The 112,286-nt window shown below is 68.1% G+C and carries 104 protein-coding genes and 3 tRNA genes (2 of these 107 running past the window's edge); 70 read left to right on the forward strand and 37 right to left on the reverse strand.

Annotation, left to right across the window (positions count from 1 at the left end; genetic code table 11):
• The 9 genes from ASC67_RS00495 to ASC67_RS00535 all read left to right on the forward strand — a co-directional run.
• Positions 1-741 carry the final stretch of an ABC transporter ATP-binding protein gene (locus tag ASC67_RS00495; protein WP_056314370.1) on the forward strand. 1,119 nt of this gene lie to the left of the window's left edge, so only the last 741 of its 1,860 coding nucleotides appear in the window; its start codon lies beyond the left edge, outside the window; it ends in the stop codon at positions 739-741.
• Positions 742-873: 132 nt separating this feature from the next.
• Complete coding sequence (locus ASC67_RS00500) at positions 874-1,641, forward strand: hypothetical protein (protein ID WP_056314371.1); 768 nt, start codon at positions 874-876, stop codon at positions 1,639-1,641.
• A gap of 155 nt (positions 1,642-1,796) precedes the next feature.
• The gene (locus tag ASC67_RS00505; protein WP_056314372.1) at positions 1,797-2,756 is read left to right on the forward strand and encodes a diacylglycerol kinase family protein; all 960 of its coding nucleotides are present in this window, start codon (positions 1,797-1,799) and stop codon (positions 2,754-2,756) included.
• Positions 2,753-3,577: a metallophosphoesterase gene (locus ASC67_RS00510; RefSeq protein WP_056314373.1), complete on the forward strand. Its 825-nt coding sequence runs from the start codon at positions 2,753-2,755 to the stop codon at positions 3,575-3,577. Before ASC67_RS00505 ends, ASC67_RS00510 begins: the two co-directional genes overlap by 4 nt.
• Positions 3,570-4,379: a phosphatase PAP2 family protein gene (locus ASC67_RS00515; RefSeq protein WP_056314374.1), complete on the forward strand. Its 810-nt coding sequence runs from the start codon at positions 3,570-3,572 to the stop codon at positions 4,377-4,379. The genes ASC67_RS00510 and ASC67_RS00515 overlap by 8 nt, the downstream gene beginning before the upstream one ends.
• Before the next feature lie 35 nt (positions 4,380-4,414).
• A complete protein-coding gene (locus tag ASC67_RS00520) occupies positions 4,415-4,639 on the forward strand; it encodes a hypothetical protein (protein ID WP_056314375.1) in 225 nt (74 codons plus the stop codon).
• A gap of 86 nt (positions 4,640-4,725) precedes the next feature.
• The gene (locus tag ASC67_RS00525) at positions 4,726-5,070 is read left to right on the forward strand and encodes a hypothetical protein (RefSeq protein WP_082535744.1); all 345 of its coding nucleotides are present in this window, start codon (positions 4,726-4,728) and stop codon (positions 5,068-5,070) included.
• A 228-nt stretch (positions 5,071-5,298) separates the two neighbouring features.
• Positions 5,299-6,048 carry a DUF4397 domain-containing protein gene (locus ASC67_RS00530; protein ID WP_235566179.1) on the forward strand — a complete coding sequence of 250 codons (750 nt, stop codon included), beginning with the start codon at positions 5,299-5,301 and terminating at the stop codon, positions 6,046-6,048.
• Between the two features lie 128 nt (positions 6,049-6,176).
• Positions 6,177-6,725, forward strand: coding sequence for a pyridoxamine 5'-phosphate oxidase family protein (locus tag ASC67_RS00535; protein ID WP_235566180.1), 549 nt, complete (start codon positions 6,177-6,179; stop codon positions 6,723-6,725).
• On the opposite strand, the gene dbpA is transcribed toward ASC67_RS00535, so the two are convergent.
• Together dbpA and ASC67_RS00545 are read right to left on the reverse strand one after the other, a co-directional pair.
• Entirely contained in the window at positions 6,716-8,140 is a 1,425-nt protein-coding gene (dbpA, locus tag ASC67_RS00540) for an ATP-dependent RNA helicase DbpA (protein WP_056314379.1), read from the reverse strand. The two genes, ASC67_RS00535 and dbpA, sit on opposite strands and share 10 nt — an antisense overlap.
• Before the next feature lie 65 nt (positions 8,141-8,205).
• Positions 8,206-8,586 (reverse strand): hypothetical protein, encoded by a 381-nt coding sequence (locus tag ASC67_RS00545; RefSeq protein ID WP_200946736.1) that lies wholly within the window; start codon positions 8,584-8,586, stop codon positions 8,206-8,208.
• A gap of 274 nt (positions 8,587-8,860) precedes the next feature.
• Between ASC67_RS00545 and ASC67_RS00550 the strand changes: the two genes are divergently transcribed.
• Together ASC67_RS00550 and ASC67_RS00555 are read left to right on the forward strand one after the other, a co-directional pair.
• On the forward strand, positions 8,861-9,361 hold the full coding sequence (locus ASC67_RS00550; protein WP_056314380.1) for a BON domain-containing protein: 501 nt from the start codon (positions 8,861-8,863) through the stop codon (positions 9,359-9,361).
• 220 nt (positions 9,362-9,581) lie between these two features.
• On the forward strand, positions 9,582-9,788 hold the full coding sequence (locus ASC67_RS00555; RefSeq protein WP_056314381.1) for a hypothetical protein: 207 nt from the start codon (positions 9,582-9,584) through the stop codon (positions 9,786-9,788).
• A 22-nt stretch (positions 9,789-9,810) separates the two neighbouring features.
• On the opposite strand, the gene ASC67_RS00560 is transcribed toward ASC67_RS00555, so the two are convergent.
• Both ASC67_RS00560 and ASC67_RS00565 read right to left on the reverse strand, forming a co-directional pair.
• Positions 9,811-10,836, reverse strand: coding sequence for a CoA ester lyase (locus tag ASC67_RS00560; protein ID WP_056314382.1), 1,026 nt, complete (start codon positions 10,834-10,836; stop codon positions 9,811-9,813).
• A gap of 92 nt (positions 10,837-10,928) precedes the next feature.
• Positions 10,929-11,915, reverse strand: a complete 987-nt coding sequence (locus tag ASC67_RS00565; protein WP_056314383.1) for a malate dehydrogenase — start codon at positions 11,913-11,915, stop codon at positions 10,929-10,931.
• A 202-nt stretch (positions 11,916-12,117) separates the two neighbouring features.
• Between ASC67_RS00565 and ASC67_RS00570 the strand changes: the two genes are divergently transcribed.
• From ASC67_RS00570 to ASC67_RS00700, 27 genes are all read left to right on the forward strand, one after another.
• Positions 12,118-12,894, forward strand: a complete 777-nt coding sequence (locus ASC67_RS00570) for a GntR family transcriptional regulator (RefSeq protein ID WP_056314384.1) — start codon at positions 12,118-12,120, stop codon at positions 12,892-12,894.
• A 114-nt stretch (positions 12,895-13,008) separates the two neighbouring features.
• A complete protein-coding gene (sdhC, locus tag ASC67_RS00575) occupies positions 13,009-13,449 on the forward strand; it encodes a succinate dehydrogenase, cytochrome b556 subunit (RefSeq protein ID WP_056314385.1) in 441 nt (146 codons plus the stop codon).
• A gap of 43 nt (positions 13,450-13,492) precedes the next feature.
• Entirely contained in the window at positions 13,493-13,855 is a 363-nt protein-coding gene (sdhD, locus tag ASC67_RS00580; protein WP_056314386.1) for a succinate dehydrogenase, hydrophobic membrane anchor protein, read from the forward strand.
• Positions 13,856-13,859: 4 nt separating this feature from the next.
• Positions 13,860-15,650, forward strand: a complete 1,791-nt coding sequence (sdhA, locus tag ASC67_RS00585) for a succinate dehydrogenase flavoprotein subunit (RefSeq protein ID WP_056314387.1) — start codon at positions 13,860-13,862, stop codon at positions 15,648-15,650.
• Positions 15,651-15,765: 115 nt separating this feature from the next.
• The gene (locus tag ASC67_RS00590) at positions 15,766-16,470 is read left to right on the forward strand and encodes a succinate dehydrogenase iron-sulfur subunit (protein WP_056314388.1); all 705 of its coding nucleotides are present in this window, start codon (positions 15,766-15,768) and stop codon (positions 16,468-16,470) included.
• A 22-nt stretch (positions 16,471-16,492) separates the two neighbouring features.
• Positions 16,493-16,780, forward strand: coding sequence for a succinate dehydrogenase assembly factor 2 (locus ASC67_RS00595; protein WP_056314389.1), 288 nt, complete (start codon positions 16,493-16,495; stop codon positions 16,778-16,780).
• Positions 16,781-16,877: 97 nt separating this feature from the next.
• Positions 16,878-18,191 (forward strand): citrate synthase, encoded by a 1,314-nt coding sequence (locus ASC67_RS00600; protein ID WP_056314390.1) that lies wholly within the window; start codon positions 16,878-16,880, stop codon positions 18,189-18,191.
• 75 nt (positions 18,192-18,266) lie between these two features.
• Positions 18,267-19,676 carry a 3-isopropylmalate dehydratase large subunit gene (leuC, locus tag ASC67_RS00605; RefSeq protein WP_056314391.1) on the forward strand — a complete coding sequence of 470 codons (1,410 nt, stop codon included), beginning with the start codon at positions 18,267-18,269 and terminating at the stop codon, positions 19,674-19,676.
• Between the two features lie 53 nt (positions 19,677-19,729).
• Positions 19,730-20,374: a 3-isopropylmalate dehydratase small subunit gene (gene leuD / locus ASC67_RS00610; protein ID WP_056314392.1), complete on the forward strand. Its 645-nt coding sequence runs from the start codon at positions 19,730-19,732 to the stop codon at positions 20,372-20,374.
• 7 nt (positions 20,375-20,381) lie between these two features.
• On the forward strand, positions 20,382-20,678 hold the full coding sequence (locus ASC67_RS00615; protein ID WP_056314393.1) for a hypothetical protein: 297 nt from the start codon (positions 20,382-20,384) through the stop codon (positions 20,676-20,678).
• Between the two features lie 9 nt (positions 20,679-20,687).
• Positions 20,688-21,779, forward strand: coding sequence for a 3-isopropylmalate dehydrogenase (leuB, locus tag ASC67_RS00620; RefSeq protein ID WP_056315068.1), 1,092 nt, complete (start codon positions 20,688-20,690; stop codon positions 21,777-21,779).
• Between the two features lie 91 nt (positions 21,780-21,870).
• Positions 21,871-22,998 carry an aspartate-semialdehyde dehydrogenase gene (gene asd / locus ASC67_RS00625; protein ID WP_056314394.1) on the forward strand — a complete coding sequence of 376 codons (1,128 nt, stop codon included), beginning with the start codon at positions 21,871-21,873 and terminating at the stop codon, positions 22,996-22,998.
• Between the two features lie 286 nt (positions 22,999-23,284).
• Complete coding sequence (locus ASC67_RS00630; RefSeq protein ID WP_310731953.1) at positions 23,285-25,807, forward strand: FimV/HubP family polar landmark protein; 2,523 nt, start codon at positions 23,285-23,287, stop codon at positions 25,805-25,807.
• Between the two features lie 46 nt (positions 25,808-25,853).
• A complete protein-coding gene (truA, locus tag ASC67_RS00635) occupies positions 25,854-26,636 on the forward strand; it encodes a tRNA pseudouridine(38-40) synthase TruA (RefSeq protein WP_056314396.1) in 783 nt (260 codons plus the stop codon).
• Between the two features lie 6 nt (positions 26,637-26,642).
• Positions 26,643-27,284 (forward strand): phosphoribosylanthranilate isomerase, encoded by a 642-nt coding sequence (locus ASC67_RS00640; protein WP_056314397.1) that lies wholly within the window; start codon positions 26,643-26,645, stop codon positions 27,282-27,284.
• 19 nt (positions 27,285-27,303) lie between these two features.
• Entirely contained in the window at positions 27,304-28,542 is a 1,239-nt protein-coding gene (trpB, locus tag ASC67_RS00645; protein ID WP_056314398.1) for a tryptophan synthase subunit beta, read from the forward strand.
• Positions 28,543-28,639: 97 nt separating this feature from the next.
• Positions 28,640-29,458 carry a tryptophan synthase subunit alpha gene (gene trpA, locus ASC67_RS00650; RefSeq protein ID WP_056314399.1) on the forward strand — a complete coding sequence of 273 codons (819 nt, stop codon included), beginning with the start codon at positions 28,640-28,642 and terminating at the stop codon, positions 29,456-29,458.
• A complete protein-coding gene (gene accD / locus ASC67_RS00655) occupies positions 29,455-30,327 on the forward strand; it encodes an acetyl-CoA carboxylase, carboxyltransferase subunit beta (RefSeq protein WP_056314400.1) in 873 nt (290 codons plus the stop codon). Before trpA ends, accD begins: the two co-directional genes overlap by 4 nt.
• A 132-nt stretch (positions 30,328-30,459) precedes the next feature.
• The gene (gene folC / locus ASC67_RS00660) at positions 30,460-31,782 is read left to right on the forward strand and encodes a bifunctional tetrahydrofolate synthase/dihydrofolate synthase (RefSeq protein WP_056314401.1); all 1,323 of its coding nucleotides are present in this window, start codon (positions 30,460-30,462) and stop codon (positions 31,780-31,782) included.
• 102 nt (positions 31,783-31,884) lie between these two features.
• On the forward strand, positions 31,885-32,652 hold the full coding sequence (locus tag ASC67_RS00665) for an SPOR domain-containing protein (protein ID WP_056314402.1): 768 nt from the start codon (positions 31,885-31,887) through the stop codon (positions 32,650-32,652).
• On the forward strand, positions 32,649-33,158 hold the full coding sequence (locus tag ASC67_RS00670) for a CvpA family protein (protein ID WP_235566181.1): 510 nt from the start codon (positions 32,649-32,651) through the stop codon (positions 33,156-33,158). Before ASC67_RS00665 ends, ASC67_RS00670 begins: the two co-directional genes overlap by 4 nt.
• Before the next feature lie 26 nt (positions 33,159-33,184).
• Positions 33,185-34,714 carry an amidophosphoribosyltransferase gene (gene purF / locus ASC67_RS00675; RefSeq protein WP_056314403.1) on the forward strand — a complete coding sequence of 510 codons (1,530 nt, stop codon included), beginning with the start codon at positions 33,185-33,187 and terminating at the stop codon, positions 34,712-34,714.
• Entirely contained in the window at positions 34,714-35,958 is a 1,245-nt protein-coding gene (locus ASC67_RS00680) for an O-succinylhomoserine sulfhydrylase (protein ID WP_056314404.1), read from the forward strand. The genes purF and ASC67_RS00680 overlap by 1 nt, the downstream gene beginning before the upstream one ends.
• The gene (gltX, locus tag ASC67_RS00685; RefSeq protein ID WP_056314405.1) at positions 35,955-37,361 is read left to right on the forward strand and encodes a glutamate--tRNA ligase; all 1,407 of its coding nucleotides are present in this window, start codon (positions 35,955-35,957) and stop codon (positions 37,359-37,361) included. The genes ASC67_RS00680 and gltX overlap by 4 nt, the downstream gene beginning before the upstream one ends.
• A gap of 38 nt (positions 37,362-37,399) precedes the next feature.
• Positions 37,400-37,475, forward strand: a tRNA-Ala gene (locus ASC67_RS00690).
• 58 nt (positions 37,476-37,533) lie between these two features.
• Positions 37,534-37,609: transfer RNA gene (locus ASC67_RS00695), tRNA-Glu, on the forward strand.
• Between the two features lie 46 nt (positions 37,610-37,655).
• Positions 37,656-37,732, forward strand: a tRNA-Asp gene (locus ASC67_RS00700).
• A gap of 73 nt (positions 37,733-37,805) precedes the next feature.
• On the opposite strand, the gene ssuE is transcribed toward ASC67_RS00700, so the two are convergent.
• Complete coding sequence (gene ssuE, locus ASC67_RS00705) at positions 37,806-38,435, reverse strand: NADPH-dependent FMN reductase (protein ID WP_056315072.1); 630 nt, start codon at positions 38,433-38,435, stop codon at positions 37,806-37,808.
• A 202-nt stretch (positions 38,436-38,637) separates the two neighbouring features.
• Between ssuE and ASC67_RS00710 the strand changes: the two genes are divergently transcribed.
• Positions 38,638-38,856: a DUF3606 domain-containing protein gene (locus ASC67_RS00710; protein WP_056314406.1), complete on the forward strand. Its 219-nt coding sequence runs from the start codon at positions 38,638-38,640 to the stop codon at positions 38,854-38,856.
• A gap of 193 nt (positions 38,857-39,049) precedes the next feature.
• On the opposite strand, the gene ASC67_RS00715 is transcribed toward ASC67_RS00710, so the two are convergent.
• Entirely contained in the window at positions 39,050-39,262 is a 213-nt protein-coding gene (locus ASC67_RS00715; protein WP_056314407.1) for a hypothetical protein, read from the reverse strand.
• Positions 39,263-39,546: 284 nt separating this feature from the next.
• Here ASC67_RS00715 and ASC67_RS00720 point away from each other — a divergent pair, with 284 nt between their 5' ends.
• Together ASC67_RS00720 and ASC67_RS00725 are read left to right on the forward strand one after the other, a co-directional pair.
• Positions 39,547-40,572, forward strand: a complete 1,026-nt coding sequence (locus tag ASC67_RS00720) for an NADP-dependent oxidoreductase (RefSeq protein WP_056314408.1) — start codon at positions 39,547-39,549, stop codon at positions 40,570-40,572.
• On the forward strand, positions 40,569-41,333 hold the full coding sequence (locus ASC67_RS00725; RefSeq protein ID WP_056314409.1) for a metallophosphoesterase: 765 nt from the start codon (positions 40,569-40,571) through the stop codon (positions 41,331-41,333). The genes ASC67_RS00720 and ASC67_RS00725 overlap by 4 nt, the downstream gene beginning before the upstream one ends.
• A 45-nt stretch (positions 41,334-41,378) precedes the next feature.
• Here the strand turns inward: ASC67_RS00725 and ASC67_RS00730 are convergent, their stop codons facing one another.
• Together ASC67_RS00730 and ASC67_RS00735 are read right to left on the reverse strand one after the other, a co-directional pair.
• Entirely contained in the window at positions 41,379-42,287 is a 909-nt protein-coding gene (locus ASC67_RS00730) for a DMT family transporter (protein WP_056314410.1), read from the reverse strand.
• Complete coding sequence (locus ASC67_RS00735) at positions 42,284-42,778, reverse strand: methylated-DNA--[protein]-cysteine S-methyltransferase (protein ID WP_056314411.1); 495 nt, start codon at positions 42,776-42,778, stop codon at positions 42,284-42,286. The genes ASC67_RS00730 and ASC67_RS00735 overlap by 4 nt, the downstream gene beginning before the upstream one ends.
• Before the next feature lie 188 nt (positions 42,779-42,966).
• On the opposite strand from ASC67_RS00735, the gene ASC67_RS00740 reads away from it, so the two are divergent.
• The 3 genes from ASC67_RS00740 to ASC67_RS00750 all read left to right on the forward strand — a co-directional run bounded on the left by ASC67_RS00740 (position 42,967) and on the right by ASC67_RS00750 (position 46,085).
• The gene (locus ASC67_RS00740; RefSeq protein WP_056314412.1) at positions 42,967-44,358 is read left to right on the forward strand and encodes a phosphomannomutase/phosphoglucomutase; all 1,392 of its coding nucleotides are present in this window, start codon (positions 42,967-42,969) and stop codon (positions 44,356-44,358) included.
• A 25-nt stretch (positions 44,359-44,383) separates the two neighbouring features.
• Positions 44,384-45,664, forward strand: a complete 1,281-nt coding sequence (locus tag ASC67_RS00745; RefSeq protein WP_056314413.1) for a 3-deoxy-D-manno-octulosonic acid transferase — start codon at positions 44,384-44,386, stop codon at positions 45,662-45,664.
• A 76-nt stretch (positions 45,665-45,740) separates the two neighbouring features.
• A complete protein-coding gene (locus tag ASC67_RS00750; protein WP_056314414.1) occupies positions 45,741-46,085 on the forward strand; it encodes a hypothetical protein in 345 nt (114 codons plus the stop codon).
• A gap of 16 nt (positions 46,086-46,101) precedes the next feature.
• On the opposite strand, the gene ASC67_RS00755 is transcribed toward ASC67_RS00750, so the two are convergent.
• The 4 genes from ASC67_RS00755 to ASC67_RS00770 are packed head-to-tail and all read right to left on the reverse strand — an operon-like array spanning position 46,102 to position 52,890.
• Complete coding sequence (locus ASC67_RS00755) at positions 46,102-47,136, reverse strand: quinone-dependent dihydroorotate dehydrogenase (protein ID WP_056314415.1); 1,035 nt, start codon at positions 47,134-47,136, stop codon at positions 46,102-46,104.
• 12 nt (positions 47,137-47,148) lie between these two features.
• Positions 47,149-50,235, reverse strand: a complete 3,087-nt coding sequence (locus tag ASC67_RS00760; protein ID WP_056314416.1) for an efflux RND transporter permease subunit — start codon at positions 50,233-50,235, stop codon at positions 47,149-47,151.
• A 22-nt stretch (positions 50,236-50,257) separates the two neighbouring features.
• Positions 50,258-51,430, reverse strand: a complete 1,173-nt coding sequence (locus tag ASC67_RS00765) for an efflux RND transporter periplasmic adaptor subunit (RefSeq protein WP_056314417.1) — start codon at positions 51,428-51,430, stop codon at positions 50,258-50,260.
• A gap of 5 nt (positions 51,431-51,435) precedes the next feature.
• Positions 51,436-52,890 (reverse strand): efflux transporter outer membrane subunit, encoded by a 1,455-nt coding sequence (locus ASC67_RS00770; protein ID WP_082535745.1) that lies wholly within the window; start codon positions 52,888-52,890, stop codon positions 51,436-51,438.
• A gap of 256 nt (positions 52,891-53,146) precedes the next feature.
• Here ASC67_RS00770 and rpiA point away from each other — a divergent pair, with 256 nt between their 5' ends.
• Positions 53,147-53,806 (forward strand): ribose-5-phosphate isomerase RpiA, encoded by a 660-nt coding sequence (gene rpiA, locus ASC67_RS00775; protein ID WP_056314418.1) that lies wholly within the window; start codon positions 53,147-53,149, stop codon positions 53,804-53,806.
• Positions 53,807-53,823: 17 nt separating this feature from the next.
• Here the strand turns inward: rpiA and ASC67_RS00780 are convergent, their stop codons facing one another.
• The 5 genes from ASC67_RS00780 to ASC67_RS00800 all read right to left on the reverse strand — a co-directional run bounded on the left by ASC67_RS00780 (position 53,824) and on the right by ASC67_RS00800 (position 60,790).
• Positions 53,824-54,441: a glutaredoxin family protein gene (locus ASC67_RS00780; protein WP_056314419.1), complete on the reverse strand. Its 618-nt coding sequence runs from the start codon at positions 54,439-54,441 to the stop codon at positions 53,824-53,826.
• Positions 54,442-54,474: 33 nt separating this feature from the next.
• Positions 54,475-56,508 (reverse strand): M3 family metallopeptidase, encoded by a 2,034-nt coding sequence (locus tag ASC67_RS00785; RefSeq protein ID WP_056314420.1) that lies wholly within the window; start codon positions 56,506-56,508, stop codon positions 54,475-54,477.
• Between the two features lie 115 nt (positions 56,509-56,623).
• Positions 56,624-57,475 (reverse strand): bifunctional methylenetetrahydrofolate dehydrogenase/methenyltetrahydrofolate cyclohydrolase FolD, encoded by an 852-nt coding sequence (folD, locus tag ASC67_RS00790; RefSeq protein ID WP_056314421.1) that lies wholly within the window; start codon positions 57,473-57,475, stop codon positions 56,624-56,626.
• Positions 57,476-57,571: 96 nt separating this feature from the next.
• Positions 57,572-58,195, reverse strand: coding sequence for a response regulator transcription factor (locus tag ASC67_RS00795; RefSeq protein WP_011829723.1), 624 nt, complete (start codon positions 58,193-58,195; stop codon positions 57,572-57,574).
• 9 nt (positions 58,196-58,204) lie between these two features.
• Positions 58,205-60,790 carry a PAS domain-containing sensor histidine kinase gene (locus ASC67_RS00800; RefSeq protein WP_056314422.1) on the reverse strand — a complete coding sequence of 862 codons (2,586 nt, stop codon included), beginning with the start codon at positions 60,788-60,790 and terminating at the stop codon, positions 58,205-58,207.
• Positions 60,791-60,986: 196 nt separating this feature from the next.
• On the opposite strand from ASC67_RS00800, the gene aceE reads away from it, so the two are divergent.
• The 3 genes from aceE to lpdA all read left to right on the forward strand — a co-directional run bounded on the left by aceE (position 60,987) and on the right by lpdA (position 67,275).
• The gene (gene aceE / locus ASC67_RS00805; protein ID WP_056314423.1) at positions 60,987-63,716 is read left to right on the forward strand and encodes a pyruvate dehydrogenase (acetyl-transferring), homodimeric type; all 2,730 of its coding nucleotides are present in this window, start codon (positions 60,987-60,989) and stop codon (positions 63,714-63,716) included.
• Between the two features lie 93 nt (positions 63,717-63,809).
• Positions 63,810-65,465: a dihydrolipoyllysine-residue acetyltransferase gene (gene aceF, locus ASC67_RS00810; protein WP_056314424.1), complete on the forward strand. Its 1,656-nt coding sequence runs from the start codon at positions 63,810-63,812 to the stop codon at positions 65,463-65,465.
• Positions 65,466-65,478: 13 nt separating this feature from the next.
• Positions 65,479-67,275 (forward strand): dihydrolipoyl dehydrogenase, encoded by a 1,797-nt coding sequence (lpdA, locus tag ASC67_RS00815; RefSeq protein ID WP_056314425.1) that lies wholly within the window; start codon positions 65,479-65,481, stop codon positions 67,273-67,275.
• A 13-nt stretch (positions 67,276-67,288) separates the two neighbouring features.
• Here the strand turns inward: lpdA and ASC67_RS00820 are convergent, their stop codons facing one another.
• From ASC67_RS00820 to ASC67_RS00830, 3 genes are all read right to left on the reverse strand, one after another.
• Positions 67,289-67,990 carry a 2-keto-4-pentenoate hydratase gene (locus tag ASC67_RS00820; RefSeq protein ID WP_056314426.1) on the reverse strand — a complete coding sequence of 234 codons (702 nt, stop codon included), beginning with the start codon at positions 67,988-67,990 and terminating at the stop codon, positions 67,289-67,291.
• A gap of 97 nt (positions 67,991-68,087) precedes the next feature.
• The gene (gene gorA / locus ASC67_RS00825) at positions 68,088-69,467 is read right to left on the reverse strand and encodes a glutathione-disulfide reductase (RefSeq protein ID WP_056314427.1); all 1,380 of its coding nucleotides are present in this window, start codon (positions 69,465-69,467) and stop codon (positions 68,088-68,090) included.
• On the reverse strand, positions 69,464-70,276 hold the full coding sequence (locus ASC67_RS00830; protein ID WP_056314428.1) for a glutathione S-transferase family protein: 813 nt from the start codon (positions 70,274-70,276) through the stop codon (positions 69,464-69,466). The genes gorA and ASC67_RS00830 overlap by 4 nt, the downstream gene beginning before the upstream one ends.
• Positions 70,277-70,419: 143 nt before the next feature.
• Between ASC67_RS00830 and ASC67_RS00835 the strand changes: the two genes are divergently transcribed.
• The gene (locus ASC67_RS00835; RefSeq protein ID WP_082535746.1) at positions 70,420-71,319 is read left to right on the forward strand and encodes a LysR family transcriptional regulator; all 900 of its coding nucleotides are present in this window, start codon (positions 70,420-70,422) and stop codon (positions 71,317-71,319) included.
• Positions 71,320-71,427: 108 nt separating this feature from the next.
• On the opposite strand, the gene ASC67_RS00840 is transcribed toward ASC67_RS00835, so the two are convergent.
• The gene (locus ASC67_RS00840) at positions 71,428-73,896 is read right to left on the reverse strand and encodes a sodium-translocating pyrophosphatase (RefSeq protein WP_056314429.1); all 2,469 of its coding nucleotides are present in this window, start codon (positions 73,894-73,896) and stop codon (positions 71,428-71,430) included.
• 241 nt (positions 73,897-74,137) lie between these two features.
• Here ASC67_RS00840 and ppa point away from each other — a divergent pair, with 241 nt between their 5' ends.
• Both ppa and ASC67_RS00850 read left to right on the forward strand, forming a co-directional pair.
• Positions 74,138-74,677: an inorganic diphosphatase gene (gene ppa, locus ASC67_RS00845; RefSeq protein ID WP_056314430.1), complete on the forward strand. Its 540-nt coding sequence runs from the start codon at positions 74,138-74,140 to the stop codon at positions 74,675-74,677.
• A gap of 124 nt (positions 74,678-74,801) precedes the next feature.
• Positions 74,802-77,567 (forward strand): pitrilysin family protein, encoded by a 2,766-nt coding sequence (locus ASC67_RS00850; RefSeq protein ID WP_056314431.1) that lies wholly within the window; start codon positions 74,802-74,804, stop codon positions 77,565-77,567.
• A gap of 74 nt (positions 77,568-77,641) precedes the next feature.
• Here ASC67_RS00850 and ASC67_RS00855 read toward each other — a convergent pair whose 3' ends face one another.
• Positions 77,642-78,112: an Lrp/AsnC family transcriptional regulator gene (locus ASC67_RS00855; protein ID WP_056314432.1), complete on the reverse strand. Its 471-nt coding sequence runs from the start codon at positions 78,110-78,112 to the stop codon at positions 77,642-77,644.
• A 127-nt stretch (positions 78,113-78,239) separates the two neighbouring features.
• Between ASC67_RS00855 and rocD the strand changes: the two genes are divergently transcribed.
• On the forward strand, positions 78,240-79,475 hold the full coding sequence (gene rocD / locus ASC67_RS00860) for an ornithine--oxo-acid transaminase (RefSeq protein WP_056314433.1): 1,236 nt from the start codon (positions 78,240-78,242) through the stop codon (positions 79,473-79,475).
• 3 nt (positions 79,476-79,478) lie between these two features.
• Here the strand turns inward: rocD and ASC67_RS00865 are convergent, their stop codons facing one another.
• Positions 79,479-80,675 (reverse strand): GNAT family N-acetyltransferase, encoded by a 1,197-nt coding sequence (locus ASC67_RS00865; protein ID WP_056314434.1) that lies wholly within the window; start codon positions 80,673-80,675, stop codon positions 79,479-79,481.
• Between ASC67_RS00865 and ASC67_RS00870 the strand changes: the two genes are divergently transcribed.
• Both ASC67_RS00870 and ASC67_RS00875 read left to right on the forward strand, forming a co-directional pair.
• Positions 80,674-82,353, forward strand: coding sequence for an NAD+ synthase (locus ASC67_RS00870; RefSeq protein WP_200946739.1), 1,680 nt, complete (start codon positions 80,674-80,676; stop codon positions 82,351-82,353). The two genes, ASC67_RS00865 and ASC67_RS00870, sit on opposite strands and share 2 nt — an antisense overlap.
• 33 nt (positions 82,354-82,386) lie before the next feature.
• On the forward strand, positions 82,387-82,725 hold the full coding sequence (locus ASC67_RS00875) for a P-II family nitrogen regulator (RefSeq protein WP_011829705.1): 339 nt from the start codon (positions 82,387-82,389) through the stop codon (positions 82,723-82,725).
• Positions 82,726-82,737: 12 nt separating this feature from the next.
• On the opposite strand, the gene ASC67_RS00880 is transcribed toward ASC67_RS00875, so the two are convergent.
• Genes ASC67_RS00880 through ASC67_RS00905 form a run of 6 tightly spaced genes read right to left on the reverse strand, consistent with a single transcriptional unit; the run spans position 82,738 to position 86,084 of the window.
• Complete coding sequence (locus ASC67_RS00880) at positions 82,738-83,325, reverse strand: TIGR00730 family Rossman fold protein (protein WP_056314435.1); 588 nt, start codon at positions 83,323-83,325, stop codon at positions 82,738-82,740.
• 13 nt (positions 83,326-83,338) lie between these two features.
• Positions 83,339-83,719 (reverse strand): diacylglycerol kinase, encoded by a 381-nt coding sequence (locus ASC67_RS00885; protein ID WP_056314436.1) that lies wholly within the window; start codon positions 83,717-83,719, stop codon positions 83,339-83,341.
• Between the two features lie 42 nt (positions 83,720-83,761).
• Complete coding sequence (locus tag ASC67_RS00890; RefSeq protein WP_082535747.1) at positions 83,762-84,310, reverse strand: RDD family protein; 549 nt, start codon at positions 84,308-84,310, stop codon at positions 83,762-83,764.
• A gap of 3 nt (positions 84,311-84,313) precedes the next feature.
• Positions 84,314-85,066, reverse strand: coding sequence for a DUF3106 domain-containing protein (locus ASC67_RS00895; RefSeq protein ID WP_056314437.1), 753 nt, complete (start codon positions 85,064-85,066; stop codon positions 84,314-84,316).
• Positions 85,067-85,068: 2 nt separating this feature from the next.
• Complete coding sequence (locus ASC67_RS00900) at positions 85,069-85,521, reverse strand: DUF3619 family protein (protein ID WP_056314438.1); 453 nt, start codon at positions 85,519-85,521, stop codon at positions 85,069-85,071.
• The gene (locus ASC67_RS00905) at positions 85,518-86,084 is read right to left on the reverse strand and encodes an RNA polymerase sigma factor (RefSeq protein WP_056314439.1); all 567 of its coding nucleotides are present in this window, start codon (positions 86,082-86,084) and stop codon (positions 85,518-85,520) included. Before ASC67_RS00905 ends, ASC67_RS00900 begins: the two co-directional genes overlap by 4 nt.
• Positions 86,085-86,331: 247 nt before the next feature.
• Here ASC67_RS00905 and ASC67_RS00910 point away from each other — a divergent pair, with 247 nt between their 5' ends.
• The 6 genes from ASC67_RS00910 (at position 86,332) to pbpG (ending at position 93,722) form a co-directional block, all read left to right on the forward strand.
• Positions 86,332-88,107 carry an acetolactate synthase 3 catalytic subunit gene (locus ASC67_RS00910; protein WP_056314440.1) on the forward strand — a complete coding sequence of 592 codons (1,776 nt, stop codon included), beginning with the start codon at positions 86,332-86,334 and terminating at the stop codon, positions 88,105-88,107.
• Between the two features lie 168 nt (positions 88,108-88,275).
• Positions 88,276-88,767: an acetolactate synthase small subunit gene (ilvN, locus tag ASC67_RS00915; protein WP_011829697.1), complete on the forward strand. Its 492-nt coding sequence runs from the start codon at positions 88,276-88,278 to the stop codon at positions 88,765-88,767.
• A gap of 40 nt (positions 88,768-88,807) precedes the next feature.
• The gene (ilvC, locus tag ASC67_RS00920; RefSeq protein WP_056314441.1) at positions 88,808-89,824 is read left to right on the forward strand and encodes a ketol-acid reductoisomerase; all 1,017 of its coding nucleotides are present in this window, start codon (positions 88,808-88,810) and stop codon (positions 89,822-89,824) included.
• Between the two features lie 159 nt (positions 89,825-89,983).
• Positions 89,984-90,829: a CDP-diacylglycerol--serine O-phosphatidyltransferase gene (gene pssA / locus ASC67_RS00925; RefSeq protein ID WP_056315080.1), complete on the forward strand. Its 846-nt coding sequence runs from the start codon at positions 89,984-89,986 to the stop codon at positions 90,827-90,829.
• A gap of 211 nt (positions 90,830-91,040) precedes the next feature.
• On the forward strand, positions 91,041-92,582 hold the full coding sequence (locus tag ASC67_RS00930; RefSeq protein WP_056314442.1) for a 2-isopropylmalate synthase: 1,542 nt from the start codon (positions 91,041-91,043) through the stop codon (positions 92,580-92,582).
• Positions 92,583-92,699: 117 nt separating this feature from the next.
• Positions 92,700-93,722, forward strand: coding sequence for a D-alanyl-D-alanine endopeptidase (gene pbpG, locus ASC67_RS00935; RefSeq protein WP_404932823.1), 1,023 nt, complete (start codon positions 92,700-92,702; stop codon positions 93,720-93,722).
• 64 nt (positions 93,723-93,786) lie between these two features.
• On the opposite strand, the gene ASC67_RS00940 is transcribed toward pbpG, so the two are convergent.
• Positions 93,787-94,560, reverse strand: coding sequence for an IclR family transcriptional regulator (locus ASC67_RS00940; protein ID WP_056314444.1), 774 nt, complete (start codon positions 94,558-94,560; stop codon positions 93,787-93,789).
• Between the two features lie 229 nt (positions 94,561-94,789).
• Between ASC67_RS00940 and ASC67_RS00945 the strand changes: the two genes are divergently transcribed.
• The 5 genes from ASC67_RS00945 to ahpF all read left to right on the forward strand — a co-directional run bounded on the left by ASC67_RS00945 (position 94,790) and on the right by ahpF (position 99,723).
• Positions 94,790-95,209, forward strand: a complete 420-nt coding sequence (locus tag ASC67_RS00945; RefSeq protein WP_036231269.1) for a rubrerythrin family protein — start codon at positions 94,790-94,792, stop codon at positions 95,207-95,209.
• A 148-nt stretch (positions 95,210-95,357) separates the two neighbouring features.
• The gene (locus ASC67_RS00950; RefSeq protein ID WP_056314445.1) at positions 95,358-96,707 is read left to right on the forward strand and encodes a (Fe-S)-binding protein; all 1,350 of its coding nucleotides are present in this window, start codon (positions 95,358-95,360) and stop codon (positions 96,705-96,707) included.
• A 25-nt stretch (positions 96,708-96,732) separates the two neighbouring features.
• On the forward strand, positions 96,733-97,314 hold the full coding sequence (locus ASC67_RS00955) for a DUF3501 family protein (protein WP_056314446.1): 582 nt from the start codon (positions 96,733-96,735) through the stop codon (positions 97,312-97,314).
• 122 nt (positions 97,315-97,436) lie between these two features.
• Positions 97,437-98,000, forward strand: coding sequence for an alkyl hydroperoxide reductase subunit C (gene ahpC / locus ASC67_RS00960; protein ID WP_056314447.1), 564 nt, complete (start codon positions 97,437-97,439; stop codon positions 97,998-98,000).
• A gap of 151 nt (positions 98,001-98,151) precedes the next feature.
• Positions 98,152-99,723 carry an alkyl hydroperoxide reductase subunit F gene (ahpF, locus tag ASC67_RS00965; protein ID WP_056314448.1) on the forward strand — a complete coding sequence of 524 codons (1,572 nt, stop codon included), beginning with the start codon at positions 98,152-98,154 and terminating at the stop codon, positions 99,721-99,723.
• A 10-nt stretch (positions 99,724-99,733) separates the two neighbouring features.
• Here ahpF and ASC67_RS00970 read toward each other — a convergent pair whose 3' ends face one another.
• Positions 99,734-100,150 (reverse strand): YchJ family protein, encoded by a 417-nt coding sequence (locus ASC67_RS00970; protein ID WP_056314449.1) that lies wholly within the window; start codon positions 100,148-100,150, stop codon positions 99,734-99,736.
• Positions 100,151-100,222: 72 nt separating this feature from the next.
• On the opposite strand from ASC67_RS00970, the gene yaaA reads away from it, so the two are divergent.
• The 3 genes from yaaA (at position 100,223) to ASC67_RS00985 (ending at position 102,215) form a co-directional block, all read left to right on the forward strand.
• Positions 100,223-100,996, forward strand: coding sequence for a peroxide stress protein YaaA (gene yaaA / locus ASC67_RS00975; protein WP_056314450.1), 774 nt, complete (start codon positions 100,223-100,225; stop codon positions 100,994-100,996).
• A 27-nt stretch (positions 100,997-101,023) separates the two neighbouring features.
• Positions 101,024-101,890, forward strand: a complete 867-nt coding sequence (locus ASC67_RS00980; RefSeq protein ID WP_056314451.1) for a 2OG-Fe(II) oxygenase — start codon at positions 101,024-101,026, stop codon at positions 101,888-101,890.
• Between the two features lie 121 nt (positions 101,891-102,011).
• Positions 102,012-102,215, forward strand: a complete 204-nt coding sequence (locus ASC67_RS00985) for a hypothetical protein (RefSeq protein ID WP_056314452.1) — start codon at positions 102,012-102,014, stop codon at positions 102,213-102,215.
• Positions 102,216-102,291: 76 nt separating this feature from the next.
• Here ASC67_RS00985 and ASC67_RS00990 read toward each other — a convergent pair whose 3' ends face one another.
• The 5 genes from ASC67_RS00990 to ASC67_RS01010 form a co-directional block, all read right to left on the reverse strand.
• Positions 102,292-102,828: a hypothetical protein gene (locus tag ASC67_RS00990; RefSeq protein ID WP_056314453.1), complete on the reverse strand. Its 537-nt coding sequence runs from the start codon at positions 102,826-102,828 to the stop codon at positions 102,292-102,294.
• A 192-nt stretch (positions 102,829-103,020) separates the two neighbouring features.
• Entirely contained in the window at positions 103,021-104,379 is a 1,359-nt protein-coding gene (locus ASC67_RS00995; RefSeq protein WP_056314454.1) for a DEAD/DEAH box helicase, read from the reverse strand.
• Between the two features lie 205 nt (positions 104,380-104,584).
• On the reverse strand, positions 104,585-105,130 hold the full coding sequence (locus tag ASC67_RS01000; protein WP_056314455.1) for a c-type cytochrome: 546 nt from the start codon (positions 105,128-105,130) through the stop codon (positions 104,585-104,587).
• Complete coding sequence (gene soxC, locus ASC67_RS01005; protein ID WP_056314456.1) at positions 105,123-106,415, reverse strand: sulfite dehydrogenase; 1,293 nt, start codon at positions 106,413-106,415, stop codon at positions 105,123-105,125. The genes ASC67_RS01000 and soxC overlap by 8 nt, the downstream gene beginning before the upstream one ends.
• A 4-nt stretch (positions 106,416-106,419) precedes the next feature.
• Complete coding sequence (locus ASC67_RS01010) at positions 106,420-107,238, reverse strand: quinoprotein dehydrogenase-associated SoxYZ-like carrier (protein WP_056314457.1); 819 nt, start codon at positions 107,236-107,238, stop codon at positions 106,420-106,422.
• Positions 107,239-107,417: 179 nt separating this feature from the next.
• Between ASC67_RS01010 and ettA the strand changes: the two genes are divergently transcribed.
• Both ettA and ASC67_RS01020 read left to right on the forward strand, forming a co-directional pair.
• Positions 107,418-109,085, forward strand: a complete 1,668-nt coding sequence (ettA, locus tag ASC67_RS01015; protein ID WP_056314458.1) for an energy-dependent translational throttle protein EttA — start codon at positions 107,418-107,420, stop codon at positions 109,083-109,085.
• A gap of 55 nt (positions 109,086-109,140) precedes the next feature.
• Positions 109,141-111,783, forward strand: coding sequence for a zinc-dependent metalloprotease (locus ASC67_RS01020; RefSeq protein WP_056314459.1), 2,643 nt, complete (start codon positions 109,141-109,143; stop codon positions 111,781-111,783).
• Positions 111,784-111,805: 22 nt separating this feature from the next.
• Here ASC67_RS01020 and ASC67_RS01025 read toward each other — a convergent pair whose 3' ends face one another.
• Positions 111,806-112,286: the 3' portion of an ROK family protein gene (locus tag ASC67_RS01025; protein WP_056314460.1), read on the reverse strand. The gene runs 461 nt beyond the window's last position; 481 of the gene's 942 nt are visible here — the last part of the coding sequence; its start codon lies beyond the right edge, outside the window; it ends in the stop codon at positions 111,806-111,808.

Consider the following 112,286-nt stretch of genomic DNA (forward strand, 5'->3'; position numbering starts at 1 on the left):
ATGGTGGTCGAACACCTGTCGCTGGACATCCGGGCCGGCGAGAAGATCGGCCTGGTCGGCCGCTCCGGCGCCGGCAAGTCCACCATCGTCAACCTGCTGCTGCGCTTCTACGACATCGAGCGCGGCCGCGTGCTGATCGATGGCCAGGACATCGCCGACGTCACACAGAACAGCCTGCGCGCGCAGGTCGGCATGGTCACGCAGGACACCTCGCTGCTGCACCGCTCGGTGCGGGACAACATCCTCTACGGCCGGCCCGACGCGACCGACGCCGACATGGTGCTCGCCGCCCGACGGGCCGAGGCACACGAGTTCATCCAGGGCCTGACCGACCCGAAGCAGCGCATCGGCTACGACGCGCACGTGGGCGAGCGCGGCGTCAAGCTCTCCGGCGGCCAGCGGCAGCGCATCGCGATTGCACGGGTGATGCTGAAGGACGCTCCGATCCTGCTGCTCGACGAAGCCACCAGCGCCCTCGACTCCGAGGTCGAGGCGGCCATCCAGGCCAGCCTGTACCGCCTGATGGAAGGCAAGACGGTGGTTGCCATCGCCCATCGACTCAGCACGATCGCGGCGATGGACCGTCTGGTCGTGCTGGACAGGGGCCGCATCATCGAGCAGGGCGACCACCGCAGCCTGCTCGCGCGAGGCGGGCTGTACGCGCGGCTGTGGGCGCACCAGAGTGGGGGGTTCCTGGGCGAGGAAACGGAGGACGATGCCGCTGCCGACGCTCTGGCATGAGGCAACCCACCTGCTGCGCCGTCGCGGGCGTCAATTCCCCTCGATCGCGGGGGCCGGCGCAACGAGGACTTGTCGCGATCGTCCGTCATGATGTATCCATAGGCCAACGGCCAGCTGTTCAGGGAGAGGGTGATGCGTGAGGTGATGCGAGACTTTGCGGCGTCCACGTTGTGGCGCATCAGTGCGTTCGAGCGCGTGCGGGCCGAAACCGGCACCAGCGGCTTCATGCGTCTGGCGGGCGGGCCGACCTTGCTGCCCAGCACCTTGATGGCCGACCTCCGGCAGATCGAGGCGGATCTGCAGGAAGGCGATGTTCTGGAAGTCATCGCGGCCTGCATCCGGCACCGCGAACCAGCGCTGCTCTGCCTGCAGCACGAACAGCTGGTCTGGCCCATCACGGTGTTTCCCGACGAGCGGCTCTACCACTCCCCGCGCGACATGGCGGGCGCGTCCGCAGACGGGCTCGCCGCGCTGCGGGTGCTGACCGTCGAGCCGCCGGGCGTGAAGCCGCCCGGTCACTGGATGCATGAACGTGTGGGCCAGGCGGAGTGCTACCGCCAATTGGCCCCATTGCTGTGGACCATGGCCCTGAACGGTCCGCGGCGCACGCTGCTCAGCGAGATCGGCGGTACGGCGGCCTACCGCGTGGTCGATCGCACTGCGATCGAGAACCTGAATGCGCCGGGGGCCCTCGGCTCGGCCATCGAACGCCTCCGACGAGAATCGGTGTCGATGCGCGACGTGGCTCGCATGCCCGGCATGAACATCGAGCGGGCCGCGCGTCTGCTCAATGCGCTCTACCTGACCTCCAGCCTGATGGTCACGCGCACCAACCCGGCCGCGCGTTCCGAGCCCGGCCTGTTGCGTGGCCTGTTCGGGTCCGGCAAGGCTCGACGCTAGGGCTCGCGCGTCGGCGGCGGCGCTCCCGCCGCATCGAGTGGATTTCCGGGGGCTCGGGCGTAGGCAAGTTCCTACCGTACCGTCGGTGCGCGGACTATGGCTAGCGATGGGATCGCATGGTCAGATGGGGTCTACCTTCCGCTCTCGCGTCGACCATGTCATCTGCCCCTCCCGAACTCGACACCCACGCGCCGATCTTCGTGGTGCTCAACGTCGGTTCGGGCAGCGAGGACGCGACGGGCACGCGCGCGGTCATCGAGAGTGTGCTGACGCAGGCCGGGCGGGAGCACGAGATCAAGGTGGTCGATGAGCCAGCGCGGCTGAGTGGCATCGCGCGCGCCGTGGTCGACCAGGCCTCTGCGCGAGGTGGCATCGTGGTCGCCGCCGGGGGCGACGGCACGATCAACGCGGTGGCGCAGGCGGTGCTCGGCAGCGGGTGCCCGTTCGGCGTGTTGCCGCAGGGCACCTTCAACTATTTCAGCCGAACGCACGGCATTCCGGCCGAGACCGAAGAGGCCACCCGGTTGCTGCTGACGGCGTGCGTGCAGCCGGTGCAGGTGGGCCTGGTCAACGACCGGGTGTTCCTCGTGAACGCCAGCCTCGGGCTCTACCCCACGCTGCTCGAGGATCGCGAAGCCTACAAGCAGCAATACGGACGCAGCCGTCTGGTGGCGCTGTGGGCGGGGGTCGTGACGCTGCTGCGAGGACACCGGCGGCTGCGGCTGCATCTGGAGCAGGACGGCGAGGGCGTGCCGGACCGCGTGCTGCGCACGTCGACGCTGTTCATCGGCAACAACCGTCTGCAGCTCGAGCAGATCGGCATCAACGAGGCACCCTTGCTCGAGCAGGGCCGGCTCGCTGCGATCGCCCTGCGGCCGGTGGGGCGTGTCGAGATGCTTTGGCTGCTGCTGCGGGGCGCCTTCGGCCAACTCGGCGACGCCGACAAGGTGCTGACGTTCCCGTTCGAGCGCATCACGGTGCAGCCGGCCTTGCGGGGGCGCGCCGGTCGCCGCATCAAGGTGGCGACCGACGGCGAGATCGCGTGGCTGGCCACGCCGCTCGAGTTCCGCGTCGCCCCGCAGTCGCTGTGGCTGCTCAAGCCGGAGCCGCGATGACCCTGGCCATCCAGATCTCCGATCCGCACTTCGGCACCGAACGGCCCGCGGCGGTCGAGGCGCTGCTGCAACTGGTGCACGAGCAGGCGCCCGACGTGGCCGTGCTGTCGGGCGACATCACCCAGCGCGCCAGCCGGGCGCAGTTCCGCACGGCGCGTGCGTTCGTCGATCGTCTGGGCGTGCCGGTCACGCTGGCCATTCCCGGCAACCACGACATCCCCTTGTTCAACCTCCTGGCCCGGCTGTTCGCGCCGTATGCGAACCATCGCCGTGCCTTCGGCGCCGAACTCGAGCCGATCGCCGAATGGCCGGACCTGCTGCTGCTCACCGTCAACACCACCCGGCCGTGGCGTCACAAGAACGGTGAGGTGTCGGCCGCGCAGGTCGAGCGCGTCGCAGGCCGTTTGCGCAGCGCGCAGCCCGAGCAATTGCGGGTGGTGGTCGTGCACCAGCCACTGGCGGTGACGCGCAAGGAAGATGAGCCGAACTGCCTGCGCCGGTGCGCAGAGGCGGCGCGCGCGTGGTCCCGGGCCGGCGCCGACCTGGTGCTCGGCGGGCATATCCATCTGCCCTTCGTGTTGCCGCTGCACGAGCGCATCGACGCGCTGCCGCGCCCGCTGTGGGCGGTGCAGGCCGGTACCGCGGTGTCGTCACGGGTTCGCGACGAGGCGGGCAACTCGGTCAACCTCATCCGTTCGCGGGGGCGGATGGGGGATCGGCGCGAGGCACTGGTCGAGCGCTGGGACTACCGACCGGCATCGCACCGCTTCGAGCCGGTGTCCGTGCACCGGCTCGGCTTCGAGGTCGGCAGCGATGGATGACGCCCGCGCTCTTGCCCTCATCACCGCGGCGGGTGAGCGGGCGGTGCCCGGCTTCGTCATCGCGTTGCTGTGCCTGCTGTCGTTCGTCACTTCGGTCTGGTGGCTCACGCGCCGCCACGTGCTGCCGCGGCTGGAGAGCCCGTTGCCGCCGAGCGGGTTCCTGGCGCTGAACCTCGGCCTGGGTTTCGTGATCGTCGTGGTGTCCGCCGCCATCTTCGCCGGCACCGCCGACGAGATCGGCATCGACGAGGAACTGGGGGCCCTCGACACTGCGTTCTCCGCCGCAGTGCGTGAGAGCGTCTCGCTCGCAACGCTGCGGGTCTTCTCGCTGCTGACGCGATTCGGAGACACCGCGACGCTCACCGTGCTGTGCATCGCGGTGGCCGTGCTGCTGTGGATCGGTCGCAAACGCTGGCTGGCGCTGGCGTGGGTGATAGCGGTCGCGGGCAATGGCGTCCTGAACACCACGTTGAAAGGCGTCTTCGAGCGCGTGCGGCCACTGCATGAGCACGGGCTGGTGCACGAACTGGGGTGGAGCTTCCCCAGCGGCCACAGCTCCGGCTCGGTGGTCGCCTACGGCATGCTCGCGTACATCGCGATGCGGCGCCTGCCTCCCATCTGGCACCTGCCGGTGCTGTTGCTGGCCACGGCGATCGCTTTCACGACCGGGTGCAGCCGGATCTTCCTGCAGGTGCATTTCGCCAGCGACGTGCTGGCCGGCTTCGCCTCGGGCCTGGCCTGGTTGACCGTGTGCGTCGTCAGCATCGAGCTGACGCGCCGCTACCGCCGCGCGCCGGCCTGAGCGCAAGGCGCCACACTCGAGCCAAGGAGAGTCCCATGAGCACACGCACCGCATCGTCTCCCCGGTCCCGGCCGCCCGCGCCGAAGCCGAGCGCGAGCCCGCGGCCGGCACTGCCGCACGAACGCGACGAATCCAGCGACATGACCGGCGGCGAGCCCAGCGAGAGCATGCAGCAGGCCCATCGCGACCTGGCTCGCGGTTTGCAGGACACCGATCGCGGACCGGAAATGGAGCGCACCTACCGCAAGCTGAAGCGCTGAGCCGCTACGGCCTTTCGCGCACACGCCGCGTGTCATCATCTGCATCGGTCGGCATCGAGGCCGGCCGTCGAAGCAGGAGCAGCAGCGTGCGTCAGCATCTCACCGCAGGATGGTCCGTGGCGCTGGCACTGTGGGGTGCCGTGCTGCCGGGCACGGCGGGCGCGGACGAAGACGCCACGCCCTATGTGGCCTTCGTCGAGGATTTCACCGCGCAGTGCGTCGCGCGCAACGGCGTGCAGATCCTCGTCAGGAATACCCATCCGACGCGCCGACTGCGGGTGTGGCTGGACCGCTACCACATGGGCACCGGGACCGGCGATCGCTCGCGCAGCGATCTCGCACCCGCAGGCGAGCCTGAGGCGCTGGGGTGTTCTCGCAGCAGCACCGGGCCGCAGGAGTGGCGCGTCGTGCGCAGCGTGTTCATCGACTGAAGATGCGGTGAGCGCCGCGGACGGCGGCGGGGCATGTCAAAAGACAAAGCGCGTTGTCTGACAGTCGCTTGCGGCGCGCCCTACAGGCGTCCGCCGCATCGGCCGACAGAAGCCACCCTGGTTCGCTTCTACCTTTCAGGGGTTCGCAAGACGGACTCGCCTCACGGGCTCCACGGCCCAGGCGATCAATCAGCAACCCTTCGAGAGGCAAGACCGATGAAGCATTCCATGAAGTTCCTGTTGGCGCTCGCGCCCATCGCCCTGGTCGCCGCCTGCGGTGGCGGTGACGACGACCTGGACGATCGGCTCGACATCGCCGACCCGAAGGTCCGATTCGTCCATGCCATTCCGGCCGGCCCCAACGTGAGCCTATTCCGAGGTTCGACGGCGCAGTCAGATGCCACCGATGTGCCCTACCTGTTTGCCTCGAAGTACTTCGATGTCGATTCCGGCGACGCGACCTGGTCGGTGAAGACGGCGACCGGTTCGATCGATGTCGGTGCGGTCACCTTCGATTCCAAGCGCGGCAACAAGTACAGCCTGCTCGCGGTACCGAGTTCTTCGGTGACCGAGGTGGTGCTGATCGACGACCCGTACAACAAGGGGTTGACCGCCGACAACGCTCGCGTACGCGTGTTCAACGGCTCGTTCAACGCGGGTGGCATCGACGTGTACCTGAACGCACCTGGAACCGACCTGGCCGGCGTGTCTCCGACCTTCCCGGCCGTGGCCTACAAGGCGGCCAGCCCGGCCTCGGGTTCCGACTCGGTCGACCTGCCCGGCGGCACCTACCAGATGCGCATCACGAACGCCGGTACGAAGAACGTGATCTTCAATGCACCGGTGACGTTGAACGTCAATGCCGACTGGCTGGTTCTGAGCCTGCCGGCCAGCGCGACGCCCAACGACGTCAAGGCCCTGGTGGTGCAGTCGGACGATGACACGCCTGCGGCCACCGAGTTGACGACGACGCCCTAAGCTGCAACGGCGCTTCTGCCGTCGGCCGCCGCTGTAGGACGCAGCCGACGCGCAGGAGCGGCTCTTGCCGATAGTTACATCAAGAGCTCACGGCGACCATGGATGCACCTCAACGCAAGGAGTGGTCCATGAACATCGAAACACAAGAAACGGCCGACCTGAACCAGCTCGCCAGCCTGATCAACGGCATGTCGATCGCGATGCTCAGTGGCGTCGAGCGGGACGGTTCACTGGTGAGCCGCCCGATGACGCCGCTGGAAATGGACAGCGATGGCGTGTTGTGGTTCTTCACCGACGCGCGGTCGGAGAAGACCGAGCGACTGATCCCGCTGAATCTCAGCTTCTCCGATGAATCGCATTCGATCTACGTGTCGATCTCCGGCCATGGCGAGGTGGTCCGTGATCGGGAGCACGTCAAGCGGCTGTGGACACCGTATGCCAAGCCGTGGTTCCTGGAGGGCCCGGAATCGCCCCACCTGGTACTGCTGAAGTTCGTTCCGCACTCGGCCGACTACTGGGACGCCCCGCACAGCAAGATGATGCGTCTGGTCGCCATGAACTCGTCGACAGCTGAGCGCTCGGATGCGAGGTTGAACGCGGCGCGGCCGCAACCTGCGCCGGCCCGTCGGTTCGAAGACGCCGTGCGGACCTCGTCCGCCCGTCGGGCTCATGCTTGAAGGCTGCGCGCCTTGATCTTCTTGCCCTTGACCTTGCCGCCGTCGAGCTTGCGCAGAGCCTCTTTGGCGATGCTCCGCTCGACGGCGACGTAGGTCGAGAACTCGGTGACGTTGATCTTGCCGATCTGAGAGCTGGCGAAGCCGGCGTCGCCGGTCAGCGCGCCCAGCACGTCGCCGGGACGGATCTTCTCCTTGCGGCCGCCCAGGATCTGCAGCGTGACCATCGGAGGCACCAGGGGTGCGGCGCCTGACGGTGTGAGCTCGCTCAGCGGATGCCATTCCGACTCACGGCCTTGCAGTTGATCGATCTTCGCGACGTGAGGCATCTCGTCCAGCGTCGCGAGGCTCAGCGCCCATCCGGCCTGATCGGCGCGGCCGGTTCGTCCGATGCGGTGGATGTGCACCTCGGGATCGGGTGAGATGTCGACATTGATCACCGCCTCGAGCGACTCCACGTCGAGGCCGCGCGCCGCGACGTCGGTGGCCACCAGCACCGAGCAACTGCGGTTGGCGAACTGCAGCAGCACCTGATCGCGGTCGCGCTGCTCCAGATCGCCGTGCAGCGCCAGCGCCTGCAGTCCCTGCGCGCCGAGCACCGCCACCAGGTCGCGGCACTGCTGCTTGGTGTTGCAGAACGCCAGCGTGCTGGCGGGGCGGTAGTGGTCGAGCAGCAGCCCGACCGCGTGCAGTCGCTCCTCTTCCTTCACCTCGTAGAAGCGCTGGCGGATCTTGCCCGCCTCGTGCTGGGATTCGAGCCGGATGTGCTCGGGCTGGCGCAGGAACTGCGCACTCAGCTTGGCGATGCCGTCCGGGTAGGTGGCCGAGAACAGCAGCGTCTGGCGCTGCGGCGGGCAATGGCGAGCGACGGTGGCGATGTCGTCGAAGAAGCCCATGTCGAGCATGCGGTCGGCTTCGTCGAGAACGAGCGTGCTCAGCGACGCGAGCGCGAGGCTGCCGCGCTCCAGGTGATCGATGATGCGGCCCGGCGTGCCGACGACGATGTGCGCGCCGTGCTGCAAGCTGGCCAACTGGGGGCGCATCGTCGCGCCGCCGCACAGCGTGAGGATCTTCGTGTTCTCCTGGCTGCGCGCCAGGCGGCGCAACTCCTGCGTCACCTGGTCGGCGAGTTCGCGTGTCGGGCACAGCACCAGGGCCTGGACGTCGAGGCGGCGCGGATCGAGCTTGGCCAGCAGGGCGAGGGCGAAGGCGGCGGTCTTGCCGCTGCCCGTCTTGGCCTGGGCGATCAGGTCGCGGCCTGCCAGCGCGATCGGCAGCGTAGCGGCCTGGACCGAGGTCATGCTCCGATAGCCGAGCTGCTCCAGATTGGCCAGCACGGTTGGCGCCAGCGGCAACTGGCTGAAGGGAAGGGAGGGTGCGCCGGATGGGGCGTCTTTCGAAGGGGACGGGGAGGACATGCCCGATTGTCGGGCCTGCGCCCGCGGCCCTGGTCGGAACCGCGGGGCGCCGCGCCACGAGTTGCCTAGAAGCAGTCGGGGTCGGGCTTCTTCAACCGACAACTCCAACGAAAGCCTTCGACGCCCTGCTTGGCCGACCGTCGCAGCACGGCGGTCGGCTCGTTCGCGATCGCATCGGGCAGCGGCACGGCCAGCGGCGCGCCGGTGGAGTTGGTGTAGAAGTTGAGGAAGCAGGTTTCGGCGCCGGCACACAGGCTGTCGATCTGCGGCTGGTAGGCCTCGCGCTGGCCGGCCTGGTCGGCCGGCACGATGACCGAGCGGATGATCCCCTGCCGGCCGGCCACCGGCCAGGCGTCGGCGGCTGCGGCGGGACTGCACGCCAAGCCCGCAGTGCACGCCATGAGCAGCATCAGGATCGATCGGCACCGGTCTCTGATCTTGTCCATCGCGTACTCCTCGACCGGAATGGGGGACGGCGCCGCGCATCCGGCAAGGCAGCTCGGCTCGCTCGATGCTAGCGCGGCATCCGCACGACGGCATGAGATGCCTCAGCTGGAGCGTGGGAATCGTCCGACAGCGCTGCGCGGCGCACGCCGATGGTGAGGTCCCCCGGCGTTTTCTAAGCTGTCTTCATCGCAACGACGCGAGCCGGTGTCTTCGGCCCCTCGCGATTCCGGGCAGTGCTCCGTGCAATGTCCTCCCCCTTCCAAGGAGATAGCCATGAAGATGACCCCACGCACCCTGACCACGATGTCCGCCTCCACCGTCCTGCTCGCCGCGCTGGCGTTGGCCGGCTGCAACCGCAACACCGAGCAGGCCCAGGCACCCGCCAACGGCGGCGGCACGGTCGCCCAGACCGAACAGCGCATGGAGCAGAAGGTCGACCAGGCGCAGGCCAGCGCCGAGCGCGGCATGAACAATGCCTCCGACGCCGTCAAGGGTGCCGCCCAGGACGCCACGCAGGCGACCAAGAATGCGGCGGCCGAGGTCGGCGACAAGGTCGGCGACGCAATGATCACCACGACGGTCAATGCGGAGCTGGCGAAGGATCCGAAGCTGAGCGCGCTGAAGATCAACGTCGACACGGCAGACGGCAAGGTCGCGTTGCGCGGCACGGCACCCGATTCCGCCTCGCGCGAACGGGCGACGCAGCTCGCGATGGCGGTCAAGGGCGTGGTGAGCGTCGACAATCAGCTGACGATCGATCCGTCCAAGGGCTGACGGTCGCTGAACCTGGTAGCCGTCAAGCTGCCGGGTACTGCGAGACTGCGGGCGTCCACTCGACAGGGTGGCCGCCCGCGGTCGCATGCGGGTCGTCAACGCAGCCGACCAGGGGCGCGTTGAGGAGTCACGAGGTGCCCGCGTTCGCGTGGCCGGTCGGCTCCGCGATGAAGGTGTGGTTCGGGAGACGCGGGACTTCGCTGCCGCAGGAGGCCGTTGTATGAGCGCCCTTTCCGAAACCCGCTACGAAGTCCGCTTCCAGTCGCTGTTCAGCGAGGGGCGTGCGCTGAGCTTCCCGTGCGATGCGCAGGGCCATGTGCAGATCGACGCGCTGAGCGAACAGGCTCGTCACAATTACCTTTACGCCCGCGTCCTCGTCGGCCGCGAGTACGCGACGCCCACCGTGCTCGCACTCTGCGCGCACTGAGTGCCGCGAGCGCGGCGGGCCGTCAGCGATCGGCGGCTACCGCCGTGCCAGCGAAGAAGGCCGTGCGAGCCGCTTCCGGCAGCGAGCGCCCGGTGCGTGCGGCCCGCTCCAGCACGTGCCAGTGGTAGCGATAGCTCGCTCTATCCTGCAGCAGTCCCCGGTGCGCGATCGGTGCCCAGTCGGCGGCCTGGGCTGCCAGCAGGATGTCGAGGGCCGCCTCGATCTCGGCCGGCACCGGCGCGAAGGCCTCGATGATGGGGCGGATCTGGTTGGGGTGGATGCTCCACATGCGCGCGTAGCCCAGCTCGCGCGACGCGCGCGTGGCGGCCTGGGCGATGGCCTGGGTGTCGCTGTATTCGGTGACCACGCAGTGCGAGGGCAGCTTGCCGGCTGCGTGGCAGGCCGCCGAGATCTCCAGCTTGGCGCGCAGCACCAGCGGATGGCTGAACTGGCCCGATAGGCTCATGCCGAAGGCCGGGATCGCGCCGTGATGGGCCGAGACGAAGTCCATCAGCCCGAAGGACAGCGACTCGATCGCCGGCAGCGCCGCGATCGCCTGCACGTCGCGCAGCGCGCCGTGTGTTTCCACCAGCGCATGCACGGGGATGGCGTGGCTCACGCCCTGCTCGCGGCGGGCCGCTTCGATCGCCGCGATCGCCTCGCGCAGTTCGGCGACGCCCTGGGCCTTTGGAATCATCAGGTAGGCCAGCCGATCGCCGGCGCCGGCGAGCAGCGTGCGCACGTCCTCGACGAAGCTCGGATGGGGGTAGGGATGAACGCGCACGCCGACGCGGCCGTGGCGATTGGCGGCGCTCGATACCAGTTCCGCGGCGAGCAGCGCGTGCTCCTGCTCGCCGCCGACCGGCGCGCCATCCTCGAGGTCGAGCGTCACGTCGAACAGTGCGGTGTCGCCCATGTCCGACTGCAGCGCCAGGGCCTTGCGCATTCGCGGCTCGACGCCGGCGTAATGGTCGCAGACCGGCAGGCTCGGCCGGTGCTCGTGGGCGCCGAACAGCGCCTGTAGAGGATGGACAGGAGGGCGGGTCATCGCGAGGGCTCCCTGCGGAAACGGCGAGGCGGAATGAAGAAGGCCGATCCGTGCAACGGGATCGGCCTCGGCGGGCTTCGCTGGGAGGCGACTCAGAGCAGGTGCTTGACGCCGTCCTGTTCGCCCTGCAGCTCGGCCAGTGTCTTGTTGATGCATTCCTGCGAGAACGCGTCGATCGCGAGGCCTTCGACGATCTTGTACTCGCCGTGGGTGCAGGTGACCGGGAAGCCGAACATCACGTCCTTCGGAATGCCGTATTCGCCGTTCGACGGCACGCCCATCGTGACCCAGGCGCCATCGGTGCCCAGCGCCCAGTCGCGCATGTGGTCGATCGCCGCATTGGCCGCCGAAGCGGCCGACGACAGGCCGCGCGCCTCGATGATCGCGGCGCCGCGCTTGCCGACCGTCGGCAGGAACACATCCTTGTTCCAGACCTGGTCGTTGATCATGTCCTTCACCGATGCGCCGTCGATGGTCGCGAAGCGGTAGTCGGCGTACATCGTCGGCGAGTGGTTGCCCCACACGGCCAGCTGCTTGATCGACGACACCGGCTTGCCGGTCTTGGCGGCGATCTGCGAGGCGGCGCGGTTGTGGTCCAGACGCAGCATCGCGGTGAAGTTCTTGCGCGGCAGGTCCGGCGCGGCCTTCATCGCGATGTAGGCGTTGGTGTTGGCCGGGTTGCCGACCACCAGCACCTTGACATTGCGCGAGGCGACGGCGTTCAGGGCCTTGCCCTGCGCGGTGAAGATGGCGCCATTGATCGACAGCAGTTCGGCACGCTCCATGCCCGGGCCGCGCGGGCGCGATCCGACCAGCAGCGCGTAGTCGGCGTCCTTGAAGGCGGTCATCGGGTCGCCATGGGCTTCCATGCCGGCGAGCAGCGGGAAGGCGCAGTCTTCCAGTTCCATCATCACGCCCTTCAGCGCCTTCTGGGCCTTCTCGTCCGGGATCTCGAGCAATTGCAGGATCACGGGCTGGTCCTTGCCCAGCATCTCGCCGGAGGCGATGCGGAACAGCAGGGCGTAGCCGATCTGGCCAGCAGCACCGGTGACGGCCACGCGGACGGGTTTCTTGCTCATGTCGAAGCTCCGGAAGAAAGGTCAGGGCAGGGAGGGCCGGCGCAAGCTCGCCTCGAGGCAATGCCGATGCCGGTGACAGCTTGCAAGTGTAAAAGCAATCTAGGGGGCAACCCGGGGCTGGTCAAGATTCTTATGTCTTATATAAGACATCTTTCATGGGTCTTGTGGACGACCGAGGGCGCGCTGTGATGCAATCCGCCGCATGGTCAACGCCCTGCCTCCCTCCTTGACTGCAGAGGACGCGTCGCTCGAAGCGTCGGGGCCGGCCTTCAGCCCGCTTTATCAGCAGATCAAGGCGCTGATCACGCGCAGCCTGCAGGGTGGCGAATGGCGCCCCGGCGAGGCGATCCCGAGCGAGATCGAACTGGCGGCGCGCTACAAGGTGAGCCAGGGGACGGTGCGCAAGGCGATCGATGAACTCGCCACCGAGAACCTGGTCGTGCGCCGCCAGGGCAAGGGCACCTTCGTCGCGACGCACGCGGAGCAGCAGGTGCAGTACCGCTTCCTGCGTCTGGTGCCCGATGCCGAGGGCAAGGTCGGCACGGTGGAGCGCCGCTTCCTCGACTGCCGGCGCGTGCGGGCGCCGGCCGAAGTGGCACGCGCGCTGGAACTGAAGGCCGGCGAGGCGGTGATCCAGGTCCGGCGCCTGTTGTCCTTCGGCGGCCGCCCGGTGGTGCTGGACGACATCTGGCTCAACGGCGCGCTGTTCAAGGGGCTCACGGCCGAACGGCTGGCCGAATCGCGCGGCGCGCTGTACGCCACCTTCGAGGCCGAGTTCGGCGTGCGGATGATCCGCGCCGAGGAAAAACTGAGGGCGGTGGCCGCGACGGCCGTGGAGGCCGAGCTGCTGCAGGTGGCGCTCGGCGCGCCCTTGCTGAGCGTCGAGCGACGCACGCTGACCTACGGCGACCGGCCGGTGGAACTGCGCCGCGGCCTCTACGACACGGCGCTGCATCACTACAGGAACGAGCTGAGCTGAGCCAGAACGGAACAGAATCCGGCGTCGGGTGCGCCTCGGCGGTCGTCCGTCTGCTGCGATGCAACAATGCAATAAACTCGTCGAGTTTCACAGACCAGAACAAGGTGAATGGGTATGGCAGAGACCAGCGTGAAAACAGGCCGGCCGCGTCCGGTCCACCGCAACATCCACGTTAGCCAGATCATCGGCTATCGGCTGCCCCCCGCGGGCATCGTGTCGATCCTGCATCGCATCAGTGGCGCGATCATGTTCCTGCTGCTGCCGTTCATCGTCTGGCTGTTCGACACCAGCCTGAGCTCCGAGATCTCCTACGAGACCTTCACCAGCGCCTTCGTCGCCGGCATCGGCTACGTGCCGGGCTGGTTCGTCAAGCTGGTGGCGCTGGCGCTGATCTGGGCCTACCTGCTGCACTTCATCGCCGGCGTGCGCCATCTGTGGATGGACATGACGCATGCCGTCAGCAAGGAGGCGGGGCACAACTCGGCGCTGGTCACCCTGGGCCTGAGCACGGTGCTGACGCTCGCGCTGATGGGCAAGCTGTTCGGCTGGTACTGAGAAGCGAAGAACGAGAAATCAGAGACAACGCGGATCGATCAACATGACACAGAACTACGGATCCAAGCGCATCGTCGTCGGTGCGCACTACGGTCTGCGCGACTGGCTCAGCCAGCGCGTCACGGCCGCACTGATGGCGGTCTTCACCATCGTGCTGATCGCCCAGGTGCTGTTCGGCGCGCCGATGGGCTACGAGCGCTGGGCCGGGATCTTCTCGTCGCAGTGGATGAAGGTGCTGACCTTCATCGTCATCGTGTCGCTGGCCTGGCATGCCTGGGTCGGCGTGCGCGACATCTGGATGGACTACGTCAAGCCCGTCGGCGTGCGCCTGCTGCTGCAGGTGCTGACGATCTCGTGGCTGGTCGGTTGCGCCGGCTGGGCGATCCAAGTGCTGTGGAGGCTGTGAAACCATGACGACCAAGCTTCCGACCCGCAAGTTCGACGTCGTGATCGTCGGAGCCGGCGGCTCCGGCATGCGCGCCTCGCTGCAACTCGCCCGTGCCGGCCTGAACGTGGCCGTGCTGTCCAAGGTGTTCCCGACCCGCTCGCACACCGTCGCCGCGCAGGGAGGCATCGGTGCCTCGCTCGGCAACATGTCCGAGGACAACTGGCATTACCACTTCTTCGACACCGTCAAGGGCTCCGACTGGCTCGGCGACCAGGACGCGATCGAGTTCATGTGCCGCGAGGCGCCGAAGGTCGTCTACGAGCTCGAGCACCTCGGGATGCCGTTCGACCGCAACCCGGACGGCACGATCTACCAGCGCCCGTTCGGCGGCCACACGGCCAACTACGGCGAAAAGCCGGTGCAGCGCGCCTGCGCCGCCGCCGACCGCACCGGCCACGCGATGCTGCACACGCTGTACCAGCAGAACGTCAAGGCGCGCACGCAGTTCTTCGTCGAGTGGATGGCGCTCGACCTGATCCGCGACGGTGACGGCGATGTCGTCGGCGTCACGGCGCTCGAGATGGAGACCGGCGACCTCCACGTGCTGCAGGGCAAGACCGTGCTGCTCGCCACCGGCGGGGCGGGGCGCATCTTCGCGGCGAGCACCAACGCCTTCATCAACACCGGCGACGGCCTGGGCATGGCGGCTCGCGCCGACATCCCGCTCGAGGACATGGAGTTCTGGCAGTTCCACCCGACCGGCGTGCACAACGCCGGCGTGCTGCTGACCGAAGGCTGCCGCGGCGAGGGCGCGATCCTGCGCAACAGCAACGGCGAGCGCTTCATGGAGCGTTACGCACCGACGCTGAAAGACCTGGCGCCGCGCGACTTCGTCTCGCGCTGCATGGATCAGGAGATCAAGGAAGGGCGCGGCTGCGGTCCGAACAAGGACTACATCCAGCTCGACATGACCCACCTGGGTGGCGAGACCATCCTGAAGCGCCTGCCCAGCGTGTTCGAGATCGGCCACAACTTCGCCAACGTCGACATCACCAAGGAGCCGATCCCGGTGGTGCCGACCATCCACTACCAGATGGGTGGCATCCCGACCAACGTCCACGGCCAGGTGGTGGTGCCCAAGAACGGCAAGCCCAACGACATCGTCAACGGCCTCTACGCCGTCGGCGAGTGCGCGTGCGTCAGCGTGCACGGCGCCAATCGCCTGGGTACGAACTCCCTGCTCGACCTGCTGGTGTTCGGCCGCGCGGCGGGCAACCACATCGTCGAGTTCAACGAGAAGAACAAGCTCCACAAGCCATTGCCCGCCGATGCCGCCGACCGCACGCTGGCGCGCCTGGCCCGGCTGGACGGCAGCAACAGCGGCGAGTACGCCCAGGACGTGGCGAACGACATCCGCGCGGCGATGCAGCAGCACGCGGGCGTGTTCCGTACCCAGGCGATGCTGGACGAAGGCGTCAGCAAGATCGCCGCGGTGGCCCAGCGCGTGCAGAACATCGCGCTGAAGGACAAGTCCAAGGTCTTCAATACTGCGCGCATCGAGGCGCTGGAAGTCGAGAACCTGATCGAGGCGGCGCAGGCCACCATCGTGTCGGCGGCGGCGCGCAAGGAGAGCCGTGGGGCGCACACCGTCAACGACTACGGCGACACGGCCGAGCATCCGAATGGCCGCAACGACGCCGTGTGGATGAAGCACACCCTCTGGTACAGCGAAGGCAATCGGCTCGACTACAAGCCGGTCAACCTGACGCCGATGTCGGTCGAGTCGATCCCCCCCAAGGTCCGCACGTTCTGAACGCCATGAAAGTTTCAACTTCCTTGAATTTGCGGGCCGTGCGCCGGGCCGCTCCCAAGCCGGCCCGCATCCCCTCGGGGGATCGGCCGATGTATCCATCGGACGAGGGGCACCTATGACCAAGCGCACTTTCCAGATCTACCGCTACGACCCGGACACCGACGCCAAGCCCTACATGCAGACCCTTGAGGTCGAGCTCGACGGTTCCGAGCGCATGCTGCTGGACGCGTTGAACAAGCTCAAGGCGGTCGACCCGAGCCTGAGCTTCCGTCGTTCCTGCCGCGAGGGCGTTTGCGGCTCGGACGCGATGAACATCAACGGCAAGAACGGCCTGGCCTGCCTGACCAACATGCGCACGCTGCCGGGGACCGTGGTGCTCAAGCCGCTGCCGGGGCTGCCGGTGATCCGCGACCTGATCGTGGACATGACGCAGTTCTTCAAGCAATACAACTCGATCAAGCCCTATCTCGTCAACGACGAAGTGCCGCCCGAGAAGGAGCGCCTGCAGTCGCCGGAGGAGCGTGACGAGCTCAATGGCCTGTACGAGTGCATCCTGTGCGCGAGCTGCTCCACCAGCTGCCCGAGCTTCTGGTGGAACCCCGACAAGTTCGTCGGTCCGGCCGGGCTGCTGCAGGCCTACCGTTTCATCGCCGACAGCCGCGACCAGGACACCGCGGGGCGCCTCGACAACCTCGAGGATCCCTACCGCCTGTTCCGTTGCCACACGATCATGAACTGCGTCGATGTCTGCCCGAAGGGCCTGAACCCGACCAAGGCGATCGGCAAGATCAAGGAACTGATGGTGCGCCGCGCCGTCTGAACCGACCCGGCAGACGAACCGCATGGCCCCCGCGCTCGACGATCCGTTGCTGAGTTCCGCTGCGCTGAGCAAGCTGCGCTGGCGCTGCCGGCGGGGCCTGCTCGAGAACGACCTGTTCATCGAACGTTTCTTTTTGCGGCACGAGGCCACGCTGACCGAACGCCAGGCCGTGGGCCTGGAAGCGCTGATGGACCTGCCAGACAACGATCTGCTGGACCTGTTGCTGGTGCGCAGGCAGCCCGAGGCCGAACTCGACCGCCCCGAGGTTCGCCTGGTGCTCGATCAGCTGCGCACGCCGCGCCCCGCCTGACGCCACGCCGCACTCCTTTTCGCTTTCGTCCCTCGCTCTTTGTCCCTCGTCCCGCTCCGTTTCGTCTCCCTTCGAAGTCTCTAGCCAAGGAACTGCCATGACACCGTCCGACGTGAAAGCCACCCTGTCGTTCTCCGACGGCAGCCCCAGCATGGATTTGCCGATCTACAAGGGCAGCGTGGGCCCGGACGTGATCGACATCCGCAAGCTCTACGCCCAGACCGGCAAGTTCACCTACGACCCGGGCTTCCTGAGCACGGCGTCATGCCAGTCGGCCATCACCTACATCGACGGCGACAAGGGCGAGCTGCTGTACCGCGGCTACCCGATCGAACAACTGGCCGAGAACTGCGATTTCCTCGAGACCTGTTACCTGCTGCTGAATGGTGAACTGCCGAACGTCACCGAGAAGGCCAAGTTCGTCAAGACGGTCAACGGCCACACGATGGTCAACGAGCAGATGCAGTTCTTCCTGCGCGGCTTCCGTCGCGACGCCCACCCGATGGCCGTGCTGACCGGTCTGGTGGGGGGGCTGTCGGCCTTCTATCACGACAGCACCGACGTGCAGAACCCGGAGCATCGCGCGGTCGCGGCGATCCGCCTCATCGCGAAGATGCCCACGCTGGTCGCGATGGCCTACAAGTATTCGATCGGCCAGCCCTACATCTATCCGCGCAACGATCTGAGCTACACCTCGAACTTCATGCGGATGATGTTCGGTACACCCTGCGAGGAGTACGTGCCCAACGAGGTGCTGGTGCGCGCGATGGACCGCATCTTCATCCTGCACGCCGACCACGAGCAGAACGCGTCGACCTCGACGGTGCGCCTGTGCGGCAGCTCCGGCACCAACCCGTTCGCTGCCATCGCGGCCGGCGTGGCCTGCCTGTGGGGCCCGGCGCACGGTGGCGCCAACGAAGCCTGCCTGAACATGCTGGAGGACATCCAGAAGATGGGCGGCGTGGCCAAGGTCGGCAAGTTCATCGAGCAGGTGAAGGACAAGAACTCGGGCGTGCGTCTGATGGGCTTCGGACACCGCGTCTACAAGAACTACGACCCGCGCGCCAAGCTGATGCGCGAGACCTGCCACGAGGTGCTCGCCGAGATGGGCCTGCAGAACGACCCGCTGTTCAAGTTGGCGATGGAGCTGGAGAAGATCGCGCTGGAAGACGATTACTTCGTGTCGCGCAAGCTCTACCCGAACGTCGACTTCTATTCCGGCATCGTCCAGCGCGCCATCGGCATCCCGGTGAGCCTGTTCACCGCCATCTTCGCGTTGGCCCGCACCGTCGGCTGGATCGCGCAGCTCAACGAGATGATCGGTGACCCCGAGTACAAGATCGGTCGCCCACGCCAGCTGTTTGTCGGCGCAACGGCCCGCAACGTCACCCCGATTGCCGAGCGCGCCTGACGCCGGACCCCTCCAATCGGCGCAACCCCGGCCTCGCGCCGGGGTTTCTTGTTGTTGACGCCTAAAATCGAGGTCATGGGACGCACTCTGTACGACAAGCTGTGGGACGAGCACGTCGTCCACTCCGAGGACGACGGCACCGCCGTGCTCTACATCGACCGCCACCTGGTGCACGAGGTGACGAGTCCGCAGGCCTTCGAGGGTCTGGACCTGGCCAGCCGCAAGATCTGGCGGCTGTCGGCCAACCTCGCGGTGAGTGACCACAACGTGCCGACCACCGACCGGTCGGCGGGCATCGCCGATCCGGTGTCGCGCCTGCAGGTCGACACGCTGGACGCCAACTGCGACCGCTTCGGCATCACGCAGTTCAAGATGAACGATCGCCGCCAGGGCATCGTGCACGTCATCGGCCCGGAGCAGGGCGCCACGTTGCCGGGCATGACGGTCGTGTGCGGCGACTCTCACACCAGCACCCACGGCGCGTTCGGCGCGCTGGCGCACGGCATCGGCACCAGCGAAGTCGAACACGTGCTCGCCACGCAGACGCTGCTCGCCAAGAAGGCGAAGAACCTGCTGGTCCGGGTAGACGGCGTGCTGCCGGCCGGCTGCAGTGCCAAGGACATCGTGCTGGCGATCATCGGCAGGATCGGTACCGCCGGCGGCACCGGCTACACCATCGAGTTCGGCGGCGCCGCGATCCGCGCGCTGAGCATGGAAGGCCGCATGACGGTGTGCAACATGGCTATCGAGGCCGGCGCGCGCGCCGGCCTGGTGGCGGTGGACGACACGACCATCCAGTATGTGAAGGGGCGGCCGTTCTCGCCGTCCGGCGTGGAATGGGAGCATGCGGTCGCCTACTGGCGTACGCTGCATTCCGACGCGGACGCCGTCTTCGACCGCGTGGTCGAACTGGACGCGGCGCAGATCCCGCCGCAGGTCACCTGGGGCACCTCGCCCGAGATGGTGCTGGCGATCACCGATCGCGTGCCCGACCCCGACCGCGAGAAGGACGCCAACAAGCGCGGCGCCATCGAGCGGGCGCTCGCCTACATGGCGTTGGAGCCGAACAAGTTGATCGGCGACATCCGCATCGACAAGGTCTTCATCGGTTCCTGCACCAACTCACGCATCGAGGACCTCCGTGAGGCGGCGGCGGTCGTCAAGCGAGTCGGCGGCCGTATCGCGGCGAACGTGAAGCTGGCGCTGGTCGTGCCCGGCTCGGGCCTCGTGAAGGCGCAGGCCGAGCGCGAAGGGCTCGACGCGGTGTTCAAGGCCGCCGGCTTCGAATGGCGCGAGCCGGGCTGCTCGATGTGCCTGGCCATGAACGCCGACCGGCTCGAGCCCGGCGAACGCTGCGCCTCCACCAGCAACCGCAACTTCGAAGGCCGGCAGGGCGCGGGCGGGCGCACCCACCTCGTGAGCCCGGCCATGGCCGCCGCCGCGGCGATGGAAGGTCACTTCGTCGATGTCCGTCGCATCGCCTGACGTCACCGCTCGCTCCCTGCTTCATCGAACCTGTCTGCCGAACCACTGAAGCCATGCAACCGTTCCGTTTGCACAAAGGGCTGGTCGCTCCGATCGACCGCGAGAACGTCGATACCGACGCGATCATCCCCAAGCAGTTCCTGAAGTCGATCAAGCGCACCGGCTTCGGCGTGAACCTGTTCGACGAGTGGCGCTACCTCGACCACGGCGAGCCGGGCCAGGATCCGACGTCTCGCCGGTCCAACCCCGACTTCGTGCTGAACCAGCCGCGTTACCGGGGCGCTTCGGTGCTGCTGGCACGCAGGAACTTCGGCTGCGGATCGAGCCGAGAGCATGCGCCGTGGGCGATCGACCAGTACGGCTTCCGGGCGCTGATTGCGCCGAGCTTCGCCGACATCTTCTTCAACAACTGCTTCAAGAATGGCCTGCTGCCGATCGCGCTGCCGGAGGTGGAGGTGGCCCGCCTGTTCGACGAGGTGGCGGCCTTCGTCGGCTACGAACTCACGATCGACCTGACGCGCCAGGTGGTCATCAAGCCCGACGGCGTCGAGTTGTCCTTCGACGTTGAGCCGTTCCGCAAGCAGTGCCTGCTGGGCGGGCTGGACGACATCGGTCTCACCTTGCGTCACGCCGACAAGATCCGCGCCTACGAGGCCGAACGTCTGCTGCGCCAACCCTGGCTCGCGCACTCGCTGTAGGGCGCCGATGGCCACCGCAGATTCCCGCCTGTTCAGGGTGCTGCTTCGCCACTGGTGGCTGGCCCTGCTGGTCATGGGCGTGAGCTTCGTTCTGTTCGGCGTTGCCTCGCTGAACCTGCTGGCCGTGCTGCAGGCCAACCTGCGCTTCCTGCTGGAGCACGGCGCGGATGCGGTGCGCGAGGGGGCGCTGCAACAGTTGCTGGAACTGGTCGCCTACGGCTATGCGGCGGCCGCCTTCTACGTGGTTTTCAAGGTATGCGAGAAGGCGCTGGTCACGCGCATCACGCACCGCAACGAGGATTGAGTGAACATCATGAAGATCGCCGTGTTGCCGGGTGACGGTATCGGTCCGGAAATCGTCGACGAAGCCGTCAAGGTGCTGAACGCACTCGATCTGTCCTTCGAACTGGAGTCCGCGCCGGTCGGCGGTGCGGCCTACGAGGCCGCAGGTCACCCGCTGCCGGAGAGCACGCTGAAGCTCGCGCAGGCCGCGGACGCCGTGCTGTTCGGCGCCGTCGGCGACTGGAAGTACGACAAGCTGGACCGCCCGCTGCGCCCCGAGCAGGCCATCCTCGGTCTGCGCAAGCACATGGGCCTGTTCGCGAACTTCCGTCCGGCCATCTGCTACCCGCAGCTCACGCATGCGTCGAGCCTGAAGCCCGAGCTGGTGGCGGGCCTCGACATCCTGATCATCCGCGAGCTGACCGGCGACATCTACTTCGGCCAGCCGCGTGGTCGCCGCAAGGCGCCCGATGGTCATTTTCCCGGTGCCGACGAGGCGTTCGACACGATGCGCTACAGCCGCCCGGAGATCGAGCGCATCGCGCATGTGGCCTTCCAGGCGGCCCGCAAGCGGGGCGGCAAGCTGACCAGCGTGGACAAGTCGAACGTGCTGGAGACCTTCCAGTTCTGGAAGGACGTGGTGACAGAAGTGCACGCGCAGTATCCGGACGTGAAGCTCGACCACCTGTACGTCGACAACGCGGCCATGCAGCTCGTGAAGGCGCCGAAGGCGTTCGACGTGATCGTCACCGGCAACATGTTCGGCGACATCCTCAGCGACGAGGCGGCGATGCTGACCGGCTCGATCGGCATGCTGCCCAGTGCGTCGCTGAACGCGAAGAACCAGGGTCTGTACGAGCCCAGCCATGGCAGTGCACCCGACATCGCCGGCAAGGGCGTCGCGAACCCGCTCGCTACAATCCTGTCCGCTGCCATGATGCTTCGCTTTTCCCTCAACCAACCCGAGGCTGCCGCTCGCATCGAGCGCGCGGTCGATGCCGTGCTCGCGGCCGGGTTGCGCACGGCTGATATCTGGTCAGAGGGCACGAAGAAGGTGGGCACGCGCGAGATGGGTGCTGCGGTCGTGGCCGCGGTCACCGGCAAAACCATTACCAAGAGCTGAGTAGCTCCGGTTCGTCTCGCCCCTCCTGGACCCTGGCGATGCGAGCCGGGGCAAGAAGGGGTCCGGGTTCTCGAACTGGAAAGGCAATGACATGGCACTCGTAGGATTGGTCGGCTGGCGCGGCATGGTCGGCTCCGTGCTGATGGATCGCATGGTCGCCGAGCGCGATTTCGATCTGATCGAACCGCTGTTCTTCAGCACCAGCAACGCCGGCGGCACCGCGCCCGCGATGGCGAAGAACGAGACGCGCTTGCAGGATGCGCACGACATCGCGGCGCTCAAGCGCTGCGACATCGTCATCACGGCGCAGGGCGGCGACTACACCACCGAGGTCTTCCCCAAGCTGCGCGCCACGGGCTGGAAGGGCCACTGGGTCGACGCCGCCTCGACGCTGCGCATGAAGGACGACGCCGTCATCATCCTCGACCCGGTGAACCTGCCGGTTATCCAGGACGCGCTCGCCAAGGGTGGGCGCAACTGGGTCGGCGGCAACTGCACCGTCAGTTGCATGCTGATGGGTGTGGGCGCGCTCTACAAGGCGGGCCTCGTCGAGTGGATGAGCTCGATGACCTACCAGGCGGCCTCTGGCGGTGGCGCGCAGCACATGCGCGAACTGCTGACGCAGTTCGGCACGCTGAACGCATCGGTCCGCGCGCTGCTCGACGACCCGAAGAGCGCGATCCTAGAGATCGACCGCCAGGTCATCGACACGCAACGCAGCCTGCCGGCCGAAGCGACCCAGCATTTCGGTGTGCCGCTGGGCGGCTCGCTGATTCCGTGGATCGACAAGGACCTCGGTGCCGGTGTCAGCCGCGAGGAATGGAAGGCGGGTGCCGAGACCAACAAGATCCTCGGCATCGGCGAGAGCTTCGGCACGCCGGCGATCCCGGTCGACGGCTTCTGCGTGCGCGTCGGCGCCATGCGCTGCCACAGCCAGGCGCTGACCTTCAAGCTGAAGAAGGATGTGCCACTGGCGGACGTGGAAGCCTTGATCGCGCAGGACAACGACTGGGTCAAGCTGGTGCCGAACACGCGCGAGGCGACGATCCGCGATCTGACGCCGGTGGCCGTGACCGGCACGCTCGACATTCCGGTCGGCCGTGTGCGCAAGCTGGCGATGGGTCCGGAGTACCTGGGCGCGTACACGATCGGCGACCAGTTGCTGTGGGGGGCGGCCGAGCCGCTGCGGCGTATGCTGCGCATCCTGCTGCAGGCCTGAACGACCGGCGGTGCATCGATCGGAACCGAGACGTTGCAGAGTGACAACGAAGCCGTCTCGGGCGCGCAGGCCGCCACGGTCACAAGGACGTCACGCGGAGCATGAGCTTGTCACCGTATCTGCTTGATGTTATTGTGATTTCAGTCATTTCACCCCGGGTTGCCCAGCGTTCCGTCACGGCACCGGGAGACAACGAGTCGCATCGCGCGACGCTTGGATTTCGTATTTGGGAGGCGCCTTGAAAGAACGAAAGAACCGCGTCGGGCAGGCTCGTGCACCCAGAACCTTGAACGCCGTCGCTGCCGCAGCGCTGGCCGTTTGCGCCTGGATGCCGATCGACGCGGCTGCACTCGGCTTGGGGCGTTTGTCGGTGCAATCCGCACTCGGAGAATCACTCCGGGCCGAGATCGACGTCACGGCGCTGACGCCGGAAGAAGCATCGAGCCTGAAGGTGCGAGTGGCCTCGCCCGATGCCTATCGTGCCGCAGGGGTGGACTACAACGCCGCGCTCGCGGCAGCGAACGTGACGCTGCAGCGCCGCGCGGATGGGCGACCCTATCTGCGCCTGACTGGGGATCGTCCGGTCGGCGAACCCTTCGTCGACGTGATCCTGGAATTGAACTGGTCGTCGGGCCGCCTGGTGCGCGAATTCACCATGCTGTTCGACCCGCCGGCCACGCGCGCGGCGGCACCGGCTTCCGCGCCGGCGGTCATCTCGCCGGCACCGTCGGCGCCTCCCGCGGCGGCTGCGCCGCTGCCGCCGCGCGCCGCGGCCCCCGTCAGCCCGGCCGTCACGCCTGCCCCGCGTCCGGCGCCAGCGCCGCGTGCTGTGGCGGCCGAGTCGGCGGGGTCGGGCGCCGCGTCCGAATACCGCGTCAAGGCCGGCGACACGCTATACCGCATCGCCAGCCGCACGCAGCAGCCCGGCGTGTCGCTGGACCAGATGCTGGTGGCGCTCTACCGCAGCAATCCGGACGCCTTCCTGGGCAACAACATGAACCGGCTCAAGGCCGGCGCGATGCTCAACGTTCCGTCCGGTGACGAGACCAAGGCCATCACGCCGTCCGATGCCAAGCAGGTGATCCAGGCGCAAAGCGCCGATTTCGGCGCCTACCGTGCCAAGCTCGCTGGTGGTGTGCCCACTACGGCGGTGCCGGACAGCAGCCGCTCTGCCGCCGGCAAGGTGCAGGCGGACGTGCAGGACCGCAAGACCGCGGCCGGCGGCACGCCCGACAAGTTGACCCTGAGCAAGGGCGCGGTCGGTGCCAGCAAGCCGGGCCCGGAAGACCAGGTAGCCAAGGGTCGGGAGCAGAAGGACAGTTCCACCCGCGTGGCCGAACTGGCCAAGAACGTCGAAGATCTGAAGAAGCTGCAAGGCGCTGCCGTGGCCGGTTCGGCGGCTTCGGCCGCGGCGCCCAAGCCGGGCGTCGCCGTGCCGGCGCCGGCCATCGTCCCGCCGGTACCGCCCAAGGCGGCCCCGGCCCCGGCCCCGGCTCCCGCGCCCGTCCCGGTGCCTCCGCCGCCTCCGCCCGCCCCGGTCCCGCCGCCGGCGCCCGTTCCGGCACCTGCACCCGTTCCCGCGCCGGTCCCTGCGCCAGCAGCCCCGGCACCGAGCGCTGAAGCGCCTGCGGTCGTGGCTTCCGCGCCTGCCGAAGCGCCGCCGGTTGCCGCTGCTCCCGCACCGGAGTCGACGGCAGCCAGCGAGCCGGCGGCTGCCCCGGCGCCGTCGCCCAGTTCGGGACCGAGCTTCTTCGATGGGCTGCTCGAGAACCCGTTGCTGCTGCCGGGGGTCGGCGTGCTGGTCGCGCTCCTCGCCGGCTTCGGCTTCTACCGCATGCGTCAAGGCAAGCGCGACAGCGGCGAGACCTCGTTCCTCGAGAGCCGCCTGCAGCCGGATTCATTCTTCGGCGCGAGCGGCGGCCAGCGTGTCGATACCCGCGACGCGACCGGCGTGCCGTCGTCGATGAGCTATTCGCTGAGCCAGCTCGACGCGATCGGCGACGTCGACCCGGTGGCCGAGGCCGATGTCTACCTGGCCTATGGCCGCGACCTGCAGGCCGAAGAAATCCTCAAGGAAGCGATGCGTTCGAGTCCGGAGCGCATGGCGATCCGGCTCAAGCTGCTCGAGGTCTATGCGAAGCGCCGGGACACCAAGGGTTTTGAACTGCTGGCCACGCAGCTCTATGCCCTGACGGGCGGCGAGGGCGAGGACTGGCTGCGTGCGCAGCAGCTCGGTGCCGGCATCGATCCCGAGAACCCCATGTTCCAGCCCGGCGGTCGTCCGCCCGGGGCGCCGGTCGATGGTGGCGCGGTGGTCGAGGCGCTCGGCGCGAGCACCATGCCGCAGTCGGTGCTGCCGTCGCCCTCGCGCTTCGATGCGCAGCGCTCGGAGATTCTCGAGGACCCCGGCGTCGACCTGGACCTGGACGTGTCCGTGCCCGGTGCGCTCGACGAGACGCCGCGGCCCTCGACACCGGAGCGCACCCAGCCGTTGCCGGTCGCTGCGGCGTCGCCCGCTTCGCCGGACCTCGGGTTCGACTTCGACCTGCCATCCCTCTCGCTCGACGAGCCCGGCCAATCGGCCGCCGCGACGACCGTGGCCGACCAGGCGCTACCTGACCTCGGCAACTTCGATCTGCCGGGTGATGAAGCAACCGACGAAGCGCTGGCGCGCAAGCTTGAACTCGCGGAGGAGTTCCGCCAGATCGGCGATCTGGAAGGTGCGCGCGACCTGCTGCAGGAGGTTGTCGCGCAGTCCGGCGGCACGCTCAAGGCCCGGGCCCAGAGCATGCTGAAGGACATCGGCTGATCCGGGCCGCTTCGGACGCGGATCTCCACTAGACGGGCTCCGGGCCATGCGATTGGCCCTGGGCCTGAGTTATCGAGGCAGCGCCTACCGAGGCTGGCAGAGCCAGCCCGATGGGCTCACGGTGCAGGACCGGTTCGAGGAAGCGCTGGCGCGCTTCGCCGACCGGCCAGTGCGCACTGTGTGCGCCGGGCGCACCGACACCGGCGTGCATGCGCTCAACCAGGTGGTCCACCTCGACACCGAGATCGAGCGCGACCCGTTTTCCTGGGTGCGTGGCACCAACCGCTACCTGCCGCCCGACATCGCTGTGCAGTGGTGCCGGCCGATCGAGGCCGGTTTCCATGCGCGCAACAGCGCGCGCGGCCGGCGCTATGCCTACCTGCTGCTGGAGTCGCCGGTGCGGCCGGCCATCGAGGCCGGTGTGGTCGGCTGGGTGTTCCGGCCGCTCGAGCCCACTTCGATGCGCGAGGCGGCGGCCCACCTGATCGGCGAGCATGATTTCAGCGCCTTCCGTTCGGCCGAATGCCAGGCGGCCAGCCCGGTGAAGACGCTGAGGCGCATCGAGATCGTTCGTCGCGGGGCCTACTGGCGCTTCGAGTTCGAGGCCAGCGCCTTCCTGCACCACATGGTGCGCAACCTGATGGGCTGCCTGCTGGCAGTGGGGCAGGGCACGCGCACGCCGCAGTGGCTGGCCGAGGTGCTGGCCGCGGGCGATCGCAGCCGGGCTGCGCCCACCTTTGCCCCGGATGGCCTGTACTTCCTGGGGCCGCACTACGATGCGAACCTTGAACTGCCCGAACGCACTGCCGCCTTCGACTGGCTGCCCTGAGAGCTCATGCGCACCCGCATCAAGATCTGTGGCCTGACCCGAGAGGCCGATGTCGACGCGGCCGTCGAGGCCGGTGCCGACGCCATCGGCTTCGTCCTGTACGCGAAGAGCCCGCGCGCGGTCTCCGCGGCGCGCGCCGCCGTGCTGGCGCGGCGTCTGCCGCCGTTCGTGACGCCGGTCGGCCTGTTCGTCAACGCCGCGCCGGACGAGATCGCAGACGCCTGCGCCGCCATCCCGACGCTGATGCTGCAGTTCCACGGCGACGAGACGCCCGCGCAGTGCGATGCCGCCGGGCGGCCCTACCTCCGCGCAGCCCGCATGGCGCCGGGTTTCGATTTGTTAAACTTTGCCCAGCAGTTCCAGAGCGCCCAGGCCCTGCTCCTCGACGCACATGTCGAGGGCTACGGCGGCGGCGGAAAGGTCTTCGATTGGTCACTCGTTCCATCCGGCGTCACCCCTCCGCTCGTTTTGTCTGGTGGGTTGAGTGCTGCCAACGTGACCGATGGGGTGCTGAAGGTGCGGCCTTGGGCCGTTGACGTGAGTTCCGGCGTGGAGAGCGCGAAGGGCATCAAGGATGCCGACGCCGTCCGCCGGTTTTGCGAGGCAGTGCGCGAGGCCGATGCCCGTGTCGCCGCCAGCGCGATCTGACACCTTCTTTGCACCCACCATGTTGAACTACCAGCAACCCGATGCGAGCGGCCATTTCGGCCGCTATGGCGGCAGCTTCGTCGCCGAAACCCTGATCCACGCGCTCGACGAACTGAAGGCCGCCTACGCGCGCTATCGCGAAGATCCCGAGTTCGTGGCCGAGTTCAAGAGCGAGCTCGCGCATTTCGTCGGCCGGCCGAGCCCGATCTACCACGCTGCGCGCATGAGCCGCGAGCTCGGCGGGGCGCAGATCTACCTGAAGCGCGAGGACCTCAACCACACTGGCGCCCACAAGATCAACAACACCATCGGCCAGGCGCTGCTGGCCCGGCGCATGGGCAAGCCACGCGTGATCGCCGAGACCGGCGCCGGCCAGCACGGCGTGGCCACCGCCACCATCTGTGCCCGCTACGGCATGGAATGCGTGGTCTACATGGGCAGCGAGGACGTGAAGCGCCAGTCGCCCAACGTCTACCGCATGCACCTGTTGGGCGCCCGGGTGGTGCCGGTGGACAGCGGCAGCAAGACGCTGAAGGACGCGCTCAACGAGGCGCTGCGCGACTGGGTCACCAACGTCGAGAACACCTTCTACATCATCGGCACCGTGGCCGGCCCGGCGCCGTATCCGGAGATGGTGCGTGACTTCCAGAGCGTCATCGGCGAGGAATGCCTGCTGCAGATGCCGGAGATGGCGGGCCGCCAGCCCGACGCGGTGATCGCCTGCGTCGGTGGCGGCAGCAACGCGATGGGCATCTTCTACCCGTACATCCGCCACGAAGGGGTGCGCCTGATCGGCGTGGAGGCCGCGGGCCATGGGCTCGACACCGGCAAACATGCAGCCAGCCTCAGCGCCGGCTCGCCCGGCGTGCTGCACGGCAACCGCACCTACCTGTTGCAGGACGCGAACGGCCAGATCATCGAGACGCACTCGATCTCCGCCGGCCTCGACTACCCCGGTGTCGGCCCCGAGCACGCCTACCTGAAGGACATCGGCCGGGCCGAATACGTCGGCATCACCGACGACGAGGCGCTGCAGGCCTTCCACCGGCTGTGCCGTACCGAAGGCATCATCCCGGCGCTCGAATCCAGCCATGCCGTGGCCTATGCGATGAAGCTCGCGCCGACGATGCGGAGCGACCAGAGCCTGCTGGTCAACCTGTCCGGCCGGGGCGACAAGGACATCGGCACCGTCGCCGACCTGTCCGGTGCAGAGTTCTACGACCGGCCGTCGTCGCGCGGCGAGAAGGTGAAGCAATGAGCCCGCACAGCCGCCAAGGGCCACGAAAGGGCCCCTCCCGGTTCCCGGGCGAATACTCCCGCTCGGCGGGACAGCGCGTAGCGCGAAGGGTGCACCAATGAGCCGCATCGCTGCCACCTTCGAACGGCTGCGTATGCAGCGGCGCACGGCGCTGATCCCCTACATCACGGCCGGCGACCCCTATGCCGACGCCACCGTCGACATCATGCTGGCGATGGCCGGAGCCGGGGCCGACGTCATCGAACTCGGCGTGCCGTTCTCCGACCCGATGGCCGACGGCCCGGTGATCCAGAAGGCCTCGGAGCGGGCGCTGGCCAAGGGCATCGGCATGGGCCAGGTGCTGGCGATGGTGCGGGGCTTCCGCGAGTGCAACGACACCACGCCGGTGGTGCTGATGGGCTATGCGAACCCGGTCGAGCGCTATGGCATCGAACGCTTCGTCGCCGACGCCAAGACGGCCGGCGTCGACGGCGTTCTGGTGGTCGACTACCCGCCCGAGGAGTGCGAGGCCTTTGCCTCGCAACTGCAGGGCGTGGGCCTCGATCCGATCTTCCTGCTCGCTCCGACCTCCACCGAACAGCGCATGAAGGACGTGGGCCGCATCGCGCGCGGCTACGTCTACTACGTGTCGCTCAAGGGCGTGACCGGAGCAGGGCACCTGGACACCGACGCCGTCGCGACGATGCTGCCGCGTATTCGCGAACACGTGAAGGTGCCGGTCGGCGTGGGCTTCGGCATCCGCGATGCGGCCACCGCCAAGGCGCTGTCGGCGGTGGCGGACGCCGTCGTCATCGGCTCGCGCATCGTCCAGTTGCTGGAAGTCGAGCCGCGCGAGAACGTGGCGGCCGTCGGCGGTGCTTTCATTGCCTCGATCCGCGAGGCGCTAGATTCTTCAACCGAAGGAGTGCGTGCATGAGTTGGCTCGAGAAACTGCTGCCGCCCAAGATCCAGCCCACCGACCCGACCGAGCGTCGCTCGGTGCCGGAAGGGCTGTGGATCAAGTGCCCTGCCTGCGAGACGGTGCTCTACAAGACCGACCTGGAGCAGAACGCCTACGTCTGCCCCAAGTGCGCCCACCACCATCGCGTCGGTGCGCGCGAGCGCCTCGACAAGTTCCTCGATCCCGAGGGCCGCTACGAGCTGGCACAGGAAGTCGTGCCGGTCGATCCGCTGAAGTTCAAGGACAGCAAGAAGTACCCCGAGCGCCTGAAGCAGGCGATGGAGTCCACCGGCGAGACCGATGCGCTGGTGGTGATGGGCGGCGCGGTCCACACGCTGCCGATCGCCGCCGCCGCCTTCGAGTTCGAGTTCATGGGCGGTTCGATGGGCTCGGTGGTCGGTGAGCGCTTCGTGCGTGGCGTCGAGGCGGCGATCGACCAGAAGACGCCGTTCATCTGCTTCACGGCGACCGGTGGCGCACGCATGCAGGAAGGCCTGCTGTCATTGATGCAGATGGCCAAGACCAACGCGGCCCTGACGCGGTTGGCCAAGGCGAAGCTGCCCTACATCAGCGTGCTGACCGACCCGACGATGGGTGGCGTGTCGGCCGGCTTCGCCTTCATGGGCGACGTGGTGATCGCCGAACCGAAGGCGCTGATCGGTTTCGCCGGCCCGCGCGTGATCGAGAACACCGTGCGGGAGAAGCTGCCCGAGGGTTTCCAGCGCAGCGAGTTCCTGCTGAACAAGGGGGCGCTCGACATGATCGTCGACCGCCGCGAGTTGCGCGGCACGGTGGCTCACCTGCTCGCGATGCTGCAGCGGCAGAGCGCCGACGCGGTGGCCTGAGCTTCCTGTCGCCCGCTCAGTGCGGCTGACGGCTGCGGGCCGCCAGGGAGGCGAAGGGCGGCCTTGGCCGCCCTTGTTCTCGACGCTCGGCTCCCTGTCCCGTCCGTTTCTCTTTTCCACGATTCGCGCTCCATGACGACCCCGTCCACGCTCGCCGACTGGCTGGCCCATTGCGAGCGCCTGCACCCCCGGACCATCGACCTCACGCTGGAGCGAGTGCAGCGCGTGCGCGAACGGCTCGGGCTGGGCTTCGGCTGCCCGGTGTTCACGGTGGCCGGCACCAACGGCAAGGGTTCGACCTGCGCGATGCTCGAGGCGATCCTGCTGCATTCGGGTTATCGGGTCGGCGTCTACACCTCGCCGCACCTGGTGCATTTCGAGGAACGCTGCCGCATCGGCGGCGAGATCGTCGAAGCGGCAGCGCTGCTGCCGCACTTCGCTGCCGTCGAAATGGCTCGCCAGGGCGAGACGCTGACCTACTTCGAGTTCACCACGCTGGTCATCCTGCGGCTGCTCGGCGAGGCGTCGCTCGACGCGGTGGTGCTGGAGGTCGGCCTCGGGGGGCGGCTGGACGCCGTCAATTCGATCGACACCGACTGCGCCATCCTCACGAGCATCGACCTCGACCACATGGACTATCTCGGTCCGGACCGCGAGGCGATCGGGCGCGAGAAGGCGGGCATCCTGCGCACCGGCCGGCCGGCGATCGTCGGCGATCCGGTGCCGCCGCAGAGCGTGCTCGACCACGCCCGCGAGATCGGCGCCGACCTGTGGCGCTTCGGGCAGGACTTCAACTACCGCGGCGACAAGCAGCAGTGGGGCTGGGCCGGCCGCGCGCGCCGCCACAACGGGCTGGCCTATCCGGCCCTGCGCGGGGCGAATCAACTGCTCAACGCCTCGGGCGTGCTGGCGGCGCTGGAGGCGCTGCGCGACCGGCTGCCGATCACTGCGCAGGCGGTTCGCAACGGCCTGGCGATGGTCGAGCTTCCCGGCCGTTTCCAGATCGTGCCGGGCGAGCCGACGCTGGTGCTCGACGTCGCGCACAACCCGCACGCGGTCGCCACGCTGGCCGAGAACCTCGACCAGATGGGCTACTACCCCTGCACCCACGTCGTGTTCGGTGCGATGAAGGACAAGGACATCGAGACCATGTTCGCGCGCCTGCTGCCGCTGGTCGATCGCTGGTACTTCAGCAACCTGCCGACGCCCCGCGCCGCGACGGCGCAGGAGCTCCGGGCCCTGCATGCACGGGTCTTGGCCGCGCGTGCGCCAGGGTCGACGCCGCTGCCGCCGCAGGTGCAGGTCAGCGAGCATCCGGCACCCCGTGCCGCGCTCGTCGCGGCCCTCGATGCGGCAGACCCCGCTGATAGAATCGTGGTGTTCGGATCGTTCTTCACCGTCGGTGGCGTGCTCGAGAACGGGCTGCCACGCCGCACTGCCAAGCACCTGGGTTGACATTGCGGTTGCCGACCCGATGTGCAGGTCCGACGGCCTGCATCGCGGAACCATCGCAGGGCGTTGCGCTTGCCGTCGCTCACCTCCCGGAAGCCTCCACGCATGGGTCTGCTGTCCTTCTTTCATCGCAAGTCCGACACCGGAACCGGCGCGTCTCCGACCGACGCTGACTCCGTCGAACTCGCGCGCAGCCGTGCACGTCGCCGCCTTGTCGGCGCGACGGTGCTGGTGGTGCTGGGTGTGCTGGGCTTCCCGCTGCTGTTCGACACGGTGCCGCGGCCGCTGTCGGGCGATATCCCGATCGATATCCCTCGCAAGGATGCTGCCGCGCCGCTGATCGCCAAGCCTGCGGGCCCGCCGCCGGCTGCCGTGACGGTACCGAAGGACGATCCGGTCGTGACGGAGAGCGCTTCGGAGGCCGGGCGTGAGGTCGCCGCGTCGGCAGCAGTGCCGCGTGTCGCGGCCGCCCCCGCGGAAAAGCCGGCCGCGAAGCCGGCCGAGAAACTTGCCGACAAGAAGCCTGAGCCGGCCGCCTCGAAGCCGGCGGTCGCCCCGGACGCCGCGCGGGCTCGGGCCGCGCTGGAAGGCAAACCGGTCGTCGCGGCCAAGCCCGAGGCCGCCGACAAGACCGCCGACGGCAGCACACGCTTCGTCGTGCAGGTCGGCGCCTACAGCGAGGCCGACTCGGCCCGCGAGGCCCGCTCGCGCGTCGAGAAGCTGGGCTACAAGACCTACACGCAGGTCGTCGAGACGCCGTCGGGCAAGCGCATCCGTGTGCGCATCGGCCCGTACGCCGATCGCGGCGAGGCCGACAAGGTGGCGTCCAAGATCAAGCAGTCCGGCCTCAATTCGGCCGTGCTCACACTGTGAGCGCCGCCGTGGCGCAGGTCAGCTGGGTCGACTGGGTGTTCCTCGCCGTGGTCGGCCTGTCGGTCATCGTCGGCCTGGTGCGCGGCCTGCTGTACGAGGTGATGTCGCTGCTGGGCTGGGTGGTCGCCTACGTGGCGGCGCAGGCCTTCGGCGTGGTCGTGGCACCGAGCATTCCGGTCGGGGCGCCGGGCTCGGGGCTCAACCTCGCCGCGTCGTTCGTGATCGTCTTCGTGGCCGTGCTGATCGGCTGGAGTTTCCTGTCGTGGCTGATCAAGAAGCTGGTGCAGGCGTCGCCGCTGAGCCCGCTCGATCGGGTGCTGGGCGCGGTGTTCGGCCTGTTGCGCGGCGTGCTGGTGGCGCTGGTCGCTGCGACGGCGGTCACCATGACGCCGCTGGCGACATCGCCGGCATGGCAAGCTGCCCACAGCGTGGCGGGACTGCAGGCGGTGCTGGCCGGCCTGAGGCCGTTGCTGCCGGATGAGGTGGCGCGGCATCTGCGGGCCTGAGAGAGATTCATTTCAAGGGGTAGTCCATGTGTGGCATCGTCGGTGTGATCTCCACGGCACCGGTCAATCAGCTGATCTATGACGCCTTGCTGCTGCTGCAGCACCGCGGGCAAGACGCAGCCGGCATCGTGACGGCGGGGCCGGACGCCAAGGGCCGCAAGTTCTTCATGCACAAGGCGCGCGGCATGGTGCGCGACGTGTTCCGCACCCGCAACATGCGGGGACTGCCCGGCACCGTGGGCCTGGGTCAGGTGCGCTACCCGACCGCGGGCAATGCCTACAGCGAAGAGGAGGCTCAGCCGTTCTACGTGAACGCGCCCTTCGGCCTGGTGCTGGTGCACAACGGCAACCTCACCAATGCCCATGCGCTGAAGCAGGAGCTGTATGCGGTCGATCGCCGCCATCTCAACACCGACAGCGACACCGAGGTGCTGCTGAACGTGGTGGCGCACGAGCTCGAGCTCGCGGCACGCGATCTGCCGCTGACGCCGAACGAGATCTTCAAGGCCGTCGGGGCGGTGCACCGGCGCATCAAGGGCTCGTACGCGGTGGTCTGCCTGATCGCCGGTCACGGCGTGCTGGCGTTCCGCGACCCGTTCGGCATCCGCCCGCTGTGCCTGGGCGATGCGGAAGGCCCCGAGGGCCGCAGCGTGATGGTGGCCAGCGAATCGGTCGCGCTCGAAGGCACCGGCCACCGCCTCGTGCGCGACGTGGCGCCGGGCGAGGCGGTGTTCATCGATCTCGAAGGCCGTGTCCACGCTCGGCAGTGCGCCGCGAAGGCCTCGTTGCATCCCTGCGTGTTCGAGTTCGTCTACCTGGCCCGGCCCGATTCCGTGATCGACGGCATCTCGGTCTACCAGGCACGGCTCAACATGGGCGAGACCCTGGCGCAACGCCTGGTGTCGACGATGCCGCCGAACGAGATCGACGTGGTGATCCCGATCCCCGAGTCGAGCCGGCCGTCGGCCATGCAGCTGGCGCAGAAGCTCGGCAAGCCTTACCGCGAGGGCTTCGTGAAGAACCGCTACGTCGGCCGTACCTTCATCATGCCGGGGCAGGGCATGCGCAAGAAGTCGGTGCGCCAGAAGCTCAACGCGATCGTGTCGGAGTTCAAGGGCCGCAACGTGCTGCTGGTCGACGACTCCATCGTGCGCGGCACCACCAGCAAGGAGATCGTGCAGATGGCGCGCGAGGCCGGCGCCCGCAAGGTCTTCATGGCCTCGGCCGCGCCGCCGGTGCGCTTCCCGAATGTCTATGGCATCGACATGCCGACCAAGGGCGAGCTGATCGCGCACGACCGCAGCATCGAGGAGATCCGCGAGTTCATCGGTGCCGACGCTCTGATCTACCAAGACGTCGCGGCGATGAAGAAGGCCGTCGGCTCGCTGAACCCGAACCTGGCCGGCTTCGAGGCCTCGTGCTTCGATGGCGTCTACATCACCGGCGACGTGAGCGCCGCGGACTTCGAGGCGCTGGCCGCGCAGCGGCCGTTGCAGCTGGAAGAAGATGCCGAGTCGGCGTCGCGGCTGGCACTGCAGAGCGCCACGGAGGTCTGATGGCGGGCACCGACGACACCAAGCGGCTGCCGCGCGTCGACCTGCCGTCCGACGTGCGGCTGGACACGCTCGCCGTGCGCGAGGGCCTGCCACCCAGCCAGTATGGCGAGAACTCCGAGGCGCTGTACCTGACCAGCAGCTTCGTGCATCCCGACGCCGCCACCGCGGCCGCGCGCTTCGCCAACGAGGAAGAGGCCTTCGTCTACTCGCGCTTCAGCAACCCGACGGTCACGATGATGGAGCGCCGCCTGGCGGCGATGGAGGGCACCGAGGCCTGCATCGCGTCGTCGAGCGGCATGAGCGCGATCCTGCTGCTGTGCCTGGGCCTGTTGAAGGCCGGCGACCACGTGATCTGCTCGCAGAGCGTGTTCGGCTCGACCATCAAGCTGCTGGGCGGTGAATTGGCCAGGTTCGGCGTCGAGACCAGCTTCGTGTCGCAAACCGACGTGGCCGCGTGGCAGGCGGCGGTGCGTCCGACGACTCGCCTGCTGTTCGCCGAGACGCCGAGCAATCCGCTCACCGAGGTGTGCGACATCGCGGCGCTGGCCGACGTGGCGCACCGGGCCGGCGCCTTGCTGGCGGTCGACAACTGCTTCTGCTCGCCGGCGCTGCAGCAACCGGTGAAGCTGGGTGCGGACCTGATCGTCCATTCCGGCACCAAGTACCTCGACGGCCAGGGCCGCGTGCTGGCCGGTGCGGTGTGCGGCCCGGCGCACATCGTCAACGACAAGCTGGTACCGCTGATGCGCAGCGCCGGCATGAGCCTTTCGCCGTTCAACGCCTGGGTGGTGCTGAAGGGCCTGGAAACGCTGGCGATCCGCATGGCCGCGCAGAGCGAGCGAGCGCTCGGCCTTGCGCGATGGCTCGAGGCGCATCCGGCGGTGCAGCGCGTCTACCACCCCGGCCTGCCGTCGCACCCACAGCACGCACTGGCGATGTCGCAGCAGAACGGCTGTGGCGGGGCCGTGGTGTCCTTCATCGTGAAGGGCGAGGGCGCCGATCTTGCGCGCCGCAATGCCTTCCACGTGATCGACAGCACGCGCATCTGCTCGATCACCGCCAACCTCGGCGACACCAAGACCACCATCACCCACCCGGCCAGCACCTCGCACGGCCGGCTGACCGAGGCGCAGCGCCTCGCGGCCGGCATCACGCAGGGCATGGTCCGCGTGGCGGCCGGCCTGGATGACCTGGACGACTTGAAGGCCGATCTCGCGCGTGGCCTCGACACCCTGACGGCATGAGCAGCACCTCCCACGCAACCGTTCGCACGCGCTTCGCGCCGTCGCCCACGGGCTTCATCCACCTCGGCAACATCCGCTCCGCGCTCTATCCCTGGGCCTATGCCCGGGCGACGGGCGGCGTGTTCGTGCTGCGCATCGAGGACACCGACGTGGAGCGATCCTCGCAGGAGGCCGTCGACGTCATCCTCGAGAGCATGCGCTGGCTGGGCCTGGATGCCGACGAGGGCCCGTTCTTCCAGATGCAGCGCATGGACCGCTACAAGGAGGTGCTGGCCGGGATGCTCGAGCAGGGGCTCGCCTACCGCTGCTACATGAGCCAGGCCGAGCTCGATGTATTGCGCGAGCGCCAGATGGCTGCCAAGCAGAAGCCGCGCTACGACGGCACCTGGCGTCCCGAACCCGGCAAGACGCTGCCGTCGGTGCCTGCGGGTGTGCAGCCGGTGATCCGCTTCAGGTCGCCGATCGGCGGCAGCGTGGCGTGGGACGACAAGGTCAAGGGCCGCATCGAGTTCAGCAACGACGAACTCGACGACCTGGTGATCGCAAGGCCCGACGGCACGCCGACCTACAACTTCTGCGTCGTCGTCGACGATGCCGACATGAAGATCACCCACGTGATCCGCGGCGACGACCATGTGAACAACACGCCGCGGCAGATCCACATCCTGCGAGCACTCGGCCACGAGCCGCCGGTCTACGCGCACCTGCCGACCGTGCTGAACGAGCAGGGCGAGAAGATGAGCAAGCGCCATGGCGCCAAGCCCGTCACGCAATATCGTGATGAGGGCTACCTCGCCGATGCCGTGGTCAACTACCTGGCCCGCCTGGGCTGGAGCCACGGCGACGACGAAATCTTCTCGCGCGAGCAACTGGTCGAGTGGTTCAACCTCGATCACCTCGGCAAGAGCGCGGCGCAGTTCGACGAAGCCAAGCTGCGCTGGGTCGGCGCCCAGCATCTCAAGCGCACCGACGACGCGGTGCTGGCGCCGCTGGTGGCGCTGCAACTACATCGGCTCGGCCTCGCCGCGCCCACCGACGAGCGGCTCGTGCGGCTGTGCGGGCTGTTCAAGGACCGCTGTGCCACGACCGTCGAACTGGCGCAGTGGCTGGCCATGTACTTCGGTGAGGTGGCGCCGAGTACCGAGGATCTCGCGGCCCACGTGACCGACGCGGTGAAGCCGGCACTGACGTCGCTCGTAGGACGCTTCTCCGAGATCGCCTGGGATGCCGCATCGATCCAGCGGGCCTTCAAGGCGACGCTCGCCGAACACGGCCTGAAGATGCCGCAGCTGGCGCATGCGGTGCGCGTGCTGGTTTGCGGCCGTGCCCAGACGCCATCGGTCGATGCGGTGCTGGCCCTGTTCGCCCGTGACACCGTGCTGGCGCGCTTGCGAGCCGCCTGAAAATCGTCATATAATTTCGGTCTCGCTTGAACAGCGCCGGGGGTATAGCTCAGCTGGGAGAGCGCTTGCATGGCATGCAAGAGGTCAGCGGTTCGATCCCGCTTACCTCCACCAAAGGCTTGAAGCTGCGGTGGCGCTGTTCAAAAGAGAAGCGATTTGCCAGAAGGTTTCAGTCCCCTTCGTCTAGAGGCCTAGGACACCACCCTTTCACGGTGATTACAGGGGTTCGAATCCCCTAGGGGACGCCAAGTCAGCGCAGGACTTGCACAGCAATGTGAAACCTGCCAACCACATGGAGTGGTAGTTCAGTTGGTTAGAATACCGGCCTGTCACGCCGGGGGTCGCGGGTTCGAGCCCCGTCCACTCCGCCAAAAAATCAACGGGTTGCAACAGCGATGTTGCAACCCGTTGTGTTTTGCGCGTGCGCCTTCGTGCTCCCGATGATCACACTGCCCAGCGTACGCTGTGGCCCAACCAGGGCGGCTGGGGCGTACCGCGTGCGCGCGCCAGCACGGCATCGCGCTCGCGTGCAGCTTCGGTTTCCGCGCGGTACTGCGAGGCGCGCTCGATGACGCTGCGCAAGGACTGGTCCACGCGCGTGCCGATCTCCGCGTCGACTTCGTAGCGACCCTCCACGGTGGGGATCTGCGCATCGCTGGCGTAGACCGCGTCGAGGATGTCGCGCGCGCCCAGCGCCGACAGCACCGGCTTGAGCGCGTAGTCGAGCGCCAGCAGGTGCGCCGCGCTGCCGCCCGTGGCCAGCGGCAGCACGGTCTTATCGCGCAGTCCGTCCTGCGGCAGCAGGTCGAGAAAGCTCTTCAACAGGCCGCTGTAGGCGGCCTTGTAGATCGGCGTGGCGACCAGGATGACCTGAGCCTCCAGCACCTTGCGGATCGCAGCCTGGATCTCGGTGTTGGCGAATTCGGCCTGCAGCAGCGCCTGGCCCGGCAGGTCGCGCACCGTGATCGCCTCGGCGGTGGTCGCGTGAGGCTGCAGCCTGGATTGCGCCAACTGCAGCAGGGCGCCGGATCGCGAACGCAGCGAGGGGCTGCCGAGAATGCTGGTGACTTTCATGATGCTCTTGTCTGACATGCGAGAGGGGGAGTGCGATCGCCGAAAAACCTTCGACCATACGCAGGCGCTCGCCGGCGGCCAACGACCCTTTCCGGCTTTGCATATACCGTTCTCCCCGCCGTGCCACGGCGGGACGAGGGGCAACGCCATCCGGCCGCAGGCCGTCCCATAATGGGTCGTCCTCGCTCCGAAGGAGATTGGCATGGCAGTCGAAGCAAACTCGTCTTCCATCGCGCCGTCCGCGCGCATCGACCTCTTGAGCGACGTCGATGTCGCCTACTGGTGTCGATTGCTGGATGTCGACCATGCGCAACTGCGGCGGGCGGTCCAGCAGGTCGGGCCCCGCGCCGAATCGGTGGTCCGCTACCTGCAGCGCAAGGCGCCGGCCTCCGGCCCTGAATACGATCCACCGGGCGGTTGAGCGATCGACAGGCCCTGATCGATCGCTAGCGCGCGGCCGGTTCGGCCGCACCGATCTGCGTGATCGCCAGCCGTGAGAGCTTGCTGACTTCGGGGTCGGCGAGGTGCGTGGCCTGCTGCCGAAACTCGCCTAGCATGCGTGTACAGGGTAGCTTGGCACCGCGTATCAGCGGCGGCGCTCCGGGATCAGCGGGTCACGACGTGGCCGTCGCTCGCTGGCAGGAGTCGGTGTTGCGCAACCGGTCGAACTCTCGCCGGGCCACCAGGGCCGGGTCGCTGGCGCCTTCACGGGCCTGCAGTTCGTAGGCCAGATCGAGGTAGCCATGGAAGTTGCCGCGCCCTTCGGAGAGGGCCTGGCATTGTTGCGCGAAGGTTTCAGCCCAGATGATCTTCTGTACCGTCGTCATTCCTGTACTCCAGGGCGGCAGCGGTGCGCCGCGCTCAGTGGTTGCTCCTGCACCGCAAGCGTAGGCGGGACCGGCCGTTCATGGGCGCAAGCGGGCCCCCCTGAAGCGAGGGCGTCGCGAGCCACGCGTGTGAAATTCTTGCAATTTCGGTGCAGTGGTCGTCGCAGCGGGTATCGATCGGCGAGGCCCGCCCGAGGCTTTCCACCGCTTCCGTTTCGCAGGAACTTGTGATCTCCTCGCCACAACCGCGCCATTGGGGCGGTCCACAACCAGGAGACCCATCCGTGACCACCGCCGGCAACCGCCAACTGCTGCTCGCCCGCCATCCCGAAGGCCGCATCCGTGACGAAGACTTCCGCCTCGTCGACGCGCCGCTCGCGCCGCTCGCGGACGGCCAGGTGCAGGTGCGCACGATCTACCTGTCGATCGACCCGACGATGCGCGTCTGGCTGCACCCGACCGACAACTACCTGCCGATGATCCAGCCCGGCGAGGTGTTCCGCGGCATCGGTATCGGCGTGGTCGAGGCCACGCGCCATCCCGGCTTCGCGGTGGGCGCACTGGTGCAGGGCCTGTTCGGCTGTCAACAGCGCGTGCTCAGCGACGGCTCGGATCTGCTGGCACTGCCGGACATCGCACCGCTGCCGGTCACGGCCCATTTCAGCCTGCTCGGCCATATCGGCATGACAGCCTACTGCGGCCTCGTCAAGGTAGGTGCGGCGAAGGCCGGCGAGACCTTGCTGGTGTCCGGCGCCGCCGGTGCCGTGGGCGCGCTGGTCGGCCAGATCGGCCGCATCCTCGGCTGCCGCGTCGTCGGCGTGGCGGGCGGCACGGAGAAGTGTCGCTACCTGACCGAGGTGTTGGGCTTCGATGCCGCGGTGGACTACCGCGCTGCCGACTTCGACGCGGCGCTGGCCGCGGCCTGCCCGAAGGGCATCGACGTGTACTTCGACAACGTCGGCGGGCGCACCCTGGAGCTTGCGCTGGGGCTGATGAACGACTTCGGCCGCATCGTCTGCTGCGGCATGATCTCGACCTACGATGATTACGATGTGCCGGGTCCGCGCAACCTCGTGCAGGTGGTGCTGAAGCGGCTGCGCATGCAGGGCTTCGTGATCCTCGACCCCGAGCATGATCCGAAGGAAGCCTACGCGCACCTGCTGCAGTGGGCCGGCGAGGGCCGCCTGCAGCACCGCGCGCACGTGGTCGACGGCCTGGAGCGGGTGCCCGACGCCATCAACATGCTGCTCGACGGCCGCAACCAGGGCAAGCTGATGGTGCGGCTGTCGGAAGAACCGACCGTGGCATGAGGATCGCGCTGTACTCGGACCTGCACCTGTCGGTGCAGCCGCTGGCCGTGCCGTCGACGCCGGCCGACGTGGTGGTGGTGGCGGGCGACGTGTCGCGTCCCGCCGGCGCCATCGCATGGGCCCGACAGTTTCCGCAGCCGACGCTGTTCGTTGCGGGCAACCACGAGTTCTACGGTGGCGATCTCGTGACCACGCTGCGGCAGTTGCGTGAGCAGGCGCAGGGCAGCGCGGTGCGGGTGCTGGAGCGCGACGAGTGGCACCACGGCGGCGTGCGCTTCCTCGGCTGCACACTGTGGTCCGACTACCGCCTGTTCGCTGACGTGTCGGAGCGTGACGCCGGGGTGCGACAGGCGACCGAACTGGTGCGCGACTTCTCGCGCATTCGCGCGGCACCGGAATTCGACCAGCTGTTCACGCCCGCGCTGTCGCAACTGCTGTTCGACACGGCCGTCGACTGGCTGGAGGCGCGCTTCACCGAGCCGCACGACGGCCCGACGGTGGTGGTAACCCACCATGCGCCGTCACGCGGCAGCATCGCGGAGAAGTTCGCCGGCTCGCCGCTGAACGCTTGCTTCGTGTCGGATCTGGAGCAGCGCATCCTGCGCTGGCAGCCGCAGCTCTGGCTGCACGGGCACGTGCACGACAGCTTCGATTACCGCATCGGCCGCACCCGCGTGGTCACCAATCCGCGTGGCTATGCACCGCGTGGCCAGACGGAGAACCCGGCGTTCGATCCGGCGTTGCTGATCGAGGTGGACTGAGGCCGCTGCGTTGCGCCGGTGGTCCGGTGTGCCGCCGCCGCGTCCTCACGCGTCCGCTGCGGCCTTGCGTTGCCCGCGCGGCAGCGCGACCAGCCCTGTCGCGAGTGCCGTGCCGACCAGGATGACCGCACAGCCGATCACCATCGCCGCGGTGATGCCTTCGGCGAGGAAGATCCAGCCCCACAGCACCGCGAACGCCGGGATCAGGAAGGTCACGGCGATCGTGTTGGCCGGGCCGATGCGAGCGATCAGGCGGAAGAACAGCACGTAGGCCACGCCGGTGCAGGCCAGCGCCAGCAGGCCGACGGCCAGCCAGGCCGTGGCCGAGGGCGCCCGCGCGGGCCAGAACCACAGCATCGGCAGCGTGAGAACGAGCGCTGCCGACAGCTGGCTGCCGGTGGCCACCGCGAGCGGCGCCACGCCGGTGAGCCGCTTCTTCGTGAAGCTGGCCGACCATCCGTAGAGCAGAGTCGCCCCCAGGCAGGCCACGATGGCCCAGCCGGTGCTCGTGCCGTCGGCGCCCGGCTTGAAGCTCGCCTTGTCCCAGGCCAGCCAGAGCACACCGCCGAAGCCGATCAGCAGGCCCAGCACTCGCGACGGCGTCAGGCGGTCCTTGAGCCACAGCCAGGCGATCAGCGCGCCCCACAGCGGCGTGGTGGCATTGAAGATCGACGACAGGCCGGCGGTGATGGCGAGCGCCGCATAGCTGTAGGCCAGAAAGGGCAGTGCCGAGTTCGCGAGCCCGACCAGGAAGATCGCGCGCCAATGCGCACGCAGCACGCCCAGCTGACCGCGGGCGGCCAGCAGCGGCAGCAGGAACAGCGTGGCACCCAGCACGCGCAGCCCGGCCAGCGCCACCGGGCCGAACTCGCCGGCCCCCAGGCGCATGAAAAGGAAGGAGGCGCCCCAGAGCGCCGCCAGCAGGCACAGCTCGATCACGTCGGCCGGCTTCACAGCAGGCTGCCCTCGAGCCGCAGCAACGCCGCCTTGCGCTCCAGGCCACCGGCATAGCCGGTCAGGGAACCGCCTGCGCCGAGCACGCGATGGCAGGGCACGATCACAGCGACGGGGTTGCGGCCGATCGCCGCACCCACCGCCCGCACCGCCGACGCGCGGCCGAGCTGCTGCGCGAGGCCACCGTAGCTGAGCGTGCGGCCCGCGGCGATGCCGCGAAGCGCCTGCCACACCGATTGCTGGAACGGCGAGCCCTGTGGATCCAGGGCGACCGTGAAGGGTGCCGAGGCGTCGCGCCAGTAGCCAGCCAGCTCGTGGAGGGTCTGGGCGATCCAGCGCTGGCCGGCGTCGACCGGCGCCTCGATCGCGCCGGGGTGGTGTTTCTGGCCGTCGAACCAGAGGCCCGAGAGGCCCCGCTCGGTGGCCGCGAGCGTGATCGGGCCGAGCGGCGTGTCGGCCCGGGCCTGGGCGGCGAACGAACGAGGTGGCATGGGGCGCTTGGACGGAAAGGTCGCCGGAGATGCCGTGGAGCAGCCAGCCGGCGACGGACCCGCGATCTTAGGCTGGGCGGGCGTGACGCACTCGGCGCGAGGAAACCCAGTGACCGGCGGGCCGGAGCAGGGGGCGTCCCTACAATCCGCCGGTCTCCTCAGTCTTCTCAATCAGGACGGACCCCCGCATGCAAGTTGCAGCTTCGATCTTCAAGGCTTATGACATCCGCGGCATCGTCGGCAAGACGATCGACGAGCAGTTCGCCGAACACCTCGGCCGCGCGTTCGGCAGCGAGGCGCGCAAGCTGGGCGAGAAGGCGGTCGCGGTCGGCCGCGACGGGCGCCTGTCCGGGCCGGGGCTGTCCGCCGCGCTGATCCGCGGCCTGGCCTCGACCGGTCTCGACGTGGTAGACCTGGGGCCGGTCACCACGCCGATGCTGTACTACGTGGCAGCCACGCGCGCAAAGCACGGTTGCCGCAGCGGCATCCAGGTCACAGGCAGCCACAACCCGAAGGACTACAACGGCTTCAAGATGGTGCTGGGCGGCCGCGCGATCTACGGCGAGGACATCCAGGGCCTGCGCCGGCGCATCGAGGCCGAGGACTACGTGAAGGGCAAGGGCCGTTCGGCCGCGATGGACATCGGCGCCGAGTACCAGCACCGCATCACCGGCGACTGCAGGCTGGCCCGACCGATGAAGATCGTGGTCGATTCCGGAAATGGCATCCCCGGCGCGTCGGCGCCCGGCATCCTGCGCGCGCTGGGCTGCGAGGTGATCGAGCTCTACTCCGAAGTCGACGGCGATTTCCCGAACCACCATCCCGATCCCTCCAAGCCGGAGAACCTGGTCGATCTGATCCGCACCGTGAAGGAGACCGGTGCCGAGCTCGGTCTGGCCTTCGATGGTGACGGCGACCGCCTGGGCGTCGTGACCGCCGATGGCCAGAACATCTTCCCCGACCGGCAACTGATGCTGTACGCGCAGGACATCCTGCAGCGCCATCCCGGCGCGCCGATCATCTTCGACGTGAAGTGCTCGCAGCGCCTCGTTGCGGCGATCCGCAAGGCCGGCGGCGAGCCGGTGATGTGGAAGACCGGCCACTCGCTGATCAAGGCCAAGCTCAAGGAGACCGGCGCGCCGCTGGCCGGCGAGATGAGCGGCCACATCTTCTTCGGCGAGCGCTGGTACGGTTTCGACGACGCCACCTACACCGCAGCGCGATTGCTGGAGATCGTGTCGCGCCACAAGGACCCGAGCAAGCTGCTCAACGCACTGCCCACCAGCTACAGCACGCCCGAGCTGAACGTGCCCTGCGCCGAAGGCGAGCACCATGACGTGGTGGCCAGGTTGCGCGAGGTGGCGAAGTTCCCCGGCGCCAGCGAGGTGATCACCATCGACGGCCTGCGCGCGGAGTTCAAGGACGGCTTCGGCCTGGTGCGCGCGTCCAACACCACGCCGGTGCTGGTGCTGCGCTTCGAGGGCCACACGGCGGCGGCGCTGGCGCGCATCCAGGCGCAGTTCATGGCCGCACTGCGCGCCGTGAAGCCGGACGCTCAGGTCGCCGCGGCGGCGCACTGAGCGGCGCCATCACCGCGCGGCCGCCATGGGCTTGAAGGCCGGCCTCGCTCGATTCGTCTACGGCAGCCTGCTGCGCGCGCTGAGCCCTGTCTATGTGCTGCGGCTGTGGTGGCGCGGACGCGTCGAGCCGCCGTACCGGCACGCGATCGGCGAGCGCTTCGGTCGCTATGGCAGTCCGTCCGTGCCGGGCGCGGTGTGGATTCATGCCGTATCGCTCGGCGAGACGCGCGCCGCGCAGGCGCTGGTCGACGCGCTGCGCGCCGAACGGCCGTCGCTGCGCCTGCTGCTGACCCACGGCACGGCGACCGGCCGCGAAGCCGGCGCCGAGTTGATGCGCGCCGGCGACACCCAGACATGGCTGCCCTACGACACCCCGGGCGCGACGCGGCGCTTCTTCGCCCACTGGCAGCCGGCGGTCGGCGTGCTGATGGAAACCGAGGTGTGGCCGAACCTGATGCGCAGCGCCGCCGCGGCCGGTGTGCCCGTGCTGCTGGCCAATGCGCGCCTCAGCGAGAAGAGCCTGCGGCGCGGCGCGCGCCTCGCGGTGCTGCTGCGACCGGCCTTCGCGGCACTCGCGCGCGTGCTGGCGCAGACCGAGGCCGACGCAGCACGCCTGCGCGACGCCGGCGCACACCGTGTCGACGTGATGGGCAACCTGAAGTTCGACGTGAACCCCGACGGCGCGCTGTGCGTACTTGGCGAACGCTGGGCGCAGGCGAGCGGGGGGCGGCCGCTGGTGCTGGCGGCGAGCACGCGCGAGGGCGAGGAAGCCGCGCTGCTGAGTGCCTGGCAGGCGCAGCCCGGGCCGCGCCCGCGGCTGCTGCTGGTGCCGCGCCATCCTCAGCGCTTCGACGAGGTCGCGGCGCTGGTCGAGCGCGGCGGCTGGTTGTTGTCGCGCCGCAGCGCCTGGCTCGACGCTCGGCCCGGTGATGCGGCGCAGGCCGCCGACGTGTGGCTCGGTGACTCGCTGCGCGAGATGCCGGCCTACTACACGGCCGCGCGCGTGGCGCTGTTGGGCGGCAGCTTCGAGCCACTGGGCGGGCAGAACCTGATCGAGGCGGCGGCCTGCGGCTGCCCGGTGCTGATGGGGCCGCACACCTTCAACTTCGCCGACGCCGCGCAGCGCGCGCTCGCGGCCGGCGCCGCCGAGCGGGTGGCCGACATCGAGGCCGGCGCGGTCCGTGCGATCGCGCTGACCGCCGACGAGCCGCTGCGCTCGCAGAGGGCGGAGGCGGCTCTGGCGTTCTCGGCGGCGCACCGCGGCGCCGCTCGGCGCATGGCGGCGGCGATCATCGCCTTGCTGTGAGCGCGCCGCATCGGACGGGGCGCGGGCGCCGGCCTAAAATCATGGCCTTGCCGGTGCAAGGTAGAGGAGTCTCGACGTGGATCTGAAGTTGCCAGTGGTTCTTTTCGACGAGTTGTCCGAGACGGTCATCCGTTCCTCCGGGCTGCTCGACATGGCCAGCGGCGAGATCACGCGCGTCGACTACGAGGACTACGACATCGGCACGCAGGGCTTGCCGGCCGAACAGGAGGACTACGAGTTCACCTCGGGCATGCTGTCGAACGGCGACCGCGACGTGGAGTTTCGCGTCGAGGTCAACGTTGTCGCCGGTACCTACTCTGTCACGCCCAGCGAACTGCTCGAACTGAAGGGTCGCGCAGCACGGCTGTTCGCGTCGGTGCCGCCGAAGGGCGTGAGCGCCGTGGGCCGCAAGACCCACTGAGCCGCCGCACCGCGGCTCAGTCTCGCAGGGCTCGCGCCGCCTCGTTCACCAGCGCGGGGCCGCGGTAGATGAGGCCGGTGTAGATCTGCACCACGTCGGCGCCGGCATCGCGCTTGGCACGGGCATCGGCGCCGCTCATCACGCCGCCCACGCCGATGATCGGGTAACCGGCACCGAGCGCGGCCCGCAACTGACCGACCACACGGTTGCTGGCCTCGAACACCGGCCGGCCGCTCAGGCCACCCACCTCGGTGGCGTGCGATTGGCCCTGCACGGCGTCGCGCGACAGCGTGGTGTTGGTGGCGATCACACCGTCGACGGCGTTCTTCTTCAAGGTGGCGGCGATCACGCCGACCTGGGCCTCGTCGAGGTCGGGCGCGATCTTCACGAACATCGGCACGCTGCGGCCCTGCCTCGCGATGAGCTGCTGGCGGCGCTCCTGCAGGCGACCGAGCAGCGCATCGAGCGCCGCATCGCTCTGCAGGCTGCGCAGGTTCTGCGTGTTCGGGCTGGAGATGTTGACCGTCACGTAGTCGGCGTGAGGGTAGACGCCCTCCAGGCCTAGCAGGTAGTCGTCGACCGCGTCCTCGATCGGCGTGGTGGCGTTTTTGCCGATGTTCAGGCCGAGCAGGCCGCCGCGCTGGCGGAAGCCGGCGCGCCGCACGTTGGCGATGAAGGCGTCGAGGCCGTCGTTGTTGAAGCCCAGGCGGTTGATCAGTGCGTCGGCCTGCGGCAGGCGGAAGATGCGCGGCTTGGGGTTGCCGGGCTGGCCCTTGGGCGTGACGGTGCCCACCTCGATGAAACCGAAGCCCATCGCGCCGAAGCCGTCGATGCAGCGGCCGTTCTTGTCGAGCCCGGCCGCGAGGCCGATGCGGTTCGGAAAGCGCAGGCCCGCCAGCGTGACCGGATCGTCGATGCGCGGCTGCTGCCACAGGCATTGCAGCGGCGTGTTCTGCAGCCGGGCGATCGACGCCAGCGTCAGTTCGTGGGCGTGCTCGGCGTCGAGGCCGAACAGGAAGGGGCGCGTCAACGCGTAGGGGATCAGCGGCATCGGTGCATTTTGCTAGAGGCCGGCGTTCACCTTGCGTGCGCCCTTGAAGGTGTGGCGCTTGAGCCAGGCCACGATGTCGTCGACGTAGGTGAACACCACCGGGATCACCAGCAGGCTCAAGAAGGTCGACGTGATCAGACCGCCGATCACCACGATGGCCATCGGCGCGCGGAAGCTCGGGTCCACGCCCAGGCCGATCGCGATCGGCATCATGCCGGCGCCCATCGCCACCGTCGTCATGACGATCGGGCGGGCGCGCTTGCTGCAGGCATCGATCAGCGCGTCCCAGCGCGACAGGCCGCGGTCGCGCCGCGCGACGATCGCGTACTCCACCAGCAGGATCGAATTCTTGGTCGCGATGCCCATCAGCATGATCAGGCCGATCATCGACGGCATCGACAGCGCGGTGTGCGTGATGAACAACGCCAGGAAGGCGCCCGGCACCGACAGCACCAGCGCCGCGAGGATGGTGACCGGCTGCACGAAGTCCTTGAACAGCAGCACCAGCACGATGTAGATGCACATCACGCCGGTCAGCATCGCGAGGCCGAAGCTCTCGAACAGCTCGGCCATCGCCTCGGCGTCGCCGACCGTCGTCTGGCTCACGCCGGGCGGCAGGGTCTTGAGGCTCGGCAGGGCCAGCGCCGCTTTCTCGACCGCGCCGAGCGGCTGCTGGTTCAGCTCGATCTCGAAGTTGATGTTGCGCAGCCGGTCGTAGCGGTCGATCTGCGCCGGACCGCTCTCGAGCGTGAGCGTGGCCACGTTGCCCAGCATCACGGGGCCGTGCGCGCCGGGCACCGGCAGTCGCGCCAGCAGCGCGAGGTCCTGGCGCGCGTCGGCCTTCAGCCGCACCAGCATCGGCACCTGCCGCTGCGACAGGTTGAGCTTGGCCAGCGCCTGGTCGTAGTCGCCCGCGGTCGCGATGCGCAGCGTGTCGGCGATCGCGGCCGAGGTCACGCCCAGGTCGGCGGCGCGAGCGAAGTCGGGTCGCACGATGAGCTCCGGCCGCACGAGGCTGGAGGTGGAGGTGACGTTGCCGATGCCGGGCAGGGTGCGCAGCTCGCGCTCGACGCGGCGTGCGTGCGCGGCCAGCGTCGGGCCGTCCTCGCCGGCCAGCACCAGCACGTACTTCTCGCTCGAGCCGCCCAGCCCGATCTTCAGGCGCGTGCCCGGCAGCGCCTCGAGCGCGGTGCGCAACTCGCGCTCGATGGCCTGCTTGCTGAGGCCGTCGCGCTCTCCTCTCGGGGTGAGGTTGATCGTCAGCGTGGCCTTGCGCGCCTCGGGTACGCCGGCACCGGCGAAGGGATCGCCGCCGGCGCTGCCGCCGCCGATCGCGGTGTAGACCAGCTTCACGTGCGGATGAGCCTGCACGATCTCGCGCGCCTGCTCGGCAAGCGCGCGGGTTTCCTGGAAGGTCGCGCCGGGCGGCAGCTCCAGGTAGACCTGGGTCTGCGACAGGTCGTCGGGTGGAATGAAGCCGGTCGGCAACAGCGGCGCTAGCGCCAGCGAGCCGAAGAAGAACACCGCGGCCGCCAGCGAGGTGAGGATGCGGTGCCGCAGGCACCAGCGCGCGGCGCTCAGGTAGCCCCGCATCACGCGGCCGTCCTCGTGCTCCTTGCCGTCGGGCCGCAGCAGGTAGGCGGCCATCATCGGCGTGAGCATGCGGGCCACCACCAGCGAGGCGAACACCGCGATGGCTGCGGTCCAGCCGAACTGCACGAAGAACTTGCCGGCCACGCCACTCATGAAGGCGGTCGGAAGGAACACCGCGACCAGCGTGAAGGTGGTGGCAATCACCGCCAGGCCGATCTCGTCGGCCGCCTCCATGGCCGCCTGGTAGGGCGTCTTGCCCATGCGCAGGTGGCGCATGATGTTCTCGATCTCGACGATCGCGTCGTCGACCAGGATGCCCACCACCAGCGACAGTGAGAGCAGCGTCACGCCGTTGATCGTGAAGCCCAGCAGGTGCATGCCGGCGAAGGCGGGCAGGATGGACAGCGGCAGCGCGGTGGCCGACACCAGCGTGCTGCGCCAGTCGCGCAGGAACAGCCAGACCACGATGACGGCCAGCAGCGCGCCCTCGAACAGCAGCTTCATCGAGCCTTCGTAGTTGTCGACCACCGGGTCGACGAAATTGAAGGCCTCGGTGATGGTGATCTCGGGGTGGGCGGCCTGCAGGCGTTCGAGCGCACGCTTGGCGCCGGCATCGACGTCTACCTCGCCGGCACCGCGGCTGCGCGTGATCTCGAAGCCGACCACCGGCTTGCCGTTGAGCAGAGCGGCCGAGCGCTGCTCGGCGACCGTGTCGCGCACGGTCGCCACCTCGTCGAGACGGATGCGCCGGCCGTCGCTCAGCACGATCTCCACGCGGCCCAGCTCCTCGGCAGACTGCACCGTGCCCAGCGTGCGCACCGACTGCTCGGCGCCGCCGACATCGGTGCGGCCGCCCGCGGCCTCCTGCTGCACTTGGCGCAGCTGGCGCGAAATGTCGGCCGCGCTGGCGTTCAGTGCCAGCAGGCGGTCGGGATCGAGCTCGACCGCGATCTCGCGCGTGACGCCGCCGACCCGTGCGACCGCTCCCACGCCTTGCACATTGAGCAGGGTCTTGGCCACCGTGTTGTCGACGAACCAGGACAGCGCCTCATCGTCCATGCGGCTCGAAGCGACCGTGTAGGTCAGGATCGGCATGCCCGCCAGGTCGACCTTGGCGATCACCGGGTCGCGCAGATCGCCGGGCAGGTCGGAGCGCACCCGCGAGACGGCGTCGCGGACGTCGTCCACGGCCTCCTGGATCGGCTTCTCGAGGCGGAACTCCACGGTGATCGTGGCCACGCCGTCCTGCACCTTCGTGTACAGGTGCTTGACGCCCTGAACCGACGCGACCGAGTTCTCGATCTTGCGCGCGACCTCGGTCTCCAGTTGCGACGGCGACGCGCCGGGCAGGGCGGCCGTGACGGTGACCATCGGCAGATCGATGTCGGGGAAGTTCTGGATCTTCATCGCCCGGAACGACATCAGCCCCAGCACCGTCAGCAGGGCGAACAGCAGGATGGACGGGATCGGGTTGCGGATCGACCAGGCGGAGACGTTGATGTCCATCGGAGGCTCGTGCGGGTCGATCTCAGGGGGCGGCGGCATCGACGCGCTGACCAGCGGTCACCACGCGGACCAGATCGCCGTCGCCCAGGAAGCCGGCACCCGAGTCGACGACCGGCTCGCCGGCCTTCAGCCCGTCGAGCACCTCGATGCGATCGCCGAGGCGTCGCCCGGTGGCGAGCTTGACTTGCGTGAGCCGCGAGTCCGGCCCCACGCGCAGCGCGTAGCTGAAGCCGTCGCGCAGCACCACGGCCGATTGCGGCAGCGTCAGCGCCGGCGTGCGGCCCAGTTCGAACTCGCCGCGCGCGAACATGCCGGCGCGCACCTGCGTGCGGCCGTCGCCGTTGGCCGGCAGGTCCACGTAGACCAGGCCGTTGCGTGTCTGCGGGTCGATGGTCGGCGCGACCATGCGCACGCTGCCCGGCGTGCTGCTGCCGTCACCGTGCAGCAGCCGCACCGGCATGCCCGTGCGGATGCGCGGCAGCTCGGTCGCGGTGACCTCGGCGCGCCATTCGAGCCGGCCGCCGCGGATCAGGCGGAACATCTCGGCGCCCGGCTGCGCCACGGCGCCGACGGCGGCGGTGCGGGCCGAGATCACACCGTCGTCGGGCGCGAGCACGCGGGTCTGGCGCAGCCGCAGGTCTTCGGCCTGCAGCCGGGCGCGCTGGGCTTCGAGCCGCGCGCGTGCCGTCTGTTCCGCGGTCAGATACTGGTTGATCTGCTGGCTGCTGATGGCGCCGGTGGTCTGCAGCTGGCGGGCGCGCTCGGCGTTGGCTTGTGCGTCGGCCAGCGTGGCCTCAGCCTCGGCGAGGCTGGCACGTGTCTGCGCCAGATCGGCCTGCACCGTTTCGGGCGACATGCGGGCCAGCACCTGGCCGCGCTTGACGCGATCGCCCACGTTGACCCGGACCTCGGTGAGGCGGAAGCCGCCGATCTCGGCGCCGATCGACGCTTCCTGCCAGGCCGCCACGCTGCCATTGGCCTCCAGCGTGCGCGGCCAGTCGAGCGATTCGGCTCGGGTGGTGGTCACGGTCAGCGCCGGCTTGGCGGCCGAGGCGGCCGCCTGCGCGGGTGCACCCGCCGGTGCCGCGCCATCCGGTGCGCTGCGCCCTGCGGCCAGCCACACCGCGAGTGCGATCACGCCGGTCACGGCGAGCGCCAGGGCGATCCGCTTGCGCAAGGTCCTGTTCTCCTGCATGCCCCTCACCTCGTTGTCGTCGTGTCGTCGTCGGCCTGCCACGCGCCACCGACCGTCTTGTAGAGCTGCACCCAGGCGCTCACGCGCTCGCGTTGCACCTGGATCAGCCCGGCGTTGGCCGCCAGCGCGGCACGCCGCGCCTGTTCCAGGTCGAGCAGGCTGCCGACGCCGACCTGCCACTGGGTCTGTGCGGCGGCCAGGAACTCGCCATAGCCCTGCGCGGCGCGTTCGGCGTCGGTCTCGCGCCGGCCGGCCGCGTCCAGCCGCAACAGCGCCTCCTCCACCTCGCGCACCGCGGCCAGCGCGCGCTCGCGGTAGGCGGCGACCGCACCCTCGTAGCGCGCCTGGGCGGCATCGACGTTGGCGCGCCGCCGGCCGCCATCGAACAGCGGCATCAGCAGGCCGGGGCCGAACGACCAGGTCGTGCCGTCGAAGGTCTGGCCACCGCTGCGGATGGATGCGCGGCCGATCGAGCCCGACAAGCTCAGGCGCGGATAGCGGTCGGCCTGGGCCACGCCGACCTCGGCCGCTGCTGCGGCGATGCCGCGCTCCGCTGCGGCGAGATCGGGGCGCTGCGAGAGCACGGCCGCGGGCACCGCGGCGACCTCGAAGCTGGGCGGTTGCGGCAGCCGGGCGCGCTGCGGCGCCAGCTGCTCGCGCAGCGCCGGTTCGGGTGCTGCGGTGAGTTGCACCAGTTGCTTGAGCGTGACCTCGCACTCGGTCCGCTGGGCCGCCACGCGGTTGGCTGCCTCCGCCGCGCTGGCCCGGGCGAGCGCGCCGTTGGCCGGGGCGTCGAAGCCGGCACGGATCTTCTGACCCACCAGGTCAGCCGTCTGCTGCAGCGATGCCGCGTCCTGCTCGTAGACCGCCAGCACGGCCTCGCAGCTGCGCAGGCCGACGTAGGTGGCCGCCACCTCGGCCGCGAGGCTGACGCGTGCGTCATGCCATTGCGCCCGGCTCGCGTCGGCACGTGCCTCGGCTGCCGCGACGCTCTGGCGCACCGCACCGAACAGGTCGATCTCCCACAGCGCATCGAGCGTGGCGCTGCTCGCCGTCTGGGTGATGCCGGCGGGCGGCAGCGCGCTGCGGCTGCGCACGGCGCTCGCATTCGCATCGAGCGTGGGCCAGCGGGCCGAGCCGGCCGCCTGTGCCAGCGCGCGTGACTCGGTGACGCGCGCCGCGGCCTGCGCCAGCGTCGGATTGGCGCGCTGGGCGGCGTCGACCAGGGCCGCCACCAGCGGGTCGTCGAAGCCGGACCACCAGGCCAGCAGGGCCGAGCGCTGCCCGCCGTGCGGCAGCGGCGCCGACCACTCGGCGGTCACGGCGCCGGCCGGCGGCTCCGAGGACGGCGGCGTGACGCAGGCGCTCAGCAGGGCGCACAGGCCGGTGGCAATCAGCCGACGCGGTACGCACACGGCGGCGGGCGGACAGGCGGTGCGAAAGGGAACGGTCTCGGTCATGCGTCTGGGCCGGCGGGCCGGGAGCCTCGCCGCGGGGACCGGCCGCTCGGCGAGGACTCGCGAGTCGGGCTGCAGCCGGAAGCTGGGCAGGGCGGTTCGGCCCTGGTGCGGGGCGAGCATACCGCGCTCCCTGCCGCCGCCGGGGGCAGGGGCATGCCACGCATTTTGCTTCGAGACCCGGATAATCGCCGCCGCGATCGCAGCGTTCGCGTTTCCTTTCCACGACCTTCTGTCGGGCCCCTCCCGGCACCACACCATGAACCAGGATGAACTGAAGACCCTCGTCGGCCGCGCCGCGCTCGAGTACGTGATCGAGGGCAGCATCGTCGGGGTCGGCACCGGCTCGACCGTCAACTGCTTCATCGACGCGCTGGCGGGCATCAAGGAGCGCATCGCCGGGGCGGTGTCGAGTTCGGTCAAGAGCACCGAGCGGCTGCGCGGGCACGGCATCCGCGTGTTCGAGGCCGGTGCGGTGGAGTCGCTGCCGGTCTACATCGACGGTGCCGACGAGATCGACCACCAGGGCTTCATGATCAAGGGCGGCGGCGCGGCGCTGACGCGCGAGAAGATCGTGGCCGACCTGGCCGAGCGCTTCGTCTGCATTGCCGACGCCTCGAAGCTGGTGGACGTGCTGGGGCGCTTCCCGCTGCCGGTCGAGGTGCTGCCGATGGCGGTGGGCCAGATCCAGCGACGCTTCGCGAAGCTGGGCGCGACCGCGACCGTGCGTGAGGGCGTGATCACCGACAACGGCCAGCTGATCCTCGACGTGCAGGGGCTGCGCATCACCGATCCGCTGGCCTTCGAGACCGATGTCAATCAGTGGCCCGGCGTGGTGACCGTGGGCGTGTTCGCGCGCCACAAGGCCGGCGTCTGTCTGCTGGGCACGCCCGAAGGCGTGAAGACGCTGCGGTTCTGAAGCGCCGCGCGACCGCGTCAGAACCGGATGCCGTTGGGCGCGGCTTCCAGCGCCGGCGGCAGCGCGGCCGGGGCTTCCGGAGCGGGGCGCGGCGCCGGCGCGGCTCTCGGTGCCGTGGTCTGGCCGACCAGCGGGGCGGGTTCCCAGCCGCGGTAGGTGGGCGGCAGGCGCGACTGCTTGGGGTAGCCGGCGGCGTCGAGATAACCACGCCATTCCGCCTCGGAATAGCCACGCAGCTGCTGGCCGCCGATGCGCAGCACCGGCAGTTCGGCGCTCGCCTCGATCTGCCGGAAGGCGGCGATGTCGGCGTCGCCGGTGATGGTCTTCTCGGTGTAGGGGATGCCGCGCTGGCGCAGCAGTTCGCGCCCGGACACGCAGCCCGAGCAGTCGTTGCCGCTGTACAGCGTGACCGGGTAGCGTTCGGCGATCTGCGCCAGCTCGTAGGGCAGGCCGCTGGTGCTGCCGGCGACGGCGGCCCCGCCACGGATCGGCTGCACCTTGGCCGCGGCCGACGGCGCGGGCCGGTCGGTGTAGGTGATGCGCCCGTCGGGCTCGACGATCTTGTACTGCGCCAGGACCGGGCCGCAGCCCAATGCGGTGAGGCTGAACAGCAGGACGGCAGCGGAACGGCTCATGACAAGGTCCTCGGGGTCGGCAGGGCTTCGATCTTAGTCCGCCATGCCTTGGTGGCGCAGCAGTGCGTCGATGCGCGGCTCGCGCCCGCGGAAGGCCTTGAAGCTTTCCATCGCGGGGCGGCTGCCGCCGGCCTCGAGGATGGCCTCGCGGTAGCGGCGGCCGACGGCGGGATTGAACACCCCTTCTTCCTCGAACGCGGCGTAGGCGTCCGCGCTCAGCACCTCGGCCCACTTGTAGCTGTAGTAGCCGGCCGCGTAGCCGCCGGCGAAGATGTGCGAGAAGCTGTGCTGGAAGCGATTGAACGCCGGCGGCACGATGACCGCGATCTCGCGGCGCACGCCGTCGAGCACCTGCTGGACGGCGTCGGCGCCATGGGGCGTGGCCGACGCGCCGTCGTGGATCAGCATGTCGAACAGCGAGAACTCCACCTGGCGCAGCGTCTGCAGGCCGCTCTGGAAGTTCTTCGCGGCGAGCATCTTGTCGAACAGCGCCCGTGGCAGCGGCTCGCCGCTGTCGACGTGGGCCGTCATGTGCTTCACGACCTCCCACTCCCAGCAGAAGTTCTCCATGAACTGGCTGGGCAGTTCGACCGCGTCCCATTCGACACCGGAGATGCCGGCCACGCCGATCTCGTCGACCTGCGTGAGCATGTGGTGTAGGCCGTGGCCGAACTCGTGGAACAGCGTGGTCACGTCGTCGTGCGACAGCAGCGCGGGCCGGCCGCCGACGGGGGCGGCGAAGTTGCACACCAGGTGCGCCACCGGCGTCTGCACCGTGCCTTCCGGGCGGGCCCAGCGACCGCGCACGTCGTCCATCCAGGCGCCCGGACGCTTGCCGGGGCGCGCGTAGGGATCGAGGTAGAACTGGCCGACGAGCTGCGTGCCGCGCTCGATGCGGAAGAAGCGCACGTGTTCGTTCCAGACCGGCGCCGTGTCCGGGCGGATCGTCACCTCGAACAGCGTCTCGATGATGCGGAACAGGCCGGCCAGCACCTTGGGTTCGGTGAAGTACTGCTTCACCTCGGTGTCGCTGAAGGCGTAGCGCGCTTCCTTCAGGCGCTCGGCCGCGTAGGCCATGTCCCAGGCCTGCAGATCGGCCAGGCCGAGCTCGGTGCGGGCGAACTCGCGCAGCTCGGCCAGGTCACGCTCGGCGTGCGGACGCGCGCGCCGCGCCAGGTCGCGCAGGAAACCCTGCACCTGCGCCGGCGAGTCGGCCATCTTGGCGACCAGAGAGACCTCGGCGAAGTTGCGATAGCCCAGCAGTGCGGCCTCTTCCTGCCGCAACTCGAGGATCTCGCCCATCACGACGCTGTTGTCGCGCTCGGCCGGGCCGGCCTCCGAGGCGCGCGTCACGTGGGCGCGGTAGACGCGTTCGCGCAGCGAGCGGTCCTGCGCGTACTGCAGCACCGGCAGGTAGACCGGCATGTGCAGGCCGAGCTTGTGGCCGTCCTGGCCGTCGGCCTGGGCGGCGGCGCGGGTCGCGGCCTTGACGTCCTCGGGCACGCCGGCGAGCTCGGCCTCGCTCGCGATGCAGCTCCAGCCGTCGGTCGCGTCGAGCACGTGTTCGGAGAACGCCTGGCCGAGTTCGGCCTGACGGGCCTGGATGGCTGCGAAGCGCTCCTTGGCGGCACCTTGCAGTTCCGCGCCGGACAGCACGAAATCGCGCATCGCGTTCGACAGCGCCTTGCGCCGCGATGCGTTGAGCGCCGCTGCCGCGGGGCTGCCGGCCACGGCCTTGTACTTCGCGTAGAGCCGCTCGTCGGCGCCCAGGTTCGTGTAGAACTCGGTCACACGGGGCAGGGCCTCGGTGTAGGCGGCGCGCAGCTCCAGTGTGTCGGCCACCGCATTGAGGTGGCTGACCGCGCCCCAAGCACGACCGAGCCGCTCGGTCGCGACGTCGAGCACCGCGGAGAGGGCGTCGTAGTCTGCCGGCACGCCCCCGCCGGTGGCGCGCTCGAGCGCCGCGGTGGCTTCGGCCAGCAGTGCGTCGACGGCCGGCGCCACGTGCTCGGGACGGATCTCGCCGAAGCGCGGCAGGGCGGAGGTGTCGAGGAGGGGGTTGCTCATGAGGGCGGCTCGTCGGTTCAGTGCTCGGTGTCAGTGTCAGGTGGCGCCGGTCGCCGCGGTTTCAATCATCTTGATCGGCGACATAGCGAGCCTGCTGCGAAGCGGGTCGGCTCGCTCAGCCCACCAGCCGCTCGGCCGATTCGAGCGTGTTCATCAGCAGCATCGTGATGGTCATCGGCCCCACGCCACCGGGCACCGGCGTGATCCATCCGGCGACCTTGGCGACGCCGGCGTAGTCGACGTCGCCGCACAGCTTGCCGTGGTCGTCGCGGTTCATGCCCACGTCGATCACCACGGCGCCGGGCTTCACCATGTCGGCCGTCAGCACATTGCGCTTGCCGACGGCGGCGACCACGATGTCGGCCTGGCGGGTGTGCAGCGCCAGGTCCGGCGTTGCGCTGTGGCAGACCGTGACGGTGGCGTTGGCCTGCAGCAGCAGCATCGCCATCGGCTTGCCGACGATGTTGCTGCGGCCGATCACGACCGCGTGCTTGCCCTTGGGGTCGTAGCCGATCGACTCGAGCATCTTCATGCAGCCATAGGGCGTGCACGGCTTGAAGCCGGGCTGGCCGACCATCAGCGCGCCGGCGCTCGCGACGTGGAAGCCGTCGACGTCCTTGTGCGGCGCGATCGTCTCGATCACGCGGTGCGCGTCGATGTGCGGCGGCAGCGGCAGCTGCACCAGGATGCCGTGGATCGCCGGATCGGCGTTGAGCGCCTGCACGCGGGCCAGCAATTCGGCCTCGGTCATCGCAGCCGGATAGTGCTCCAGCACCGAATGCAGGCCGCTGTCGTGGCAGGCCTTGACCTTGTTGCGTACGTAGACCTGCGAGGCCGGGTTCTCGCCCACCAGGATGACGGCGAGGCCGGGCGTGATGCCGTGCTCGCGCAGCGTGGCGGCGCGCTGCGAGACTTCGTGGCGGAGGTGGCGGGACAGGGCATTGCCGTCGATGGCTCGGGCGCTCATGCGAGGGGCTCCTTCAGCGGGGGCACCGTCAGCGCGGCGCCGGAGGTAGAAACGACAAGGGCCGCGCGAAGGCGGCCCTGGCGACGGTGGGGCGTTTCAGGCCTTGGCCTGGGCGCCGAGCGCGATCTTCAGCAGATCGGCGACGGTGTTGGCATTGAGCTTCTCCATGATGTTGGCACGGTGTGCCTCGACCGTCTTGATGCTGATGCCCAGGTCGTCGGCAATCTGCTTGTTCAGCCGGCCGGCGACGATGCGCTCGAGAACCTGGGCCTCGCGAGTGGTCAGGCGCGACAGCAGCGCGTCACGGCTGGCGGCTTCCTGATGCTGGCTGAAGGCGGCGCGGGCGCTGTCGAGCATGCGCTCGACGAGGCTCAGCAGCTCTTCTTCCTTGAACGGCTTCTCGATGAAGTCCATCGCGCCCTTCTTCATCGTGGTGACGGCCATCGGCACGTCGCCATGGCCGGTGATGAAGACCACCGGCAGCGGGCTCTTGCGCTCGACCAGACGGTCCTGCAGCTCCAGGCCGCTCATGCCATCCATGCGGATGTCGGCGATCAGGCAGGCGACCTCTCGGGAGTCGAAGCGCGACAGGAAGGATTCGGCCGAGTCGAAGCACTTGACCCGGTAGTCCTTGCCTTCGAGCAGCCACTGAAGAGAGTCGCGCACGGCTTCGTCGTCGTCGACGACATAGACCGTGCCTTTCTTGGGGATGAGGCTCATGCGCGCTCTTTACGAGGTTTCGGTCAAGGTGACGCCGGGAGGCTCGGTCGCCGGGACCGGAAGCTCCACTGGCAGGGTGAAGGCGAAGCTGCAACCGCTGATCACACTTCCATTGTAGAGGTTCTCCGCGCGGATACGGCCACGATGGGACTCGACGATGGATCGGCACAACGACAGGCCGATGCCCAAGCCGTCAGGCTTGGTCGAGAAGAAGGCCTCGTAGAGCCGGGCCATCATCTCTTCCTTCACGCCGGGTCCGTTGTCGCGCACGCTGAACTCGATGACCCCGCCTTCCTCGGGCGTGTGCTTGGGCACGACGCGCAGCTCGATGTGGCGGCGCGAGGACGGCAGCTTCGCGTTGTCGATCGCCTCGGCCGAGTTCTTCAGCAGATTCAGCAGCACCTGCTCGATCAGGATCGGATCCACCTGCAGATCGGGCAGGCGCTGCGCCACATAGGTGCGGATGTGCACGTTGCGTCGCTTGAGCTCGATGCCGGCGAGTTCGACCGCATCCTCGACGATGTCGCGCGCCTTGGCGGTCTGGCGCTGCGGCTCGCTGCGCTTCACGAAGGCGCGGATGCGGTGGATGATCTGCCCGGCGCGGTGGGCCTGACGTGCGGTCTTCTCCAGCGCAGCGATCAGGTCGTCCTTCTCGATGGCGTCGGACTTGACCCGCGAGACCATGCCGTTGCAGTAGTTGGTGATGGCCGTGAGCGGCTGGTTCAGCTCGTGGGCGACGCTGGAGGCCATCTCGCCCATCGTCACGAGGCGGCTGGTGACCTGGGCCTTCTCGGCCTGGTGCGAGGCCTGCTCCTCGGCGCGGCGCCGGGACGTGATGTCGGTCGCGATCAGCATCTGCGCCAGCCGGCCGTCGGTCCACTGCACGTAGCGCGCCCGGACGTCGAACCACTTCTGCAGCGACTCGACGAACACCTCGTGCACGTCCCCGCTGGCTTCGGTGAGCTCCTGTGCGGGCAGGCCGCCGAAGCTGTCGACCGACTCGTCGGCGTCGCGCCGGCCTGCCAGCAATTCGTCGGCGCCGGCCAGGCGCGCATGGCCCTGGGAATCGGCCCCGAACCACAGCCGGTAGGAACGGTTGGCGAACAGCAGTTCGCCCTGCGCCACCGACAGCACCGACACCGCGGCCTCCAGGCCCTCCAGCACCGTGGTGAAGCGCTCGTGCGAGGCCGACAGCTGGTCCCGGATGCGCTTGGCCTCGGTGATGTTGGTCATCGAGGTCATCCAGCCCGTCTGATGTCCCTTGGCGTCGATCAGCGGCGAGACGTACATGCGCGAGTCGAACAGCGTGCCGTCCTTGCGCATGATCTTCACCTCGATGCCGCCGGCCGGGCTGCGGCCCTGCAGTTCCTGCTGCAGCAAGCGCGTGTTCTCCTCCATGCGGTCGGGCGGCCAGTGCGGGAAGGGCGGCAGCCGGCCTATCAATTCGTCCTCGGCGAACCCGGTCATCGCGCAAAAGGCCGGGTTGACGTAGCTGATGCGCCCCTCGAGGTCCATCGCGCGCATGCCGGTCAGCATCGAATTCTCCATCGCGCGTCGGAAGTTCGTCTCGGTGATCAGCGTGCTCTGCATCTGCGAGCGCCGGCGCATGTGGCGCCAGGTGCCCAGCAGCATCCACACCGTCAGCGCGGACAGCGCGACCACCATCCAGAACAGCGTGTTGCCGATGAGGCCGATCGAGGTGCGCCAGCCTTGCCCGCGCACCACCAGGCCGTTGCCCGACGGCGCCAGCGCCACGTCCTGCACGATGCCGCTGCTGCTGCGCACGCTGTTGGCCGGTTCGCGCGAGACGCTGCTGGCCAGCACGCGGTCGTTGCTGTCGAGCAGGCTGATGGCGTGGCGCCGCGTGACCTCGGCGGGCACGAAGTAGCGCAGCAGCGACTCGACCGAGTACTCCGCCACCAGCGTGCCGGAGAAGGCGCTGCGGTCGAGCAGCGGCACATGCACCTGGAACACCGACAGCGAGCCCGTGCCCTCGTAGGGACGGGAATAGACCGGCTGGCGCAGATCGCGCGCCGCGGCGAAGGCCCAGGCCGGCTCGCCGCGCAGGGCCGCCGTGGCCGTACCCGCCGGCGGCTGCGGTTCGGCCGCCGACGCGGCCGACGCGGAGGGTTCCGTCCAGCGCATCAGGTCGGACGGGTGGTTGGGCGAGAGATGGCGCGCCTTGACGCTCTGGTCGGCTTCGATCCAGCTCAGGCTCACGACCTCGGGGCGCTCGCGCGTGAAGCTCACCGCCTGGCCGAGGAACTCGTCGAGGTCGATGGCGCGGGTGGCGACTTCGCGCGCCATGCGTACCAGCTGCTCCTGGTTCTCGATCAGCCGAAGGCGGATCTGCTGCTGCGCGATTTCGGTGTCGCGCTTGACCGACTCCTGCTCCCGCTCGAATTCCTCGTTGCGCAGGTACCAGAAGGCCGTGATGATCGCCGCGAGGAACAGCAGGACCGACAGCAGGGGCGCGAACGTGGCGAAGCGATCCTGGTGCGCCGGCGACTGCCTTTTCCACCAGGCCCAGAACAGCCGTCGCGGATGCGCCTTGGGCGGCGGATCGAGGGACGAGTCGGGAGGATGGGGCGTCATCGACCAATTATCGGTGCCAGAGTGAATCGGCGTCGCGGGAAGCTCCCTCCAGGCGAATGTTGGTGGGTGGATGGCTACGTAAATTCCACAATAAGAAATCAACTGGCACCATTTGAAAAAATAAAGCGGCTATGCAATACTGAAATCAAGCATCAGTCCAGGGCGCGCCACAGCACCCGATCCAAGGAGACAAGACATGTCTGCATTGCCGGAATCCTTTGGCCGCACGGCCGCCAACGACAGCGACGCGCAGGAAACGCGCGAGTGGCTGGAGGCGCTGGCCGCCGTGATCGACAGCGAGGGGCCGCAGCGCGCGCACTTCCTCCTCGAGCGCCTGATCGACGAGGCGCGCCAAGCTGGCATCGACATGCCGTTCTCGGCCACCACGCCCTACGTCAACACCATCCCGGCAGGCCAGGAACTGCACAGTCCGGGGCAGATCGACATCGAGGAGCGCCTGCGCGCCTACATGCGCTGGAACGCGATGGCGATGGTGGTCAAGGCCAACCGGCTCGACCCGGCCGATGGCGGTGACCTCGGCGGCCATATCTCGAGCTTCGCGTCGCTGGCCACCATGTTCGGCGCCGGCTTCAACCACTTCTGGCACGCCGACGACACCGACCAGGGCGGCAACCACGGCGGCGACCTGCTCTACATCCAGGGCCATTCGTCACCCGGCATCTACGCGCGCGCCTTCATGGAAGGTCGCATCACCGAGGAGCAACTGCTCAACTTCCGCCAGGAAGTCGACGGCAAGGGCCTCTCGAGCTACCCGCACCCGAAGCTCATGCCCGGGTTCTGGCAGTTCCCGACGGTGTCGATGGGCCTGGGCCCGCTGATGGCGATCTACCAGGCGCGCTTCCTGAAGTACCTGCATGCGCGCGGCATCGCCGACACCTCCAAGCGCAAGGTCTGGGTGTTCTGCGGCGACGGCGAGATGGACGAGCCCGAATCGCTGGGCGCCATCGGCCTGGCGGCTCGCGAGAAGCTCGACAACCTGATCTTCGTCATCAACTGCAACCTGCAGCGCCTGGACGGCCCGGTGCGCGGCAACGGCAAGATCATCCAGGAGCTCGAGGGCGAGTTCCGCGGCTCGGGCTGGAACGTCATCAAGCTGATCTGGGGCAGCTACTGGGACCCGCTGCTGGCGCGCGACAAGGAAGGCCTGCTGCGCAAGGTGATGATGGAGACGGTCGACGGCGACTACCAGGCGATGAAGGCCAACGACGGCGCCTTCGTGCGCAAGCACTTCTTCGGCCAGCACCCCAAGCTGCTGGAGATGGTGTCCAAGCTGAGCGACGACGACATCTGGCGCCTCAACCGCGGCGGCCACGACCCGCACAAGGTGCATGCCGCCTACCACGAGGCCGTGAACCACAAGGGTCAGCCCACCGTGCTGCTGATCAAGACGGTCAAGGGCTATGGCATGGGCAAGATCGGGGAGGGCAAGAACACTGCCCACCAGACCAAGAAGCTGGTCGACGAGGACGTGAAGGCCTTCCGCGACCGCTTCAACATCCCCATCCCCGACGACAAGCTACACGACATCCCGTTCTACAAGCCGGCCGACGACACGCCCGAGATGCAATACCTGCACGAGCGCCGCAAGGCCCTCGGCGGCTACCTTCCCAAGCGCCGCGCGAAGGCCGACGAGCAACTGCCGGTGCCCGATCTGTCGGTGTTCCAGGCGGTGATGGAGCCGACGGCCGAAGGCCGCGAGATCAGCACCACGCAGGCCTACGTGCGCTGCCTGAACGCGCTGCTGCGCGACAAGGCCCTGGGCCCGCGCACCGTGCCGATCCTGGTGGACGAGGCGCGCACCTTCGGCATGGAAGGCCTGTTCCGCCAGATCGGCATCTACAACCCTGCGGGGCAGCTGTACACGCCGGTCGACAAGGACCAGGTCATGTACTACAAGGAAGACAAGGCCGGCCAGATCCTGCAGGAAGGCATCAACGAGGCGGGCGGCATGAGCTCGTGGATCGCCGCGGCGACGTCGTATTCGACGAACAACCGCATCATGATCCCGTTCTACATCTACTACTCGATGTTCGGGCTGCAGCGCGTGGGCGACCTGTGCTGGGCGGCGGGGGACATGCAGGCACGTGGCTTCCTGCTCGGCGGCACCTCGGGCCGCACCACGCTCAACGGCGAAGGCCTGCAGCACGAGGACGGCCACAGCCACATCCTCGCGAGCACGATCCCCAACTGCATCAGCTACGACCCGACCTTTGCGCACGAGGTGGCGGTGATCATCCACCATGGCCTGAAGCGCATGGTCGAGCAGCAGGACAACGTCTACTTCTATCTCACGCTGCTCAACGAGAACTACGCGCAGCCGGGCCTGAAGCCGGGCACCGAGGCGCAGATCGTCAAGGGCATGTACCTGCTGCTCGAGGGCGCGGCGAAGAAGAAGGACGCGCCGCAGGTCAACCTGCTGGGCAGCGGCACCATCCTGCGCGAGTCGATCGCCGCGAAGGAGCTGCTCGAGAAGGACTGGGGCGTGGCCGCCAACGTGTGGAGCTGCCCGAGCTTCAATGAGCTTGCCCGCGACGGCCAGGACGCCGACCGCTGGAACCTGCTGCACCCGGCCGACAAGAAGCCGCGCGTGCCCTTCGTGACGCAGCAGCTCGAGCCGCATGCCGGCCCGGTGGTGGCGTCGACCGACTACATGAAGGCCTTTGCCGAACAGATCCGCGCCTTCATCCCGAAGGGCCGCAGCTACAAGGTGCTGGGGACCGACGGCTTCGGCCGCAGCGACTTCCGCACCAAGCTGCGCGAGCACTTCGAGGTGAACCGCCACTACGTGGTGGTCGCCGCCTTGAAGGCGCTGGCCGACGAGGGCACGGTGCCGGCGACGAAGGTGGCCGAGGCGATCAAGAAGTACGGCATCAATGCCGACAAGGTGAACCCCCTTTACGCGTAAGCGGAGCACGGGGTTCGCCTCGCGGCGAAGGCGCGCGTCGCACCATGACGCCAGCCACGGCCACGAGCAGCGTCCCCGCACGGAGACAAGAACATGGCGCTGATGGAAGTGAAGGTCCCGGACATCGGGGATTTCGAGGCGGTCGAGGTCATCGAGGTGCTGGTCAAGCCCGGTGACACGATCAAGGCAGAGCAAAGCCTGGTCACGGTCGAGAGCGACAAGGCTTCGATGGAGATCCCGTCGTCGCACGCCGGCGTGGTGAAGGAACTCAAGATCAAGCTCGGCGACAAGGTGAGCGAGGGCACGGTGGTTCTGGTGCTGGAGGCCGCTGGCGCGGCTGCGGCCCCACCCGATGCCGCTCCTGCAACACCCGCCGCCGCCGCGCCGCCGTCTGCTGCTGCGGCGCCTGCCGTTGCTTCGGTGGCGCCCGCGGCGAGCGGCCCCGTCGAGGTCGTGGTTCCGGACATCGGTGACTTCGATGCCGTCGAGGTGATCGAGCTGCTGGTCAAGCCCGGCGACGTGGTGACCGCCGAGCAGAGCCTGATCACCGTCGAGAGCGACAAGGCCTCGATGGAGATTCCTTCGTCGCACGCCGGCACCGTGGAGCGCCTGCTGGTGAAGCTGGGCGACAAGGTTTCGAAGGGCACGCCGGTGGTGGTGCTGCTGGGCGCCGGCACTGGTGCGACCCCCGCGTCGGTCGCGGCCAAGGCCGCCGACGCTGCCCCGGCCGCAGCGGCGGCCTTGCCGCTGGCCAGCCAGCCGGTCGAGCGCACCGCGCCGACCGCCGCGCTGCCCGCCCACGAGCCGACTGCGCCGCAGGGCCACCTGCCGCACGCGTCGCCCTCGGTGCGCCGTTTCGCGCGCGAGCTCGGCGTGCCGCTGACGGAAGTGAAGGGCAGCGGCCTGAAGGGCCGGATCACGCTGGAAGACGTGCAGGGCTTCGTCAAGGGCGTGATGTCCGGCGAGACGCGCACCGCGCAGGCCGGCAAGGCGCCGGCGGCGTCCGGCGGCGGCGGGCTGGACCTGCTGCCGTGGCCCAAGGTCGACTTCACCAAATTCGGCCCGGTGGAGCGCAAGGACCTGTCGCGCATCAAGAAGATCAGCGGCGCCAACCTGCACCGCAACTGGGTCGTGATACCGCACGTCACCAACCACGACGATGCGGACATCACCGAGCTCGAGGCCTTCCGCGTGCAGCTCAACAAGGAGAACGAGAAGTCCGGCGTCAAGGTCACGATGCTGGCCTTCCTGATCAAGGCCAGCGTCGCGGCGCTGAAGAAATTCCCCGAGTTCAATGCCTCGCTCGACGGCGAGCAGATCGTGCTGAAGCAGTACTTCCACATCGGCTTCGCGGCCGACACGCCCAACGGGCTGGTCGTGCCGGTGATCAAGGATGCCGACAAGAAGGGCATCTTCCAGATTTCACAGGAGATGAGCGAACTGGCGAAGAAGGCGCGCGATGGCAAGCTGGGACCGGCCGACATGAGCGGTGGCTGCTTCAGCATCAGCTCGCTCGGTGGCATCGGCGGTCGCTACTTCACGCCGATCATCAACGCGCCCGAGGTGTCGATCCTCGGCGTGTGCAAGAGCAGCACCGAGCCGCGCTGGGACGGCAAGGCCTTTGTGCCGCGCCTGATCCTGCCGCTGTCGCTGAGCTGGGACCACCGCGTCATCGACGGCGCCGCGGCCGCCCGCTTCAACGCCTACCTCGGTCAGATCCTGGCGGACTTCCGCCGCGTGCTGCTGTGAGAGGGGCGCGGACATGGCACTGATCGACATCAAGGTCCCCGACATCGGTGACTTCAAGGACGTGGCGGTGATCGAGCTGCTGGTCAAGCCGGGCGACACCGTCTCGGCCGACCAGAGCCTGATCACCGTCGAGAGCGACAAGGCGTCGATGGAGATCCCGTCCTCGCACGCCGGCGTCGTGAAGGCGCTCAAGCTGAAGGTCGGCGACACCGTCAACGAAGGATCGGTGATCCTGTCGCTGGAAGCGGTGGGGGCCGAGCCCTCACCTCAACCCGCTCCCGCTGCCTCTCCCGCTCCCGCCCCGGCGGGAGAGGGCCGGGGTGAGGGTGGGGCGGTGGCGCCAGCCGCCGCGAGCTACGCCGGCGGCGCCGACCTCGAATGCGACCTGCTGGTGCTGGGGGCCGGCCCCGGCGGCTATTCGGCCGCCTTCCGCGGCGCCGACCTGGGCCTGAAGGTCGTGCTGGTCGAGCGCTACGCGACGCTCGGCGGCGTGTGCCTGAACGTCGGCTGCATCCCGTCGAAGGCGCTGCTGCACGTGGCCGCCGTGATGGACGAGGTCTCGCACTTCGAGTCCCTGGGCGTGAGTTTCGGCAAGCCGAGCGTGGACCTCGCCAGGCTCAAGGCCCACAAGGACAAGGTGGTCGGCAAGCTGACCGGTGGCCTGGCCGCGATGGCCAAGATGCGCAAGGTCACCGTGGTGACCGGCAGCGGTGAATTCGCCGACCCGCACCACCTGAAGGTCGTGCTGGCGAAGGACGGCGCGACGCAGACGATCCGCTTCAAGCACGCGATCATCGCGGCCGGATCCGAAGCGGTGAAGCTGCCCTTCCTGCCGAAGGACGACCCACGCGTCGTCACGTCCACCGGCGCGCTCGAGCTGCGACAGCAGCCGAAGAAGATGCTGGTGATCGGCGGCGGCATCATCGGCCTGGAGATGGGCACGGTGTACTCCACGCTGGGGGCCAAGCTCGACGTGGTCGAGATGCTCGACGGCCTGATGCAGGGCGCCGACCGCGACCTCGTCAAGGTGTGGCAGAAGATGAACGCGCCGCGCTTCGACAAGCTGATGCTCAAGACCAAGACGGTCGGCGCCGAAGCGACGAAGGACGGCGTCCGCGTGCAGTTCGAGGGGCTGGACGGCACGAAGAGCGAGGGCGTCTACGACCTCGTGCTGCAGGCCGTCGGCCGTACGCCCAACGGCAAGAAGATCGGTGCCGAGAAGGCCGGCGTGATCGTCGGCGAGCGCGGCTTCGTTCCGGTCGACATCCAGATGCGCACCAACGTGCCGCACATCTTCGCGATCGGCGACATCGTCGGCCAGCCGATGCTGGCGCACAAGGCGGTGCACGAGGCCCACGTGGCGGCCGAGGTGGCGGCCGGCGCGGTGCTCGGCGACGCCAAGCTGGCGACGAGCTCCTTCAACGCGCGCGTGATCCCGAGCGTGGCCTACACCGATCCGGAAGTGGCCTGGGTCGGGCTGACCGAGGACGAGGCCAAGGCGCGCGGTATCAAGGTGAAGAAGGGCCTGTTCCCGTGGACGGCCTCGGGCCGCGCGATCGCCAATGGCCGCGACGAGGGCTTCACCAAGCTGCTGTTCGACGAAGCATCGCACCGCATCGTCGGCGGGGGCATCGTCGGCACACATGCGGGCGACATGATCGGCGAGATCGCGCTGGCCATCGAGATGGGTGCCGACGCGGTGGACATCGGCAAGACCATCCACCCGCACCCGACGCTGGGCGAGAGCATCGGCATGGCGGCCGAGGTGGCGCACGGCTCGTGCACCGACCTGCCGCCGGCCAAACGCTGAGACGCGTCGCCGCTCAGTCGAAGCGCGCTCGCACCGCCCCGAGAACGCCGAACGTTGCTTCGAACACCTGGCCCTGCTCAGCCGGGTGAGCACGGGTGAGGCCGCCGGTGAGCACCAGCGCACCGGCCGGCACGGACTGGCCGCGCTCGGCCAGGAAGTCGGCCAGCCAGGCCAGCGCGAGCAGCGGGTCGCCCATCGCGTCGGCGCCGCGACCGCGGTCGAGCACGTGGCCGTCGGCGCTCAACTCGACCGCCACGGCGGCGAGATCGAGGTCGTCGCGCCACGCTGTCGGCGGGCCGGTCACGAAGCCCGCGCTGGAGCTGTTGTCGGCGATGTTGTCGACCGTGCTGAAGCGGTAGTCCGGATAGCGGGTGTCGACGATCTCGAGCGCCGGCAGCACCGCCTCCAGGTGACTCGACACGCTCGCGCGGGTGTGGCCGGGTCCGGCGAGTTCGCGGCCGAGCCGCAACGCGATCTCGGGCTCGACACGCGGGTGGATCAGCCGAGCACGGGCGATCGCCCGGCCCTCGGCGCCGAGCCGGTGCTGTTCGGTGAGCACGCCGTAGTTCGGATGGGCGATGCCCATCTGCGCGCGCATCGCTGCGCTGGTGTAGCCGAGCTTGAAGCCGATCGGCGGCACGCCGCGGCGTCGCAACGTCGCGGCCTGGATCGCGTAGGCATCGGGTTCGTCGAGGCCGGGGTGGACCGAGCTCAACAGCGCCGTCGGCGTGCACCCGACCTCGGCCGCCCACAGGCGCGCGGAACAATCGTCAAGGATCTGATCTGAGGTCCGTACAGAAGGATTCATCGCCTTAGGGGTCCGTTGTGATGAATGGTTCATTGCTCGGTTTACGCAAGGTGACGAACTCCTCCGCGGAGGTCGGATGAACACCGAGGGTGGTATCGAACACCCGCTTGGTTGCGCCGGCTCTCAAGGCGATGGCAATGCCTTGAATGATTTCGGCTGCGTCGGATCCCACCATGTGTGCACCCACGACGCGGTCGCTGGCGTGATCTACGAGAAGTTTCATGAAAGTTCGTTCGTTGCCTCCGGCCAATGTCTGTTTGAGGGCGCGAAAGCTGGACTTGTAGACCACCACGTCGCAATACCGGAGCCGTGCTTGCGCTTCGGTCAGCCCGACGGTCGCGATGGCCGGCTGGCTGAATACGGCGCTCGGGATCAATTCGTAATCCACCCGCGGACCTTCTTCGCCAAGGAGATGTCTGACCAGTTGCATGCCTTCGGATAGGGCGACCGGGGTGAGTTGAGTGCGGTCGATTACGTCGCCGATCGCGTAGATCGAGGGCTCATGGGTCTGTAAATGTTCGTTTACGACAATAGCGCCATTGGCCTGCTGCCGGACGCTTGTATTTTCCAGACCAAGCCCCGCAACATTGGGGAGACGCCCCGTGGCATAGAGGACGCAATCAGTCAATTCGCGACTGCCGTCACTGAACGTCACGAGCAAGCATCCATCCGCCTGTTTTTCGATAGCGCATATGCCGCAGCCGAAGTTAAGGAGTACGCCCCGCTTGCTCATCTCCTCAGCTGTGATCCGGCGTATGTCCTCGTCAAAGCCGCGCAGGAATAACTCGCCGCGATACACCAGTCGAGTCCGTGTACCGAGACCGGCGGCGATGCCGGCGAGTTCAAGGGCAATATAGCCTCCACCGACAATGACCGCTCGCTTTGGGAAATGCTCGAGGGAAAAGATGTCATTTGAGGTGATCGCATGTTCGCGCCCCGGCACATCCGGCACGAACGGCCAGCCCCCGGTGGCGATCACAATGCGTTCGGCGCTCCAATTGCGTGCACCCACGCTGACCATGTGCGCTCCTGTGATCGTCGCGCGGCCCTCGATCAGCTGGCAGCCGGAATTGACCAGCAGCGCGCGGTAGACGCTGGTTAGACGTTCAATCTCGGCATCCGTGTTGTCCCGCAAGGTCGACCAGTTGAACGCAACTTCGGCCAAGCGCCATCCATAGCCGCGTGCCTGTTGGAACGCTTCGGCGAACTGCGCGGCGTACGCGAAGAGCTTCTTCGGGATGCAGCCGACATTTACGCAGGTGCCACCCAGCCGAGAAACTTCGGCGACAGCGACGCGCATCCCTCGCTCGCTCGCCATGCGAGCCGCCCGCACACCACCTGAACCAGCCCCGATTACAAACAGGTCAAAGTCGTAGCACTTCACGCGTTCGCCCTTGAGTCGCTCGACGATGCTAAGTGCGTGCTGATCGTCCGCCAGGCTGACTCACCCTTGGTGAGCAGATCGATCTGAACTTCGGGCGGAAAATCGCGAGCCACAGAGTCCTCGTACGACTCGCGCCCGCGGCAGCGCAAAAACCAGTCGGCCACCCGAGGGCAATCCTCGTACATGAGGGTCCAGCCGAACTGCAAGACGGTTTGGAAGTAGGGTGCCAAGCACACGTCGGCGAGGCTGAAGGCGTCACTCACCATCCAGCGGTGCTGGGCCAGCGCCGCTTCCATATCGAGGATCGTCTGGCGGTACACGTGTACTGCGTCGACGACATCTGGGGCCTCGAGTCCAAACTTGACCAAGCGTCTCTGGCGCTCGCGGCGTGGTTTTTCCGGGATCCGCGCCAACAACGCTTCACGCTCTGCCTCGCTTTTCTCCATCAGTGCGGGACGCATCACCAGTGGCCACTGCAAGGCTCCGCAGGACGGATGAAGCTTGTTGTCTACATGCTTCATCCACAGCCGCATATTTGCCAACTGGTAGGGATGGGTGGGTTTGAGGCCGGTATTGGGATACGCATCATCCAAATATTCGCAGATGACGCTGGATTCAATAACCGGGCGACCATCGTGGACCAAGGTAGGCACAACACCCAGTGGATTGAGTTTCAGGTATTCCGGCCGCAAGTTCTCCTTCTGCGATAGATCGACATGGTGCTTGATCCACTCCAGCTTCTTTTCGGCCAGGACGATGCGAACTTTCTGGGCACAGGGTGACATCGGGTGGGTATACAGCTCGAGCATGGAAACTCCGGTGGTGGTTGCGCTGGTCGGGTAGCCGGTCGATGGACTCGACGATTCGCAAGCCTATCGTCCCCGCTGCTTGGCGATAATCATCACAAGCGGCAAAGACGCTGTGAATCGAGTTCACAAATCAGGAGGGTGGCTTGGATAAATGGACCGAGATGCAGGTGTTCGTGGAATCGGTCAAGCGCGGCAGCTTTTCCGCTGCCGGGCGCCAGTTGAATCTTTCGCCGTCGGCGATCAGCAAGCTGCTCTCGCGACTGGAATCCAGGTTGGGCGTACGGTTGATCAATCGCACGACGCGCAGCCTCAGCCTGACCGAGGGCGGTGAGTGCTATTTCAAGCGATGCCTGGAGATCCTGGCCGAGATCGAGAACGCCGAAGATTCGCTGACCAGCTTCGTGCGCGAGCCGACGGGTACTCTGCGCATCAACAGCACCCAGGGCTTCGCCAAGCACCAGTTGCTGGAGCTCATGGCTGAATTTCAGGGGCGCTACCCGCGTTTGACGCTGGAGTTCCAGATCACCGGGCAGGCGATCGACCTGATCGACGAAGGCGTGGATCTGGCGATCCGACTGGGCGAATTGAGAGATACCAGTCTTGTCGGCCGCAAGCTCGGCGAGAGTCAGCGCCTGGTCTGCGCCAGTCCCCGGTATCTGAAAGTCAGAGGACGACCGACGCGGCCATCGGACCTGTTACAGCACGATTGCCTTCGCCTGTCCACCAGCGATCTCTTCAATCAATGGCATTTCACCAGCACCGAGGGACCGGAGCTGGTCAATGTCCAAGGGCATTTCGTGACCGACAACGTCGATGTGCTTCACGAATACGCACGACTGGGTGGAGGTATCGTCCGTCTGTCTGCATTCATGGTGGCCAAGGATATTGCGGCAGGACGCTTGGTGCCGTTACTGACCGACTATCACATTGATAAGCAATTGATTTATGCGGTCTATCCTCATCGCAGACACCTGCCGGCCAAGGTGAGAGTGCTGCTGGAGTATTTGACCGAGAAGTTTTCGCCGAAACCACCTTGGAATTAATAGCGATGATCTCGATCGCGCCGGTTATCTCCGTCCCGCCAAATCCTGCGTTGCTTCAGAAAAAGGAAGAGCCCGCCGAGGCGGGCTCTTGTCGATCCCGTGATCGGGCTACTCGAGCTTCACCTCGACGCGCCGAGCCTCGGCCGCATCGCCGGCATTGAGCTGCTCGGGCTTCTTCAGCTCGACCTTGTCTTCGGCCACACCCGCCGCCTTCAAGGCGTCGCGCACGGCCAGCGCGCGCTGCTTGGCGAGCTCGACGTTCTTGTCCGGGTCGCCGGTGGCGTCGTGATAGCCGCTGACCACGGCCTTCTTGCCCGCCGCCACGCCCTTGGCCACGTCGGCCAGGGCCTCGGCCGCGCCGCCCGCCAGGGCCGACGAGGCGGTGGCGAAGTAGAACTTCACCACGCCGTTCTCGACCTTGATGCTGGCGCCGTCGGCACCGGCCACCGCAGGGGCCGGTGCCGGAGCCGGGGCTTCGACCGCCGTCGGCGCAGCGTGCGATGCCGCGCCGTCATGCCCGGCCGCGGCCGGCAGCAGCGGCACGATCAACAGCGCCACGATGTTGATGATCTTGATCAACGGGTTGACGGCCGGGCCGGCAGTGTCCTTGTACGGGTCGCCCACGGTGTCGCCCGTGACGGCCGCCTTGTGGGCCTCGCTGCCCTTGCCGCCGAAGTGACCTTCCTCGATGTACTTCTTGGCGTTGTCCCACGCGCCGCCGCCGGTGCACATCGAAATCGCGACGAACAGACCGGTGACGATGGTGCCCATCAGCAGGCCACCGAGCGCCGCCGGGCCGAGCAGCAGCCCGACGACGATGGGCACCACCACGGGCAGCAGGCTGGGGATGATCATCTCCTTGATCGCCGCCGAGGTGAGCATGTCGACCGCCGCGCTGTAGTCGGGCTTGCGCTTGCCGGCCATGATCTGGCCGTCCTGGAACTGGCGGCGCACTTCGACCACCACGGAACCGGCGGCGCGGCCCACGGCCTCCATCGCCATCGCACCGAACAGGTAGGGGATCAGGCCGCCGATGAAGAGGCCGACGATCACCGACGGGTTGCTGAGATCGAAGCTCACCAGCTTGCCGGCGGCCTCGAGCGTGTGCGTGTAGTCGGCGAACAGCACCAGCGCGGCGAGACCGGCCGAGCCGATCGCGTAGCCCTTGGTCACCGCCTTGGTCGTGTTGCCGACGGCGTCCAGCGGGTCGGTGATGTCGCGCACGCTCGACGGCAGCTCGGCCATCTCGGCGATACCGCCGGCGTTGTCGGTGATCGGACCGTAGGCGTCGAGCGCCACCACGATGCCGGCCAGGCTCAGCATCGACGTGGCGGCCACCGCGATGCCGTACAGGCCACCGAGCTGGTAGGACGCCAGGATGGCGCCGCAGACGAACACCACCGGCCAGGCCGTCGAGCGCATCGACACGCCCAGGCCGGCGATCACGTTGGTGCCGTGGCCGGTGGTCGAGGCCTGCGCCACGTGCTTGACGGGTGCGTACTGGGTGCCGGTGTAGTACTCGGTGATCCACACCAGCAGCGCCGTCAGCACCAGGCCGACGACCGCGGCGCCGAACAGGCGCAACTGGGTGCCGGTCTCGTAGATCGCGTTGTCGGGCATCACCCACTTGGTGATGAAGAAGAAGCCGACCAGCGAGATCACGCCGGCGACGATCAGGCCCTTGTACAGCGCCGGCATCACGTTCTTCATGCCGGGCGTGGCCTTCACAGCGCTGCAGCCGATGATCGATGCGATGATCGAGAAGCCGCCCAGCGCCAGCGGGTAGAGCGCGGCCTGCATCGGCGCGGCCACCACCATCAGAGAGCCCAGCACCATCGTCGCGATCAGCGTGACGGCGTAGGTCTCGAACAGGTCGGCCGCCATGCCGGCGCAGTCGCCGACGTTGTCGCCCACGTTGTCGGCGATCACCGCCGGGTTGCGCGGGTCGTCCTCGGGGATGCCGGCCTCGACCTTGCCCACCAGGTCGGCGCCGACGTCGGCCCCCTTGGTGAAGATGCCGCCGCCCAGCCGCGCGAAGATCGAGATCAGGCTGGACCCGAAGGCGAAGCCCAGCAGCGGCTTCAGCGCCGGTGCCAGACCGCTGGTCGGCGTGACCTGGCCATTGCTGGTGAGGAACCAGAACACGATGCCCACGCCGAGCAGCCCGAGGCCCACCACCAGCATGCCGGTGATGGCGCCGCCCTTGAAGGCCACGTCGAGCGCCTCCTTCATGCCGCGCGTGGCCGCCTGGGCGGTGCGCACGTTCGCCTTGACCGACACGTTCATGCCGATGAAGCCGCAGGCGCCCGACAGCACCGCACCGATCACGAAGGCCACCGCGGTGGGCAGGCCGATGAAGATGCCGATCAGCACCGTGAGGATCACGCCGACGATGGCGATGGTGCGGTACTGCCGCGCCAGATAGGCGGCCGCGCCTTGCTGGATGGCTGCCGCGATCTCCTGCATGCGGGCGTTGCCCGCGTCCTGTTTGAGGATCCAGCTGCGCTGGACAAAGCCGTAGACGACGGCCGCGAAACCGCAGAGCAGCGCAAAGATGAGCGCCAGGGAACTGGACATGGAAAGGGTCTCCTTCCTCGTTAGAGGTCCTCGGTGAAAGGGCTTGCACCGCGACTCTTCGCTGAAGACACCACGCTCGTGGCATCCCGGCCGGGTTGCCGGCGCATGCTAAGTGAAGCCCCTCGAAGCCGCAATGGAATTGGCGCGTGCGGTCCGGCACGGTCGCGCAGGGCCTCGGTCAGTCCCACGACAGGCCGCTGCTTAGAATTCGGGTTTCCCCGCGATTCCGGAGACAGGACCCATGAGTCTGCACAAAGTGACCCCCGGCGCCAAGGCGCCCGAGCAGTTCAACGTGATCATCGAGATCCCGATGAACGCCGACCCGATCAAGTACGAGGTCGACAAGGAAAGCGGCGCGCTGTTCGTCGATCGCTTCATGACGACCGCGATGCACTATCCCTGCAACTACGGCTACGTGCCGCAGACGCTCTCCGACGATGGGGACCCGGTCGACGTGCTGGTGATCACGCCTTTTGCGCTGACCCCGGGCGTGGTGGTGACCTGCCGGGCCATCGGCGTGCTGAAGATGGAAGACGAGGCCGGCGGCGACGCCAAGGTCCTGGCTGTGCCCACCACCAAGATCCTGCCGATCTACGACCACTGGAAAAAGCCGGAGGACATCAACCAGATGCGCCTGAAGGCGATCCAGCACTTCTTCGAGCACTACAAGGACCTCGAGGCCGGCAAGTGGGTCAAGGTGCAAGGTTGGGAAGGCCCGGAAAGCGCGCAGGCTGAAGTGCGCTCCGGCATGGAGAACTACCTCAAGGCCAAGAAAGTCTGACTGACGACCGGCTGGCGTCGCCAGCGCTGCGCTCGGGTATGCCCCTGAGGCGGCGATGTGCGAAACCTGCTGGCTACACTGCGGGCCTCCATCACACCGCCTCGGTGGTTGCGAGGCCCGCAGCATGTTCTCGAAGTACTTCGTCGCCGGCGCGCTCGCGCTGGTCGTGATGCAGGTGTCGCCGACGGCGGTGGCAGCCGGCCAGGCCGTCCCGGCAACCAGCCCGGTCTCCTCTGCAGGCCTGCCGCGCGGCGTGACCACGGTCACCCAGGTCGAGGGCATCACCGAATACCGACTGGCCAACGGGCTGCAGGTGCTGCTGGTGCCCGATGCCTCCAAACCCACGACGACCGTCAACCTGACCTACCACGTCGGTTCTCGCCACGAGAACTACGGCGAGACGGGCATGGCGCACCTGCTTGAACACCTGATGTTCAAGGGCACGCCGACCACGCGCAACGTCTGGGGCGAGTTCACCAAGCGCGGGCTGCGGGCCAACGGCAGCACCTGGTTCGATCGCACCAACTACTTCGCCAGCTTCGCGGCCAACGAGGACAACCTGAAGTGGTTCCTGTCGTGGCATGCGGATGCCATGGTCCACAGCTTCATCGCGCGCAAGGATCTCGACTCCGAGATGACGGTGGTGCGCAACGAGATGGAGATGGGTGAGAACAGCCCCGGCCGCATCCTCTACCAGAAGACGCTGGCCGCGATGTACGACTGGCACAACTACGGCAAGGACACGATCGGCGCGCGCAGCGACGTCGAGAACGTCGACATCGCACGGCTGCAGGCCTTCTACCGCCAGTACTACCAGCCCGACAACGCCACGCTGGTCGTCAGCGGCCAGTTCGACACCGCCAGGGTGCTCGCCTGGGTGCAGCAGTACTTCGGGAAGATACCGAAGCCCCGCCGCGTGCTGCCCACGCTGTACACCATCGATGCCGCCCAGGACGGCGAACGCGCGCTGACGCTGCGCCGTGTCGGCGGCGCACCGCTGCTGTACACGGGCTATCACGTGCCGGCCGCGGCGGATCCGGCGTTCGCCGCCATCGAGCTGCTCGCGCTGGTGCTGGGTGATGCGCCTTCAGGGCGGCTGCACAAGCGGCTGGTCGAGAAGCAACTGGCCGCGAGCGTGGGAGCCGAACCGTTCGGCCTGCACGATCCCGGCGCGGCGCTGTTCGTGGCGCAGCTCGCGCCCGGGCAGGAGATCGACCGGGCGCGAGGCGAATTGCTCGCGGTGCTGGAGTCGGTCGCGGCCGAGCCGGTCACGGCCGAGGAACTGGAGCGCGCGCGCGCCAAGTGGCTCAAGGGCTGGGACCTGGCGTTCACGAACCCGGAGACGGTGGGCGTGTCGCTGTCGGAGTCCGTCGCGCAGGGCGACTGGCGCCTGTTCTTCCTGATCCGCGACCGCATCAAGGCGGCCACGCTGGAGGACGTGCAGCGCGCTGCCGTCGAGCGGCTGCTGCCGTCGAACCGCACGCTCGCGACCTACCTGCCGACCGACAAGCCGCAGCGCGCGCCTGCCCCGAAGGCCGTGGACGTGGCGGCGCAGTTCAAGGACTTCAAGCCGCAGGCAGGCGCCAGCGCGGTGGCCGCGTTCGACACCACCCCGGCCAACATCGACGCGCAGACGCAGCGTTTCGCGCTGGCCAGCGGCATGAAGGTCGCGCTGCTGTCCAAGCCGACCCGCGGCGGCGTGGTGAATGCGGTCCTCTCGCTGCACTTCGGTGACGAGAAGAGCCTGGCCGGCCAGGGTGAGGTGCCGGCGCTGGTGGCCGCGATGCTGGACGAAGGCACGGCGAAGCTCTCTCGCCAGCAGATCCGTGACCGGCTCGATGCGCTGCAGGCCGAGGTGGGCTTCTCCAGCAGCACCGGCAGCGTGAACGCGACGATCGCCACCAAGCGCCAGAACCTGCCGGCGGTGATCGCGCTGGTCGGCGAGCTGCTGCGTGAGCCCTCGTTCCCGCCGGCCGTGCTGGAAGAGCAGCGCAGCCAGGCGCTGACCGGCGTGGAGCAGCAGCGCAAGGAACCCGAAGCGGTGGTGGCCAGCGCGATCGACCGCCACGTGAACCGCTATCCGCGCGGCGACGTGCGTCACGCCAAGAGCTTCGACGAACTGGTGGCCGACATCCAGGCGGCGACGGCGGAGCAGCTGCGCGCCTTCCATCGCCGCTTCTACGGCGCCTCGCATGCCGAATTCGGCGCCAGCGGCGACCTCGACGTGCCGGCGGTGAAGCAGGCGCTCGAGGCGGCCTTCGGCGACTGGAAGAGCAGCGAGCCCTACGCGCGGGTGGCCGATCCGCTGGCGCCGGTGCCGCCGGCCCGCCTGATGCTGCCGACGCCCGACAAGCAGAACGCGCACATGGCGGTGTTCCTGCCGGTGCAGTTGATGGACAGCGACCCCGACTACGCGCCGCTCACGCTGGCCAACCACCTGCTGGGCGGCGGCGGCAGTTCGCGGCTGTGGGTGCGCATCCGCGAGAAGGAAGGGCTGTCCTACGGCGTCTACAGCCAAGTGGCTTGGAACCAGGAAGAGCGCAATTCGCCGTGGCAGGCGCAGGCCATCTTCGCGCCGCAGAACCGTGCCAAGGTCGAGGCGGCGTTCAAGGAAGAGGTCGCGCGTGCACTCAAGGAGGGCTTTACCGCCACCGAACTGCAAGAGGCGCAACGCGGCCTGATCAGTTCGCGCCGCCTGTCGCGCGCACAGGACGCGCGCCTGGCCGCCGGACTGGCGAACAACCTGCGGCTGGACCGCACGTTCGCGATCTCGCAGCAGGTCGACGACGCGATCGCTGCGGCGACGCTGGACCAGGTGAACGCTGCGCTGCGCAAGTACATCCAGCCCGAGGCGTTCGTCTACGGCTTCGGTGGCGACTTCAAGGAGTAGGGTTCGCACCCGCCGAGCGGGTGCGCGGTCGGCTTGGGGCGGCCTGGCGCTCGACCGCGTGCGGGCGCCCCGTTTCAATCGGTCGTCGTCGGCAGCGGCGAGGGCGGCTTGATCTCTTCCATGCAGATCATCGAGCGCACGTTCGCGACGCCGGAGATCTGCATCAGCCGATCGGTCAGGAACTGGCTCAGCGACTTGAGATCGCGCGTCACGACCTTGAGCAGGTAATCCGAGTCGCCCGAGACGGTGTGGCATTCGAGGATCTGCGGGAAGCCGCGGATGGTCTGCTCGAACTCGCGCACGTGGCCGAACTGCTCGGCGGCGATGTCCACGCTGACGAAGGCCATCACGCCCAGGCCCAGCGCCTCGCGATCGACCCGCGCCGCGTAGCCGCGGATGACGCCCCGCTCCTCGAGCGACTTGACGCGCCGGAAGCACTGCGGCGCCGACAGGTGCACCGCCGCCGACAACTCGACGTTCGAGGCACGGCCGTGGGCCTGGAGTTCGGCCAGTAAACGGCGGTCGAGTGTGTCCAATGTGCTCATATTCTAGATTTCACGCACGAAGCATGCGCTAAAAATTGAATATGCACAACGAATGGAACGCATATTGCGTTCAGTCGTCTCTACAGTGAGGAGCTGGGGGAGCCGCCCCCGAGTTCAGGAGATCGCCATGACCATTCACCCCGGCTTCCCCTTGTCGGCCAGCCCGATCGCACTGGAAGAGCACTACGGTGCCGCGAACTACGCACCCTTGCCGGTCGTGCTGACGCGCGGCGAGGGCGTCTACCTGTGGGGGCAGGATGGTCGGCGCTATCTCGACATGATGTCGGCCTATTCGGCGGTCAGCTTCGGTCACGGTCACCCGCGGCTGGTCGAGGCGCTGGTCGCGCAGGCCCGGCAACTGGCCGTGACCTCGCGCGCCTTCCACACCGACCGCCTCGGCCCCTTCCTCGAACGCCTGTGCCGACTGACCGGCATGGACCGGGCGCTGCCGATGAACACCGGCGCCGAGGCCGTGGAGACGGCGCTGAAGGCGGCCCGCAAGTGGGGCTACACGGTCAAGGGCATCGCCGAGGGTCGCGCGCAGATCATCGTCGCGGCCAACAACTTCGCCGGGCGCACGACCACCATCGTGGGTTTCTCGAGCGAAGCCCAGTACCGCAGCGGCTTCGGGCCCTTCGCGCCCGGCTTCGTGAACGTGCCCTATGGCGATCCGGCGGCACTGGAAGCGGCCATCACCGACGACACCTGCGCCTTCCTCGTCGAGCCGGTGCAGGGTGAGGCCGGCATCGTCGTGCCGCCGGCCGGCTATTTGAAGGCAGTGCGCGAGATCTGCACGCGCCGCCACATCCTGATGATCTGCGACGAGGTGCAGACCGGCCTGGGCCGCACCGGCCGGGTGCTCGCCTGCGATCACGAGGGCGTGCGGCCCGACGGTCTCACGCTCGGCAAGGCGCTGGGCGGCGGGCTCCTGCCGGTCAGCGCCTTCCTGGCGCGCGAGGAGGTGATGGCGGTGTTCACGCCCGGCGACCACGGCTCCACCTTCGGCGGCAATCCGCTGGCAGCGGCCGTGGGCGACATGGCGTTGCAGGTGCTGGTGGAGGAGAAGCTGTCCGAGCGAGCGGCCGAGCAGGGCGCCGTGCTGCTCGAGCGCCTGCACGCGCTGCGGCACCCCGCGATTCGCGACGTTCGCGGCCAGGGGCTGCTGGTCGGCGTGGAGATCGATCCCGGGTTCGCCTCGGCCCGCAGCGTGTGCGAGGGCTTGTTGCATGAAGGCGTGCTGAGCAAGGACACCCACGGTACGGTGGTGCGCTTCGCGCCGCCGCTGGTCATCGGTGCGCGCGAGATCGGCGACGCCGTGGCGGCACTGGGGTGCGTGCTCGGGCGCCTGGGCAAGGCAGCGTGAGCGCTAGCGCTTGAACGGGTTGCGTTCGTCGAGTTCGTCGACGTAGGCCTCGATGCCGGCGCCTTCTCGCGCGAGATAGCGCGCCACGGCGTCCGCAAAGCGCGCGTCGCTCAGCCAGTGCGCGGAATGCGTGCGCACCGGCATCAGGCCTCGGGCCATCTTGTGCTCGCCCTGCGCGCCGCCCTCGAAGCGGCGGTAGCCGTTCTCGATGCACCACTGCAGCGGCTGGTAATAGCAGGCCTCGAAGTGCAGACAGCTGACCGAGACGAGCGCTCCCCAATAGCGGCCGTAGGCGTGGCCGCGTTCGGGGTCGAGGGCGATCAGCGAGGCGGCAATGGGCTCGCCCTCGCGCCGGGCCGTGAACAGCAGCCAGTGCTGCGGCAGGGCCTCGGCCATGCGGGCGAAGAAGTCGCGCGTCAGGTAGGGCGTCGAGCGGTGCTCGCGGTAGGTGTTGCGGTAGCAGCGGTAGAAGAAGTCCCAGTCGGCGGTGCGGATCTGCGTGCCGATGCGGGTTTCGAACTCGACGCCGGCTTCGCGCACGTAGCGGCGCTCCTGCTGGATCTTCTTGCGCTTGTCGCGCTGCAGACTGGCGAGGAAGTCGGCGAAGTCGGCATAGCCGGCGGGAGCCCGGTTGGTCCAGTGGAACTGCACCGTGCTGCGCAGCATCCAGCCGGCCGCCTCCGCGGCACTGCGGTCGGCCTCGTCGAGAAAGAGCACGTGCGCCGACGACATGCCGTGTTGCCGGGCGAAGCTTTCCATCGCACGCAGCAGCACGCTGCGCGCGGCCGGGTCGCGCGCCAGCAGGCGCGAGCCCGGCACCGGCGTGAACGGCACCGCCGACAGCAGCTTCGGGTAGTAGCGCAGACCGGCCTCTTCGTAGGCCTGGGCCCACGCCCAGTCGAACACGTACTCGCCGTAGGAGTGGCTCTTGAGGTAGAGCGGGCAGGCCGCCGCCAGCATCCCGTCGCGCTCGATCACCAGGAACTGCGGTGCCCAGCCAGTGCCGGCAACGGCGCTGGCCGACGCGTGCAGCGCACACAGATAAGCATGGCGCGTGAAGGGCGTCGGCGCCGGGCTGGCGTCGACCAGCGCATCCCAGGCCTGGGCGTCGATGAGGGTCGGATCGGCGTGCACCTGGACCGCCCACGCCTCGGGGTCGCGGGTACCATCGTTCGACAACGCGTTTTCTTCCTGATCCATGCCTGCCACTGTGTCCGCCACGATCGCCCTCGTCCAGTTCAACGCCACCGTCGGCGACCTCGCAGGCAACGCGCAGCGCATCGCCCAGTGGTCCCGCCAGGCCTACGCGCAGGGCGCGCGGCTGGTGATCACGCCGGAACTGTCGCTGACCGGCTATCCGCCGGAAGACCTGCTGCTGCGGCCTGCCTTCATGCGCGCCTGCGACGAAGCGCTGGCCGGCTGCGCCGCGTCGCTGGCCGATCTGCCGGACCTGCAGGTGGTGGTCGGCCATCCGCAGGCGATCGATGCGCTGGGGGATCTTCGCACGCGCTCGCTGGCGGTGCAGCGGCGGGTGAATGCGGCCTCGGTGCTGGCCGGCGGGCGCGTCACGGCCACCTATGCGAAGCGGGAGCTGCCCAACTACCAGGTGTTCGACGAGCGCCGCTACTTCGTATCGGGCCGCGACGCGGGCTTCGGCCCGGTGGTGGTGGAGGCGGGCGGGTTGCGCATCGGGCTGCTGATCTGCGAAGACGCCTGGTTCGACGAGCCGGCGGCGGCGGCGAAGGCTGCGGGCGCACAGGTGCTGGCGGTGATCAATGCCTCGCCTTTTCACCTCGGCAAGGCCGAGGAGCGCGAGGAGCGCATGGCGCGGCGCGCGGTGGAGAGCGGACTGCCCTTGCTGTACTCGCACCTGGTCGGCGGACAGGACGAGGTGGTGTTCGACGGTGCCTCGTTCGCCGTCGATGCGCAGGGCGTCGTGCGGGCGCGGGCCGCGAGTTTCGCGGAGGAAGTGCTGCCGGTCGAGGTGAGTGCCGCCGGTGAGGTGAGCGGGCCGCTGTCGCCGGCGCCATCGCTCGAATCGCAGGCCTGGGCGGCGCTGGTGACGGGCGTGCGCGACTACCTTGGCAAGAACGGCTTCCCCGGCGCCATCATCGGTCTGAGCGGCGGCATCGATTCGGCGCTGGTGCTGACGATCGCGGTCGATGCGCTGGGGGCCGACCAGGTGAGGGCGGTGATGATGCCCTCGCCGTACACCGCCGACATCTCGTGGATCGACGCCCGCGACATGGCTCGGCGTCTGGGCGTGCAGTACGACGAGATCTCGATCGTGCCGATGTTCGAGTCCTTCAAGGCCGCCCTGGCGCTGGAGTTCGCGGGCCTCGCCGAGGATGCGACCGAGGAGAACATCCAGGCGCGTATCCGCGGCACCCTGCTGATGGCGCTGTCGAACAAGTCGGGCCGCATCGTGCTGACCACCGGCAACAAGAGCGAGATGGCGACCGGCTATTGCACGCTCTACGGCGACATGGCGGGCGGCTTCGCGGTGATCAAGGACGTGGCCAAGACCCTGGTCTACCGGCTTGCGACCTGGCGCAACGCGCAGGGCCCCGAACCGGTGATTCCCGAACGCATCATCACGCGGCCGCCGTCCGCGGAGTTGCGCCCCGACCAGACCGACCAGGACAGCCTGCCGCCCTACGACGTGCTGGACGCGATCCTGGCGCGCTACATGGAAGACGACCAGGGCGTCGAGGAGATCATCGCGGCGGGCTATGCGCGCACCGATGTGGAGCGCGTGACGCGGCTGATCAAGATCAACGAGTACAAGCGGCGACAGGCGCCGGTGGGGATTCGCATCACGCACCGCTCGTTCGGCAAGGACTGGCGCTATCCCATCACCTCGAAATTCCGTGCTTAAATTCCAGCCAGTCACCTTTCACCGGAGCGCGCCATGAAACAGATCACCGCGGTCATCAAGCCGTTCAAGCTCGAGGAAGTGCGCGAGGCGCTCGCCGAGGTGGGCGTGTCGGGTCTGACCGTGACCGAGGTCAAGGGTTTCGGCCGTCAGAAGGGCCACACCGAGCTGTATCGCGGTGCCGAGTACGTGGTCGACTTCCTGCCGAAGGTGAAGCTCGAGGTGGTGGTGAAGGACGTCGACGTCGATCGTTGCCTGGAAGCCATCGTCAAGGCGGCCAAGACCGGCAAGATCGGCGACGGCAAGATCTTCGTCAGTTCGGTCGAGCAGGTGGTGCGCATCCGCACCGGCGAAACGGATGAAGCGGCGGTCTGATCGAACTGAAGCTCAGGTCCGGCTGTAGTCGTCGCGGCCGCCGCCCTGCGCAGCCTGCGCCGCGAGCCGATCGAGCAGGGCGGACGGCTCGTCACCGATCTCCAGCGTCTCGCGTGTGCCCTCAGAGACGAAGCCGGCGTCCACCGTCTGTTGCATGAACGCGATCAGCGTGTCGTAGTAGCCCCCGACGTTGAGCAGGCCGATCGGCTGGTCGTGGTAACCGAGCTGCCGCCAGGTCCACACCTCGAACAACTCCTCGAGGGTACCGATGCCGCCGGGCAGCGCCAGGAAGGCGTCGGCCTGCTCGGCCATCCGTTGCTTGCGCTGGTGCATGGTCTCGACCACGTGCAGTTCGCTGAGGCCGGGGTGTCCGACCTCGCGCTCCATCAGTGAGCGCGGGATCACGCCGATCACCTGCGCGCCACCGTCCAGGGCAGCGTCCGCGACGATGCCCATCAGGCCGACATTGCCGCCGCCGTAGACCAATTGCCAGCCTCGCTGCGCGATCTGTCGGCCGATGGCCCGGGCCGCCTGCGCATGGGCCGGATCGTTGCCGTGACGCGAGCCGCAGTACACGCACAGCGTGAAGCGTTTCGTCATGTCCCGTGCCTCGTCAAGCGCCGAAGCGATGCCAGAGTGCGGCCACCCAGATGCCCACGCACAACAGCAGCGACAGCAGCACTGCGGCACTGGCCAGGTCCTTGGCGCGCTTGGACAGGTCGTGCAGTTCGTAGCTGACGCGGTCGATGGCGGCCTCGATGCCGGAGTTGAGCAACTCCACGATCAGCACCAGCAGCACCGATCCGACCAGCAGCGACACCTCGATCCAGCTGCCGCCCAGCCAGAAGGCCGCGGGCAGCAGCAGCACGGCGGCCCAGACCTCCTGGCGGAAGGCACTCTCGCCGCGGTAGGCGGTCTGCAGCCCGTCCATCGAGTAGCCGGCCGCGCGGATCACGCGGTCCAGGCCGGTGCGGCCTTTGTAGGGGTTGCTCATGGCGCGCGATGGTAACTGCGGCGTATGGCGCCGCCGCGAATCTCAGTCGCGCGCTGTGGGCGCGGTGGTGCGCGTGTCGACGAGCCGGGTGCCGCACAGCGCGTCGTGCCAGAACTGGCGCTGTGGGTGCAGCTTCGACGACAACGCATAGAGCACGACCCCGGCGCCGAGCACCGCAGCCAGGCGCGCACCGCTGTCATGCCAGCCGGCCAACCAAGCCAAGGCCAGAGCGGGCAGGAACCACACCCAGGCGGCGAGGTAGCGCAACAGGGCGCGGGCACGCGTGAGCCGCTGGCCGTCGGCCGTCTGCAGGTGGATGCGCCAGGTCTGCATCGGCAGCGTCTGGCCGGTCCGCGACCAGTACCACGTGAAGTAGACGCCGGGCGCAAGCAAGAAAGCGGTCAACAGCAGACCCTGCCGTCCCACCATCGCATTGCGCTGGTCCGTGAGCACCGAGTAGATCAGCGCGCAGAAGAACACCACGCCGAACAGCAGCACGCCTTCGTACAGGAAGCAGGCCAGCCGGCGGCGCAGAGGGGGCGTTGGTCGCCCCGGCGGTTCGATGCCGGCTTGCACGTTCGGTGTCGGCACGTCTCAGGGCTTGCGGCGTGGCTCGGTCGCCGCGCCCTGGGGGCCGCGCCGCGGCAGCAGGGTGGTCGAATCGACGAACTCCGGTGTCGCCGCCACTTTCGGCAGGCCGGTCTGCTGGTGCAGCGGCGGGGCAGGGCGCGTCGACATCAGGTTGGTCGTGGCGCCCGGCTTGGCCTGCGTCAGCCCCGGCGTCACGGCGCGCGGTTTGCGGGCTTCCAGCAACGGGTTGGGAACCGTGTTGACCTTGGTCTCGGCCGCGGAGGGGAGGGCACGCACATTGTTGCCCTTGCCCGCGCCGCTCTTGGCGCGGGCGGCAAGGTCGCGCCGCTGGTTTTCCGGCAGGGATTGGTAGGCCTCCCAGCGCTGTTGTCGTTCCTGCGGGCTCAGGTCCTTGGCTTCCTGGTAGTTCACGCGCGCTTCGGTGCGCTGCTTGGCGCTGAGACTCACCCAGTCGGACATGCGCTGTTGGACGCGGCTGCGCTCGTCGGGCGACATGCGGTCGAAGCGCGATGCCAGTTCCAGCCATTTCTGCTTGCGCGTGGGATCGATCGAGGCCCAATCTCCCTGGAGCGGCGCCAGCGCCTGGCGCTGTGCCGGGCCGAGGGTGTTCCAACTGGGGCCGCCTGCATCCGGGCCGGCGGCCACGGCCGGCGATGCGGCCAGGGTCGTCAACGCGCACAGCAGCACGGCAGCAGCCAGCAGGGTCATCGCCGGAAGCCGCGCAGCGAGCGGCTGCAGGAACGTGAAAACCGTCATCCTCAGTCGTTTCCGGTCGAACCGGGCAAGCGAAGGAACTCGGCGAAACCGGCGTCGGTGTAGGCCGCCGGCGGCAGGTCATCGGCCAGCAGGGCGGCATCGACCTCGGCAGCGGCGCTGATCTGGTCGTCGTCGTGCTGGATCTGGATCAGCACCAGGCCGGCCACCAGCGCGATCAACGGCGCCAGCGTCGCGAGCCGCCAGCCCCAGCCGGGCTCGCCGCCCCAGGCCAGCACGCCGCCACCGACTCGGGTCGGCGTCGGCGCGGTGCGCGCTGCCGTCTGGCGCGCGCGCACCAGCGCCTGCTCGCGGGCGAAACGAAGGCGTTCCGTCACATCGCCGGGCAGGCTGTCGGCATGCGTGCTGAGGGCCGCCGCGACGCGCAGCGCAAAGCGGTCTTCGAGCGACTGGTGATCCAGCCGGGCAGATCCCGTGACGACGTTCGGTTTATTCATGGCAGCACCCCTCTGGCCTTCAAGGCCTGCGCCAAGCTGTGCACTGCCCGGGAGCAATGGGTCTTGACGCTGCCCTCCGAGCAGCCCATCGATTGAGCGGTCTCGGCGACATCGAGTTCCTCCCAGTAACGCAGCAGGAAGGCCTCCCGTTGACGCCCCGGCAACCGCGCCACTTCGGCCTCGATCGCGAGCAGGATCTGGGCCCGCGCCACACTGTCGGCGGCGGTCTCGACGGTGGCGGCCCCACCGGCCGCCGCCAGAGTTTCGAGCAGATCGAAGTCGCCATCGGCGTCGGCGGGCTCGAAATCCGAGAAATTGCGCACGACCGCGTTGCGCACCTTCTGGCGACGGAACCAGTCCATCATGGCATTCGAGAGGATGCGCTGGAACAGCAGCGGCAACTCGGCCGGGGGCCGGTCGGCGTACTTCTCGGCCAGCCGGATCATCGAGTCCTGCACGATGTCGAGCGCAGCGTCGTCGTCGCGAACGGCATAGACGGCGCGCTTGAAGGCGCGCTTTTCGACGCTCTTGAGGAAGTCGCTGAGTTCTTTGTCGGAAGCCAAGAGGCGCGGCTGGTTCGCCGTGGCTTTGGAGAGGCCGCGGATTATGTCATTGCACCTGGATGCGGCGACCTGCGCCGTGCTGGTGCCGGGTGGATGCCATAATGTGCGTTCGCAAAACGCTCATTGGTCTTCAACACCATCCGACCCGGGTGGCTTTGCCAGACCGCGCAGGCCCCACATCCACCCCACCAGGGTGCGAAGAGGGGCACCGATGGTTTTTCGTCAGAGAAATTCACAAAGGTTCGAAATGGACATGTCTGCCGCGGAAATCAAGCGGGCCGCCACGGCCCAACCGCATCCCTCCCAATCTGCCGAACCCAACGGTTCGGAAATCCTCGTTCGCTGCCTGCAGGCCGAAGGTGTCAAGTACCTTTGGGGCTATCCGGGCGGCGCCGTGTTGTACATCTACGACGCGCTGTACAAGCAGGAGACGATCGAGCACGTGCTGGTGCGCCATGAACAGGCGGCCATCCATGCGGCCGATGGCTACGCCCGCGCGACCGGTGACGTGGGCGTTGCGCTTGTGACGTCGGGGCCGGGCGTGACGAATGCCGTCACCGGCATCGCCACCGCCTACATGGATTCGATCCCGATGGTGATCATCACCGGCCAGGTGCCCACGCCGGCGATCGGCCTCGACGCCTTTCAGGAGTGCGACACCGTCGGCATCACCCGTCCGATCGTCAAGCACAACTTCCTGGTCAAGGATGTGCGCGAGCTGGCGCTGACGATGAAGAAGGCCTTCCACATCGCTCGTACCGGCCGTCCCGGGCCGGTGGTGGTCGACGTGCCGAAGGACGTGTCGCTGAAGACCGCGCCCTTCCATTACCCCGCCACGGTCGAGATGCGTTCGTACAGCCCGGCGAAAAAGGGCCACAGCGGCCAGATCCGCAAGGCGGTGCAATTGCTGCTGCAGGCCAAGCGCCCGTACATCTACACCGGCGGCGGCGTGATTCTCGGCAATGCGTCGGCGCAACTGCGACAGCTGGTCGATCTGCTCGGCTACCCGTGCACCAACACGCTGATGGGCCTGGGCGCCTTTCCGTCGACCGATCCGCGCTTCCTGGGCATGCTGGGTATGCACGGCACCTACGAAGCCAACATGACGATGCAGAACTGCGATGTCCTGCTGGCCGTGGGGGCGCGCTTCGACGACCGCGTGATCGGCAACCCGAAGCACTTCGCTTCGGTGGAACGCAAGATCGTGCACGTCGACATCGATCCTTCGAGCATCTCCAAGCGCGTGAAGGTCGACATCCCGATCGTCGGCGACGTGAAGGAAGTGCTGCAAGAGCTGATCTCGCAGATCAAGGAAGCGCAGGCGCGCCCGGACGCCCAGGCGCTGTCGGCCTGGTGGAAGCAGATCGCCGAATGGCGTGGCCGCGAGTGCTTGAAGTACAAGAATTCCGACGAAGTCATCAAGCCTCAGTACGTGGTCGAGAAGCTGTGGGAACTGACCCGCGAGCGCGACACCTACATCACCTCCGACGTCGGCCAGCACCAGATGTGGGCCGCGCAGTACTACCGCTTCGACGAGCCGCGGCGCTGGATCAACTCCGGCGGCCTGGGCACGATGGGCGTGGGCCTGCCGTATGCGATGGGCATCAAGCTCGCGAAGCCGGACTCCGATGTCTTCTGCATCACGGGCGAAGGCTCGATCCAGATGTGCATCCAGGAGCTGTCGACCTGCCTGCAGTACAAGACGCCGGTCAAGGTGATCTCGTTGAACAACCGCTACCTGGGCATGGTGCGGCAGTGGCAGGAGCTCGATTACGGCGGCCGCTATTCGCACAGCTACATGGAGGCGCTGCCCGATTTCGTGAAGCTGGCCGAAGCCTATGGCCACGTCGGCCTGAAGATCGAGAAGCCCAGCGAGGTGGAACCCGCGCTGCGCGAAGCGATCCGGCTGAAGGATCGCACGGTCTTTCTCGACATCCGCACCGACCCGACCGAGAACGTCTGGCCGATGGTTCAGGCCGGAAAGGGCATCTCCGAGATGCTGCTGGGCTCGGAAGACCTGTAAGGCCTGCCGCACGCGCGGCGCGAGGGCGACGGGCTTGCCGGTCTGCCGCCAGGAGCGCAGCGAGTGCGACAGCCGGGGTTGCAACCACTTCACCATTTCATCGAAGCGCGTGGCCAAGGGGCTGCGGTTACCGCCGCAATCCTGAAGAGCGCGAAGGACGATCTACCCATGAAACACATCATTGCCCTGTTGCTCGAGAACGAGCCGGGCGCCCTGTCCCGCGTCGTGGCGCTGTTCTCGGCGCGCGGCTACAACATCGAAAGCCTGACCGTTGCGGCCACCGAGGATCCCTCGCTGTCTCGCATGACCATCACCACGACCGGCAGCGAGGACGTGATCGAGCAGATCACCAAGCACCTGAACCGGCTCATCGAGGTGGTGAAGGTGGTCGACCTCACCGAGGGCCAGTACACCGAGCGCGAATTGATGCTCATCAAGGTGCGCGCCGTCGGCAAGGAGCGCGACGAGATGAAGCGCATGGCCGACATCTTCCGTGGCCGCATCGTCGACGTCACCGAGAAGACCTACACGATCGAGCTCACCGGCGATGCGCCCAAGCTCGACGCGTTCATCGAGGCGGTGGACCGCACCGCGATTCTGGAAACCGTGCGCACCGGCACCAGCGGGATCGGTCGCGGCGAGCGCATCCTGCGCGTCTGAAACCCGTTCCCATTACTGAATTTCGACAGGAGAGAACCCCATGAAGGTCTATTACGACAAGGACGCCGACCTGAGCCTCATCAAGGGCAAGAGCGTGGCGATCATCGGCTATGGCTCGCAAGGCCATGCGCATGCACAGAACCTGAACGACAGCGGCGTGAAGGTCACCGTCGGCCTGCGCCGCGGTGGTGCGTCGTGGAACAAGGTCGAGAAGGCCGGGCTGAAGGTGGCCGAGGTCGCCGATGCGGTCAAGAGCGCCGATGTCGTGATGATCCTGTTGCCCGACGAGCAGATCGCCGCTGTCTACAACGCCGAGGTTGCTCCGAACATCAAGCAAGGCGCGTCGCTGGCGTTCGCGCACGGTTTCAACGTGCACTACGGCCAGGTCGTGCCGCGCGACGACCTCGACGTATGGATGGTCGCTCCGAAGGCGCCGGGCCACACGGTGCGCAACACCTACACCCAGGGCGGCGGCGTGCCGCACCTGATCGCCGTCCATGCCGACAAGACCGGCAAGGCGCGCGATCTGGCGCTGAGTTACGCGGCCGCCAATGGCGGCGGCAAGGCCGGCATCATCGAGACCAACTTCCGCGAAGAGACCGAGACCGACCTGTTCGGCGAACAGGCCGTGCTGTGCGGTGGCACCGTCGAACTGATCAAGGCTGGCTTCGAGACGCTGGTGGAAGCCGGCTACGCGCCCGAGATGGCCTATTTCGAGTGTCTGCACGAGCTCAAGCTGATCGTCGACCTGATCTACGAGGGCGGCATCGCCAACATGAATTACTCGATCTCGAACAACGCCGAGTACGGCGAGTACGTGACCGGGCCGAAGGTCGTGACCGAGGACACCAAGGCGGCGATGCGCCAGTGCCTGAAGGACATCCAGACCGGCGAGTACGCCAAGAGCTTCATCCTCGAGAACCGCGCCGGTGCGCCCACGCTGCTGTCGCGTCGCCGCCTGACCGCTGAGCACGACATCGAGGTGGTGGGTGAGAAGCTGCGCGCGATGATGCCTTGGATCAAGGCGAACAAGCTGGTGGACAAGAGCCGCAACTGATCGCGGGCTGCTGCTCCCCGCTCTGTCGAGGGCCGCGACACCGCAAGGTGCGCGGCCCTTCTTCTTGCGACGGTCGCTGCGGTATCCTCCCCCCATGATCGATCTTCATGGGGCGCCGATGGGCCCGGATTCGCTGCAACGGGCCGGCCGGACATGAGCATGCACGACGGCACACAGGATCCGAAGTTGCCCGAGGCGTTCGACGATGTCGACGACGAGGTGCCGCGCCGGCCCCGCCGCAAGGGCATCTATATACTACCCAATCTCTTCACGCTGGCGGCGTTGTTCGGCGGCTTCTACGCGATCGTGATGGCCATGAACGACCGCTTCGAGCAGGCGGCGATCGGCGTGTTCTGCGCGATGGTGCTTGACAGCCTCGACGGTCGCGTCGCGCGCATGACGAACACCCAGAGCGCCTTCGGCGAGCAGATGGACAGCCTGTCGGACATGGTGTCCTTTGGCGCCGCGCCGGCGTTGATCGTCTACGAGTGGGCGCTGCGGGGGCTGGGCAAGCTCGGCTGGGTTGCAGCATTCGTCTACTGCGCCGGCGCCGCACTGCGTCTGGCCCGCTTCAATACCAACATCGGCGTCGTCGACAAGCGCTTCTTCCAGGGACTGCCGAGCCCGGCTGCCGCGGCGCTGGTGGTCGGGTTCATCTGGCTGATGGACGACGCGGGATTCAAGGAGGCCGGCAGCATCGACTGGCTGTCCTGGATGGCGTTCGCCTTCACGCTGTACGCGGGACTGACGATGGTCACGAACGTGCCGTTCTACAGCTTCAAGGACGTGAGCTTCAAGCGCACGGTCCCGTTCATCGTGATCGTCGCGATCGCGCTGTTCATCGCGGTGATCAATCTTCATCCGCCGCTGGTGCTGTTCAGCCTGTTCGTCTGCTATGGCTTCTCGGGTTATGCGGTCTACGTGTGGCGCAAGACCAAAGGCAAGCCGGTCAGCGTCATCGCCACGTCCACCCACGAGCCCGATGAAGAGGGGCTGCACCGCTGATAGCTGCCGCCTGTGGTTGCGTGGCCGAGGCGCATGCTATATTGAGTGCATGACGTTTCGCGCCCGCCTTTCGCTGCTGCTACTGCTAGGAGTGCCCTGCGCGCGCTGATTGCACACGTCCCTTCGTTTCTGCATCCACAGCCCGCGCGCTTCCTGCCCGCGGGCTGTTTTGTTTGGTTCTCGTCATTCGCATCTTTCGCTGGAGACTTCCATGGCCGACAAGCTCATCATCTTCGACACCACCTTGCGCGACGGCGAGCAGTCGCCCGGCGCCTCGATGACCAAGGACGAGAAGCTGCGCATCGCGCGCCAGCTCGAGCGGCTGCGGGTCGACGTGATCGAGGCGGGTTTCGCGGCGTCGAGCAACGGCGACTTCGAGGCCGTCCGGGCGATCGCCGACGTCATCAAGGAATCGGTCGTGTGCTCGCTGGCACGCGCCAACGACCGCGATATCGCGCGGGCGGCCGAGGCGCTCAAGAGCGCTGCGCGGTCACGCATCCACACCTTCATCGCAACCAGCGAACTGCACATGGAGAAGAAGCTGCGCATGTCGCGCGAGCAGGTGCTGGAGCAGGCGAAGCTGTCGATTCGTTTCGCGCGCAATCTGTGCGAGGACATCGAGTTCTCGCCAGAGGACGGCTATCGGTCCGACCCGGACTTCCTGTGCCGAGTGATCGAGGCGGTGATCGTCGAAGGCGCGACCACGATCAACGTTCCCGACACCGTCGGCTATGGCATTCCAGAGTTGTACGGGAACTTCATCAAGATGCTGCGGGAGCGGGTGCCGAACTCGGACAAGGCGGTTTGGTCGGTCCACTGCCACAACGATCTCGGCATGGCGGTGGCGAACTCGCTGGCCGGCGTGAAGATCGGCGGTGCACGCCAGATCGAATGCACGATCAACGGGCTCGGCGAGCGTGCAGGCAACTGCTCGCTCGAGGAAGTCGTGATGGCGGTGCGCACGCGGCGCGACCATTTCGGGCTCGACGTGGGCATCGACACCACGCAGATCGTCCCGGCTTCGAGGCTGGTGTCGCAGACGACCGGCTTCATCGTGCAGCCGAACAAGGCGGTCGTCGGCGCGAACGCCTTCGCGCATGCTTCCGGCATCCACCAGGACGGCGTCCTGAAAGCGCGCGACACCTACGAGATCATGCGCGCCGAGGACGTGGGCTGGAGCGCCAACAAGATCGTGCTCGGCAAGCTGAGCGGGCGCAACGCCTTCAAGCAACGCTTGCAGGAGCTCGGCATCGAGCTGGAGTCGGAGGCCGACGTCAACGCGGCGTTCGCGCGCTTCAAGGACCTGGCTGATCGCAAGAGCGACATCTTCGACGAGGACATCATCGCACTGGTCGGCGACGAGAGCGTGACCCACGAGCAGGAAACCTATCGTCTGCTGTCGCTGGAGCAGCAATCAGCCACCGGCGAGCGGCCACACGCGAAGGTCGCTTTCGCGGTCGGCGAGACGGAGTTCCATGCCGAGAGCGAAGGTAACGGGCCGGTCGATGCGAGTCTCAAGGCCATCGAGTCGAAGCTGAAAAGCGGCGCCGAAATGCTGCTCTATTCGGTCAATGCCATTACCTCTGGCAGCACAGAATCCCAAGGCGAGGTGACTGTGCGGCTGCAGCACGGTGGGCGGGTGGTGAATGGCGTGGGGGCCGATCCGGACATCGTGGTCGCCTCGGCCAAGGCCTACCTGTCGGCCCTGAACAAGCTGCATAGCAAGAACGAGCGCGTCGCCGCCCAGGGGTAACGGGAGGCATTCTTCACGTGGAATGGAGGAAGAGCGCGTAAGTTTTTGATCTTGCGTGCTTTTTTTCTTTATCCTAGACTCGTACGCGAGTTGGAGGGAGTGCCCGTGTTGATTGCGTTGCCTGTGTTTCGTTGGCGGTTGGCTTTGCTGGCCACATTTGCCCTGCTGGCGCTCGGTCTGAGCACGGGCGCCGATGCGGCTTCGAAGCGACAAGGCTCGGTGGCCAAGACGAGTGCGAAGACCAAGGCCAAGGCGAAGAGCGTCCGTACGGCAAAGCGCAAGTCGGTCCGCACCGTGGTGGCACGCCCCTCGTTCGGTGAACTCAGTGGGCTGCGAGGCACCGACGATCCGCTCGATCTGCGCTCGAGCGTGGCGCTCGTGATGGATCAGGACACGCATGAGGTGCTGATCGACAAGAATGCCCAGGCCGTCCTGCCGATCGCGTCGCTGACGAAGCTGATGACCTCGGTCGTCGTCGTCGAAGCCGAGCAGTCGCTCGACGAGATCCTCACGATCAGCCAGGACGATGTCGATACCGAGAAGGGCAGCGGGTCGCGCCTGGCCGTCGGCACCCAGCTGACGCGCGGCGAGATGCTGCATCTGGCCCTGATGTCTTCGGAGAACCGGGCGGCGCATGCACTGGGCCGGCACTACCCGGGCGGCCTGACGGCCTTCGTGTCGGCGATGAACGCGCGAGCCAGCCTGCTCGGGATGACCGACACGCGCTATGTCGAACCTACGGGACTGTCGAGCCGCAATCAATCGAGCGCACGTGATCTGGCGGCACTGGTGTCGGCGGCCTACCAGCACCCGCTGATCCGTGAACTGTCGACATCGCAGGAGTACAGCGTGGCCGTCGGGCGCCGCACGCTGCAGTACCGCAACACCAACGGTCTGGTGCGCAACCCGGCCTGGGACATCGGGCTGCAGAAGACCGGCTATATCTCCGAGGCCGGCCGTTGCCTCGTCATGCAGGCGCAGCTGGCGGGTCGCAAGCTGATCATGGTCTTCCTCGATTCGGCCGGCAAGTATTCGCGACTGGGCGATGCCGAGCGCGTGCGCCACTGGATCGAGGCCAGCCCGCCGCCGGTCGTGACGCCGGAAGTGCCCCGGGCCGAAGGGCCGAAAACGACTTCCTGAACCGCTGCTTGCGAGCGCTGGTGATCACCCCAGCGGTTGGTCGGGCGTGGCGGTGAAGGGTGAGTCAGGGCTTGCCGTGGTGGCCGAGGGCTGCTGAGATCTGGCTGGCAGTGGCTTTCAAGCGATCCATCCAGCTGTCTTCCAGACGGTCGGCCGGGGCCGAGATCGACAGCCCGGCAATCAGCTTGTTCTGATCGTCGAAGATGCCGGCGGCCATGCAGCGCACGCCCAGTTCCAGTTCCTCGTTGTCGCGGGCACTGCCGTACTGCAACACCTTCGCCAATTCGCGCTCCAACGCCGGCAACTCGGTGATGCTGTTGCGGGTGTGGCCGGCGAGGCCGGTGCGGGCGGCATAGGCGCGAACCCGCTGTGCGTCGTCGTGCGCGAGGAACAGCTTGCCCACGGAGGTCAGGTGGAGCGGAGCGCGGCCGCCGACGGCGCGAACGACCTGCATGCCCGAGCGCTCGCTGTAGGTCCGTTCGATATAGACGATCTCGTCGCCCTGGCGCATCGACAGATTCACCGGCTGGTGCGTGAGCTTGTGGAGTTCGCGCATCGGCGCGATGGCGGCTTCCCGCACGTCCAGCCGCGCCTTGACGAGATTTCCGAGTTCGAGCAGGCGCATGCCCAGCCGGTAGCTGCCCGCCTCGGGCCGGTCTACGAAGCGTCCGATCGCGAGGTCGTTGAGGATGCGATGGGCGGTCGATGGATGGAGCCCGGTCTGCTCGCTGATGTGCTTCAGCGACACCGGGTCGGGGTGCGCCGCCAGCACGTTGAGCAGCGAGAACATTCGCTCCATCACCTGGATGGTGGGCGCCTGACCTTCGGTGCGTTTCATAGCGTGGATTGTCGCTCAGCGTGGCGGATTCTCGTGTTGCCGGCCACCGCCGCCGGCCGGCGCCCTGACGAGCGTCCCATCGAACCGCATCGGCCTCACGTAAACCCGCACAATTTGCTGCATTGACGCGCGCTATTGGACGCTGCGTTCCGACTCCTCTACCGTCCATGCGCACTGGGCTCGCAAGCTCGGTGGTGTCAATTCGCATCCGCATGACAAGGAGATCGACATGCAACTGAAGGGCTCCAAGACCGAGCAAAACCTGAAGGACGCGTTCGCCGGGGAATCGCAGGCGAACCGACGGTATCTCTACTTCGCGAACAAGGCCGACATCGAGGGTCAGAACGATGTGGCAGCGTTGTTCCGGTCCACCGCGGAAGGGGAGACGGGCCACGCGCACGGCCACCTCGAATTCCTCGAGGCCGTGGGCGACCCCGCCACCGGCTTGCCGATCGGGTCGAGCCGCCAGAACCTGATGGCTGCCGTCGCTGGCGAAACGCACGAGTACACCGACATGTACCCGGGCATGGCCAAGCAGGCGCGCGACGAGGGCTTCGACGAGGTCGCCGACTGGTTCGAGACCCTTGCCAAGGCCGAACGCTCGCACGCGAACCGCTACCAGAAGGCGCTCGACGCGCTGGTGGATTGAGCAAGCGGCGGTTGCACGCAGCGCCGCCGCCTCGTTGATCGTCGAACGAGGCGGTGTGCCTCGTTCGGCGGATGTGCGTGTGACCCGCACTCGCGAGTCACCATTCCTTCCTTCGCTGGAAGCCCATCGTCCACAGGAGAAACTCCGGATGAGCACACGAGAGGGCAATCTCGAGGCCCCTACCCGGCACGCCATCGATTGGACGAACCTCGAGTACTACGACGAAGCCGCGTGCGAGAAGGAGCTCGAGCGCATCTTCGACATCTGCCACGGCTGCCGCCGCTGCGTGAGCCTGTGCCACGCGTTCCCGAGCCTGTTCGACCTGGTCGACGCGACCGACGACGGCGAGGTGCATGGCATCCCGAAGCAGGACTACGCGAAGGTCGTCGACCAGTGCTATCTGTGCGACCTCTGCTACATGACCAAGTGCCCCTACGTGCCGCCCCACCCGTGGAGCCTGGACTTCCCGCACACCATGCTGCGGGCGAAGGCGATCAAGTTCAAGAAGGGCGGCGTCGGTGCGGGCGAGCGGCTGCTGGCGTCGACCGACGTGCACGGCCAGTTCGCTGGCATCCCGGTCGTGGTCCAGGTGGCCAACGCGCTGAACAGGACGAAGCCGATGCGCAGGCTGCTCGACTCGACGTTGCACGTGCATCCAGACGCCTGGTTGCCGGAGCTCGCGAACAGCCGCTTCCGCTGGTCCGCGAGTCGGCAGGGTCGTGCCACGGTCGTCACGAACGGTGAACGCACGCCGGGCAAGGTGGCGATCTTCTCGACCTGCTATGTGAACTACAACGAGCCCGGCATCGGCCACGACCTGATCAAGCTGCTCGAGCACAACGACATTCCCTACGTGCTGGTCGAGAAGGAAAAGTGCTGCGGCATGCCGAAGCTGGAGCTCGGCGACCTCGACGCGGTGGCCGCGCACAAGGCCGCGAACATGCCCATGCTCGCGAGGTATGCGAAGGACGGCTACGCGATCCTCAGCGCCATCCCGAGCTGCACGCTGATGTTCAAGCAGGAGCTGCCGCTGATGTTTCCTGGCTGTGCGGAGACGCAGCTCGTCAAGGAGGCGATGTTCGATCCCTTCGAGTACTTCATCGCCCGGCACCGGGACGGCCTGCTGAAGACCGACTTCAAGCAGGCGCTCGGCAAGGTCAGCTATCACATCCCCTGCCACGGCCGCGTGCAGAACATCGGCAAGAAGACCGAGGAGATGTTCAAGCTCATCGGCCAGAAGGTGGCCGTGCAACTCAACACGGTCGAGCGCTGTTCGGGTCACGCGGGCACGTACGGCGTGAAGACGCTCTACCACCCGATCGCGATGAAGATCGGCCGGCCGGTCTTCAAGAGCATGGCCAAGGACGAGCCGGACTACATCAGTTCCGACTGCCAGCTGGCCGGACATCACATCGCGCAGGGCATGGAAGCGGGCGGGTTTCCGGCTGCCCGGCTTCTGCACCCGCTCAGCCTGGTGCGCACCGCCTACGGGCTGTGACGCCGCGCAGCGAGGACGACACACCATGGCCACCATTTCCAGAGACAGCCTGATGTCGCTCGAGGCCTATGCCAAGGTCCGCCAGACCGGCAAGCCCGACTCGATCGCGCACCGGCGTCTGCGCACCGTGCGGCTCGGCGAGCACCTCAGCGTGCAGTTCGAGGACGAGCGCACGATCCGCCGGCAGATCCAGGAGATGCTCCACATCGAGAAGATCTTCGACGAGGAGGGCATCCAGGCGGAGATCGACGCCTACGCGCCACTCGTGCCCGACGGCGGCAACTGGACGGCGACGATGCTGATCGAGTACCCCGACGTCCACGAGCGCAAGCGCGAACTCGCGCGCCTGATCGGCATCGAGGATCGGATGTTCGTCGAGCCCGAAGGCCTGCAGCGCGTCTACGCGATCGCCGACGAGGACCTGGACCGGGAGACCGACGAAAAGACCTCCGCGGTTCACTTCCTGCGATTCGAGTTCACGCGCGTCGCGATCGACGCGATCCGGGCCGGCGCCGCTGTCAAGCTGGGTTGCGACCACCGCAACTACCCGGCGCACACGGGCATCCTGCCGGAAACCCTGGCCAGCTTGGCCGGTGATCTGCGCTGAGCCACGGTGTGTTCGATAGCAATTTCAGATGAGCTTGATTTAGTCTATGAATAAAGTGGATAACGGGGTCGCATTACCATTTGGACGTGGTTTCACTCAACCCTGTCCCCAAGGAAGCACCGATGTCCCTGATCAATACCGAAGTCAAGCCCTTCAAGGCCACCGCCTATCACAATGGCAAGTTCGTGCCGGTCAACAACGAGAGCCTGCTGGGCAAGTGGTCCGTGTTCGTGTTCTACCCGGCCGACTTCACCTTCGTCTGCCCGACCGAACTCGGCGACCTGGCTGACCACTACGCGGAGTTCAAGAAGCTCGGTGTCGAGATCTATGGCATTTCGACCGACACGCATTTCGCCCACAAGGCCTGGCACGACACCTCGGACACCATCGCCAAGGTTCAGTACCCGCTGGTCGGCGACCCGACCGCCACGCTGGCGCGCAATTTCGAGGTGCTGATCGAAGAGGAAGGCCTGGCCTACCGCGGCACCTTCGTGATCAACCCCGAAGGCAAGATCAAGATCATCGAAGTGCACGACAACGGCATCGGTCGTGACGCGTCGGAACTGCTGCGCAAGGTCAAGGCCGCGCAGTACGTCGCCGCGCACCCCGGCGAGGTCTGCCCCGCCAAGTGGACCGAAGGCGCCGAGACGCTGAAGCCGTCGCTGGACCTCGTCGGCAAGATCTGACGAACCGCGTTCGCCGCAGACCGCTTCCGATCGAAGCCGGTCCGCGGCGCCGGACCCCCTAGCCCCGGCTGAGCGCCGGACCGCACGCCCGGGCGCACGAGGCCCGGGCGTCGGGACGGCGCATCCCGAAAATTTCCAAGGACGAGCCATCATGCTGGACGCTGCCCTCAAGACCCAACTGAAGAGCTACCTCGAGAAGGTGGAGCACCCGATCGACATCGTCGCCTCGGTCGATGAGGGCGATAAGTCGAAGGAACTGCTGGCGCTGTTGAACGACATCGCCGAACTGTCGGCCCGCATCACGCTGTCGGTGCGCCGTGACGACGACGAGCGCAAGCCGTCGTTTTCGTTGAACCGCCCCGGCGGGCAGATCGGCCTGCGTTTCGCCGGCCTGCCGATGGGCCATGAATTCACGTCGCTGGTGCTGGCGCTGCTACAGGTCGGCGGGCACCCCTCGAAGGCGGCGGCCGAAGTGATCGAACAGGTCAGGGGCCTCGAAGGCGACTATCTCTTCGAGACCTTCTTCTCGCTGAGCTGCCAGAACTGCCCCGACGTCGTGCAGGCGCTCAACCTGATGGCGGTGCTGAACCCGAACATCCGCCACGTGGCGATCGATGGCGCGCTGTTCCAGGCCGAGGTCGAGCAGCGCCAGGTGATGGCGGTGCCGACGATCTTCCTCAACGGCCAGACCTTCGGCCAGGGCCGCATGGGCCTGGAGGAGATCGTCGCGAAGCTCGACACCGGCGCCGTGAAGCGCGAGGCCGCGAAGCTCAGCGCCAAGGCACCGTACGACGTGCTGATCGTCGGCGGCGGGCCGGCCGGCGCGGCCGCGGCCATCTACGCGGCGCGCAAGGGCATCCGCACCGGCCTCGCGGCCGAGCGCTTCGGCGGCCAGGTGCTGGACACGCTGGCGATCGAGAACTTCATCTCGGTCAAGGAGACCGACGGCCCGAAGTTCGCTGTCGCGCTGGAAGAGCACGTCAAGGCCTACGACGTGGACATCATGAACCTGCAGCGTGCCGAGGCGCTGATCCCCGGCAAGCCGGGCGAGCTGACTGAAGTGCGCTTCGCCGGCGGCGCTGCGCTGAAGGCCAGCACGGTGATCATCGCCACCGGCGCGCGCTGGCGCGACATGAACGTGCCTGGTGAGCAGGAATACCGCACCAAGGGCGTGACCTACTGCCCGCACTGCGACGGGCCGCTGTTCAAGGGCAAGCGTGTGGCGGTGATCGGCGGCGGCAACTCCGGCGTCGAGGCCGCGATCGACCTGGCCGGCGTGGTGGCGCACGTCACGCTGCTCGAATTCGCCGGCGAGCTGCGCGCCGATGCGGTGCTGCAGCGCAAGCTGCACAGCCTGCCCAATGTGCAGGTCATCACCCAGGCGCAGACCACCGAGGTCAATGGCGACGGGCACAAGGTCAACGGCCTGAAGTACAAGGACCGTGCTACCGGCGAAGTGCACCAACTGCCGCTCGAGGGCGTGTTCGTGCAGATCGGCCTGCTGCCCAACACCGACTGGCTCAAGGGCACGGTGGAGCTGTCGAAGCATGGCGAGGTGATCGTCGATGCCCGGGGCCAGACCTCGGTGCCGGGCGTGTTCGCGGCCGGCGACGTGACGACCGTGCCCTACAAGCAGATCGTCATCGCGCTGGGTGAGGGCTCCAAGGCGGCGCTGAGCGCCTTCGACCACCTGATCCGCTCGACGGCGCCGGCGATCGCCTGAAGCGCCGGTTTCAGCCCGGAGACGGCGGGTCGAGCTCGCCGTCCAGGTAGAACCAGCGGCCGTCTTCGAGGACGAATCGGCTGCGCTCGTGCAGCCGGTGGGCGCGGCCCGCCATCTTGCTGCGGGCGACGAACTCCACCTCGGCCGCATCGGGGCCGGTGAGCCGGTGCCGGCGCACCTCGAGCCCCAGCCAGCGCAGACCGGGTTCGGGCGTCTCGATCGCCGCAGGTCGGGTGGAAGGATGCCAGGTCGCCAGCAGGTGCTCGCGGCGGTCGAGCACGAAGGCGCTGTAGCGCGAGCGCATCAAGGCCTCGGCATCGGGGGCGGGGAGCGCCGTGTCGACATAGCGGCCGCAGCAGCGGTCGTAGACGCTGCCGCCGCAGGGGCAGCGTGAGGCGGGGTCGGCGTGCTTCGCTTGGGCGGGCATGAGGCCGAGCCTAACGCGGCAGCCCGATGCACCACGCTGCTACCCTTCGCGCTTCGCTGCTCCTCACCTGCCATGCTGTTCCTGCTGTCTCCTGCCAAGTCGCTCGACTACGACCGTCCTGCGCCGGTGCCCGATGCCGGCGTGCCGCATTTCTCGGCCGCCGCCGGCGAGCTGATCGGGCTGCTGCGTCGGCACGACGAGCGCGGCATCGCCGAGCTGATGGACCTGAGCGAGCCGCTGGCCGCCCTCAATGTCGCTCGCTACGTAGCCTTCAGCCCGCGCTACACCGCGGCCAACAGCAAGCCCGCGCTGTTCGCCTTCGACGGCGATGTCTACGGCGGGCTGGGGGCTCTCGCGCTGAGCAAGCCCCAGGTCCGCTGGGTCCAGGAGCACGTGGCGATCCTGAGCGGCCTGTACGGGGTGCTGCGACCGCTGGATCGCATGCAGCCCTACCGGCTCGAGATGGGTACGCGCCTCGCCAACCCGCAGGGCAAGGACCTCTACGCCTACTGGCGCACGCGCATTGCCGGGCATCTGAACGAGCGCCTCGCCGGCCAGCGCGCGCCGGTCGTGGTGAACCTCGCGTCGGAGGAATACTTCAAGGCGGTCGACGGCGCTGCGCTGCGGGCCCGCGTCGTGCACTGCGTGTTCCAGGACTGGAAGGGAGGGGCCTACAAGATCATCAGCTTCCACGCCAAGCGCGCGCGGGGGCTGATGGTCCGCTACGCCGCCCAGCACCGTGCGCGAACGCCGCGGGCGCTGGCCGGTTTCGACCTCGAGGGCTATGCTTTCGATCCATCGGCGAGCGAGCCCGACCGGATGGTCTTCCGTCGCCGCTTGCCCTGACGCCTCTTCAACGCAATCGACCGCCCGATGAGTGCCATCACCCCCACCACGCCCCACGTCACTCGCGAGATGCGCGAATGGGTCACCGAACAGGCCCGCGCCGGACACACGCCCGAGGCCCTGCTGGCCTCGATGAAGGCCAGTGGCTGGGAAGAAGATGCCGCGATCGACGTGCTCGAGACCGTGCTCCGCGACATCGTCGAGGCGAATGCCCGACAGCAGATGCTGCCGCCGCCCGACCGTGTTCCCGAGCCGCCGCTCGACGGTGCGCCGGCCACGCTGTGGGCGCACGACCGTGAGGTTCGTGTCGTGATGACGATGCGGGACCCGCGAGTGATCGTCTTCTCCGGCTTGCTGTCGGACGAGGAGTGCGACGAGATCGTGGCGCTCGCAGGGGCTCGACTGGCACGCTCGCACACCGTCGACACCGCCACCGGCGCCAGCGAGATCAACGCCGCCCGCACCAGCGACGGCATGTTCTTCACGCGCGGCGAGCACGCGGTGTGCGCGCGCTTCGAGGCCCGCATCGCGGCACTGCTGAACTGGCCGGTCGAGAACGGCGAAGGTCTGCAGGTGCTGCACTACCGGCCGGGTGCCGAATACAAGCCCCACTACGACTACTTCGATCCCGAACAACCGGGCACCCCGGCGGTCCTCAAGCGCGGTGGCCAGCGGGTGGCCACGCTGGTGACCTATCTCAACACGCCGCTGCGCGGGGGCGGCACCACGTTTCCCGATGTCGGCCTCGAGATCACGCCGCACAAGGGACACACGGTGTTCTTCAGCTACGACCGGCCGCACCCATCGACGCGCAGCCTGCACGGCGGTGCGCCGGTGCTCGATGGCGAGAAGTGGGTCGCAACCAAGTGGCTGCGGGTCGGGCGCTTCGATTGACGCCGGGCTTGCGGCGGTTGACGCTGGCCTGAACGCCGGCGTCGGGCGTCGCCGTTTCAGCAGGGCGGACCGTTGAGTGAAGGAGCCTGTCGCTCATTCACCCTTCTAGGAGTTGCCCCAAATGAACAAGCTGATTGCCGGTCTCGCTGCTTCACTGATCGTTCTGGGCGCCCAGGCGCAGACGGCGGCCCCCGCAGCGCCTGCTGCAACACCGTCCGCTGCGGTGACGGCTGCGCCGGCGAAGACGGAAAAGAAGGTGGTCGCCAAGAAGACCACGGCGAAGAAGAAGCACAAGAAGGCGGCAGCGACCAAGCCCACGGCCTGAACGTCGGCGCAAGGATGAAAGGCCCGCTTGCGGGCCTTTTCTATTGAGGCGTACCGGCCGCGGCCGACGCGGGTCTTCAGCGCTGCTGCGGTTCCTGCAGGCGCGATGGCGTCGTGTCGCGCCGCGTGTCGATGTGGGCGAACGGCACCGAGCGCTCGAAGCGCTGCCAGCGGCGCTCGTCCCAGCTGCACGGCCCCTCGATGAGCCACTGGTCCACCAGGGCATCGAGATCGGCACGCGGAACGCGGCCAAAGCGCGGGCCGCGCTGCGCGAGCAGGAAGCCGCGACGGCGCAGGCAGTGCGCCGGCAGCCGTGCGGTGACGGTGTTGGTCCAGTAGGTGCACGCCTTGGCGGCCCAGAAGGCCTGGCGTTCGAAATGAACGCGCCCGGCGAAACCGGTCTCGGTCGGGAAGACCACGAATTCGGCCTCCAGTTCGACCAGCGCAAAGGAGGGATCGGCCGCTCCCTGCGCGTCGGCGGCCTGCACGAAGACGATGCGCCGGATGTCCGGCGTGTGCAGCCGATCGACCTCGCTGCTGTTGCGCCGCACCACGATGTCGGCGCCGGACCACGCGGTGCTCCAACGCGGGGAGAGATCGAAGGTGGTTTTCATCGCGTGGACTCTAGGGCCGCGCGCGAAAACGCGATGTGACGAGGCGCGTCCAAATGCAATCGCTGTGTGCGATCGATGGAGGTGGCTGCCGCAACTCGCCGCCCGGCCTGGGGCAGACCTCCATTTTCCTGGGCCGAGACCGAAGTGCTCGCTTCGGCCCGGTCCTTGCGCGCCGCCGCGCGCTGTCGCAAATCAGCGACTGCGGCCGCCGCCCCCGCCGTGTCCGCCGCCGCCACGAGGACCGCCGCCGCTGCGCGCGCCGCCGCCTCCGGCACTGCGGGGACCACCGCGGCCCCCACCGCCACCGCCCGCCGGACGGGCTGCGCCACCCCGGCCGCCGCCACCGGAGCGCAGGCCGCCGTTGAGCGTCTGCCGTCCGATCTGGATGGGCTGCGCCACGGCGCGCGGATCGGGCTCGAAGCCGGGCACGACCTCGCGCGGGATGCTGCGCTTGATCAGTTTCTCGATGTCGCGCAGGAAGCCGTCCTCGTCGACGCAGACCAGCGACACGGCTTCGCCCAGCGCGCCGGCGCGGCCGGTGCGGCCGATGCGGTGCACGTAGTCCTCGGACACGTTGGGCAGCTCGAAATTGACGACGTGCGGCAACTGGTCGATGTCGATGCCGCGTGCCGCGATGTCGGTCGCCACCAGCACCTGAAGCGAGCCGCTCTTGAAGTCGGCCAGCGCCTTGGTGCGCGCGGTCTGGCTCTTGTTGCCGTGGATCGCCATCGCGGTGATGCGCTGGTCGTTCAAGTATTCGGTGAGGCGGTTGGCGCCGTGCTTCATGCGGCAGAACACCAGCACCTGGTGCCAGTCCTGGCTCTTGATCAGGTGGGCCAGCAGTTCCTTCTTCTTGTCGCGATCGACCGGGTGGATCTTCTGCGCGATGGTCTCGACCGTGCTGTTGCGGCGCGCTACCTCGATCACCTGCGGGCTGTTCAGCAGGCGGTCGGCCAGGGTCTTGATCTCGTCGCTGAAGGTGGCGCTGAACAGCAGGCTCTGCTTCTGCTTCGGCACGATCGCCAGCACCTTCTTGATGTCGTGGATGAAGCCCATGTCGAGCATGCGGTCGGCTTCATCGAGCACGAAGATCTCGACGTGGCTGAGGTCGAGCGTGCGCTGCTGGTGGTGGTCGAGCAGGCGGCCGGGCGTGGCCACCAGGATGTCGACGCCGCGCTTGAGGCGGTCGATCTGCGGCTGCATGCCGACGCCGCCGAACATCACCATCGAGCTGAGCTTGGCGTGCTTGCCGTAGATGCGCACGCTTTCCTCCACCTGCGCCGCGAGTTCGCGGGTCGGTGTGAGGATCAGCGCCCGCACCGGGCTCTTGCCGCGGGCGTCCTTGACGGCCGGCTTGGCCATCAGGCGGTGCAGCATCGGCAGCACGAAGCCGGCGGTCTTGCCGGTGCCGGTCTGGGCGCCGGCGAGCAGGTCGCCGCCCAGCATGACGGCCGGGATGGCCTGCTTCTGGATCGGCGTGGGCGTCTCGTAGCCGGCGTCGACGATGGCTTGCAGCAGGGGCTCGGCGAGCCCCAGTTCTTTGAATGACATGAATGAGGTGCCCGGATGCGGGCATCGAGTCGGCCTGCCGCGGCGTGCGAAGCACGTGCGCCAGTCGGAGGCCTGAAGGAGGAGGAGGTCGGAATCGACTGCAGCGCAAGGACTGGAACTGCGCGCTGCGGTCGTTATTGTAGGGGACAGCCTGGAAGCCCTGGGTTCCGCGAGGTCGGGCACGGCCCGCACCGTAGGCGGCAGGTCAGCGTGGTGGCAGCGGCGCGTCGATGCCGATGAAGCCGTCGCGGTTGGGCATGCGCAGCTTCGGCAGGGTCCTGGCGTCCATCTCGTCCGTCTCGCCGAGCAGGCCGTTGGCGTACAGGAGATAGGCGGTGATCGCGTAGACCTCGTCGGCGCTCAATGTGCCGGGCGCCGTCATCGGCTTGGCGCGCCGCACGAAATCGAAGATCGTCGTCGCATAGGGCCAGTAGAGGCCGATGGTCTTGTCGGGTGTCGGGCTGGTCAGCGGCTCGGTGCCGCCGGCCAGTTCCTCGGCGCTCGCGCCTCGGCCGCCCGCGCCATGGCAGGCGGCGCAGTGCTGGCGGAACAGGGCGGCGCCCTCGACGGCATTGCCTCGGCCGGCTGGCAGGCCACGGCCGTCTGGAAAGACGCTGAGGTCCCAGCGGGTCACCTCCTGTGCGTCGAGCGGCCGGCCCAGCCGCGGCGCCTGCAGGGCCTCGGCCGCGCCGGCGCCGCTGGCCCATGCCGCCAGCAGCAGCCCGGCGGCCAGCACGCGCAACTCAGGCATAGACATGGCGCACGCTGCCTTCCTCGTCGACGGCCCAGGACACGATGGCGTTGTAGTGGAAGTAGCCGTTCGTGCCGCGCTGCGCCACCAGGGCGCTGCGTTCGGGCTGGACGTAGCCGCTGTCGTCGGTCGCTCGGCTCTTGAGCACGGTGGGCCGCCCATCCCATTTCCATGCGGCGCGAAAGCGCGTCATGCAGCGTGGCAGCACCGGGTCCTGCAGGGCGGCGTCTGCCCAGCTGCGGCCGCCGTCGGCCGACACCTCCACCCGCCGGATGCGGCCCCGGCCGCTCCAGGCCAGGCCGCTGATCGCGTAGACATCCGGTCCGCGCAGGTGCTGGCCGTGCGAGGGCGAGGTGATCAGCGACTTGGCCTCCATCACGAAGGTGAACATGCGCGCCTTGCCGTCGGGCAGCAACTCGGTGTACTTCGCGGTCTCGTTGCGCGCCATCAGCGGCTGCTCGCTCAGCTGCAGCCGCCGCAGCCACTTGACGTTGAGCACGCCTTCCCAGCCAGGGACGATGAGCCGCAGCGGGTAGCCGTGCTCGGGGCGCAGGCGCTCGCCGTTCTGGTAGAGCGCGACGATCGCATCGTCCATCAGCTTGGCCACCGGCAGGCTCACGTTCATCGCGAAGGCGTCGGCACCCTCGGCGACGGCCCAGGCCGTGCGCGGCTCGATGCCGGCCTCGTCGAGCAGCACCGAGAGCGGCACGCCGGTCCACTCGCTGCACGAGACCAGGCCGTGGAAGGACCCGACCGGGCGCTGGATCGGCTCGGGGTGCCAGCCGGCATTGCTGTTGCCACCGCACTCCAGCACGATAAGGTGCGAGCGCATCGGGTAGCGCAGCAGGTCGTCGACGCCGAAGCTCAGCGCCCGCTTCACGCGGCCGTGGATCAGCAGCCGGTGCTGCGCCGGATCGATGTCGGGCACGCCGTTGTGGTGGCGCTCGAAATGCAGGCCGGTCGGCGTGATGATGCCTTCGAGCTCCTCCAGCGGCGTGAGCGACACGCCGTTGCCCGGCAGCATCCGGTTTCCGCTGATGCGGCGGATCACCTGCTGTTCGTGCTTCGAGGGCTGGCCATAGACCGTGAACGGGCGGCCGGGCGTGTGCATCCAGGGCGGCGAGGGGTCGCCGAGGGGGGGCGGAGCTGCCGCCTGACCCGTCACGGCGGCGCTGCCGGCCGACGCCAGCACCAGCCCCCGCGTCAGCAGTGCCCGACGGTGCAGCAGGCCGCCGCCCGCCACGGGCTGCAGCGAATCGGCGGCCGGCTCCGGCGCGTCCGCCACGGCCTCAGGATTTCGAGTGGACCGCGAGCACGCTCTCGAACTTGCGTTCGTCGCTGTCGACGATCTGCGCCTTCAATTCGCCGTCGCCGCGCGGCACGAAGTAGAAGCGCAGCGAAGGGTTCTCGCTGATCGTGAAGTCGACCTCGGCACTCATCACCGGCTTGCCGGCATAGGTGACGCTGATGCTGCGAACGTACTGGGGCGCCGGTGCCAGACGCGTGAGCTGGTCGATCGCGAGGCCGGACACGTTGGGGTGGCTCACCATCAGCTGCGCCAGCGCCGGCTGGCCGGCGACCGGCTCGCCCTCGACGCGCAGCTTCATCCTGCCCATCGAGGCCAGGGCCTCTGCCAGGTCCTTGCCGGCCGGCGCCGAGCAGCCGCCGGAGGCCTTGACATAACGCTTGTCCATCACCAGCTTGCCGTCGCTCAGCTCGGCGATGGCCCGCACGTAGGTGTACTCCTCGATGCGCACGCGGGTTTCCATGTCGGCGCGGCCGCTGTCGGGCGTGAAGCTGAACACCGCGCCGACCGGCGAGGGGTTGCCGTCGATGACCAGCCAGAGCTTGCGGATGTAGCGGGCCGGGCTCTGCACCAGCTGGGTCCGGATGGCGATCGGCACCACTGCCGCGTCGGCCGCACGCACGGGGGTGTCGAGCTCGACGATGCCGCGCGCGTCTTCCGAGATCGCGCGGTCCGCGAACAGCGACTTGCGCACGGCCTGCCAGCGCTCGTTGTCGGCGTTGTCGTTGGCCGACCAGGCCGGGCCGGCGTGCAGGCCCAGGGCCACCAGGCCGAGCAGCATCCTGCGGGTGAGGGTCTTCATGCGTGTCTCCAGGAGCGCCGTCGAGGGCTGTTCTGTCGGTAGATGATGCGCGCAAGACTGGCGCTTGTCAGTGGTTTGATCCCTGATCCCCGACGCCACAAGGGCCGTCGGCGACAATACCGTGGTCGCGCGGCGAACGCTGCGCCTTACAGAATTTGACCGAGAAGAGCGCTCCGAACATGGCCCAGTACGTGTACACGATGAACCGCGTCAGCAAGACGGTTCCCCCGAAACGACAGATCCTCAAGGACATCTCCCTGAGTTTCTTCCCCGGTGCCAAGATCGGCGTGCTGGGCCTGAACGGCTCGGGCAAGTCGACGCTGCTGAAGATCATGGCCGGCCTCGACAACGAGATCGAGGGCGAAGCCGTGCCGATGCCCGGCATCAAGATCGGCTACCTGCCGCAGGAACCGCAGCTGAACCCGGAGCAGACCGTGCGCCAGGCGGTCGAAGAGGGTATCGGCGGCGTGCTGGCCGCCAAGAAGCGCCTCGACGAGGTGTATGCCGAGTACGCCGAACCGGACGCCGATTTCGACAAGCTGGCGGCCGAGCAGGCCGAACTGGAGGCCGTGATCGCCGCGGCCGGCAGCGAGAACACCGACCTGCAGCTCGAGATCGCCGCCGACGCGCTGCGTCTGCCGCCCTGGGACGCCGTGATCGGCAAGCTCTCGGGCGGCGAGAAGCGCCGCGTCGCGCTGTGCCGCCTGCTGCTGAGCCAGCCCGACATGCTGTTGCTCGACGAACCGACCAACCACCTGGACGCCGAATCGGTCGACTGGCTGGAGCAGTTCCTCAAGCGCTTCCCCGGCACCGTCGTCGGCATCACCCACGATCGCTACTTCCTCGACAACGCCGCCGAGTGGATTCTCGAGTTGGACCGCGGTCGGGGCATTCCCTGGAAGGGCAACTACTCCGACTGGCTGGAGCAGAAGCAGGCTCGCCTGGAGCAGGAGCAGAAGGCCGAGGACGCGCACACCAAGGCGATGAAGCAGGAACTCGAGTGGGTGCGCAAGAACACCAAGGGCCGCCAGGTGAAGAGCAAGGCGCGCCTGCAGCGCTTTGAGGAGCTGTCGGACGTCGAGTACCAGAAGCGCAACGAGACCAACGAAATCTTCATCCCGGTGGCCGATCGCCTGGGCAACGAGGTGATCGAGTTCGAGAACGTCACCAAGAGCTTCGGCGACCGGGTGCTGATCGACAACCTGAGCTTCAAGGTGCCGCCTGGCGCCATCGTCGGCATCATCGGCCCGAACGGCGCCGGCAAGTCCACGCTGTTCCGCATGATCGCCGGCAAGGAGAAGCCGGATTCGGGCACGGTGAAGGTCGGCGCGACCGTCAAGATGGCCTTCGTCGAGCAGACCCGCGAGTCGCTGGAAGGCGACAAGACCGTGTGGCAGGACATGTCGGGCGGTCTCGACAACCTGGTGATCGGCAAGTTCGTCGTGCCGTCGCGGGCCTACCTCGGGCGCTTCAATTTCAAGGGCAACGACCAGCAGAAGCTGGTGGGCAACCTCTCGGGCGGCGAACGAGGCCGCCTGCACCTGGCCAAGACGCTCGCGACCGGCGGCAACGTGCTGATGCTCGACGAACCGTCGAACGACCTCGACGTCGAGACGCTGCGTGCACTGGAAGACGCGCTGCTCGAGTTCGCCGGCTGCGTGATGGTGATCTCGCACGACCGCTGGTTCCTCGACCGCATCGCCACCCACATCCTCGCCTGCGAGGGCGATTCGAAGTGGTTCTTCTTCGACGGCAACTACCAGGAGTACGAGGCCGACAAGAAGAAGCGCCTGGGCGAGGAGGGCGCCAAGCCCAAGCGCATCCGCTTCAAGGCACTGAGCGTCTGAACCGAAGGCCTGGCGCCCGCAGCGGGCGCGGCGCGGTTTCGCATCCCCCTCGAGCATGAAGTTCCTGCGCGTTCCGATGCTGCTGCTGGCGGGTGCGCTGCTGCTGTCCGGCTGCGCGGCGCTGCGGCCGCCAGCACAGGCCGGCGCTCCCGCGGCGGCGGCCGCTTCGGCGCCCGCACCGGCACCCGGCGCACCGCCGGCCTTTGCGATGGTGGTGAAGGACGCCAAGGCCAGCGAAGGCCTGTTCACGCTGTGGCGCAAGGACGACAAGCTCTGGCTCGAGCTGAAACCGGAAGACCTGAACCGCGCCTTCTTCTTCTCGCCCAAGCTGGCCACCGGCATCGGCGAGGCGGGCCTGTTCGGCGGCCTGATGGCCAGCAGCCCCCGCGTCGTCGAGTTCCGCCGGCTCAACAACCAGGTGCAGCTGATCGCGCCCAACCTCGCCTACACCGCAGCCGCGGGCACCCCGACCGGGCGCGCGGTGCAGGCGGCGTTCTCGCCCAGCCTTGTCTCGAGCGCGCCGGTGGCCAGCCAGCCGCACCCGCAGCGCAAGTCGGTGCTGGTCGAGCTCAATGCGCTGTTCCTCGGCGACCTGCTGGGCATCGCCTCGACACTGGACCGCAGCTTTCGCCAGGGCTACGCCTTCGAGGCGCGCAACTCCGCGATCGGCAAGGAACGCGCGCTGCCCGATGCGGTGAGCTTCGAGGTGCTGGGGCATTACGCCACCGCCCGCATCGCCCAGGCGCAGCCGGGCGCGACCGTGGTGCCGAGCACGCCCAACACCGTGCCTGACCCGCGCAGCCTGTTCGTCACCGTCTACTACTCGCTGGCCCGGCTGCCCGAGGCGCCGATGACCCCGCGCGCCTCCGACCCCCGCATCGGCTACTTCCAGAGCGTGCGCAGCGATTTCAGCGACGACCTCGCGCGCTCGCCGCGTCAGCGCTTCGTCAACCGCTGGCGGCTGGAGAAGAAGGATCCGGCGGCGGCGCTGTCGGAGCCGGTCAAGCCCATCACCTACTGGCTGGACCGCAGCATCCCGGACAAGTACCGCGGCGCCATCAGCGCCGGCATCCTGGAGTGGAACAAGGCCTTCGAGCGCATCGGCTTCCGCGACGCGATCCGCGTCGAGGTGCAGCCCGACGACGCCGACTTCGACACGCTGGACGTGAATCGCGCCTCGGTGCGCTGGATGACCAACGCGGCACCGTCCTTCGGCGCCATCGGCCCGAGCCACGTCGATCCGCGCAGCGGCGAGATCGTCGATGCCGACATCGGCATCGAGAGCCTGTCCTCGCGCAACCGCCGCACCGAGCGCACCCAGGTGCTCGCGATCGCTCCGGGCCCCGACACGCACGCGGGGCACGACGCCGCCGCCTGCACCTACGCCGACGGCGCCACCGAGCAGCTCGGCTACGCGCTCGACGTGCTCGAGGCGCGCGGCGAACTCGATCCCGGCAGCCTCGACACCGAGGCCTACGTGCTGGCCTACCTGAAGGACGTGACGATGCACGAGGTCGGCCACACGCTGGGGCTGCGCCACAACTTCCGCGCCTCGCGGGTCTACGGCGAAGCGCAGTTGTCCGACCCGGCGTTCACCGCCGACCATGCGCTGACCGGCTCGGTGATGGAGTACGCCGCAGTCAACCTGCCGGCGCCCGGCCGGACCGGCGGCACGCCGTTCCAGACCACGCTCGGCCCCTACGACTACTGGGCCATCGAGTACGGCTACAAACCTTTGGCCGCCGCCGACGAGGCGGCCGAACTGGCGCGCATCGCCGCCCGCAGCGCCGAACCCGAGTTGGCGTACGGCACCGACGAGGACAACGGGCTGGGCATCGACCCCGAATCGCTGCAGTTCGACCTCGGCGACGACCCGGTGGCCTTCGCCGGCAAGCGCTTCGCGATCGCGCGCGACCTGCTGGCCCGCCAGGAGCGGCGCATATTGCCGCCGGGCAGCGATTACCCGGTGCTGCGGCGCTCGGTCAGCTATGCGCTGCGCGATCTCGGCCGTGCCGCGACCGTGCTGGCGCGCCAGATCGGCGGCGTGCGCACGCTGCGCGACGCGCCGGGCAGCGGCCGAGACCCGCTGCAGCCGCTACCGGCCGCGCAGCAGCGCCAGGCGCTGGACACGCTGTCGAGCGGCTTGCTGGCGGCCGACAGCATCCGCCTGTCGCCAACCCTGCAGCGCCGCCTGGCCCCCGATTTCGCCGAACGCACCGACGCGATCTTCAGCGGCGAGACGCAGATCGCCACCGACTATTCGCTGGTCGGCGCCGTGCTCGAACTGCAGCGCAACGTGCTGAACCAGTTGATGAGCGACGCGGTCGCGTCGCGCCTGCTCGACAGCCAGGGCAAGGCCAGCAGTGCCGCCGACGCCTTGCCGCTCGCCGAGCTCTACCAGCGCCTCATGCGCGACGTGTGGAGCGAGTTGCGTGCGGGCGGCGACATCCCGCCGCCGCGCCGCGAACTGCAGCGCGAGCACGTGAACCGCGTCGCCGCGTTGCTGCTGCGACCGGGTGCGCTCAGCCGGGCCGATGCGCGCAGCCTGCTGCGCGCGCAGTCGCGCGCGCTCCTCGCACAGATCGACCACGCCCGCCGGCGCCCGGGCCTGAGCGCCGAGGCGCGGGCCCACCTGGCCGACAGCGCCGACACGCTGTCGCAGGCGCTGAGTGCGAGGCCGGTGCGCGCTTCGTCCTGAGCGGCCGCGAATCGGCCGGCGTTCAGCCCCCGCCGAGGGCGCGGCCGAGCCACGCCGCACCGCGCACGCCCGAGGCGTCGCCATGCTGCGACAGCGCGAGCCGGGTCCGCACCGGCGGATCGTGTCGGGCACCGAACACCCAGGGCGTCCACAGGCTCGGCAGGCGCTCGATCAGCCCGGGCAGGCGCGAGGCGCCACCGCCGAACACGATGACATCCGGGTCGAGCAGGTTGATCACGGACGCGAGCGCGCGCGCAACGCGCAGCGCATGCCGATCGAGGCTGGCCTGGCAGGCCGCGTCGCCGGCGAGAGCGCCCTGGGCAATGGCGACGGCATCGACGGCCGCGCCACCGTGGCGGCGGTGGTCGGCGGCCACCGCCGGGCCGCTGAGCCAGGCCTCGATGCAACCGGCGGTGCCGCAGTAGCAGGCCGGCCCGGGGCGTTCATCGTCGCGCGCCCAGGGCAGGGGGTTGTGACCCCATTCGCCGGCCAGGCCGTTCGGG

This window comes from Methylibium sp. Root1272, from assembly GCF_001425905.1.
In the GTDB taxonomy this organism is placed as follows: domain Bacteria; phylum Pseudomonadota; class Gammaproteobacteria; order Burkholderiales; family Burkholderiaceae_C; genus Methylibium.

What these genes read in the sequence shown, in the direction of transcription:
- ilvN (WP_011829697.1), top strand. Translation starts at nt 88,276, where the DNA reads ATGAAACACATCATTGCCCTGTTGCTCGAGAACGAGCCGGGCGCCCTG.
- ASC67_RS00560 (WP_056314382.1), bottom strand. Translation starts at nt 10,836, where the DNA reads ATGACCCGCCCTCCTGTCCATCCTCTACAGGCGCTGTTCGGCGCCCAC.
- ASC67_RS00755 (WP_056314415.1), bottom strand. Translation starts at nt 47,136, where the DNA reads ATGCCGCTGATCCCCTACGCGTTGACGCGCCCCTTCCTGTTCGGCCTC.
- ssuE (WP_056315072.1), bottom strand. Translation starts at nt 38,435, where the DNA reads ATGAAAGTCACCAGCATTCTCGGCAGCCCCTCGCTGCGTTCGCGATCC.
- ASC67_RS00710 (WP_056314406.1), top strand. Translation starts at nt 38,638, where the DNA reads ATGGCAGTCGAAGCAAACTCGTCTTCCATCGCGCCGTCCGCGCGCATC.
- ASC67_RS00725 (WP_056314409.1), top strand. Translation starts at nt 40,569, where the DNA reads ATGAGGATCGCGCTGTACTCGGACCTGCACCTGTCGGTGCAGCCGCTG.
- ASC67_RS00545 (WP_200946736.1), bottom strand. Translation starts at nt 8,586, where the DNA reads ATGGACAAGATCAGAGACCGGTGCCGATCGATCCTGATGCTGCTCATG.
- ASC67_RS00840 (WP_056314429.1), bottom strand. Translation starts at nt 73,896, where the DNA reads ATGTCCAGTTCCCTGGCGCTCATCTTTGCGCTGCTCTGCGGTTTCGCG.
- ASC67_RS01000 (WP_056314455.1), bottom strand. Translation starts at nt 105,130, where the DNA reads ATGCCTGAGTTGCGCGTGCTGGCCGCCGGGCTGCTGCTGGCGGCATGG.
- ASC67_RS00855 (WP_056314432.1), bottom strand. Translation starts at nt 78,112, where the DNA reads ATGAGCACATTGGACACACTCGACCGCCGTTTACTGGCCGAACTCCAG.
- pssA (WP_056315080.1), top strand. Translation starts at nt 89,984, where the DNA reads ATGCACGACGGCACACAGGATCCGAAGTTGCCCGAGGCGTTCGACGAT.
- accD (WP_056314400.1), top strand. Translation starts at nt 29,455, where the DNA reads ATGAGTTGGCTCGAGAAACTGCTGCCGCCCAAGATCCAGCCCACCGAC.
- ettA (WP_056314458.1), top strand. Translation starts at nt 107,418, where the DNA reads ATGGCCCAGTACGTGTACACGATGAACCGCGTCAGCAAGACGGTTCCC.
- folC (WP_056314401.1), top strand. Translation starts at nt 30,460, where the DNA reads ATGACGACCCCGTCCACGCTCGCCGACTGGCTGGCCCATTGCGAGCGC.
- ASC67_RS00640 (WP_056314397.1), top strand. Translation starts at nt 26,643, where the DNA reads ATGCGCACCCGCATCAAGATCTGTGGCCTGACCCGAGAGGCCGATGTC.
- ilvC (WP_056314441.1), top strand. Translation starts at nt 88,808, where the DNA reads ATGAAGGTCTATTACGACAAGGACGCCGACCTGAGCCTCATCAAGGGC.
- ASC67_RS00520 (WP_056314375.1), top strand. Translation starts at nt 4,415, where the DNA reads ATGAGCACACGCACCGCATCGTCTCCCCGGTCCCGGCCGCCCGCGCCG.
- asd (WP_056314394.1), top strand. Translation starts at nt 21,871, where the DNA reads ATGGCACTCGTAGGATTGGTCGGCTGGCGCGGCATGGTCGGCTCCGTG.
- ASC67_RS00530 (WP_235566179.1), top strand. Translation starts at nt 5,299, where the DNA reads ATGAAGTTCCTGTTGGCGCTCGCGCCCATCGCCCTGGTCGCCGCCTGC.
- ASC67_RS00785 (WP_056314420.1), bottom strand. Translation starts at nt 56,508, where the DNA reads ATGAGCAACCCCCTCCTCGACACCTCCGCCCTGCCGCGCTTCGGCGAG.
- ASC67_RS00875 (WP_011829705.1), top strand. Translation starts at nt 82,387, where the DNA reads ATGAAACAGATCACCGCGGTCATCAAGCCGTTCAAGCTCGAGGAAGTG.
- leuD (WP_056314392.1), top strand. Translation starts at nt 19,730, where the DNA reads ATGCAACCGTTCCGTTTGCACAAAGGGCTGGTCGCTCCGATCGACCGC.
- ASC67_RS00780 (WP_056314419.1), bottom strand. Translation starts at nt 54,441, where the DNA reads ATGAGCCGTTCCGCTGCCGTCCTGCTGTTCAGCCTCACCGCATTGGGC.
- ASC67_RS00665 (WP_056314402.1), top strand. Translation starts at nt 31,885, where the DNA reads ATGGGTCTGCTGTCCTTCTTTCATCGCAAGTCCGACACCGGAACCGGC.
- ASC67_RS00565 (WP_056314383.1), bottom strand. Translation starts at nt 11,915, where the DNA reads ATGAGCAAGAAACCCGTCCGCGTGGCCGTCACCGGTGCTGCTGGCCAG.
- leuB (WP_056315068.1), top strand. Translation starts at nt 20,688, where the DNA reads ATGAAGATCGCCGTGTTGCCGGGTGACGGTATCGGTCCGGAAATCGTC.
- ASC67_RS00980 (WP_056314451.1), top strand. Translation starts at nt 101,024, where the DNA reads ATGAGTGCCATCACCCCCACCACGCCCCACGTCACTCGCGAGATGCGC.
- ASC67_RS00910 (WP_056314440.1), top strand. Translation starts at nt 86,332, where the DNA reads ATGGACATGTCTGCCGCGGAAATCAAGCGGGCCGCCACGGCCCAACCG.
- ASC67_RS00850 (WP_056314431.1), top strand. Translation starts at nt 74,802, where the DNA reads ATGTTCTCGAAGTACTTCGTCGCCGGCGCGCTCGCGCTGGTCGTGATG.
- ASC67_RS00885 (WP_056314436.1), bottom strand. Translation starts at nt 83,719, where the DNA reads ATGAGCAACCCCTACAAAGGCCGCACCGGCCTGGACCGCGTGATCCGC.
- ASC67_RS00680 (WP_056314404.1), top strand. Translation starts at nt 34,714, where the DNA reads ATGGCGGGCACCGACGACACCAAGCGGCTGCCGCGCGTCGACCTGCCG.
- ASC67_RS00550 (WP_056314380.1), top strand. Translation starts at nt 8,861, where the DNA reads ATGAAGATGACCCCACGCACCCTGACCACGATGTCCGCCTCCACCGTC.
- ASC67_RS00760 (WP_056314416.1), bottom strand. Translation starts at nt 50,235, where the DNA reads ATGGACATCAACGTCTCCGCCTGGTCGATCCGCAACCCGATCCCGTCC.
- ASC67_RS00795 (WP_011829723.1), bottom strand. Translation starts at nt 58,195, where the DNA reads ATGAGCCTCATCCCCAAGAAAGGCACGGTCTATGTCGTCGACGACGAC.
- ASC67_RS00535 (WP_235566180.1), top strand. Translation starts at nt 6,177, where the DNA reads ATGAACATCGAAACACAAGAAACGGCCGACCTGAACCAGCTCGCCAGC.
- ASC67_RS00515 (WP_056314374.1), top strand. Translation starts at nt 3,570, where the DNA reads ATGGATGACGCCCGCGCTCTTGCCCTCATCACCGCGGCGGGTGAGCGG.
- ASC67_RS00555 (WP_056314381.1), top strand. Translation starts at nt 9,582, where the DNA reads ATGAGCGCCCTTTCCGAAACCCGCTACGAAGTCCGCTTCCAGTCGCTG.
- sdhC (WP_056314385.1), top strand. Translation starts at nt 13,009, where the DNA reads ATGGCAGAGACCAGCGTGAAAACAGGCCGGCCGCGTCCGGTCCACCGC.
- ASC67_RS00740 (WP_056314412.1), top strand. Translation starts at nt 42,967, where the DNA reads ATGCAAGTTGCAGCTTCGATCTTCAAGGCTTATGACATCCGCGGCATC.
- yaaA (WP_056314450.1), top strand. Translation starts at nt 100,223, where the DNA reads ATGCTGTTCCTGCTGTCTCCTGCCAAGTCGCTCGACTACGACCGTCCT.
- rocD (WP_056314433.1), top strand. Translation starts at nt 78,240, where the DNA reads ATGACCATTCACCCCGGCTTCCCCTTGTCGGCCAGCCCGATCGCACTG.
- ASC67_RS00880 (WP_056314435.1), bottom strand. Translation starts at nt 83,325, where the DNA reads ATGACGAAACGCTTCACGCTGTGCGTGTACTGCGGCTCGCGTCACGGC.
- ASC67_RS00895 (WP_056314437.1), bottom strand. Translation starts at nt 85,066, where the DNA reads ATGACGGTTTTCACGTTCCTGCAGCCGCTCGCTGCGCGGCTTCCGGCG.
- trpB (WP_056314398.1), top strand. Translation starts at nt 27,304, where the DNA reads ATGTTGAACTACCAGCAACCCGATGCGAGCGGCCATTTCGGCCGCTAT.
- ahpF (WP_056314448.1), top strand. Translation starts at nt 98,152, where the DNA reads ATGCTGGACGCTGCCCTCAAGACCCAACTGAAGAGCTACCTCGAGAAG.
- ASC67_RS00800 (WP_056314422.1), bottom strand. Translation starts at nt 60,790, where the DNA reads ATGACGCCCCATCCTCCCGACTCGTCCCTCGATCCGCCGCCCAAGGCG.
- trpA (WP_056314399.1), top strand. Translation starts at nt 28,640, where the DNA reads ATGAGCCGCATCGCTGCCACCTTCGAACGGCTGCGTATGCAGCGGCGC.
- leuC (WP_056314391.1), top strand. Translation starts at nt 18,267, where the DNA reads ATGGGACGCACTCTGTACGACAAGCTGTGGGACGAGCACGTCGTCCAC.
- ASC67_RS00570 (WP_056314384.1), top strand. Translation starts at nt 12,118, where the DNA reads ATGGTCAACGCCCTGCCTCCCTCCTTGACTGCAGAGGACGCGTCGCTC.
- lpdA (WP_056314425.1), top strand. Translation starts at nt 65,479, where the DNA reads ATGGCACTGATCGACATCAAGGTCCCCGACATCGGTGACTTCAAGGAC.
- purF (WP_056314403.1), top strand. Translation starts at nt 33,185, where the DNA reads ATGTGTGGCATCGTCGGTGTGATCTCCACGGCACCGGTCAATCAGCTG.
- aceF (WP_056314424.1), top strand. Translation starts at nt 63,810, where the DNA reads ATGGCGCTGATGGAAGTGAAGGTCCCGGACATCGGGGATTTCGAGGCG.
- ASC67_RS00505 (WP_056314372.1), top strand. Translation starts at nt 1,797, where the DNA reads ATGTCATCTGCCCCTCCCGAACTCGACACCCACGCGCCGATCTTCGTG.
- truA (WP_056314396.1), top strand. Translation starts at nt 25,854, where the DNA reads ATGCGATTGGCCCTGGGCCTGAGTTATCGAGGCAGCGCCTACCGAGGC.
- aceE (WP_056314423.1), top strand. Translation starts at nt 60,987, where the DNA reads ATGTCTGCATTGCCGGAATCCTTTGGCCGCACGGCCGCCAACGACAGC.
- ASC67_RS00500 (WP_056314371.1), top strand. Translation starts at nt 874, where the DNA reads ATGCGTGAGGTGATGCGAGACTTTGCGGCGTCCACGTTGTGGCGCATC.
- ASC67_RS00955 (WP_056314446.1), top strand. Translation starts at nt 96,733, where the DNA reads ATGGCCACCATTTCCAGAGACAGCCTGATGTCGCTCGAGGCCTATGCC.
- ASC67_RS00595 (WP_056314389.1), top strand. Translation starts at nt 16,493, where the DNA reads ATGGCCCCCGCGCTCGACGATCCGTTGCTGAGTTCCGCTGCGCTGAGC.
- ASC67_RS00865 (WP_056314434.1), bottom strand. Translation starts at nt 80,675, where the DNA reads ATGGATCAGGAAGAAAACGCGTTGTCGAACGATGGTACCCGCGACCCC.
- ASC67_RS00930 (WP_056314442.1), top strand. Translation starts at nt 91,041, where the DNA reads ATGGCCGACAAGCTCATCATCTTCGACACCACCTTGCGCGACGGCGAG.
- ASC67_RS01020 (WP_056314459.1), top strand. Translation starts at nt 109,141, where the DNA reads ATGAAGTTCCTGCGCGTTCCGATGCTGCTGCTGGCGGGTGCGCTGCTG.
- ASC67_RS00590 (WP_056314388.1), top strand. Translation starts at nt 15,766, where the DNA reads ATGACCAAGCGCACTTTCCAGATCTACCGCTACGACCCGGACACCGAC.
- ASC67_RS00715 (WP_056314407.1), bottom strand. Translation starts at nt 39,262, where the DNA reads ATGACGACGGTACAGAAGATCATCTGGGCTGAAACCTTCGCGCAACAA.
- ASC67_RS00900 (WP_056314438.1), bottom strand. Translation starts at nt 85,521, where the DNA reads ATGAATAAACCGAACGTCGTCACGGGATCTGCCCGGCTGGATCACCAG.
- ASC67_RS00770 (WP_082535745.1), bottom strand. Translation starts at nt 52,890, where the DNA reads ATGACCGAGACCGTTCCCTTTCGCACCGCCTGTCCGCCCGCCGCCGTG.
- ASC67_RS00765 (WP_056314417.1), bottom strand. Translation starts at nt 51,430, where the DNA reads ATGCAGGAGAACAGGACCTTGCGCAAGCGGATCGCCCTGGCGCTCGCC.
- sdhA (WP_056314387.1), top strand. Translation starts at nt 13,860, where the DNA reads ATGACGACCAAGCTTCCGACCCGCAAGTTCGACGTCGTGATCGTCGGA.
- ahpC (WP_056314447.1), top strand. Translation starts at nt 97,437, where the DNA reads ATGTCCCTGATCAATACCGAAGTCAAGCCCTTCAAGGCCACCGCCTAT.
- ASC67_RS00945 (WP_036231269.1), top strand. Translation starts at nt 94,790, where the DNA reads ATGCAACTGAAGGGCTCCAAGACCGAGCAAAACCTGAAGGACGCGTTC.
- gltX (WP_056314405.1), top strand. Translation starts at nt 35,955, where the DNA reads ATGAGCAGCACCTCCCACGCAACCGTTCGCACGCGCTTCGCGCCGTCG.
- ASC67_RS00995 (WP_056314454.1), bottom strand. Translation starts at nt 104,379, where the DNA reads ATGTCATTCAAAGAACTGGGGCTCGCCGAGCCCCTGCTGCAAGCCATC.
- ASC67_RS00615 (WP_056314393.1), top strand. Translation starts at nt 20,382, where the DNA reads ATGGCCACCGCAGATTCCCGCCTGTTCAGGGTGCTGCTTCGCCACTGG.
- ASC67_RS00940 (WP_056314444.1), bottom strand. Translation starts at nt 94,560, where the DNA reads ATGAAACGCACCGAAGGTCAGGCGCCCACCATCCAGGTGATGGAGCGA.
- ASC67_RS00870 (WP_200946739.1), top strand. Translation starts at nt 80,674, where the DNA reads ATGCCTGCCACTGTGTCCGCCACGATCGCCCTCGTCCAGTTCAACGCC.
- ASC67_RS00600 (WP_056314390.1), top strand. Translation starts at nt 16,878, where the DNA reads ATGACACCGTCCGACGTGAAAGCCACCCTGTCGTTCTCCGACGGCAGC.
- dbpA (WP_056314379.1), bottom strand. Translation starts at nt 8,140, where the DNA reads ATGTCCTCCCCGTCCCCTTCGAAAGACGCCCCATCCGGCGCACCCTCC.
- rpiA (WP_056314418.1), top strand. Translation starts at nt 53,147, where the DNA reads ATGAACCAGGATGAACTGAAGACCCTCGTCGGCCGCGCCGCGCTCGAG.
- ppa (WP_056314430.1), top strand. Translation starts at nt 74,138, where the DNA reads ATGAGTCTGCACAAAGTGACCCCCGGCGCCAAGGCGCCCGAGCAGTTC.
- ASC67_RS01010 (WP_056314457.1), bottom strand. Translation starts at nt 107,238, where the DNA reads ATGAAGACCCTCACCCGCAGGATGCTGCTCGGCCTGGTGGCCCTGGGC.
- ASC67_RS00735 (WP_056314411.1), bottom strand. Translation starts at nt 42,778, where the DNA reads ATGCCACCTCGTTCGTTCGCCGCCCAGGCCCGGGCCGACACGCCGCTC.
- ASC67_RS00950 (WP_056314445.1), top strand. Translation starts at nt 95,358, where the DNA reads ATGAGCACACGAGAGGGCAATCTCGAGGCCCCTACCCGGCACGCCATC.
- ASC67_RS00970 (WP_056314449.1), bottom strand. Translation starts at nt 100,150, where the DNA reads ATGCCCGCCCAAGCGAAGCACGCCGACCCCGCCTCACGCTGCCCCTGC.
- ASC67_RS00830 (WP_056314428.1), bottom strand. Translation starts at nt 70,276, where the DNA reads ATGCTCGAGCTGTATACCCACCCGATGTCACCCTGTGCCCAGAAAGTT.
- ASC67_RS00985 (WP_056314452.1), top strand. Translation starts at nt 102,012, where the DNA reads ATGAACAAGCTGATTGCCGGTCTCGCTGCTTCACTGATCGTTCTGGGC.
- ASC67_RS00510 (WP_056314373.1), top strand. Translation starts at nt 2,753, where the DNA reads ATGACCCTGGCCATCCAGATCTCCGATCCGCACTTCGGCACCGAACGG.
- sdhD (WP_056314386.1), top strand. Translation starts at nt 13,493, where the DNA reads ATGACACAGAACTACGGATCCAAGCGCATCGTCGTCGGTGCGCACTAC.
- ASC67_RS00745 (WP_056314413.1), top strand. Translation starts at nt 44,384, where the DNA reads ATGGGCTTGAAGGCCGGCCTCGCTCGATTCGTCTACGGCAGCCTGCTG.
- ASC67_RS00990 (WP_056314453.1), bottom strand. Translation starts at nt 102,828, where the DNA reads ATGAAAACCACCTTCGATCTCTCCCCGCGTTGGAGCACCGCGTGGTCC.
- folD (WP_056314421.1), bottom strand. Translation starts at nt 57,475, where the DNA reads ATGAGCGCCCGAGCCATCGACGGCAATGCCCTGTCCCGCCACCTCCGC.